This window comes from Amycolatopsis sp. NPDC051061, from assembly GCF_040682935.1.
Lineage (GTDB): Bacteria > Actinomycetota > Actinomycetes > Mycobacteriales > Pseudonocardiaceae > Amycolatopsis.
Genome location: NZ_JBFBBZ010000010.1, coordinates 1 through 111017, shown reverse-complemented (window position 1 = coordinate 111017; position 111017 = coordinate 1). Strand labels below are relative to the sequence as shown.

The window sequence follows — 111017 nt, the reverse complement described above, 5'->3', positions numbered from 1 at the left end:
CGGACGAGCCTGGCGGCATCACGGTCGACCTCGCACGCGAGGTGGCGGCACGGCTGGACGTGCCGGTGGAGTTCGTCTGCTTCGACGCGGCGCGGAAGTCGTTCGAGGCGCTGACCTCGGGCGTGGCCGACCTCGGTTTCCTGGCGATCGAGCCGGCGCGCGCGGCCTCGGTGGCCTTCACCGCGCCGTACGTCGTCATCGAAGGCGTGTACGTGGTCGCCTCGGATTCGCCGATCGGCACGCCCGCGGACGTCGACCGGCCGGGCGTCCGGATCGGCGTGAAGCAGGGGTCGGCCTACGACTTGTTCCTGACGCGGACCCTTGCGCACGCGACGGTCGTGCGCGGCTCGGACGGCGTCGTCGCGTTCGAAGAGCAGAGTCTCGAAGTGGCGGCCGGGATTCGGCAGCCGATGACCGCGTATGTCTCCTCGCACTCGGGAACGCGGGTGGTTCCAGAGCGGTTCATGCAGATCCAGCAGGCTGTCGGCACCACGCCGGCTCGCCGTCCTTCGACGGTCGCGTTCCTGCGTGACCTGGTCGAAGAGCTGAAGGCGAACGGGTTCGTCGCCGGCGCGTTGCGCCGCGCGAACCAGCCGGACGCGACGGTCGCGCCGCCCGCGGACTGAGCCGCGTCCTCCCCGCGCGGCCGGGCTTCTGTCCCTTGAGGACGGTCAGAGGCGCGGCAGCACCTGCGTCCGCCAGGCTTCGAAGAACTTCTCCTGGTCCGGGCCGATCTGCTGGACGTACACCTCGTCGAACCCGGCGTCGGCGAACTCGCGAACGGCTTCGACGTGCCGGTCCGCGTCCGGGCCGCAGGGGAACTGCTCGCGGACCATGTCCTCGGTGACCAGGCTCGCCGCGGCCGCGTAGTCGGCCGGGGTGGGGAGGGTCGAGGGGAGCTTGCCGGGCAGGAGTTCGTTGCGCCAGCGTTGGTGGGCGGTGCGGACACCGTCCTCTTCGGACTCGGCCCAGCAGACCTTCAGGCCGCCCTGCACCGGCTTGTCGCCGCCCCCGCCTTCGCGGTACTGCCGGACGAGGCCGGCGTCGGGCATGACGGTGCAGAAGCCGTCGCCCGCCCGGGCGGCGAGGTCGGTGGCCGCCGGGCCGAACGCGGAGACGTAGATGGGCACCGGCTCGTCGGGCACGGTGTAGAGCCGCGCGTGGTCGACGGTGTAGTACCGGCCTCGGTGGTTGACCTCTTTGCCGGCGTGCAGCTGCCGGATGACGTCGATGGCCTCTTCGAGCATCTCGAGCCGCACCGCGGGCGGCGGCCACTGCGCACCGGTGACGTGCTCGTTGAGCGCTTCGCCGGTGCCCACCCCGAGCACGAACCGGCCTTCGCACTGCACCGCCGCGGTGGCGGCGGCCTGCGCGACGACGGCGGGGTGCATCCGGATGATCGGGCAGGTCACCGCGGTGGAGATCGGCAGCGAGGTCACCTCGCTCAGCGCGCCGATGACCGACCAGACGAAGGGGCTGTTGCCCTGCTCGTCGAGCCAGGGGTGGAAGTGGTCGGAGATCCACAGCCGCTCGAACCCGGCGGCCTCCGCGAGCCGGGCCTGACGGACCAGCTCGCGGGGAGAGAACTCTTCGGAGGAGAGGAAGTACCCGACGCTCACCATGATCGGTGGCTACCACGGTGGCCGGGCCTGAAACCCGCCCACCGGGTGGTAGCGGGCGGGGCCTGCAGCGATCGGCTGTCACTCTGCGCGGCCCGCGGTCCACGGAGCGATATCGCTTTTTCGTCGCCGCCGTCAGAGGTGCGGCATCGCGCCTTCTCGACGGTCGCAACGAGTGCTACGTTTCTCATGGTCCAGGCCGATCCGAGGAGCTGCGATGACGCTTACTCCCAGCGCTCACACCGACTCGTTCTGCCGTGACCGGCTGCCGCCCGCGGAACAGTGGCCGCGGCTCGTCTTCGACCTGCCCGAGCTGGCCTACCCCGACCGGCTCAACGCCGCCACCGCCCTGCTCGACGGCACCGTCGACCGCCTCGGCGCCGACCGGCCCTGCCTGCGCTCGCTCGACGAGACGTGGAGCTACGGCGACGTCCTCGCGCGCGCCAACCGGATCGCGCACGTCCTCACCGCCGAACTCGGGGTGGTGCCCGGGAACCGCGTGCTGCTGCGCGGCACCAACACGCCGTGGCTGGCAGCGTGCTGGCTGGGCGTGCTCAAGGCCGGCGCCGTCGCCGTCTCCACCATGCCGATGCTGCGCCGCCACGAGCTCGACAAGATCGTCGACCGGGCGCGGCCGGCCGTCGCGCTCTGCGACGAGCGCCTGCTCGACGAGCTGCCGCCCGGGCTGCCCGTCGTCTCCTACGGCACCGAGCTCGCCGGACGCTGCGCGCGGCACCCGGCGGCCTTCGACGACGTGCCGACCGCCGCCGACGACGTCGCGCTGCTCGCGTTCACCTCCGGCACCACCGGGACGCCCAAGGCGACGATGCACTTCCACCGCGACCTGCTGGCCATCGCCGACACGTTCTCGCGGCACGTCGTGCGCCCCACCGCGGACGACCTCTTCTGCGGCACCCCTCCCCTCGCGTTCACCTTCGGCCTCGGCGGTCTGCTGGTCTTCCCCCTGCACGCCGGCGCGTCCGTGCTCCTCGTGGAACGCGCCACCCCCAAGGAGCTGGCCTCGATCGTCGCCGAGCGGTCGGTGACCGTGCTGTTCACGGCGCCGACCGCGTACCGCGCGATCCTCGGCTCCGGCGACGGCCCCCTCCTGAAAGGGGTGCGCCGCGCCGTCTCCGCCGGGGAAGCCCTGCCCGCCGCCGTGGCCGAGCAGTACCGCGACATCGTCGGCCGCCCGCTCATCGACGGCATCGGCAGCACGGAGATGCTGCACGTCTTCATCTCCGCCGCCGACGACGCCGTGCGTCCCGGCACGACCGGCACCGTCGTGCCCGGGTTCCGCGCCGCCGTCCTGGACATCGACGGCACGCCCACACCCGACGGCACGCCCGGGCTGCTCGCCGTGCAGGGCCCGACCGGCTGCCGCTACCTCGAGGACCCGCGGCAGGCCGGCTACGTCCGCGACGGCTGGAACATCACCGGCGACACCTACGTCCGCGAACCCGACGGCTACTTCCGGTTCGTGGCGCGCAGCGACGACATGATCGTCTCCTCGGGCTACAACATCGCCGCTCCCGAGGTCGAAGAGGTGCTGCTCGGCCACCCGGACGTCGAGGAGTGCGCGGTCGTCGGCACGCCCGACCCGGACCGGGGCGCGGTCGTGACCGCCTTCGTCGTGCTCCGGCCCGGCGCCACCCCGGGCCCGGACCTCGTGCACGCCCTGCAGGAGCACGCCAAAGCCGTTGCGGCGCCGTACAAGTACCCGCGCCGGGTACGGTTCATCGACGCGCTGCCGCGCAACGCGAGCGGGAAGCTGCAGCGCTTCCTGCTGCGCGAGCGGTGACGGGGGTGACGGGCCCGCTGCCGAGGTGGGGTGGCGGTGGGCCCGTCACGTCTGGGGATTGCCGGGGACATGCCTCCATCCTAGCCGCGGATTCGAACACCTGTTCCCGTCCCTTCGGGTGAATTCCCGCTACGAACCGTCACGGTCACTCCGACGTTTCGCGCCGCGGCAACACTTCCGAGTGACGCGAGGTCCTCAATGGACACTCACCGACCACGGCAAACGCGCCGGAAACCCCGTCCGGGTGCCCGTCACGCGATCCACCGGTGGCGGCGGACCACGCGCGCGAACCTCCCGCCGTCCGCGGTAAAACTCCGCACACCGCACTGACCTGCGCCGGAGGACCATCACCCCGACGCGCCGCCGAGGCGGTGAACGAGCCGGAAACCGGGTCCCATAAAGTCTTCGCGCAGCCATCCGGAGGTGAACGCCCGAGTGCCCGAGGTCGACTACTACGAGGTGCTCGGCGTCCGCCGGGACGCCACGGCGGCCGACGTCAAGGCGGCCTACCGCCGGCTGGCGAAGACCATGCACCCGGACGGCGGCGGGACCGTCGGCACGTTCCGGCTGCTCCGCGAGGCCTACGACGTCCTGAGCGACCCGGTCGCCCGCGCGCGGTACGACTCCGGCGGCGCCACCGTGGTGCCCGTCCCGGCCCGGCCACGCCCCCGGCGGCGCTTCGGGGACGAGCCCGGTTTCGTCCCCGACCTGCCCGAACTGGACGCCGAGGATCTCGGCTGGTGGCACTTCGCCGGGCAGGACACCCGGATGCGCCACGGCCGCCGCCGCGGGCCCGGGCACACGCCGGTGGTCGCCGCGGTGGGCGGGATGGTGCTGGTGCTGCTGCCGCTGGTCACGGGGGTGGGGTTCAGCACGCCGGTGCTGATCGTCTGGCTGCTGCTGACCGCCGGCACCGCGCTGCTCGTGCAGCGCCTGGCCCGCGGCTACCTGCGGGCGAACAAGGCCCGCGAGGCGTACGCCGAGGAGTTCGGCGGCCGCACCGTGTTCGGCGCCCCCGGGACCGAGCGCGACGAGCTGGCCGAACGGCTCACCGCCGACCTGCTCGAGGGCTACCTGACCCGGCTGCCCGGCGCGCGGATCTTCCACGGGCTCGCGTGGCCGGGTTCGGTGTTCGCCGACGTCGACCACGCCGTGCTGTGCGGCAAGCGCCTGGTGCTCATCGAGTCGAAGCTGTGGCTGCCCGGCCACTACGAGACGGCCGAGGACGGCAGGCTGCTGCGCAACGGCCGGCCGTTCCGCGGCGGCGGCAGCCGGCTCGCCGAGAGCCTCGCCGCCTACCGCGACCTGCTGCCGGGGGTGGCGCTGCGCGGCGCGATGATCGTGTACCCGAGCCGCAGCGGGGACCTGACCACGGCCGACCCGGGAGACTTGCCCGCCGCGCCGATGACGCCGGAGGAGTTCCTGCACGAGATCGGCGAGTGGCTGGCCGCAGATCCGTCTACTGTGGACCACCAGGCGTTGCGGACGATGCGCGACCAGGTGGTCGGCGGGGGTGGGCGGGCGGCCTGAGCCCCGGCGCGATGCCGGGCCGGGCCGCGTGCCGGCTCGAGCGGCTCGGGCCGGACGGCGGCTGGTGGCACGGCGCGGCCACCCTCCGGCGACCAGCGTGGGCCGAGGGCGGTGTCGTGAGCCCACCTGGCACGGCGTGGGCCGGACGGTGACGTAAACCCACCTGGCCCGGCGCAGTCCACCTCCCGGCAACCGGCGTGGGCCGAGGACTGTGCCGAGAACCCGCCTGGCACGGCGTGGGCCGGACGGTGACGTAAACCCACCTGGCCCGGCGCAGTCCACCTCCCGGCAACCGGCATCGGCCCGGGTGGCGTCCAAAACCGCCTCACCCGGCACGGCCGATCCACCTCCCGGCGGCCGTGCGAGGCTGGCGGGGTGACTCCCGCCGCCACGCTGGGGACCGTGCTGCTGGCCTACCTCCCGGCGGCCGTCTCGCCCGGCCCGAACTTCGTGCTCATCGCGCACACCGCCGCGGCCGGTACTCGCCGGGCCGCGGTGGCGGTCGCGCTCGGGGTGATCGCCGCCGGTGGGGTGCTGGCCGCCGTTGCCGTCTTCGGGCTGGGCGGTGTGCTCGCCCGGGCGCCGTGGCTGGCCGCCGTCCTGCGCGTGGTCTGCGGTGGCTATCTGGCCTGGCTCGGGGTACGGCTGTGGCTGCGAGCCCGCGAACCAGAGGCGGCAGCGCCACCGCAGGCCGCGAATGACTCATTCGCGGCGCCGGAGGTCCCGAATGAGTCATTCGCGACCTCCGAAAAAGCGGCCCGCCTCGAAACCCCCAACCCCTTCCGCCAAGGCGTGGTCAGCAACCTGACCAACCCGAAAGCCGCCGCGTTCTTCGGCAGCGTGCTCACCGCGGCCCTCCCGCCGACTGAACCCACCGCCGTCAAAGCCGCGGCCGTCGCCCTCATCCTCCTGACCTCGACCGCCTGGCACCTGTCGGTCGCCCTGCTGTTCTCCGCTCCCGCCACCCAGCGCTGGTACGCCCGCGCGAAACCCACCCTCAACCGCGTCGTCGGCACGATTCTCGTGGTCCTCGGCGTCATCCTCGCCGTAACGCCGTGAAGGCCTCCCCACGAAGTGAGGAGGCCTTCACGAGCGAACCAGACAGAACTACCGGGCCCCACCCGAAGCGCGCTGCTTCTGCGCGTGCGCGGAGCGGGTGCAGACCTCGCCGACGTCGACCGTCTGGCCGCGATCGGCGTACACGTCCGCCACGCCCACGAGCTGACCCCGAGGCGACGTGCAGGTCAGCTGGTAGGCCTCCTTCGGCCCGTACGTCGGCGGGATCGGCGACGCGAACGACACGTCCCCGGTCCAGTCGTCGACCGCGGCCGGGTCGGCCTGGTCGTAGTTGACCACCACGGCGCGGTAGTCGCCGGCCGGCGGGTCGAACAGCACGGCGTGCTCGGACGTCGTGCCGCCGTTCGCCGACGAGCTGACCAGGTTGCCCGCCGCGTCGTAGATGAACAGGTCCCAGTCGGTCGCCGTGTTCGCCCAGTTGATGTTCACGCTGAACTTCCCGTTGTCGACCTGGGGCAGGCCGTTGACGTGGAACGTGAACGAGTCACCCGCCGGGTCGGCCGGGTAGTTCTGGTTGATCGGCGGCACGCCGGCCGGGTTGGTCACCGGCTGCCCCTGCTGCGCCGGGCCCTGGGGGTCGCGCCCGTAGCGGCCGGCCACGTACGGCCGGGTCGACGGGTTGACCGACCAGGCGAAGCGCCCGCCGGTGGTCGTGAACTTCGAGTTCAGGTCGTCGGTGACGTAGATCGGCGGCTTGGTGGAGCCGTCGGGCTGGATCACCGGCGACGTCGGCGTCTGGAACGTCTTGTGCAGCTTGAGCTGGTAGCCCTTGGGCGCCGAGCCGATCAGCGTCGAGTGCTGCTGCGGGTCGGCCGCGCTGCCCAGCTGGTCCAGCAGCGCCTGGCGGTTGCCACCCTTGCCCGCACCGGACGACGGCGCGAGGCCTTCGTACTCGGCGACGACGCTGTCGGCGTAGGGACCGTGGAAGCCGTTGCCGCCGACCTCGATCGTGAAGCCCCAGCCGCCGGTGGCCCAGTACGACCAGTCCTCGGTGCTGCCGGTGGTGTCGTACAGCGCCCAGCTCGGCTGGCTGATGTAGCCGTTGCGCGACGCCATCTTGTCGCCGAGGGCCTTGTAGGCCGGCTCCTCCAGCGGCGGGCGGACGTCGGCCACGCCCGGCGGGCGCAACACCAGCGCGGCGACGGTGTGCATCGTCATCAGGTTGGTCACCTGGCGCGAGGACACGATCGAGCGCACGTTGCGGACCTCGGGCTCGCTGAACGGCGCGGACCCGCGGAAGGTGTCGCCGCTCCAGGCGATCTCGGCGCCGGCGCCGCCCCAGAAGCCCGCGTAGTTGCGGTTCGGGTCGGTGCCGCGGAGGCGGCCGCCGGGGTTGGCCTTGCAGACGCCGGTGGCGTACTGCGGCGGCGAGTCGTTGACGTTGCAGTTCTTGCGCTTCATTTCGTAGTCGAACCGGGTGAAGTCGCCCTTCGGCTCGGCCTCGCGGGAGATCTCGAAGCCGTCCGGGTTGATGATCGGCACGACGATGTTGCGGGTCTTGCCGACGAGGCTGCGGATCGCGGCGTCGTGCGCGTAGCCGTTGATCAGCTCGTACGCCCACTCCATGACGTGCTCGCCGGCCGGCCACTCCCGGGCGTGGTGCACGCCCATGGTGAAGTTCACCGGCTTGCCGTCGGTGACGTTCTTGACGTCGGTGGCGATCTCGACGCCGACGACGTCCCGGCCTTCCCAGGTCGACTCCGGCATGGTGAACGCCGAGACGAGGCCGGGGTTCTTGCGGGCCAGCTCCTTCATCTCGTAGTTGTAGTCGTAGAGGTGCCGGTAGCTGGTGCGCCCGGACGGCAGCGCCGAGGCGGCGGTCTTCGCGGCGTACTGGCGGTCGGTCTTCGCGTCCTGGACCGACTTGGCCGAGAGGTCGGCTTCGATCACCTTCGACTTGAAGCCGCTGTTCTTGAGCACCTGGCGGTCGGCGTCGTCGGCGAGGACGACCTCGATCCCGGTCGCGTCACCCTTCTCGGTGACGTCGAGGCCCAAGCCGGTGAGCTTGTTCTTGTCGGCGCGCGTCGGCGTCTCGACCCGGACCAGCTGCGCCTTCTGCGCGGTCGTCGGCGTGCCCTGCGGGGTCAGCGCGAGGAAGTCGACGCCGAGCTGGGCCCGGTCGGCCGAGCCGCCGTAGCGGCAGCCCTGGACGACGAGCTCCTGGCCCTTCTTCACGAAGCTTTCGGCGAGTTCGTGGGTGCGCAACGCCGCGGAGGCAGCGACCACCGCGCCCGTCACCTTGTCGAACACGGCGACGTCCCAGTCGCCTTCGGTGCCCGAGGCCGGCTTCAGCCGGGCCTGGACGAGCCCGTCCACAGTGGACGTGACCTCACGGCGATCGGTGCCCGAAGTGCCCTTGGGCAGCACTTTCGCGAAGCACGAGCGCGGTGCCGACTTGTCGGCACGCAGGATGTTCTGAGCGGCGCCGGCGGTACCGGCCGGTAACGTGACGAACGCCGCCGACAGCGCGACGACCGAAGCCGCCAGCACCAGTCTTCTTGGTGAATTCCCCACAGGCAAAGACCTCCTTGACGAGGCCGGCACAGCACGGACGTACCGGTAGCGAGTGACCGTAATGGACGAAAACAGGCTGCGGTAACCGCCGTAAGTCGTACAGCCTTCACCCGGTTTTCACGCCTCCGATCGTCCGAACGGACATTTCACCGGGAGTTCAACCGCCGGTCGGCTACTCTCGGTTCATGGTCACGGTCCCTGCGCGACGGACGTCGCTCGCGGTTTCGCTGAGCGGTATCGCCGCCCTCGCGATCGGCGCCGCGCTGGTGCTGCTGCTGCAGGTCATCCCGCCGACCGACGAGATCAGCGCGACCCGCCGCACGATCAGCGAGTACGGGCTGTCGGACCACAAGTGGTTGTTCGACCTCGCGGTGATCCTGGTGGCCCTGGGCTCGGCGGCCGGGCTCGCCGTCCTGCACAGCCAACGGCGACTGCCCGTGCCCGCGGCCTTCCTGGGTACATTGTGGACGGTCGGACTGCTGGTCATCGTGGCCTTCCCGAAGCCGGACTGGGCCACGGTCTCGCGCTCGGACTTCGGCGGCACGCTGCACCGGATCGCGAGCGTGGTGGCCTTCGTCGCGCTCCCGCTGGCCGTGCTGGTCGCGGCACGCGCGGCGTTTCCCGACTCCCCTGGCCGCCGGTGGCTCGCCCGCGTGCCGGCGATCGCGTCGCTGGCCTGGTTCACGGTGATCCTCGGGGCGGTCGTGGTCGCCGCGGTGGACGGCGGCCGCTGGTGGACGCTCATCCCGCTCGGCCTCGTGGAACGCGGGATGGCGCTGACCGAGCTGGTCGCGCTGGGCGTCCTGCTCGCTCCAGCGCGTTCTCAGGCGCGGTAGAGCTCCGTCAGCAGGGCGGCGGCCAGGTGCGTCGCCGGATGTGCGTCGCGGTGGCGCCAGATCAGCCGGACCGGCACGCGGTCCGCGTCGCGCAGCGGCCGGTAGCGGATGCCGTCGCGCCGGTACTGCGCCGCGGTCGCCTCGGGGGTGACGCCGACGCAGCGCCCGGTCGCGATGGCCGCCAGCCAGTCGTCGATGTCGTGGGTGTACTCCACCGCCGGCCGGGCGTCTTCGGGCCACAGGTCCAGGGTCGTGGTGCCGGTGCGCCGGTCGACGACGAGCGTGCGGTCGCCCAGCTCGGCGAACCCGATCACCCGGCGCCGCGCCCACGGGTCGTCGGACGCGAGGGCGATGCACCGGCGTTCCCGGCCGACGAGCACGTGGGCGTACCGGCGGGTGTCGACGGCGGTGCGGACGACGGCCAGATCGCAGCGCCCCTCGGCCAGGCCACCGGTCGCCGTGTTGGTCCGCACCAGCTGCAGCTCGACGTCGGGGTACCGGTCGTGCCAGCGCCGCTGGAACTCCGGGGTGTGCCGCCCCACGGCCGACCACGCGTGCCCGAGCCGGAGCCGGGTGTGCCCGGTCGTGACCTCGTGCACGAGCGTCTCGGCGTCGGCCAGCAGGACCCGCGCCCGGGCGAGGACCGTGACGCCGGCCGTCGTGGGCTCGACGGTCCGGCTCGTGCGGTGCAGCAGCCGCACGCCGAGGACCCGCTCCAGCGCGAGCAGCGTCCGCGACACCGTCGCCTGGGAGACGCCGAGCTCGATCGCGGCGTCGGTGAAGCTCCCGGTGTCCACGACCGCGACGAGGTGCCGCAGGTGACGCAGCTCCAGCGAGGCATCCATGCGTCCAGCGTATAGCCGACGTGTCGGATGCATTTTGTGTATGCACCCTCCGCCCTGATAGTCGGGGCATGAAAAGCGAAGGACGCTGGCGCGGGGCGGCGCTGATGACGGGCAGCGGGCTGTCCAACCAGGTCGGGGCGTCGGTCGCGGCCCTGGCTTTCCCCCAGCTCGGGCCGGCGGGCGTCGTCGCCGTCCGCCAGTGGGTCGCGGCCGTCGTCCTGCTCGTGACCGCACGGCCGCGGCTGCGCGGGTTCTCCGCGGCGCAGTGGCGGCTCGTCCTGGCCCTGGCGCTGGTGTTCGGGACGATGAACCTCTCGCTGTACAGCGCGGTCGACCGCGTCGGCCTCGGCTTGGCCGTCACGCTGGAGTTCCTCGGCCCGCTGGCCGTCGCCCTCGCCGGGTCACGACGGCGCGGCGACCTGCTGTGCGCGCTGGTCGCGGCGGCGGCCGTCGTGGTCCTGGTCCGGCCGCGGCCGAGCACGGACTACCTCGGCATCGGCCTGGCGCTGCTCGCCGCCGCGTGCTGGGCGGGCTACATCCTGCTCAACCGCGCGGTGGGCGCGCACATCCCCGGCGTCGCGGGCGCGGCGGCCGCCGCGGGCGCGTCCGGGCTGGCGTACGTGCCGGTCGGCATCTGGGCGATGATCGCGCACCGGCCGGGCCTCGGCGCCGTCCTGGCCGCGGTGACCGCCGGCGTCCTGTCGTCGGCCGTGCCGATGCTGGCCGACCTGCTGACGCTGCGCCGGGTCCCGGCCTCGGTGTTCGGCACGGTGATGAGCGTGAACCCGGTCCTGGCGGCGCTGGCCGGCCTGCTGGTCCTCGGCCAGCGCCTCGACGCGCTTTCCTGGGCGGCGATCGGCGTGATCGTCGCGGTCAACGTTCTCGCTGTGACAACACCGGCTCCGTCGTCTCCGTCAGCCGCGGATCCGGCCGCTCCCCCGACATCGCCAGGAAGCCCCGTGCCACCCGGAGCAGCAGCGGCCAGTTCTTCGGGTTCTTCTTGTCCACCCCGCCGATCAGCTGCTTGAGCATCGAGAGCGTGTCGAAGTAGATGCGCTCGCAGACGAGCTTCTCGTCGGCGTCGAACACGAAGTAGGCCGTCATGCGGACGCGGAAGCGGGACCCGGTCGCCGGGATCGCGCCGAGCGGGCCGAGGTGCGTGCCCAGCAGCCAGAACTCGACGACGACCGCGTCGGCGCTGTGCCGCAGGGCGATCAGCTCGTGGTGCTGGTCGGGGAACGCGGTGCGCGTGTCCTGGTATTAGCCGCGGACGGCGCCGTCGCCGTCGTGGACGGTCATCGTCGCGACGACCTCGTAGTGCGGGTGCGGGAACGTCGAGAGCGTGGCGTCCCAGTCCTGGGTGACCTCGTCGCGGAAGTGGTCGAGCACCAGCTTCTGCCGGGCCGCGAGGACTTCGGGCCCGGGGATGGCGAACTCGGTCATCGAGGCTCCTTGAATCTACGCCGTAGATAATTCACGATAACCTACACTGTAGGCACGCTGAAGGAAGAGGACGTCGTGACGGTGCTCGACGCAGCTCTGGCCCGGGCGAAGCCCGCCATCCGGTGGGGCCTCGGCCACGCGCTTCCCCGGACCGTGCTGCGCCGCGAAGCCCGGCGCGGCGACCTCCAGGGGCGGATGGTCGTCGCCGCGGCCGACGGGCGCGACCTGACCGCGCTGTTCGAGGAGATCCGCGCCGCCGGCCCGCTCGCCCGCACCCGCTTCGGCTGGATGACCACCACGCACGCCGCGGTCCGGGAAGTGCTGTCCGGCGACGACTTCCGCGTCGGCGTCCTCGGTTCCGACGGCTCGCCGCTCGGCCGGCTCATCGAGTGGTCGGCCGGCGAGCACCTGCACCCGGTGCGGCCGCCGTCGCTGCTCGCGGTCAACCCGCCCGAGCACACGCGCTACCGCAAGCTGGTCACCGGCGTGTTCACCGTGCGCGCCGTCGAGCAGCTGCGCGGCCGCGTCCAGGAGATCGCGGACGGCCTGCTCGACGGGCTCGACCCCGGCCGCCCGCTCGACCTCGTCGAGTCCTACTGCGGTTTGCTCCCGGTGACGGTCATCAGCGAGATCCTCGGCGTGCCGCCGTCCGACCTCGGCAAGGTGCTGTCGCTGGGCGCGGCCGCCGCGCCCAGCCTCGACCTCGGACTGGGCTGGCGCACGTTCCGCCACGTCGAGACCGCGCTGGGCGAGTTCGACGCCTGGCTCGGCGAGCACCTCGCCCACCTGCGCCGGAACCCCGGCAAGGACCTGTTCAGCAAGCTCGTCGCGGCCCGCGACGACGGTGTCGGCCTCACCGAGACGGAGCTGAAGTCCACCGCGGGCCTGGTGCTGGCAGCCGGGTTCGAGACGACCGTCAACCTGCTCGGTAGCGGGATCGCCCTGCTCGCGGGCGATCCCGGGCAGCTCGCCGTGCTGCGCGAGCGGCCGGAGCTGTGGGGCAACGCCGTCGAGGAGGTCCTGCGGTACGACCCGCCGGTCCTGCTGACCGGCCGGCTGGCGACGCGCGCCACCGAAGTCGCCGGGGTTTCCCTGCCGCGCGGGGCGCTGGTGACCACCGTGCTGGCCGGCGCGAACCGCGACCCGTCGGTGTTCGCCGATCCGGGCACTTTCGACGTCACGCGGGACGGCGCGCGCGACCACGTGTCCTTCGGCGCCGGCCGCCACCACTGCCTGGGCGCTTCCCTCGCGCGCATGGAAGGCGAGATCGGGCTGCGCACGATCTTCGACCGGTTCCCCGGCCTGCGCGTGCTGCCCGGCGGCCGGCGCCGGGAGACGCGGATCCTGCGCGGCTACGAAACCCTGCCCGCGGTGCTCTCCCCGTGACGGCCCGGCGGGGGCGTCCGCCCAGGGACGCGGACGTTTTGTCGCGCGCGCGGATCCTGAAGGAGGCGCTCGCGCTCGTCGACGAAGAGGGCCTCGAAGCGGTCAGCATGCGCAAGCTCGCGCGCCGGCTCGGGGTCGACCCGATGAGCCTGTACAACCACGTCGACGGCAAGGACGCCCTGCTGGACGGGGTCGCCGAGGTCCTGCTGGCCGCGATCCCCTCGCCGCCACCGGGAACGGGCCTGCGGGAGACGATGTCCGCGCTGGCACACGGGTTCCGGGCCGCGATGCTCGGCCACCCGCGCGCGGCGCCGCTCGTGCTCACCCGCCGGCTCGCCTCGATGACGGCGCTCGCGCCGGTGGAGGCGGTGCTCGGCCCGCTGCTCGCGGCGGGCTACCCGCCGGACCGCGCGGTGCACGGGCTGCGGGCGGTCTTGGCGTTCCTGATCGGGACGCTGATGCGGGAGGTCGACGCGGCACCGACGTTCAGCGGTACCGGCGACCCGGGCCGGCTCGCGGACCTGACGGGGTCGGGGCTGCCCGCGGTCGTCGCGGCGGCGCCGTACCTCGCGGTGTGCGACCACGAAACGGAGTTCGAGTTCGGGCTGGACATCCTGCTCGACGCGCTCGCGCCGTGACTCAGCGGATCCGCTCGTGCAGGGCCGCCATGCGGGCGTCGAGGTCCGCCGCCGTCCGGGCCGCGGCCGCGAGCTCGCCCGCGAAGTCCGCCGGGACGCTGTCGGCGTACTTGTAGGACAGCTTGTGCTCGACCGCGGCCCAGAAGTCCATCGCGATGGTGCGCAGCTGGACCTCGACCTTGACCTTCTCGACCCGGTCGGACAGGAACACCGGGATCCGGACGATCAGGTGCAGGCTGCGGTAGCCGTTGGCCTTCGGGCGCGCGATGTAGTCCTTGGTGCGCAGCAGCTCGACGTCGTCCTGGGCGGTGAGCATGCGGGCGACCTGGTGGACGTCGGAGACGAACGGGCAGACCACGCGGATGCCGGCGATGTCGTCGAGGACGTGCGCGGCGGCGATCCAGTCGTCACCGAGGCCGCGCCGGTAGACCTTTTCCTTGATCGCCTCCGGCCGCTTGACCCGGCTCGTGATGTGCTCGATCGGGTCGTGGCGGTGGACGAAGTCGAATTCCTCGCTGAGGATCCGCAGTTTCGTCATCAGCTCTTCGATGGCGAACTTGTACATCAGCAGGAATCGCGGGAGCTGCCCGGCGACGGCGAGCTCATCGGCCGCCTCCCGCAGGTCCTCGGCCGCCTGATCGGTGGTCACTGAAGCCTCGTGCTGTCGTCGGACAATTGCGCGCACCAGGTTACTGCGCTCCACCGGATCAACGAGCACCGGCGGGCCGGAGTTCCCGCCGGTCACCGGATCGGGTCATCGGGTTGGGTCGTCGAAGCCGTAGAGCCGGCGCGCGTTGGCGCCGAGGACCGCGTCACGCGTGGCGGGGTCGGGGACCCAGTCGGCGAGGAGGTCGACGAGGTCGCCGTCGTTCGGCATCGGGCCCCGGCAACCGACGTGCGGCCAGTCGGAGCCGTAGACGCACCGGTCGGGCGCCGCGGCGACGAGAGCCCGCGCGAACGGCACGGTCTCGGCGTACGGCGGGCCGGCGAGCCGGTTGGCGCCGGACAGCTTGACCCAGGCGCCGTCGGCGACCAGGTCGCGCACCGGCCAGTTCCCGGGGCCGGCCGTGACGTCGGGAACGCCCAGGTGGTCGAGCACGTACGGCACGCGGAGCCTCGCGAGTCTCGCCGGGTTCAGCGTGGCCGCGTCGGTGAACAGCTGCAGGTGCCAGCCGTGTTCCGCACAGATCGCTTCCAGGCGATCGAGGGCCGTGAGGTCGACGCCGCCGCGGGTCAGGGTGTTGATCCGCAGGCCGGTGACGCCGGCGTCGTGGAGATCGGCTCGTTCGCGGTCGCTGATGCCCGGGTCGACGACCGCCACGCCCTTGAGCCGGCCCGGGTGGGCACGGAGGGTGTCGAGGAGCAGGGTGTTGTCGGTGCCGTGCACGCTGACCTGCACGAGGACGCCGTAGGTCATGCGCGTGGCGTCGAGCATGGCTTCGTAGGCGGCGGCCGTGGCGGGCGGCGGGGTGAAGCTGCGGTCGTCGACGACGTGGGCGTGGGTGTCGACGGATCCGGGCGGCACCTCGACCCGGACCGGGGCGCGGGGCCGCGGGTCCGGGCCGGGGCAGTCGGGGTGCTCCACGAAGTCAGTGTGGCACTTCGCGCTGACGGAGGGTGTGCACCGGCCCGCCGCCGGCGCACACCCTCCTGGTCTCACTTTCCTTCGGTGGCAGATTCGGTGGCAGATTCGGTGGCGGATTCGGTCGCGGTTTCGGTGGTGGTGTCGGCGGTGGCGGTCCCGGTCGCGGTCTCGCCCTGGGCTGAAGCGGCGACGCACTTCTCCGCCACCGCGGCCGCGGCTGCCTGCTCCGCCTCGTCGCCGGCCGCCTTGTTCTTGTTCTTGTTCTTGTCCTTCGCCTTGGCCTTCTGCTGGCCGTTGCCGTTCTGGTCGGCGGCCATGCCCTGCTGGTCCGCGGCCGCGCCGGAGCCGGCGGCGGCTTGGGTGACGCAGTCGAGAACGGCGGCGCAGTCCTGGTCGGCGACGACGTTCTGAGCCGCGGCTTCGTCCTGCGCCGCGGCTTCGTCCTGGGCTGCCATGCCCTGCTGGCCGGCCATGCCGTTCTGGTCGGCCATGCCGTTCTGCTGGGCCATACCGTTTTCGTCGGCAGCCTCGTTCTGCTGGGCCATGCCGTTCTGGTCGGCCATACCGTTCTCGTTGGCCATACCGTTCTGCTTGGCCATACCGTTCTCGTTGGCCATGCCGTTCTGGTCGGCCATACCGTTCTCGTTGGCCATACCGTTCTGCTTGGCCGCGCCGTTCTGCTTGGCCTTGCCGTTGCCGTTCGCCATGCCGTTCTCGGCGGCCATGCCGTTGGCGTCGGCGGCTCCCGCGGCCTGGGCCACGCACTGCTCGACCACTTCACAAGCCTGGGCGGCCGCGTCGTCCTGGGCGGCCGCGTCCTGCTCGCCGGCCATGGCGTTCTCGTCGGCGGCGCCGTTCTCCGCCGCCTTGCCCTTCTGCTTCGCCTTGCCGGCCTTGCCCTGGTCGGCGGCTTCCTGCTGCCCGGCCATACCGTTCTGGTCGGCCATGCCGTTCTCCGCGGCCATACCGTTGCCGTCGGCCATGCCGTTCTCGGCCGCCGCGCCGTTCTCGGCCGCCGCGCCGTTCTCGGCCGCCGCGCCCTGCTGGGCGGCCTTGCCGTTCTTCGCCTTGCCGTTGCCCACGGCCATGCCGTTCGCGCCGGCCTGGGCGTCCTCTTCGGCGACTGCGTCCTGCTCGGCCGCTCCCGCGATCGCCGCGCACTGGGCCGCGACCGCGTTGGCCGCCACCGCTCCGCCGCAGCCGGCCGCCGCGCGGCGCTGCTGGATCTGGTCGACCACCGCCTGGCGGTTGGCTATCCGGGCCGCCGACTGGGCGTCCGGGGCCGCCTGCTGGCCCGCGATGAACGTCAGGTTGTTCTGCAGCGCCGTGTCCAGGCCGCCGCAGCTCTCCGTCGCCGCGTTGCTCGCCGGGCTGCTGAGGGCGATCGCCGTCGCTGTCGCCCCCGCGACTCCCAGCAGCGCCGCCAGCCCGATCGTGGCCTGTTTGCGGTGTCGTCCGGTACTGCGTCCGTGGGGCATCAGCCCCTCCTCTCTGGTCGCCACCTCACCACGGCACACGGCGCGACGCCGTGAACGGTTCACCGCAAAAGGAAAACAACCGGAGAGTCCACTGTGGACGAAGAGGGCACACCACACCCGGAACCGGCGGTCCGCCGGTTCACCCCCTGACTACCAGGGCCGAAGTAATCCGGAGGTGAACCCGCGGGCCGGACGCCGGAACTACCCGAGGTCGGCCAGCTGCGGCACGGCCGGGGCCATGCCCTCGATCCACGCCGACGGCGAGCCCGTGGTCGGCGTGATGATCGCCGTCCGGATCCCGAGCTTCGCGTAGTCCGCCATTGCCCGGACGAAGTCGTCGCGGGTTTCCGGTGCCGGACGCGGGTTGTTGGCCAGGACCGTCTTGCGGATCTCGTCGTAGTCGCGGCCGACGTCGTCGCAGTGGCCGCGCAGCACGTCCAGCTTGTGCGCGACGTCCTCGGGCGAGGACGCGAACAGATTGCACGCGTCGCCGTACTGCGCGACGAGCCGCAGCGTCTTGCGCTCCCCGCCGCCGCCGATGAGCACCTTCGGCCGGCTGATCGGCTGGGGCGAGCAGAGCGTCTCGGCGAGCTGGTAGTGCTTGCCCTCGAACGGGCCGTTGTCCGCCGGGTCCCACATCTGCCCGCAGATGCGCAGCGTCTCCTCCAGCCGCTCGAATCGCTCGGAGATCGGCGGGAACGGCACGCCCATCCCCCGGTGCTCGCGTTCGAACCAGGCCGCGCCGACGCCCAGCACGGCCCGGCCGCCCGAGAGGACGTCGAGGGTGGTGACGATCTTCGCGAGCAGGCCGGGGTGCCGGTAGGTCACGCCGGTGACGAGCAGGCCGAGCTCGATCCGGGACGTGTGCGCGGCGAGGAAGCCGAGGGTGGTGTAGCCCTCCAGCATGTTCGACTCGGCGGGCAGGCCCGTCGGCTCGATCTGGAAGTAGTGGTCCATGAAAGACAACCAGGTCGCCCCGGCTTCCTCCGCGGCGGCGCCCACCCGGGCGAGCTCGCCGGCGATGGCGGTGGTCCCGCCGTCGATGTCGAAGATGGGAAGGTGGAAACCGAGCTCCATGAAGCGTTCTCCTGACGTGCGGTCGGCGTGGCCCTCACGCTAGAGCCTGGAGCGCGCTCCAGGTCAAGCTAGCTCAGCCGCGCCACCAGGTCCGTGGCGATCCGGTGCTCCACCGGCGCCGGCACCGGCTGGACCGCGGCGGCCAGGCCACCCGCGGCCACCGCCGCCAGGCTGCGGACCTGCAGGGTGAGCCCCAGATCCATGGCTTGGATCGAGTTCCCGTTCGCCGCGGTCGGGTTGAGCATCCGGCCCCGGTCGAGGACGACGATCTCGCGGCCGTCGGCGAGCACGTGCCCGAGACGCCGCCCGGTGAGCACCGGCGCGGTCTCCTCGACGGCGGCCGCGGTCAGCGGCATGTGCTCGAGCGCCCACCGCGTACCGGCGTGCGGGGATGAAGACATGACTTTTCCTTACGGTTGACAGAGAACGGGACCCGGAGCGGGTCCGTCAACCGTAGAAGTCGCAGCGGTACGAGTGATCGCCGAAGATCGCCCGTCCGCTCGTGCCTCCAAGCTACCCCACGGCCGCAGCCAGGAAGTCCGCCACCTCGGGGGGAGCGCCGCCGCCGGTGGTCACCGGGACGCCCGCCGCGCGCAGGTGGTCGGCGAACTCCCCCGACTTGCGGCCGCCCTCGATCAGGAACGGCGGCGCCCCCGTGGCCGGGTACGTCAGCGGGCTCGCTTCGCGCAGCGTCGCCGGGTCGCGGCCCAGCGCCAGCAGGATCGACGCCCGGGTGAGCGGGTCCTGACCCGTGAAGCCGAACTCGGCCGGGGCGTCCAGCGCCGCCACCGCCCGGACCGGGCTGTTCGCGTCCCGGGCCACGCCGAGCAGCGACGCCAGCGTGCCACCCGTTCCCGTGCCCACGGCCGTGATCCGCGCCGGGTCGACGTTCAGCGCCGCCGCATTGACCATGAGAAACCGGACCGCGCACTTCGCGTCGGTCAGCGGCGCGGGCCAGCGGGCCGCGGGCGCGAGGCGGTAGTCGATCGAGGCGACCGCGAACCCCCGCGCCGTCAGCGCGTCGCGCAGGGGGACGAGTCGCGACCCGCCGAGCAGCGCGCCCGGGCCGGCCGGCTTGCGGTTGCCGAGGACGAGGCCACCGCCGTGCAGGAACAACGCCACCGGGGCGGCCCGGGCGTCCGGGCGCGGGCGGGCGATGTCCATGACGAGCGGGATCCCGTCCGGGCGGCAGTACTCGACCGTGCTGCCGTCGAGCAGCGTCGAGGCCGTCTTGCCGCTGATGTTGTCACCGGCCGCGACCGTTCCCGCCGCGGCGGTCGCGAGCACCAGCAGGAGCACGGGGAACAGCACGATCCACGCCGACACGCGCCGCGCCGTCGACGGCCGCGGGTGCGCCCGCCGCCGGGCCGCGACCAGGAAGCCGAAGACGGCGATGACCTGCAGCGCGGCCGCGGCGTAGTCGGTGAAGCCGACGACGGTGTCCGCCGGCTGCCAGGGGTCGAAGCGCGTCAGCAGCCCGAGCGGCCGGCTCGCCACCCACAACGCGAGGCTCGCGGTCGCGACGAGCGCACCGGCCCGGGCGGTCTTGCGGGTCGGCCACCCGAGCACGGCGACGAAGGCGACGAACTCGACGGCGGCGAACAGGCCGAACAGCATCGCGTAGAACTGCCAGACCTGCCACAGCGCGGCGAGCGACGCAGCCGGGGTCAAGGCGCCGCCGAGGGCGGCGAAAGCGGCCGTGACCAGTACCGGACCGCGTCGCAGTGGCGGCGGCGTGGCGTAGCGCGAGGTCGTCGACGGGTGGCGTGTGCCGTAGTACCCGTCGACGACCTTCATGACGCCAGTGTCACCCCGGCGCGGGTCCGCCGCCACGAATCAGGCGAACCCGGCGAACGAGCCCGCCCCGGATCGACTACTTGCGCGCGGCCGTGTAGTTCCGGAACAGCAGGTACGTGTCCAGGATGTCGGACGAGGCGCTCTGGACCGAGCGGTAGATCCCCCACTTGGGGCGCACGTAGTCACCCTGATCGGGGTTGTTGACGGTGGACATGCTGCCCTGCGCGGCGACCGGCGCACCGGATCCGGTGCCGTTGCGGATGACGCACGACGCCTTGCCCTTCGAGCCCGGCGTGAACGTCCATTCGATGGTGATCCACTTGTTTCGCAGCGGCGAGAGATCGGTGGCCGCGATGCTCGGCGACCCCGAGTTGGCGTAGGCACGGGCGTTGAGCATTTCCTTGCTGCCGCTGCGGGTCAGGTCCAGCGTCACCCACGGGCCGCCGTTGGTGGACGGGGTCTTGGTCTGGAAGATGTGGGTGAACTTGCCGGTGCCGTGCAGGGTGCCCGGGATGTACATCTCGTAGGAGAGCGTCCACGTCTCTCCGTCGTGCATCTTGAGCGTGGTGCCGTTCTGGACCATGCCCTTGGACTCGGTGCGCTGGCGGTCGCCGCCGCCGGTGGTGTCGCGGTCGTCCTTCCAGATGGTGAAGCGGTAGTGGTCGCCCTCGACCACGACGTATTTGCGGTCGGGGTGGAGGTTGCCACGGTCGGCCTCGATGCCCTCGAAGGCCTTGAGGCCGTCGGTGGCGGGGTCGGGATGCCACAGCGGGGCCGCTTGGGCGGGCAGCGCCGTGCACAGCATGAGCGGGACGGCGAGAGCGAGGGCCATCCGGCGGGAGAATTTCGGCATCATCGGTGTGTCCTTCCTGGCGAGAAATTCGGCAGGGGTGCACATCGGTCGGCGGACGGACCCGGCAAACCGGGCTGGACATCCGATGTCTAGCGCCACGAAGTTAGCGCTTTCCGGTGCTCGTTGGCAAGACGTCCGCGCACTTGGTCGACGATTCATCGGAGGACTGGTCGCTGGTGCTGTTCCACGGCTTCACCGGCACCGGCCGGGGCCGGCCCGGACCGGCCGCGGTCTCGCCGACGACGGTCTCGTCCTGCTCGGCCACACCTACCTGCCACTGGCAGGCGCGTAGATCGTCAAGCGCAGCGCCGGGTCCTCGGCCGCCTGGAACGTCGCGTAGTCGAACACCGCCGGCTCGGGCCGGTACAGCGTCTTCCGCCCGGGTCCGCTCCGGCCGACCTCGTGGCGGTCCCACCACCCGGGGAACTCCGGACAGCCGGCCCGCAGCCCGGCCGCGAGCCCGGTGAACGCCGGGTCGCCGGCCCACAGGTCGTGCGCGGCGCGGAACTGCGCCACCGTGTGCTCGGCCTGCGCGGCCCAGCCCGGTCCGAACAGCCGCCGCCCGCGCTCGCCGAGCAGCAGGAAGACCAGGACGTTGCGGTCCGCCTCCGGCACCGCGCCGAAGTCCGTGAACAGCTCGGCCGCCGCGGGGTTCCAGGCCAGCACGTCCCAGCGGCCGCCGGTCACGTAAGCGGGCTCGCTCAGGCCCTCGACGAGCCGCCGGGTGGCTTCCGGCACCCGCTCGCGACGGAACGGGGTCCGGGCCGGGTTCCGGGCCAGGGCACGCAGGTGGGCGCGCTCGGCGTCGTCCAGCCGCAGGGCGCTCGCGAGGGCCTCGACCGTCGCGGACGACGGACTGACCGTGCGGCCCTGTTCGAGCCGGATGTACCAGTCGACCCCGATGCCGGCCAGCTCGGCGACCTCTTCGCGACGCAGCCCCGGCGTCCGGCGGCGGCGCCGGTCCGGCAATCCGAGCGCCGCCGGGCTCAGCCGTTCGCGCCGGGACCGCAGGAACTCCCCCAGCCCGGCGCGGGCCGCGTCCGGCATGACGACCTCCGCCTGGCACTCGACAGTCCCAGGATGATACCAGGCCTGGATACCCTTCTCGCTCTTCCCGACGATGGGGACATGAAAGCCGCAGTCCTCGAAGAATTCGGCAAGCCGCTGTCGGTGCGCGAAGTCCCCGCACCGACGCTCGGCACCGGAGAAGTCCTGGTCGACGTCGTCGCCGCGGCCGTGCTGCCCTACGCGGCAGAGGTGTTCCGCGGCGAGCGGAACTACCAGCTCACCCTGCCGGTCGTGCCCGGCGCCGGCGCGATCGGCCGGGTGCACGCGACCGGCCCGGACTCGACCCGCCTGGCCCCCGGTGACTGGGTGCTGTGCGATCCGGTCATCCGCTCCCGCGACGACGCGCTCACCCCGGACATCACGCTGCAGGGCCTGAGCGCACGGGGCGAGGGCGGCCTGTTCCTGCAGCGCCACTTCGGCCACGGCGCCTACGCCGAGCAACTCCTCCTCCCGACCGAAAACGCGATCCCCCTCGGGCCGATCGACCCGGCGGAAGCCGGCCGGTGGACCGCGCTCACGCTGTGTCTCGTGCCCTACGGCGGCTTTCTCGCGGCCGGCCTGCGCCCCGGCGAGACCGTGCTGGTCAGCGGCGCCACCGGGAACTTCGGGAGCGCGGGGGTCGCCGTCGCGCTCGCCATGGGCGCGGCGTGCGTGGTGGCACCGGGGCGCAACGAAGCCGCCCTCGACGACCTCGAACGGCGGTTCGGCACCCGCGTCCGGACCGTCCGGCTCACCGGCGACGACGACACGGCCCGCCTGCGTGCCGCGGCGCCGGGCCCGATCGACGTCGTCCTCGATCTGCTGCCGCCCTCGGCGAGCACCGCGCCCGTGCGCGCCGCGGCGATGGCGGTCCGCGAGTACGGCCGGGTCGTGCTGATGGGCGGGGTCGGCATGCTCGGCGGCGACGACCTCGCCCTGCCCTACCCCTGGCTCATGCGCAACGGCATCACGGTGCGCGGCCGGTGGATGCAGCCGCGGACGGCGAACGCGAGCATGATCGCCCTGGCCCGATCCGGATTGCTCGACCTCGGCCAGTTCGCGGTGACCGAATTCGGCCTCGACGACATCGCCGGCGCCCTCGACCACGCGGCGAGCGGCCGGACGCGGTTCGCTCTCACGGTCGTCCGTCCGTGAGTAGCTTCGAAGGATGACCCGACTCGCCCGCCATGACAAGATCGCCGCCGCCCTCGAAGACGCACCCGGCGACATCCTCGCCGACGCGCGCCCGCTCGGCACCGGGATCGGCGGGTCGACCTGGCTGCTGCGGGTGGCGGGCGAGCCCGTCTTCGTCAAGCGGGTCGCGCTCACCGACGTCGAGCGGCGGCACGAAGGCTCGACGGCCGACCTCTACGGGCTGCCGCCGTGGTCGCACTACGGGGTCGGCTCGGCGGGCGGCGGGGCCTGGCGCGAGCTGGAAGCACACCTGAGGGCGACCGAATGGGTCCGCACCGGCGAGTGCGAGAACTTCCCGCTCCTGCACCACTGGCGGATCCTCGAGGGGCTGCCACGCCCCCACGCCGACATCGAGCGGGACGTCGCGTTCTGGCACGGCGACCCGGGCGTCCGGCGCCGGCTCGAGGCGCTCGCCGGGGCCACCACCGACCTGGTGCTGTTCCTCGAGTGCCTGCCGCGGGATCTCGCGCACTGGCTCGACGGCAACCCCGGCGGCTGGGCACTGGCCCACCGTGACCTGCGCGGCATCACCGAGTTCCTGGCCGGGAAGGGTGTTCAGCACTTCGACGCGCACTTCGCGAACATCCTCACCGACGGGGAACGGCTGTACCTCACCGACTTCGGGCTCGCGGCGATGCCGGACTTCGCGCTTTCGGCGGCCGAAGCGGAGTTCCTCGCCGAGCACTCCACGCACGACCGGGCCTACGTGCTGACCCGCTTGGCGAACTGGGCCGTCCGGCACCACATCGAGGACGCGGACGACCTCGGCCGCTACGCCCCACTGGCCAAGGTCGTCAACGACTTCTACTTCGCGCTGCACACCGAAGACCGGAGGACGCCGTATCCGAAAGACGAGATCGCTCAGCAGCTGGAGCGCGCCGGCTTGCCCGCGAACCGGTCGCCCAGGTAGTTCACGACGTCACCGGCGGAGAACGCCAGCGTCGTCACGTGTTCGCCGAGGTAGGTGCCCCACGTGACGTCCACCCCGGCCGCGCAGTACTCGCGCCGCAGCGTCTGCGCCTGCGACAGCGGGATGATCTCGTCGACGCTGCCGTGGAACAGGAAGATCGGCGCCTCCGGCGGGCGGGCGCCCAGCTCGTTCTCGGCCAGCCGGGCCTGCCACTTCGGGGTCGTCAGCGGGTTCGACGTCGTGTAGTCGGCGATGTGGCCGAAGGCGTAGCCGAACACGGCGTCGACGCACGCGTCCTGCTGCGTCTCGTACAACGTGCGGCCACGCTCGTTGAGGTAGGCGGGCAGGTCCAGCTCCGGGTACGCCGCGTCCAAGCCCAGTGCCGAGAGCAGCAGGAACCCGAACCCGACACTGCCCTCGAGGCCCCGAGCCACGACGTTCAGGTCCGCGGGCGTCCCGCCGGCCGTGATGCCGGCGACGTGCAGCTCCGGCGAGTACGACGGCGCCAGCTCACCCGCCCACGCCGCTCCCCCGCCGCCCTGCGAGTAACCCGAGAACGCGACCGAGCCGCCAGCGGCCAGGCCCGCGGCCGGCAGCCGGGTGGCCGCGCGGGCCGCGTCGATCACCGTGTGGCCTTCGGACCGGCCGACGATGTAGGTGTGCAGGCCCGGGGTACCGAGGCCCTCGTAGTCGGTGATCGCGACGGCCCAGCCGCGGTTCAGCATCGCGTCGACGAACAGCGGCTTTTCGTAGTCCGGCTGGAACTTCGACGGCGCGCAGCGGTCGCCGATGCCGCGGGTGCCGCTGGCCACCGACACGATCGGGCGCGGGCCGGCGCCGGTCCACGGCGTCGCCGGCACCAGGACGCGGCCCGACACCGCGATCGGCGTGTCCGTCGCGGACCGCGACCGGTACAGCACCAGATAGCCCTTGGTGCCGGACGAGTCCGGCAGCGGCCGCCACCAGACGACGTCGCCGTCGGCGCCGTCCGGCAGCGGGCTCGGCGGCGTGTAGAAGGCGTCGCCGTCCGGGCCGCGCGGTGGCTCCGCGGCGTCCGCCGGGCTTGCCGTGGTGAACACCAGGAGCACGGCCAGCAGGACCGTCCACAAGCGACGCATGAGAACTCCTCGTTGAGTCCGTAAAAGGATCTAGAAAACAGAGCCGACGTCTTCGGCGATCAGGTGGTCCAAGGCCCGTTCGGCGACCGCGGCGATGGTCATCGACGGGTTGCAGGCGGCGGTCGTCCCGGGCATCAGCGCGCCGTCGAGCACGTAGAGGCCGCGGTGGCCGAGCACGCGGCCCTCGAGGTCGCAGACCGACCCCATCGCGGCACCGCCGAGCGGGTGCCAGGTGCTGGGCGCGACGGCGGTCGTGTCGAGCAGCACGCCGAGCGGGCCGGCGATGCGGGCGATGCGTTCGTGGATGCGGGTACTCAGCTTCGCGTCGGCGTTCGAGGGCCAGTGCAGGACGGCGTCGTCCTTCGCGGCGTCGTAGACGAACCGGCCGCGGCCGGCGCTGATGCCGTACCCGACGAGCATCGTGGTCCGCAGGTCCGGCAGCGGCGGCAGGGACGCCTGGATGACGGTGTTGGCGGTCGCGGGGTCGTCCCACTCCTTGCTGCCGTAGACGACCGGGCCGCCCTGCGGGGCACCGAAGTCGTCGGCGAGGTTCGTCCAGGTGTAGATGCGGTCGCCGTTGGTGCCCCACCCGGCGCCGAGCGCGTCGGGCAGGTCGGGGATGTCGCCCTTCGCGCCCGCGCGCATCAGCAGCTTGGTCGTGTTCGCCGTGCCGGCCGCCATGACGAGCGCCTTCGCCGTCAGGACCTTCTTCTCCAGCACGGTCCCGGACGTGTCGATGCGGTCGACGCGGATCTCCCACCGGCCGTCGGACGCGAGCGCGACGTCGGTGACGTGGTGCAGGGTCGCGACGGTGCAGCGGCCGGTGGCCTCGGCGGCGGCGAGGTAGGTGACGTCGACCGAGTGCTTGCCGCCGTTGTTCACCCCGAGCGCGCAGTCGCCGTTGGTGTAGGACGGTTTCATCTCGCCGTCGAGCTCGCGCAGGGCGTAGTCCCAGTCGATCGGCATCGGGATCTTTTCGACGGCGTAGCCCGCCTCGCGCGCGTTGCGGGCGAAGACTCGCGAGGCCTTGTACGGCTTGCTCTCGACGAGAGCGTCCGGCGCGGTCGCGATGCCGAGCATCCGGGCGACACGCGGGTAGTACTCGGCGTCCAGCCGCGCGTAGTCGAGCTGCTCGGGGAAGCACGCGTGGAACAGCTCGGCCGTCGGCTGCAGCGTCATGCCCTGGTAAACCAGCGATCCGCCGCCGACGCCGGCCGCGCACATCATGCTCATGCCCTGGCCGGTGACCTGTTCGAGCAGCCCGGTGTAGCGCTCGAACGGCGGCAGCGACGGCAGGCCGGGCAGCGACGGCGCGGAGCCGAGCCAGAAGATCCGCTTGTCGGGTGCCGACGTCGGGTGCGGGAACGTCTCGGCGTCCGGGCCGGTCGGCCAGCGGCGGCCGCGTTCGAGCACCAGCACCGGCACCCCGGCCCGCGCGAGCCGCAACGCCGTGACCCCGCCGCCGAACCCGGAGCCGATGACCACGACCCGGTGTTCCTCCCGGGTGACCGGCACCCGGCCCGCGCCGAGCGCGGTGACGCCGGCGACGGCGGCCGCGCCCCGCAGGACGGTTCGGCGGTTCAGGCTGCGCATGGGCGGCTCCTTCGGCGACGGTGATGACTGTCGGTAAAGGTAGGAACCCGAACCGAGAGATGGAACGGATTGCCGGTCTCATTACTCGCGAGTAGCATTCCGGCCCATGCGCGCTGTGCGACCGTCCGTGGCCGTGCCCCGGCGCGTCGACGCCCGCCGCAACCGCGAGGCGATCCTGCGCGCGGCCGACGAAGCCTTCAGCGAAGACGCCGACGTGGCGCTGGACGAGGTGGCTCGCCGCGCGGGCCTCGGCCGGGCGACGGTCTACCGGCACTTCCCCGACCGCACGGCACTCGCGCTCGCCGTCGCGGCCCACCACCTGGCGGCGTTCAAACTCCAGGTGCGCGGCTACGAGTCGTTCCGCGAGCTGCTGCGGGCGGTGCTGGCGATGCAGGCCCGGCGGCGCCCGCTCGTCCGGCTGTTCCGGGAACTGCCGGAGCGCAGCCAACGCCAGTACACCCACGCCCTGGTTTCCTTGCTGCGCCCCGCTTTCGAGGAAGCACAACGGGAAGGCAGCGTGCGCGCGGACCTGGAGCCCGCGGACCTGGCGCTGCTCTTCGAGATGCACGAAGCGGCGCTCGTGTCGGGGCTGACGCCGCGGGAACCGGCGGAACCGGCGGAGCGCCTGGTGCGGGTGTTCCTCGACGGCCTCGCTTGCTCCGAACGTGTGAACGCGCTTCCCCGGCCCGAAGATCCGCAGGTCGGACCACAGAAAAGTGATTGACCGCCGGAAAGCGTGGGTACTTCCGGAACACGGCACCGGTGCCCGGGTTCCAGGTCCCCCTCACCGGGCCGCACCCTCCGTCCGTGCCCGGGTACGGCCACGGCACCGCCACGCACATTTCTCGTCCACCGGAGAGCACCATGACCAACGACTCAGGAGCATGGCACGCCAAACTGCAGCGCGAACAGGAAGCGATCGAGCGGAAGCGGGCGCAGCAGGCCTCGCGAACGCCGGCCGGGACAGCCGCCGCGCCCCGCTGACCGAACCGTCCACAAAGGATGCCGCGGTGCCCGGCCGAGGCGCCGCGGCATTCGTCATTCCGGTGCGACGAGCAAAGCTTCCGCGCCCTGGCGGAACGCCGCCACGAGCCGGTTGCGCTCGCCCGCGCGCGTCGCCACCGCCACCCGGCTCGGCTCGACGCCCGTCAGCGGCACGATCGTCAGATCCGGACGCAGGCCGGTGACGTTCCCCGGCGCCGCCGGGATGATCGCCACCGCCTGCCCGCTCGCCACGAGCTCGATCTTGTCCTCGATCGCGTCGATGACCGGGCCACCGGGCGCCGGACGGCCGTCCGGACGCGGGTCGACGCGCCAGAACGCGTCCCACTCCGGGTCGAGCGCGCGCGGCAGCGGCTCGTCGGCGATGTCGTCGAGCGTCACGGATTCCTTGCCCGCCAACAGGTGGTCGCTCGGCAGCAACACCACGCGGGGCTCGTCGTAGAGGACCGTTACGTGCAGCCGCGCCGCCCGCAGCGGCAGCCGGACGACCGCCACGTCGACGCGGTGCTCCAGCAGCGCCGCGCGGGCGTCGTCCCAGGCGAGGTGCTGGGTGCGCACGTCGGCGTCGGGGTGGCGGCGGCGCAGCTCGCGCACCACCGGCGTGACGATCAGGTTCCCGGTGTAGCCGACGGTGATCCGGCTGGGCCGCGCGACCGCCCGCGCGTGGGCCACCGCGTGGCCTGCCGCGCGCAGCAGCTCCGCGGCGAGCGGGAGGAACGCCTCGCCGGCCTCGGTGAGCCGCGTGCCCTGCGGGGTCCGGTCCAGCAGGCGGGCACCCACCTGCTGCTCGAGCCGCACGATCTGCCGGCTCAGTGATGACTGCGTGAGGTGCAGTTCGGCGGCGGCGCGGCCGAAGTGCCGGTGCTCCGCGACGACGGCGAAGCCGCGCACCAAGCGCAAATCGAGGTCGGCCATACCGCCAGCCTAGCTTCGTGAACTGCGGTGATGCACGAATCGCGGCACGCATCGCGAAACGATCATTGGACTCGGCGCGTCCGGCGAAGCCACGGTGGAAGGACCACACCGTCTGAGAGGGAGTTCCATGACGATCTTGGGGCCCGTCGGCGTCTACCTGCCGATTTCGTTCACCCGCACGCCGCCGGCCGAGAGCCAGCGCGAGGCCGTGCGACGGCTGGAGCGCGCCGGGTACCGGACCGTGTGGACGAACGAGGTCGTCGGCGGCAAGGACGCGCTCGTGCAACTGGCGGTGCTGCTCGCCGCGACGGAACGGCTGACGGTCGGCACCGGCATCGCGAACATCTGGGCCCGCGAGCCGCAGACCTTGCACGCCGGGGCGGCGTTCTTGGCCGACGCGTACCCGGACCGGCTCGTGCTCGGCGTGGGCGTCGGTTACCCGCAGCAGGCCGAGGGCACCGGCCGGGACTTCGGCAGCCCGCTGGCCACCCTGCGCGACTATGTCGAGCGGATGGATTCGGAGACCTGGCCGCCGGCGCCCGAAGCGAAGTATCCGCGGCTCCTCGGCGCGAACGGGCCGAAGATGCTCGCCCTCGCGGGCGAGATCGCGGACGGCGCGCTGCCGGCCAACCTGCCGCCGGCGTTCACCGCCGAAGCCCGGTCGGTGCTCGGCCCGGACAAGCTGCTGGTCGTCGGCCTGGCCGTGGTCCCGGACGCCGACGCCGACCGGGCGAAGGCGGCGGCGATCGAGAAGATCTCCGGCACGCTGAACCTCCCCACGTTCTCGAACGCCTTGCGCCGCTTGGGTTTCCCGCTGGACGACGTGGCCGGGATCGCGGACGCGGTCGTGGCCCACGGCGGCCCGGACGCCATCTCCGCCAAGGTGCGCGAGCACCTCGCCGCGGGCGCGGACCACGTCCTGCTCATGCCCCCGACGACCGACGACTTCACCGCCGACGTCACGGTGCTGGAACGGCTCGCCCCGGCGTTCGACGGCCTCGGTTGACGGGCGCCGGGCGGCTGGTGCGCGCTTCCCAGGCATAGACCTCTTTGCGCAGCCGGTAGTACTCGTCCGCCGGCGCATCACCAGCGCGAGATAGCCGTCCTTCGCCCCTTCGAGCACGACTGGCCGCGCGACGCCGGCCCGTCGTTCCCGGCGCCGAGCGGCACCGTCACCCCGGCGGGGCTGGACAAGGCGGCGCTCGAAATCAGCGGACTGCGGGCGACGGCGCGCCGGGCCTCCTCCGGCGCGCCGTCCGGCCGGCTCTTGACCACCGGACCCGGCGGACTTAAAGTCAGCGTGCCCCGCCTGATGTTAACGTTAACATCATCTTCGTCCCCGACGCGCCCCGAAGGATCGACAACGATGAAGTTGTTCTCCCCGCGCCGTTTCGGCGTCGTGCTGGCCGTCGTGGCCGCCCTCGTCCCCCTGGGCAGCGCCGGTGCCGGCGCCGCTCCCCCGCCGTCCGTGCGGGAGGCCGCGAGCGCCCTGTCCGTGCCCGGCATCGACGACGTCCGCGGCAACCTCACGCTGCCGACGGCCGGCGCGGGCGGCACGAGCGTCGCCTGGACGTCGTCCGCTCCCGCCGTCGTCACCCCGACCGGCGAAGTCACCCGGCCGCCGACCGGCACCAAGCCCGCGAAGGTCGTCCTGACCGCGAAGGTCAGCCTCGGCCGCGAGAGCACCACGCGGCGGTTCGCCGCGACCGTCGTCCCGAAGCCGGACCAGGAACCGTTGGCGGGCTACAGCTTCTTCTACTTCACCGGCGAAGGTACCTCCGACGGCGAGCAGATCTACTCGGCGCTGAGCAAGGGCAACGACCCGCTGAACTGGACCGAGCTGAACAACGGGCGTCCGGTGCTCAAGTCGAGCCTCGGCGAGCTGGGCGTGCGCGACCCGTTCATCCTGCGCTCGCCCGACGGCGACAAGTTCTACCTGCTCGCCACCGACCTGCGGATCTACGCCGGCCGCGGCTGGGACGCCGCCCAGCGCTCCGGCAGCCGGTCGATCATGGTGTGGGAGTCCACCGACCTGGCGCACTGGTCGCGTCAGCGCAGTGTCCAGGTGTCCCCGCCGACCGCGGGCAACACGTGGGCGCCGGAAGCCTCCTGGGACGCGAAGCGCGGGACGTACGTCGTGTACTGGGCCTCGAAGCTCTACGCCGAGAACGACCCGAACCACGCCGGCGACAGCTACAACCGGATGATGTACGCGACCACGCGCGACTTCGTCACCTTCAGCGCGCCGCAGGTGTGGAACGACCCGGGCTATTCGGTGATCGACTCGACGGTCATCAAGGACCAGGACACCTACTACCGGTTCACCAAGGACGAACGCAACAACACGTCCTCGACGCCGTGCAGCAAGTTCATCACCGAGGAGAAGTCGGCCGACCTGCTCGACCCGCACTACGGCTTCGTCGCCGACTGCATCGGCAAGGCGACGGCGACCAGCCCGGGGCTGTCAGCGGGCGAAGGTCCGACCGGGTTCAAGTCCAACACCGAAAACAAGTGGTACGTGTTCATCGACGAGTTCGGCGGTCGCGGCTACGTCCCGTTCGAGTCCACCGACCTGAACTCGGGCAGGTGGACGATGTCGGCGGGCGCACACCTGCCGGCGTCACCGCGGCACGGCACCGTCCTGCCGGTCACGCAGGCGGAGATGGCCCGGCTGAGCGCTCCCCCGGCGCCGGTGCGCGCCGACGCGAACGGCTTGGTCGCGCACTGGCCGCTGGACGCGAAGTCGGGGCAGGTCGCGACCGACACCACCGGCCACGGCTACGACGGCGCCCTCGCCGGCGACGTGTCGTGGACCGACGGCTCGCTGTCGTTCGGCGGCGCGAACGGACACGTCCAGCTGCCGAACAACCTGCTGACCGGCGCCGCGGCGGCCACCGTGTCCGCCGACGTCCTGGTCGACCCGGCCCAGCAGACGCCGTACTTCCTGTGGGGCTTCGGCAACACCGCACCGTCCGGAGCCGGCGACGGCTACCTGTTCACCACCGGCGGCACCGCGAGCGGCGGCCTGCGCGGCGCGATCGCGACCGGCAACTGGACGACCGAGCAGCAGGTGGCCTCGAGCGGCGGGCTGCCGCGCGGGGTCTGGAAGAACCTGACGCTGACCGTCGGCGACGGCGTAGCGGTGCTGTACCTCGACGGCGTCGAGGTGGGACGCAACGCGAACGCCACGATCAAGCCGTCGGACCTCGGCGGCGGCGTCACGGCGGCGAACTACCTGGGCCGGTCGCTCTACGCGAGCGACAAGTACTTCCGCGGCAAGATGAAGGACGTGCGGCTGTACAACCGGGCCCTGACGGGGCTTCAGGTGGCGGCGCTGCCGTCGAACAGCACGACGATCCGGTCGGTCGAGCTGTCTTCGCTGAAGACGCCGGCCGTCATCGACTCCGGCGCGTCGACCGTCGTGCTGCCGGTGCAGCCGGGAACGGACCTGCGCCGGCTGGCGCCGAGGTTCGGGCTGGCGCCGGGGGCCACGATCAAGCCGGACGCCCGGACGGTGGACCTGAGCCGGCCGCGGCAGTTCACGGTGACCGGCGCCGGCGGTGACCGTCGCGTGTGGACGGTCGAGGCGCACGAGACGCGCAGCCCGGTGCTGCCGGGCTACCACGCCGACCCGAACATCGTCGCGTTCGGGGACACGTATTACCTGTACCCGACGACGGACGGCTTCGACGGCTGGAGCGGGACCAAGTTCTCGGCGTGGTCGTCGAAGAACCTCGTCGACTGGACGAACCAAGGCGTCGTCCTCGACCTCGGACCGGACGTCAGCTGGGCCGACAAGAACGCCTGGGCGCCGACGATCGCGCAGCGCAACGGGAAGTACTACTTCTACTTCTGCGCCGAAGCCAAGATCGGCGTGGCCGTGAGCGACTCGCCGACCGGCCCGTTCGTCGACTCCGGCAAGCCGCTGATCGCGACGAACCCCGACGGCGGCCAGGCGATCGACCCGGCGGTGTTCGTCGACGCGAGCGGGCAGCCGTACCTGTACTGGGGCAACGGCAACGCATACGTGGTGCCGCTGAACGAGGACATGGTCTCGTTCGACCCGGCGAAGATCACCCGCCTGACCGGGCTGGACGGCTTCCGCGAGGGCCTGTTCATGGTGCAGCGGAAGGGGACGTACTACCTGAGCTGGTCGATCGACGACACCCGCAGCGAGGACTACCGCGTCGGCTACGCGACGGCGCCGTCGCCGACCGGCCCGTTCACCGACCACGGGCTGATCCTGGGCAAGGACGCCCACCTGGGCATCCTCGGCACCGGCCACAGCTCGATGCTCCAGGTCCCGGGCACGGACGACTGGTACCTGGCCTACCACCGCTTCGGCATCCCGGGCGGCGACGGCACCCACCGCGAAACGACGATCGACAAGCTGACCTTCCGCCGCGACGGGACGATCGTCCCGGTGACGCCGACGCTGGAAAGCGTGCGGCCGGAGCGGGTCCCGCAGTGCCGCGGGAAGGTCCGCTACAGCTGAACCCGGTGGTCCCGGGCTTCGCCGTGGCGGGAACACGGCGGCCCGGGATCCCGCGGGCGGTCAGGCCGAGGATGAGGCCGGCGTCGTGCTCCGTCAGGACCCCGATTCTGCCACCCGAATCGGTGAGACGGAGATCACCAGCGCCCGGGTTTACCCCACCACGGGCGGGGTAAACGTCAGCCGTTCAGGTTCCTCAGCTTCTTCCGTCCAGGAGTCGTTTGATGACCAGCGTTCTGACCGGCGGTCTCGGGAACGCCCGGCCCGTTCCGGTCCCGCGCCGCCGTCCGGTCGCCCCCGACGCACTCGCCGAGTTGGCGCACCTCGCCGCGCTGGCCGAGCTCGCCCGGAACTCGTCGCCGTCGCTCATGCACCACGCGATCCTCGCCGGCACCAGCCCCACGACCGCGGCCGCCGCGGCGAAGATCGACGTCGCCGAGGCGCACGTCCGGTGGCACGCGTGGGCGGAGACCGCGGTGGGTCTCGACGAATACCTCCGCGTGCACGCTGCCTTCGCCGAAGCCGTCATCGCCCGCCACGAAGCTTTCGAGGACGAACTGTGAAAACCCAAGAGACGACCCTGGCCGACCTCGAAGCACTCGGCGACGCGGCCACCGAGCTGCTGCAGAAGATCACCGAGGAGCTGGCGACCGCGGCGTCACGGCGCTGAAGCGGGCCAGCGCCGCCAGACCGCCACGTGCAGGATCACCGCCAGGCTGAGCGCGTTCAACGTCGTGTGGGTCGTCCAGCCCGTGACCAGCCGCTCCGGCACTCCCGCCCAGCGCGCCACCAGCGGCAACGCCGCCGACAAGGCCACCGTCAGCAGCGCCACCAGCACCAGCACCAGGCTGCGGCCGGGCAACGGCGTCAGCCGGATCGCCGGCCACGCTTCGAACAGCATCGCCACCACGAGCGCCGACGCGATGGCCGCGCCCGCGACCGGCGGGAGCCGATCCGGCGGCGCCACCGCGTAGGTGGTCCAGGCACAGGCGAGGACCGCGCCGTGCGCCGTCGCCAGGCGGACCGCCCGCCGCCGGATGCGCGCGAACGGCCAGCCGCGCAGCGCCACGTACCAGACCATCTGCCACGCGCCCAGCACGGCGAACCACGCGCCGTAGTCCTCGGCCGGCACCAGGCCGGTGCGGACCAGGGCCAGGTACAGCGCCAGCCCCGCGATCCAGCACACCGCCAACGCCGCGACACCCGGCCAGCGCGAGCCGCGGCCCCGCAGCGGCCAGCCCTCCCCGACCAGCGTCAGCTGCAGCATCAGCGTGAAGATGCCCGCGGCCAGCGGCACCGACGCCGTCCCGGTCACGGCCCGGGCGAGCAGCGTCAGCGCCGCTCCCCCGGCCACGACGAGCGCCGTGTCGGACAGGCCCGACCAGCCGCCGCGCAGCAGGCTGCCCGGCCAGTCCTCCCACCAGAACGCGATCATCGCGACGATCGGCAGCGCGAACGTCACCGGCGGCCCGAGCGCCTCCAGCGTGGTCGCCGGGCCGCCCGCGCCCGCCGCGAGCAGCGCGGTCACCGGCAGGACGAAGGCCAGCCCGAGCAGCCCCCGCCGGGGCTGGTTCCGCCGCGCGTCGGCCAGGGCTACCGGGGTGAGCGCGTCCGGCTTGCAGACCGCCGGGCGATCGTCCGCGAGCTGCTCAGAGGACGTCATCGAGGCGGATCGGCAGCCGGTGGTGACGCTTCCCCGTCGCGTGGTGGACGGCGTTCGCCACGGCCGCCGCGACCCCGACCATCGCGACCTCGCCGAGCCCCTTCACCCCGACCGGGTTGAACAGCAGGTCCGGCTCGTCCACGAAGGCGACGTCGACGCGGTGGACGTCGGCGTTGACCATGATCGGGTACTCCTCGAGCGTCGAGTTGAGGAAGCCGCCGAACCGGTCGTCGGCCAGGCTCTCCTCGCGCAGTGCCCCGCCGATGCCCCACACGACGGCGCCGCGCACCTGGCTCGCCGCGGTCACCGGGCTGGCGACCCGGCCGCAGTCGACGACGCTGACCACGCGCGGCACGCGGATCCGGCACGTCGTCGGCTCCACGCGGACCTCGACGAAGTGGGCCACCCAGCTGAACGTGCAGAACTCGGGGAAGACCGGGCCGGAAATGGCCAGGTGCCCGGCCTTCGCCTGGTCGAGCGCTTCGGGCGGCTGACCGGGCCCGAGGGTGCTCGCTTCGACCTCGACCGGGTGCCCGGCGCGCTCGACGGCCGCGGCGACGTCGACCTCGCCGGTGTCGGCGACGTTCAGGTGCTTGCGCAGCTCCCGCAGTCCGGAGTGGACGGCCGGCAGCGCGCTCGCCGTCCCCCACGAACCCGCGGTGAGGTGCTGCGCCGCGAACCGCGTGTCGCCGACCCGCACTTCGACGTCACGCGCCGGGATGCCGAGGTCCCTGGCCACGAGCAGCGCGATCGCCGAGCGGATGCCCTGGCCCATTTCGTGGCCGTCGACGCCGACCGTCACGCAGCCGTCCGCGCCGGCGGTCAGGTGCGCGACGGCGGGCACGATGCTGCCCGGGTAGTTGCCCGCGGCGACACCCCAGCCGATGAACGAACCGTCGTCGGCCCGCATCGAGCCGGGCTCCGGGTTCCGGTCCGCCCAGCCGAACTCTTCGGCGCCGCGGCGGAGGCACTCGGCGAGGAAGCGGGTGGAGAAGGGCCGTCCGGTGACCGGGTCGGTCATCGTGTCGTTGGCCAGCCGCAGCACGACCGGGTCCTGCCCGGTGGCGTAGGCGAGCTCGTCGACGGCCGACTCGAAGGCGAAGGCCGCCGAGCTCTCGAACGGCGCCCGCATGTAGCCCGGCGTCTGCACGTCGGTCTGGACGAGGCGGTGCCGGCCGCGGAACGCCGGGAAGCCGTAGAGCCGCGACGTGACCTCGGTGTGCATCGCCGGGAACAGGTCGTGCCGGGACGTCTGCTGGTCGACCTCGTGGACGGCGGCGAGGATCTTGCCGGACGCGTCCGCGCCGAGGCGGACGCGGTGGCGGGTGGCCGGGCGGAAGCTCCCGTTGTGGAACGTCTGGGTGCGGGCCAGCACGAGCTTGACCGGCCGCCCGAGGCGCCGCGCCACCAGGGCGAGCGGGCCGAGGTGCGGCTGGAGCGAGTTCTTCTGGCCGAAGCCGCCGCCGACGTACGGCGAGCGCACCTCGATGTCCGCGGCGTCGATGCCGAGCTGCTGGGCGAGACCGTGCCGGAGCGCGGCCGCGTTCTGGGTGCCTTCGTGCACGACGAGCGTGTCGCCCCGCCATTCGACGACGCCGCCGTTCAGCTCCATCGGCACGGCGTGCTGCGCCGCGTACTCGTAGGTGCTGTCGATCCGGACCGGGCTCGCGTCGACCGCCGCGTCCGCGTCGCCGACCTTGATGTCGGCGAGGAACGGCAGCGGGATCGCCTCCTCCTGCACGAGCGTGGTCGCGCCCTCGGCGCCGAGGTGGACGGCGAAGGGCTCGGTCTCGTACTCGGCGGTGACGAGCTCGGCCGCCTCGGTCGCGGCGACCAGGTTCTCGGCGACGATCAGGGCGATCGGCTGGCCGCGATAGGCGATGTGGTCGTCCAGCAGCGGCTGCAGGCTCTGGAAGGAAAACCCGCCGCCCATGATGAAGCCGGCGCCGCGCAGCTCTTCGGCGTCGAAGCGGGTGACGGTGAGCAGGACGCCCGGCACGGCCTCGGCCGCGGTGGTGTCCACCCGGGTGACCCGGCCACGGCCGATCCGGGCCAGGGCGAGCGTCGCGTAGGCGACGCCCTCGGGCACGCGGTCGGTCCCGTAGGCGGCTTGCCCGGTGACCTTCTCGTAGGCGTCCACTCGGCGCGTGTCGGTCATCGGGAGGCCCTCTCCGCAGCGATGCGCACGGCGTCGGCGACGGTGCGGATGCCCAGCTCGACTCGGAATCCGTTGTAGGTGCCGGGACGTGCGCCGGCGAAGGCGACTTCCCCGGCGTGGCGGGCGGCCTCGGGCGTCAGGGGTGCGCCGCGCAGCACGCGTTCGGCGTCGCCGGCCCGCCACGGCCGCGTGGCGACGCCGCCGAGCGCGATCCGGCAGTCGCCGATCACGCCGTCCTCGACGGTCAGCGCGACGGCCGCGGACGCCAGCGCGAAAGCGTAGGACTCGCGGTCACGGATCTTCAGGTAGGTGGAGCCGCGGCCGGCGGGCGTCGCGGGGACGCGGATGCGCAGGATGAGCTCGTCCGGGTCCAGGGTGTGCTCGCGCGTCGGGTCGTCACCCGGTTCGACGTGCAGCTCGTCCAGGGGAACCGTGCGCTCGCCGCGGGGGCCGACGACGTCGACGACCGCGTCGAAGGCGAGCAGCGCGATGGCCCAGTCACCGGGGTAGGTGGCAATGCACGCGTCGCTGGCGCCCAGCAGCGCGTGGGTGCGGTCGTGGCCTTCGAGCGCCGCGCAGCCGCTGCCGGGGTCGCGCTTGTTGCAGGGGAACTCCGGGCCGCCGCGGAAGTAGCCGCAGCGGGTGCGCTGCAACAGGTTCCCGCCGACGCTCGCCATGTTGCGCAGCTGCTGGGACGCGGCCCGCCAGAGCGACTCGGACAGGGCGGGGTACTCGTCGCGGACGGCCGGGTGGTCGGCGACATCGGCCATCCGGGCGCCGGCGCCGAAGACCAGCTCGTGTTCGCGGGTCTCGATGGCGTTCAGCTCGGGCAGCCGGTGCACGTCGACGACGGCGGGCGGGGTCTCGATGCCGAGCTTCATGAGGTCGTAGAGCGTGGTGCCGCCGGCGAGCACCTTGGTGCCGGGCGCGGCGTCGCGGAGGGCGTCGACGGCATCGACCACGCTGCCGGGCGCGATGTAGGCGAAGGAACGCATCAGCCCTCCTTGCTTGGTTCTTTTGTAGCGGCGGCGGCGGCCGCCTGCCGGACGGCGGCGACGATGCCGACGTAGGCGCCGCAGCGGCAGAGGTTGCCGCTCAGGTACTCGCGGATCTGGTCGTCGTCGGCCGTGTGGCCTTCGGCGATGCAGGCGAGGCCGGACATGATCTGGCCGGGCGTGCAGTAGCCGCACTGGAGCGCGTCGTGGTCGACGAAGGCCTGCTGCAGCGGGTGCAGGGCGCCGCCGGGGCCGGCGACGCCCTCGATGGTGGTGACGTCCTGCCCGGCGGCCTGCACGGCGGGGGTCAGGCAGGAGACCACGCGCCGCCCGCCGAGGTGCACGGTGCAGGCGCCGCAGTGGCCCTGGTCGCAGCCCTTTTTGGTGCCGGTCAGGCCGAGCCGTTCCCGCAGCACGTCGAGCAGCGACTCACGGGGATCCAGCTCGAGCCGGACGGCCTCGCCGTTGACGGTCGCTTCGACGGTGGTTTCTGGAGTGGACACGCGGCGACGCTAGCCCCGCGCGCGGGTGGGGCGCCTTCCCGTGGTTGCTGCCCGGGCCGTCGTTTATTGCTGGGTTTCATCGCTGGTGCCGCACCGTGGCCCGGTATCCGGAAGGCGAGAGTCCGATTTGGGCACGGAAGGCCGAAGCGAACCGGGACGGCGTCGCGAATCCGCACGCCTGCGCGATTTCCGTGACGGACAGCTCGCCGCGCTCGAGGTGCCGGCAGGCCCGTTCGACCCGGACCCGGGTCAGGAAGCGGTACGGCGTCTGGCCGGTGGCCGTCTTGAAGACACGCAGGAAGTGAAACGGGCTCAGCTCCGCCGCGGCCGCCATGTCCCCGAGGGTCAGCGGGAGGTGCTGGTTGTCCCGGATGAACTGCACCGCCCGGCGCGTCCGCAGCTCATCGCGCCCGAACTCGCGCGGTCGCGGCGCCTCGGCGTGACGGGTCAGCAGGTGGACGGCGAGGAACGTGGCAGCCGACTCGGCGTAGAGCTCATCGGCGCCGGCGAGAGCGGCCGCCTTGAGCGCTCCCATGACGGAGGCGAGCACGGGGTCCTCGACGGCGAGCGTGTCCGGCCGGCCGAGCCGGGTGGCGTCCCGGCCCCAGAGGTCCAGGGCGGTGCGGTCGATCAGGGCGCCGGGGAGGTGCACATGCGTCGTCTGGGTGCGATCCGTTCCGCACCAGCGGATCCGCGTCGGCTGCCCGGGCGCGGTCATGCCGATCGAGCCGGGACGGTAGTCCGCACGTCGCCAGTGCGCACCGTGCAACGATTCGATCGTCGTGGTCCCCTGGCTCACCAGCACGACGATCTGGTCGCCGACGGGCGGCAGGTCGAGTTCGGCTTCCTCGGCGTTGTCGAGCAGCCGCACGAGCACGGAGGACCAGCCGTTGTCCCGGCGGCTGCACAGCCGCACACGGGCAGCGGCCCCCGGATCGAACGTCAACGCCTCGGACACGCGACTCCACGTTGGCTTCGGCCGAATACCGACGTGTCGACACTAACAGCCTCTCTCTTGAGCGGTTCGAATTTGAACTAGGCTGGTCGGCATGGGCCGGTTGAGCACCGAGGAGCAGCGGGCATGGACGGCGCTCCGGACGACGTACGCCCTCCTGCACCAGCGCATGGATCAGCAGCTCAAGCGCGACGCGGGCTTGTCGCACTTGCAGTACGAGATCTTGGCCCGGTTGGCGGCGGCTCCCGAGCGGGAGCTGCGGATGGCGGAGCTGGCGTGCGCGATCGCGGCTTCGAAGAGCGGGTTGACTTATCAGATCGGCCAGTTGGAGCGGGCGGGGTTGGTCCAGCGGCGGGCGTGCCCGAGTGACGTGCGGGCGGTGTACGCGGTCCTGACCGAGGACGGCGCTTCGCGGCTCTCGCTGGCGGGGGCGGGATATGTGGGTTTGGTACGGGAGTTGCTGGTGGACGTTTTGAGCCCGGAGCAGTTGCGGGTGCTGGCCGAGGGGCTGGGGGAGGCGAACCGTCGGATGCAGGATTTTGAGGATTGCGACGGTTCTCTCGGGTGATTGGTACTTTTCGGACCTGGGTGGGGATCCGTTGCCGGCGGCCGCTTGGGCCCGGTCGAGCTGGGCGCGGTAAATGCCTTCCGAAGTCGGATGGATCGCGGTGGCTTGTCAGCGTGCCGGCGCCGGGCTGCCACGGGCAGACACTGCCTCCGGTGGGGGTGCCGGGATAGCTTTGGCGGCGGTGGCCGGGCTGAGTGGTGGCGACCGCGGTGCGGCTACGCGATGGGGACGGCGACTGAGGCTGCGCGTTAACGGCTGGGGCTGGGATGGGATGTTGGTGGCGACCCTGTTCATCCCTGGCGTGGGTGTAGGCCCGTAGCCGGTGGCTGCGGGCCTTTCCCATGTGCGATTGTCTACGCCGCGAACGGCAACGGTTGATGCAGGTTGTTGCGCCTGGGTTTTCGGCGTTTGTCCAGGAACACCGGCGGCAAGAACTCCGGGAGGCCGTCAGCGGCGATGCGGACTTGCCAGCCCGAGCGGTGCAGCAGGCGGTGGTGATGGGCGCACATCAGCACCATGTTGCCCAGCTCGGTCGGGCCGCCATCAGCCCAATGCCGGACGTGGTGACCCTGACAGTGCCGGGGTGGACGATGACAGCCGGGGAACGCGCAACCGCGGTCGCGCAGGTACAACGCGCGGCGGATTCCGGGCGGGACCAGGCGGCGTTGGCGTCCGAGGTCGAGGGGTTCGCTCTTGCCACCGAGCACCGTGGGGATGAGCATGCAGTCGCAGGCGTGGATCCGGGCTTCGGCCGCCGACATCGTGCCGGTGTCGCCGAGGACGGCCCGGCCGACGCCCGACTTCAAGTCCTCCAACGACACCGCCACCATCAGGTGGGCTCGTTCGCCGGCCTGCATCGGCAGATCGGGGGAGTTCAACGCCAGGTCGATCGCGTCGGAGAAGGCGTCGCCGTAGCGTTCCTGCGGGGAGCGCAGGTCGGGGCCCTCGTCGCTGGTGCGGCGTTCGGCCAGCGCGTCGAGCAGGGCGCTGGCGCGGGAGCCCGTCTCGTCGTCGAAGCGGCCGTTCAACTCCCAGACCCCGGTTCTTTTGCGGCGCAAGGAAAGCTCGCGGCTGGGGGTGGCCGGTTCGGTGGTGTCGGGTTCCTGGCCGTCCGGGTCGAGGTGGGCCAGGATCCGCGCACCCAGAGCGGCGACCTGCTTGTGCCCGGCGTCGTCGGCGAAGGTCAGCAGATGCTGCTCGGCCTCCTCACGATGCTCGGGCGGGATCTGGGTCAGGGCGTCGACGATCGTGTCGATCATCGGCGTGCTCAACCGACCCTCCGACGCGGCAGCGCCGGTGGCGGGAGCAACAGCGGAAACAGGTGTGCCATCGAGGTTCCGGCCGGGCGCAAGGGCGCGGGCTCGCTTGGTTACAGACTCAGCGGCAGCCTTCGGGACATCGGCCAGGTGCTCGAACAACCGCGCCACAGAACGGTATCCGAAGAGCTCCATCACCCCGCGCGACTCGATTTCTATGAGCAGAGAACCGATCTCGGCCTCGGCGGACCGCACCACAGTGAGCAGCCCGGAGATGCGGTCGGCCAAGGCCACCGCATCCGCTCGCATCACCGCTTCGCTGTCCACACACCAAGATTACCGGCCCACGAACGCATGTTCATCACTCGATCAGGGTAACTGTTCAGGTCATTTCGATAGTTGTTGGTAGCCAGGGGTTTCCGGTGATGGCGTCTCGGAGTGCGGTGATGATGTGGAGGCCGTTTTTGCGGGCGGTGGAGATGTAGCCGCGGACGCGTAGCCAGGTGTGGGCGCCGTGCCGGGTGCGCCAGCCGCCGGAGATCTTCAGCTGCGCTTTGATCATGCGTAGGTCGCGTTCGGCCTGATTGTTGGTGAACGGGACCGTGAGGTCGCGGGCGAAGAGCAGCACCTGGTGCTGGTAGTCGCGTAGGCGCACCAGCAGATTCCGGGTCTTGCTTTGCTTACGGTCCCGGCCCGGTGGGTGCAGCAGCAGGCCGAGGTGGATGGTGCGGACGAACCGGGAGATCAGCGGATCGACGATGTGGGCGGGGATCGTGTCCAGACCGTCGTCTCGTGCGGCATGGGCGGCGGTGTTGAGCAGTTCGAGGGTGGTGACCGCGATCTTGGGCCAAGTGTGCTCGGGGTGGGCTTCGCCGGCTGCGACCAGCTCGCGCAGATGGTGGGCATTGCACCGGGCGTGTTTGCGTCCATAGTCTTGATACGACATCAGTCCGTCGTGGACCGCGACACCACGGAAGTAGTTGAGGATCCCGAACTCGTCCATCGCCTCACCGCCACGCTGACGGTGCGGCAGATACGCGGTCAGGTGTGGGGTGCAGGCGACGTGCAGCCACCAGTTCTTCCCTTCGACCCGGATGCCGGTCTCGTCGAAATGTGCTACCGGCGCTGCCCGCAAAGCCTGCTCGACCCGCTCGGCGAACTCGTCGAGGTTGGCGGCGACCGGGGTGAGGACACCGGCGACCCAGCCGGTCGACACCGGCAACCCCATCAGGTCCGCCAGCAGCTGCGCGGTTCGCGCGACCGGAACATGCTGGAAGTTCAGCAGATACACCGCCAACGCGGTCACGTTCGGCCCGTAACACGCGGGTGCGGTCGCCTCGGCCGGCCCGGGCGCGGTGGTGACGTGGCGGCAGCCACGGCACCGCAGCCGGTGCAGGCGGTGCTCGGTCACCGCCGGGCGCACCTCGGGCAGGTCCACCACCTGCCGGCGTGTCACCCCGACCTCGTCGCGCCGGTGCAGCCCGCTGCCGCATCCCGAACACGACGACGGCACATGATCCACGACCTGATCGGGGTCGTCGACCAGCGACAGGTTCGCCCCCGGCGCTCCGGGCTGCTTACCCTGCTTGCGGTTGCTCTTGCCCCGCAACGACTTCGGTGCCGGTTTGCTGAACCGGTCCGAGGACGGTGGCATCGACGAGTTACCCGAATTCATCCCGAGGCGGCGTTTCAGCTGGGCGACCTCGTCCCTCAACCGGGCGATCTCCTCCCGCGCACGCGCGAACTCCACGGCCTGCGCTGCGACCAGCGCGGCCAGCTCGTCATACGACGGACGAACACCTTCCCCCACAACAAGATCATCCCACAAGCCCGCTCACAGCCCGACAACGACCTGAACAGTTACCGATCAGGTGGAGAATGGCAGCCCGGCAGGGGCACCGTAGCGTGGGGAATCGGCGCTCTCGCGCCGAGCGAGTAGCAACAACAGGAAGCGCCGATTTCTCACGCCCCGGCGAAGCCGCATCTTGAAAAGCCTCCGCCGGTTCCTGGGAGTGACAGGACCAGGCACGGGCCCGCGGTGCGACCTACAGTCGAACCATGACCGATGAGCCGAACCTCCTGGGCGATCACCTCCGCGCCCGCCGTGAGCTGCTCACCCCCGCACAAGTAGGCCTGCCCATCTCCGGCGTGCGGCGGGTTCCCGGGCTGCGCCGGGAAGAGGTCGCCATGCTGGCCGGCATCAGTGCCGACTACTACCTGCGCCTGGAACAGGGTCGCGACCGCAACCCGTCGCGGTCGGTCCTCGAGTCGCTGGCCCGCGTGCTGCAGCTCGACGAGGACACCACGGCCTACCTCATCGGCCTCGCCGATCGAAAGCCCCGGCGGACGCGGCGACGGCGCAAGGAGACCGTCCCACCCGGCACGGTCAAGTTCCTGGCGGCACTGTCACTCCCCGCCTTCGTCGAGGGCCGCTACCTCGACGTGCTGGCTGCCAACCCGCTCGCCGCGGCGCTCTCGCCCCGCCTCGTCGTGGGCGCCAACCGGCTGCGGGACGTCTTCCTCGATCCGGCCGAGCAGGCGCTCTTCCCGGACTGGGAACTCGCCACCCGTGGCCTGGTCGCCGGCTTCCGGCAGTCCGTCGGCACCGAGACCGATGATCCGCGGTTCATCGAGCTGGTCGGCGAGCTTTCGCTGGCCAGCCCCCGGTTCCGGGAGCTGTGGGCGCGCCACGACGTCGCGAACCGGCGGGGCGCGACCGTGCGGTTCGACCACCCTTCGGTCGGCGAACTGGTGCTGAATCGGGAAAAGCTCCTCATCAGCGAGGCACCGGGCCTCGTCCTCGCCGTCTACCACCCCGATGCCGGCACGGACGCCGCGGACAAGCTCGCCCTCCTGGCCTCCGCGGCCCTGCCGCCGGCCGCCCGCACCACGAGTGAACAGGAAAACCACGCATGAGCAAGCTCGCCCTCGTCACCGGCGCCACCTCCGGGGTCGGGCAGGCGTTCGCCGAACGCCTCGCCGCCGACGGCCACGACCTGGTGCTCGTCGGCCGGCGACAGGATCGGCTCGACGAGTTCGCCGCCGCCCACACCGGCGTCAAGGTTCGCGCCGTCGCGGCCGACCTCTCCACCGACGAAGGCATCGACGCCGTCGCGGAGATCACCGCCACCGAACCGCTCGACCTGCTGGTGAACAACGCGGGCGTCGCGCACTACATGCCGCTGGCCGACCTGCCCGCCGGCCGGGCCCGCGAACTGGTCAAGGTCAAGGTCCTCGCCCCCACGATGCTCGCCCGCGCGGCCGTCGCGGGCATGCAGGAGCGCGGCCGCGGCGCCATCGTCAACGTGGCCGGCATGATCGCGTTCAGCGGACCCGCGCCCCACTCCCAGCTGCCCCGGCGCGCCGTCTACGCAGGCTCCCTCGCCCACCTCGTCACGCTGTCGCAGACCTTGAGCGCCGAGCTCGAAGGCACCGGCGTCCGGGTCCAGGTCGTGTGCCCCGGCGTGGTCGCGACGGAGTTCCACGAGCGCCAGGGCCTGGACCTGAGCGCGATCCCGCGGATGAGCGCCGCCGACGTCGTGTCCGCTTCGCTGCGCGGCCTCGAACTGGGCGAGGTCGTCTGCGCCCCCGGCGTCGAGGACACGAGCCTCCTCGACGCCGTGTTCCGGGCCGAGCTGGCCGCTTTCGGAGGCCAGCGCACGGAACTCGCCGCCCGCTACCGGAGCGGTCAGATCTCGTAGGTGACCTCCGCGAGCCCGACGTTGACGCTCTTGACCCGGATCTCCAGCAGCGACAACGTGTTCGCGGGCCAGCTCACCCGCCCGGTGGCCCCTTTGCCACAGCCCAGGGACCGCCACGGGCGTTCCTCGCGCACGCTGGCCATCCGGCCGTCGACGCAGCCGCGCTGTTGCGTGCCCGCCTCCACGAACCAGGTGACCTCGAGGTACCCGCGCCACTGCGGCGGGCTGGTGAAGCTGCACGGCTTGGACACCGCTCCCCACTTTCCGGGGAAGCCCACCGCGTTGCCGCGGCAGAAGACGTCCGAACGGGTCGACGCGGTGGCCGGGACCGCGAGCGAGACCAGCGTGAGCAGGGCGACGACCAGAGCTCCCCAAGATCGTTTCATGGTTCGAGGCTAGCGCCGCGGCTCGCCTTTCCCTGTCACTCGAACGGTTCTTTCTCGTGCTCGACGAGTCAGGGAACCACCAGCACCGGCCAGTGGCCCGCCCTGATGAGCTTCGTCGCGACCGAGCCCGCGAAACGGTGGCCGGCCTTCTGGGACGCGCCGACCACCACCGTGTCGGCTTGGCAGCGGTCGGCCGTGTCGCGCAGGGCCGTGAACGGGTCGCCGTACGTCTTGACCAGCGCCACCGGCACACTCAGTTCTTCGGCCGCGTCGCGCATCTGGTCGCGCAGCTCGGCGTACAGGTGCGTCGCCGTGTCGTGTTCCAGCACCGTCGCGACCGCCGGCCGGAGCGGCGTCAGCGGTGCGGGGCACGCCACGAAGACGACGATGAGCCGGCTGCCCTGGCGGCGGGCCATGCCGAAGGCGAAGGCGGCCGCCCGCATGGCCGTGTCCGTACCGTCGATCCCGGCCAGGATGGCCCGTGCCGGGACTTCGCGACGCGGACCGAATCGCTCCACAGTGGACTCGAAAGCACCAGGCCCGCCCATCCGCCGTCTCCCCTACCCCACCACCGCGTCCGAGGCCGACGGTTCGCCGGCCTTCTCGGCCAGGTCGATGGTCGTACGCAAGGTGATCGGCTTCAAGAACAGGGCCGCGATCACCCCGACGACGGCCACCGCCGCGGAGATCAGGAAGATGTGCGCGGTCGCGTCGCCGTAGACGGTGTGGACGACCGCCTGCACCTGCGGCGGCAGCGCCTTGAGGTTCAGCGCGCTGACCCCGCCCGTCGACGCCTGCCCGTCCGGCACGTGCAGTGCCGCGGCCAGGTCGGCCGAGACGCGGTTCGCGAGCACCGCCCCGAGCACCGAGACGCCGATCGTGCCGCCGAGCGACCGGAAGAACGTCACCGACGCGCTCGCCGCGCCCAGGTCCCGCAGGGGCACGTCGTTCTGCACCGCCAGCACGAGGTTCTGCATCGTCATGCCCACACCGATGCCGACGACGGCCATCGCGACGCCGATGATCCACAGCGGCGTGGCGTGGTCGACCATACCCAGTCCGAGGAAGCCGAGCACGAGGATCACCGCGCCCGAAACGATGTACGGCTTGATCTTCCCGGTGCGGCTGATCAGCCTGCCGGACACCGTCGAGGACACCAGCACGCCCGCCATCATCGGCATGGTCAGCAGGCCGGCTTCGGTGGGCGTGTACCCGCGGCCGATCTGGAAGTACTGGCCGAGGAACACCGCGCCGCCGAACATCGCCATGCCCACCGCGAGGCTCGCGATGATCGCGAGCGCGGGGGTCCGCTGGACGACGATGTGCAGCGGCACCACGGGTTCGCGGACCTTCTTCTCGACCACCACGGCGACCGCGAGCAGCACGACCCCGGCCGCGACCATGACGGCGGTCGGCCACGACAGCCAGTCGAACGTGGTGCCGACGAACGACACCCAGATCAGCAGGACGCTCACGCCGGCGGCGATGAGACCGGCGCCGAGGTAGTCGACCCGGACGTTCTCCCGGCGCACGGTCTCCAGCTTCAGCGTGCGCTGCAGCACGACGAACGCGAGCACCGCGATCGGCACGCCGACGAAGAAGCACCACCGCCAGCCCAGCCACGGCACGTCCACGATCAGGCCGCCCAGCAGCGGGCCGCCGACGGTCGCCACGGCCATGACGGCGCCGAGGTAGCCGTTGTACCGGCCGCGCTCCCGCGGCGGGATGATCGCGGCGATCACGACCTGGACCAGCGCCTGCAGGCCGCCGACGCCGATGCCCTGGAACGCCCGCGCGGCGATCAGCTGCCCGGTGTCCTGGCTGAAACCGCTGATCATCGAGCCGGCCACGAAGATCACGATCGCGACCTGGACCAGCGTCTTCTTGTTGAACAGGTCGGCGAGCTTGCCCCAGATCGGGGTGGTGGCCGTGGCGGCCAGCAGCGTGGCCGTGACGACCCAGGTGTACTGCGTCTGCGTGCCGTTCAGCGAGCCGATGATCAGCGGCAGCGACGTCGAGACGACGGTCGAGCTGATCATGGCCACGAACAGCGCGAGCAGCAGCCCGGACAGGGACTCGAGCACCTCGCGGTGCCGCATCGACCCGGACGAGCCGGCTGTACCGGACTTCATGGGATCCCTTCGCACGTTCCGGACCATCATTGCCCACTGAGCAAACTTGCACAATGGGCAACTTATCCTGGAGGCTACGCTGAGTGCATGGACACCCTCGACACGCTCCGCACCCGCAAGAAGGCGGCGACGCGGCAGTCGTTGCACGAGGCCGCGCTGCGCCTGGCGATGGAGCGCGGGCTGGACGGCGTGACGGTCGAAGACATCGCCGACGCGGTGGGCGTGTCCCGCCGGACGTTCTCCAACTACTTCACGAACAAGGAAGACGCGATCCTGCACGCCGACCGCGAGCGGACTGGCGTGCTGGTGTCCCTGGTCGAACACCGGCCGGCCGGCGAGGAGCCGTGGCAAGCGCTGCGCACGGCGAGCCGCGAGCTGTACCGCGGGCGGGCGGTCCCCGACCGCGAGTGGGTGGCGCAGCTGCGCCTGCTCCGGCGGCACCCGTCGTTGCTCGCACAGCAGGCCGGCGACCAGATCACCCTGGAGCGCGACCTGGCCGCGGTACTGGTCGCCCGGGGCCCCGACCTCGACGAACCCTTGGCGCGCCTCATGACGGCGACGTTCCTCGCGGCGGTGCGGACCGCGAGCGTGCTCTGGCTGGAGGAGTCCGGAGACCAGTCCCTGCCCGACCTCGTCGACGACCTGCTGGCCCGGGTCAGCTTCAGCTAGGGGCGGAACGCCTTCAACGTCGTCGCGACCAGGGCGTCCGCGTAGCTTTCGGTCAACGGGCCGGTGCGCAGCAGCCAGCGCTGGTACAGCGGCGCGTAGAGCACTTCGAGCAGCAGATCCAGGTCGGCGTCGGGAGCCAGGTCCGGGCGCACTTCGACGTCAACTTCTTCGGCGCGGTGTGGGTCGCCCAGGCCGTGGGGCGACGACGCCGGACCGGCACCCGAGACGGCCGCGCCGGTCGTGCTGCGGGTCGCCGCCATGGAAGACCCGCCACGTCGGGTGGTCGTGGGCAAGTGCGTCGTTCGACCTGGTGCGGGAACTCTCGCGGCTGCGCGACGAGCAGTACGCGCGGTGGGAAGACCTCAGCCGTCAAGCACCCGGCTGAGGTCTTCCCGCCGGCTCAGGCCAGGCCCTGCTGCGACAGCCAGTCCTTCGCCACGTCCGCGGCCTTTTCGCCTTCGGAGTCGACGTGCTTGTTCAGCTCGCGCATCCCCTCGGTCGTGAGCTTCGCGCTCACGGCGTTGACGGCGGCCGCGAAGTCCGCGCCGCGCTCGTCGAACACCTTCTTGGTCACCGCCGGGACGACGTTCTCGGTCGGCACCATCGCCAGGTCGTCCTTCAGCGCGACGTACTTCGGGTCACCGGCCAGCGGGCTCACCGAGTCGACCGGGATGACCGTGACGGCACCGGAGTCGAGCTGCTGCGCCCGCGGCCCGAGCTCCTGGACGGTCTGGAACGTCGCGTTCGTCAGCTTGTAGACGTCCGTGAAGCCCTTGAAGCACGTCAGCCGCTTCTCGCACTCCGGACCGCCGGCGAGGACGACTTTGTCGAGTTTCTTCAGGTCGCCGATGGTCGCGAGGCCCTTCGACTGCGCGAGGTCGGCCTTGACGATGTAGGTGTTCTTGTCCTCCGCCGCCGCGTAGTCCAGCAGCGAGACGCCGCTCGGCTCGAGCAGCTTCGCCAGCTGCTCGTGCTCGCCCTTGGCGTCCTTCACCGGATCCGCGCCGAACCCGGCGGCGATCGCCGAGCCCTGGTACTCCGGGATGAACTGCAGCTCACCGGACTTCAGCGACGGGTAGATCAGCTCCCGCGAACCCAGGTTCAGCTTGCGCGTCACCGGGTAGCCCTTGGCCTCCAGCGCCTGCGCGTAGATCTCGGCGAGGATCTGGCTGTCGGTGAAGTTGAAGGACGCGACGACGATCGGCGCCCCGCCCTTGCCCGCCGCGGCGGGCTTGTCGTCCCCGCCGCCGCACGCCGTCAGGCCCAGAGCGGCCACCGCCACCAGCGCGGCCACTCGGATGTTCCGGGTCCAGCCCACGTCCCACACTCCTCAGTCAAATTCGGACGGTCAGGACCCTAACCAGCCCCACCGACGCTCCACCCACAAAGACCACATACTGGGATCACGGCGCGAGGTGCTCACGCAGCGTCGAGCCGGCGTACTCGGTCCGATAGCGGCCCTTGCGCTGCAGGATCGGCACGACGTGGTCGACGAACGCGGCCAGCTCGTAGGGCAGCGTCGAGCCCATGATGGTGAACCCGTCGACGGCGCCGGCGTCCTGCCAGGTGAGCACGTGGTCGGCGAGCTGCTCGGGCGTGCCGACGAAGTGGACCTGCCCCGCTCCCCCGGTGATGGCTCCCGCGATCTCGCGCAGCGGGGCGTCCGGACGCTCCCGAGCCGCCGCCGAGAGCTGCTGCAGGCGCGAAGACCCACCCTCGGCCCGCAGCTCGGCGGGCAGCGGCGCGTCGGGGTCGAACGCGTCCGGGTCGAGACCGGCGGTGTACAGCGCGTTCTGCCAGCGGAACTCCGGGCTGGCCAGCTCTTCGAGCCGCTGCGCCCGGGCCTTCGCCTCGGCCTCGGTGCCGCCGAGGGTCACCATCAGCGCGGGCAGGACGCGCACGCTCTTCGGATCGCGGCCGGCCGCGACGACCTGGGCGTCCAGCTCGGCGCGGAACTTCACCGCCGCTTCCAGCGACGGCGGGCCGGAGAACACCAGCTCGGCGTACTGGGCGGCGAGCCCGATCCCGGCGGCCGACTGTCCGGCTTGGACGAGCACCGGGTGGCCCTGCGGCGACCGCGGGAACGGCAGCACGCCTTCGACGTCGTAGAACTTGCCGTGGAAGCGCGGCGCGTGCAGCTTGGCGCGGTCGGCCCAGACGCCGTTCTCGCGGTCGCCGACGATCGCGTCGTCGTCCCAGCTGTCCCACGCCCGGGTGACGACGTCGACGAACTCGTGGGCGCGCTCGTACCGGTCGGCGTGGTCGGGGTGGGCCTTCTCGCCGAAGTTCGCCGCGGCCAGCGGGGTGATCGTGGTGACAATGTTCCAGCCGGCCCGGCCGCCGCTGAGGTGGTCGAGCGTGGCGAACCGGCGGGCCAGCTCCCACGGCTTGTTGTAGGTCGTCGACCCCGTCCCGATCAGGCCGATCTTCTCGGTGACCGCGGCCAGCGCCGACAGCACCGAGATCGGGTCGAACTGGGTCTGCGGCAGGTGCGTGACGCGGTACTCGGCGATCGCGATGTTGTCGGCGAGGAAGATCGAGTCCATCAGGCCGCGCTCGGCGGTCCGCGCGATGTTCGCGTAGTACGGCAGCCCGAGCACCCCGCGGACGTCGTCGTCGACGACCCGCCACGCGGACTCGTGGTAGCCGTTCGGCCAGATGAAGGCGTTGAAGTGCAGGGAATCTCCGGTCACAGCGCGGCTCCTTCGATGGTCCGAGGTCCGTCTGTGCTCAACCGGATCTTCGCGAAGCTATTCCCGGACGCGCGCGGGTTCCACATGCTGAACGCCTCGCCGTCCCCGCCCGCTGCGGAAGACGGCGAGGCGCCTGGTCAGCTCACGTTCTCGAGGAACAGCGACTTCGCCGTGCTGCTCTTCGCCGCGTCCACACCGTGGCCGCCCGGGTAGTCCTGCTGCTCGTTGTGGGCCCCGTCCGTGATCGGCTTGCCACCGACGTCCAGGTGGGATCGGGAACCACGACGAGTCGTCCGGCACGTCGCCGCCTTCGTCACCGCAGTGCGCCGTGCAGTTGCCCGAACGGTGGGCGAAGGACACCCGGAATCGAACATACGACTCGGACGCCAGTTAGTAAAGTAACCTTCCAAATACCGAGCGTCTTTACGGGAGCTCGATCCCGAACAGCGCGGCGGCGTTGCCGTGCGTGATCTTGCGGCGGTCCAGCTCGCTGATCGGCGCGCGCTCGATCCAGTCGGCGGCCCCGGAGTTCTCCGAATAGGGGTAGTCCACGGAGAACATGATGTGGTCGGCGCCGACGGTCAGCACGGCGTTGGTCAGCGCGTGGTCGGAGAAGGTGCCGCTGGTGGTGATCCAGATGTTGTCGGCGACGTACTCGGGCAGGGTCTTGCACGGCCGCCGGCCGAAGGTGTTGGCCTGGAACATGTTCTGGGTGCGCCACAGCAGCGCGGGCAGCCCCTCCCCCAGGTGCCCGAGGATCATCTTCGCCGTCGGGAACCGGTCGAAGTGCCCGCTCAGCAGCAGCCGCACCGCGTGCGACGCCGTCTCGGTGCCGAACCCCCAGGTCGCGCCCTTCATCTCCGGGTGCCCGGCGTAGAGGGCCTGCGCGCCCGGCAGTGACGGCCGCGGGTGCAGGTAGAGCGGCACGTCGAGTTCGGCGAGCGTCTCCCAGAAGCCGTGGTAGCGCGGCTCGTCGAGGTAGCTGCCGTGCTCGGGGTCGCCGACGTTCGTGTAGCCGTTGACGAGCACGCCCTTGAAACCGAGTTCGGTGACCGCGCGGCGCAGCTCGGCCGCCGCGTTCTCCGGCTCCTGCAGGGCGACCGCGGCGAAGCCGGAGTACCGGTCCGGGTGCCGGGCGACCTGCCCGGCGAGGAAGTCGTTCTGCCGACGTGCTTCCGCGGTCGCCGCCGCCGGGTCGAGGATGCTCTGGATCCCGGGCGCGGTGAGCGAGAGGATCGTGTGCGCGATCCCCGCCCGGTCCATGCTGCCGAGCCGGACGTCGTCGAACTCCCGCAGCTTTTCCATCACGGGCCGGTAGAACTCCGGCGTCACCCCGCCGCGGTCGGACGCGTCGGCGAGCGCCGCCTCGTCGGCCAGCAGCCGGGCGACGCGCTCGGGGTGCTCGTAGGCCTCTTCCAGCGCGATCTTCGGCAGCATGATCACCACCGTACCGGCGCCCGAGCGTGACCTGCGTCACTTCGCCCGCGTGATCCGGGAACCCGTTTCCCGTCTCGCGAGAAGAGCGGATGACACTGAGCGCAGCGAGAGGCGGGCGATGACCCCCGGAGACACGGAAGCCGACGACGACGCGAGCGTGATCGCGCGGTCGCGGCAGGAGCCGAGCCTGTTCGCGGTCATCTTCGACCGCCACGCCCGGCACATCCACCGCTACGTCGTCCGGCGCCTGGGCCCGACGGCGGCGGACGACGTCCTCGCGGACACGTTCCTCATCGCGTTCGGCAAACGGGCCCAGTTCGACCTTTCGCGGCCGGACGCCCGGCCGTGGCTCTACGGCATCGCCACCAACCTCGTCTCGCGGCAGTGGCGGGCCGAGGTGCGCGAGCTGAAGCTCCGCCTGGCCGCCGGGGCGCCCGCCGTGGACGACGGCCACGCCGACCGGGTCGCCGACCGGGTCAGCGCGCAGGCGCTGGGCGCCGACCTCGATCGGGCCCTGGCCGCGCTGCGCCCCCGCGAGCGGGACGTCCTGCTGCTCGTACTGACCGAGGCGGCCGGTGCGGCGCTCGAGGAGCCCGCGAAGGCTCCGCGCCCCGACCAGTTCCTCTACGTGCGGACCGAGAATCCCGACCACCACATCCGCGAAGTCTGGCTGTCGGTCGACGGCACCCGCGACGGCCTGATCGGCGACACCGAGGTCACCGGCTGCCACGACGGCAAGGCCCCGTACTCCGGCCCCGACCCGGCGAAGAAGCGCACGCTGGAGGACTGCGGTCCCTCCCCCGCCTACCGTGCGGACCTGCCGACGACCGCCGACGCGATGCTGGCCTACCTCGCCGCCCTCCCGGGGACCAAGGATGGCGACGTCAGTTCGATGGGCAAGAAAGTCTTCATGCTCGCCTACGAGCGGGCCCTCACCCCCGCGTCCTACGCCGCGCTGTTCCAGGCGGCGGCGAAGGTGCCCGGGCTCAAGGCGCTGGACCACGTCACCGACGGCGCCGGCCGCCCGGGGGTCGGGATCACCTGGCCCCACCCGCCGGGCTCGGCACCGGGCGCCAAGCCGATCGTGCTCGTCTTCGACGCCAGGACCCACCAGTTCCTCGGCACGGACGACAGCGCAGTGACGGTGAAGACCTTCGTGGACGAGGCCGGGCAGCGTCCCTGAGGACCTTGGTCGTCGAAGACTCAGGCCGGGTCATCGAGGGCACCGTGGAAGGTCGCGAACGCCGACACCGGCTCGCGCGTGGTGCGGTGGCCGCCGAGCCGGTGCCCCTCGTCGGCGTACCCGAGGGCGATCCCGCAGACGATCACGTGGTCGTCGGGCACGGTCACGTGCCGGCGCAGGACCGGGTGGTAGTCGATCAGCGACGCCTGCGCGCACGTGTGCAGCCCGGCCCCGCGCGCGGCCAGCATGAGCGCCTGCAGGAACAGGCCGGCGTCGACCAGGGCGCCCTGCAGGGGCAGCCGGCTGACCGTGAGGACCATGCCGACCGGCGCGCCGAAGAAGTCGTAGTTGCGCCGGTGGTGTCCGACGCGGCCGGCGGTGTCACCGGGCTCGATGCCCAGCGCGTCCCGGTAGAGCCCTTCGCCGAACCGGCGGCGGCGCGCGCGGAACGGCTCGGGCCACTGGTCCGCGGCCGGCTGGTAGGCGAACTCCCCGGCCGAGCGGCGGCCTTCGTCGTGCGCGCACAGCAGGTCCGCGCTCAGCGCCCGCTTCGCCGCGCCGGTCAGCACGTGCACCTGCCACGGCTGGCAGTTGGAGTTGCTGGCCGACCGCGCCGCCAGGTCCAGCAGCCGCTCGAGCTCCGCGCGCGGCACCGGGTCCGGCCGGAACGCCCGGCAGCTGCGCCGCGTCAGCAGCGCCTCCTCGACGGTGGTGCTCACTCGGCCGGCGGGGTGATGTCGTAGGAGATCCGGCCCGCCGGCAGGTAGAAGAGGGCGATCAGCGCGCCGCCCTTCACCTCCGGGTAGTGGTGGCTGCCCGGGCCGGGCGCGGTCCAGCCCGGTCCGCTCCAGCCGCGCGGGCCCATCAGCTTCGCGTCCGGGTCGAGCGGCACCACCAGGTTGAGCTCGCCGTACGGGTGCTGGTGGTACTGGCCGCGGTAGGGCTCGACGCTGTCCATGTAGACGGCGGTGACGCTGAAGTAGTTCAGGACGTCCTGCGGGTCGGCGATCCGGCTGCGCCGGTACTTCGGGCCGTCCACCTCGATGTTCGCCGCCCAGCCGTCCCGGACGCCGTCGGTGATCATGCGCGCGAGGTCGTCGTAGAGCGGGCTGCCGGGGCCGTGGTGCTCGTTGAGCCAGGTCTCCAGCTCCCCGCCCGCGGTCCGGTTCTTGACGTCGTCGAGGAACGGGACGCTCCGGTCGATCAGCTGCTGGGCGGTGGTCATCGTGGGCTCCTTCCGATCGTTGCTCCGAAGGTAAGCCGACGTTTCGTTACAGTCAAGTATCGTAACTTAACAGCTAGGTATCGTAACGAATCCGCTAGGCTCCGACCATGGCGCGAGCACGCGAAGAAGCGACGGACGACGAAGCGGCCCCGCGGCCCGGTGGCCGGCCCCGGGACAGCGCGCTCGACGAGGCGATCATCCTGGCCACCCGGAACCGCCTCGTCCGCGACGGCTACTCGCTCATGACCATCGGCGACATCGCCTCCGACGCCAAGGTCAGCCGCCCGACCCTGTACCGGCGGTGGAGCACGAAGTTCGAGCTGGTCGTCGACGCGCTGGACTACGGCTTCCGCAAGCAGCGGGACCTCTACACCGTCGACCTGACCAGCATGGCGCCGCGGGAGGCGCTCATCGAAGCCGTGCGCCGGCTGGACCCCACGTACTTCAACCCGGACGCGATGGTCCTCATGGGCAACTTCGCGGGCGAAGCGATCCGCACGCCGGAGCTGCTCGGGATCGTCCGCGAGCACGCCGTCGAGCCGCGGGTCGCGCTCGTCGAGAACGTGCTGACCCAGCTGCAGGACAGCGGCGCCGTCCGGGACGACATCGACAAGCACACCATCGCGACGATGTGCTTCGGCAGCTACTACGGCGCCTTCTACCGCGGCGAAAGCGGAGACGAAATCCCCGAAGCGGTCGTTTCGGTGCTGTGGCCGGCGATCGCGACGGTGAAGACGCCGTGAGATCACGAGCGGCGCACAACCATTCCGGGCTCTCATCCGTGCATTAAGAGTGTGAGGACGATTTCGGATCGACGGCACCGCTTCCGCGCGCGGGCCGTGGCCGTCGCGGTGCTGGTGGGGGCCGGTATCGCGTTCGCCAACGCCGCCACCGGCGCGCCGGCCGGGCCCGCGCTGGCCGCGGCGCTCGGCGGGCCCAGCCTGCCCGACACCAGCGCACTGGGCCGCGACCCGGCGCCCGCGCCCGCGCCACCGGCTCCGACGACGCCCGCACCCGAGCCGATCCTGCCGTTCAACGCGAAACTGACGTCGGACGACATCTCGGTCCCCGGCGGCGGCGTGCGCGACGGCGCCTGCAGCGGCTCGCTGGTGGCGCCGCAGTGGGTCGTCACGGCCGGGCACTGCTTCCACAACCTCAAGGACGCTCGGATCGGCGGCCGGCCGCCGTACACGATGACCGTGACGATCGGGCGGCTCGCGGACAGCGATCCCGGCGGGCACACGGCGGTGGTCGTCGACGTCCGCCAGTCGCCGGTCAACGACCTGGCGGTCGCGAAGCTCAGCGCGCCGGTGGAAAACATCACCCCGGTGGAACTCTCCTCGACGCGGCCGTCGGTCGGCGAAGAGCTGCAGTTCGCCGGCTGGGGCTCGCACTCGGCGACCGTGCTCGGCCCGTCCGACCACCTCAAACGCGGCCACTTCCGGGTTTCGGGCATCGGTGAGTCCACCTTGGAGGCGCTGCCGATCGGCACGCGCACGGTGGACAACGGCCCGTGCCCGGAGGATTCGGGCGGCCCGTTCTTCGTCTCGGACGACGGCGACCACACCGGGCGCCTGGTGGCCATCGTGAACACCGGGCCGCCGTGCCCGCAGCCGGGCGCGGAGACGATCGCGCGCGTCGACGTGGTGGCGGACTGGATCCGTGAGCAGACCGGCTGACCGGGGTCGGCCTGCGCGCCCCCGGCCGGTGGAGCTCGGCCTCGCGCCGGGCGACACGCTGCTGCGGTCCACCGACGGTTTGGTCGAGAGCCGCAAGGACATCGACGAAGGTCAGGCCCGGCTGCTGCCGCCGGTGAGCTGGTGGCCCGGATGCCCGAGGTGGTCGCCGACGCCGACGACACGGTCGTCATCGTCCCCCGGCCGACCTGACCGGCGATGGACTCAGGACGCGAGCGGGATCTCGGCCCACACGGTCTTGCCGCCGTCCCGGCGGTGGAAGTGCCCGCGCCGGTCGGAACAGGCGGCGACCAAGGTGAGCCCGGTCCCCGCCGGAGCGGCGTCGGGCACGACCGGGTCGAACCACGCGGATCCGCCGGCGTCCTCGACCCCGACCCAGACCGCGGCATCGGCGCAGATCAGCAGGGCTCGCAGCGGCCCGGCGGCGTGCCGGATGGCGTTCGTCGCCAGCTCGCAGGTGATCAGTACGATGTCCGCCGCCACCTCGGCCGGCACCTCACCCGCGGCCAGCTGCTCGCGCGCCCACGACCGCACCAGCCTGATCTGCGCCGGCTCCGCCTCGAACTCGAATATTGCCCGCGTCATGTCTTCGGCACCTCCCCCAGAACGGTTCCCCCGGGACCGGGATGACCAGGCAGGGTCGCTCCTACACGTGAATTAGCACGAACGGACGCACCCGCTCGTCGCGCGGCTGCCACTGACCGGGCGATTTCCGCCGTTCACCGCAGACGGGCGCGCCGGGCTGTTACAGATCGCGGCCGGTGCGCGACACCACCGTGGAGCATTCAGGGGAGAGCGGGGTCGATGACGGGCGAACGACAGGTGCGGCTGCGGCTGGGCACCCGCGCGGTCTCGGTCCCCGCCGGGCACCGCCGGGAAGTGGTGGAATACGCCGGGGTGACCGTCCTGCGCGTCGAAGACGGCGAACCCGTCGAGCAGGCGTGGATCCCGGTCGGAACGTGCCCCAGCTACGCCGACGACGAAGCACTGATCGCCGCCTGGCACGCGGCGCTGCGGTGGACGAAGTCGCCCACCGACGCGTGAGCTGAACCACAGCTGTCACTGTGCGGATGTCACTGTGCAGCTGTCACACCACGCGGCCGCGCGGTGTCTCGATGCCGAACCCGGCATCGAAGGAGACACCATGACCGAGCCCACCGAGGTCGTCGTGATCGGCGGCGGATACGCCGGCGTCATGGCCGCCAACCGCCTGACCCGGCGCGACGACGTCGCCGTCACCCTGGTCAACCCGCGCCCCCACTTCGTCGAGCGCATCCGCCTGCACCAGCTCGCCGCCGGCTCCGGCGACGCGGCCGTGGCCTACCGCGACGTCCTGGCCGCGCGCGTCCGGCTGGTCGTGGACAGCGTGACCGGGATCGACGCGGCCGCGCGGATCGTGGCGCTCGCGGACGGGGGCACCCTGGGCTACGACTACCTGATCTACGCGGTCGGCAGCGCCGGCGCGAGCGTGCCCGAGTTCGCTTACCCCGTCACGACTTTCGAGGAGGCGCGGCGGCTGCGGCCGGTGCTCGACGCGGCGTCCGCGGTGACGGTCGTCGGCGCCGGCCCGGCCGGGATCGAAACCGCGGCCGAACTCGCCGAGGCGGGCCGGGCGGTGACGCTGGTCTGCGGTGGAGAACTCGGGCCGTACCTGCACCCGCGGGGCCGGCACGCGGTGGCCGGGCGGCTGGCGAAGCTGGGCGTGACCGTGCTCGCCGACGGGGTGGTGAGCGAGGTGACGCGCGATGCCGTGCGGCTCACCGACGGCCGCGAGCTGCCGAGCGCGGTCACTGTCTGGACCGCCGGGTTCGGCGTGCCGGACCTGGCCGCGCGCAGCGGGCTGAGCACCGACGCCCTGGGCCGCCTGCGCACGGACGAGACCCTGACGAGCGTGGACGACGACCGGATCGTGGCGGCCGGTGACGCGGCGGCGCCGTCGGACCTGCCCTACCGGATGGGCTGCCAGTCGGCCGTCCAGCTCGGCCCGCAAGCCGCCGAGACCGTGCTCAGCCGGCTGGCGGGTGCGCGTCCGGCCGCGGCCGACGTCGGGTTCGCCGGCCAGTGCCTGAGCCTCGGGCGCCGGGCCGGGATCTTCCAGTTCTCCCGCCGCGACGACACGGCCATCCGGCTCCACCTCGGCGGCCGGCTGGGGGCGAAGGTCAAGGAGCTCGTCTGCGCGAGCACCGTCAAGCAGCTGGCGTACGAGGCCCGCAAGCCCGGCGCCCGCAAGTGGTGGGTCGAGGACCGCCGGCGCCAGGAGCGGCTGCACCTGATCGACGCGTGAGAAAGGGGGGTGCCGAGGCACCCCCCTTCCCCTACCTCCCGTTACGCCGGCCCGAGGCGACCACCGCCGGGATCGGGGCGCCGGTGATCACGAACTGCGAGCCCGGCTCGATGACGACGTCACCCTTCGCCGAGCCGGTGATCGTCACGTTGGTCAGCGTCGCGCTGCCGCGGGCGCCGCTCATCGCGAGGATGCCCGCGCCGTTGGCCGACCGGTCGATCTTGACGTTCGAGATCGCCGCGGTCACCACGCCGCCGCCGGTCTTGAACTGGATGCCGTCGTAGGTCGAGTCGTGGATCTCGGTGTCCCGCAGCGTCACCCCCGGGATGTCTTTGCCTTGGGCGAAGAACGTGATCGCGCCGAACTGCTGCTGCTCGCCCCAGAACACGCCGCCGCAGCGGTAGAGGGCGTTGTTGGCGATCGTCGTCTGCCCGGAGAACGGCAGCGGGTCGTGGTCGGTCGCCAGCATGATGCCCGGGTAGTTCATCGTGTCGAAGACGAGGTTGTTCTCGATCCGGTTCCCGTAGCCGCCGTAGACCGCGATCCCGTTGGCGCGCCAGGGAAGCTGGATCGTGTTGTTCGTGAACACGTTGTCGTGCCCGATGTCGGTCGACGGGTCCTTCACGTACTGGTTGGCCCACACCGCGAGCGAGTCGTCCCCGGTGGTGCGGAAGGACGAGTTGAACACCCGCGAGTTGCGCGTGCCGTTGGTGAAGTTGATGCCGTCGGCGTAGGTGTCGCGGATCCGCATGCCGCTGAAGTCCAGGCCGTCGGCCGGGCCCCACAGCTCGGGCTTGTTGCTGTAGTCGCGGCCGACCCACACGGCGACGTTGGCGTGCTCGATCCAGACGTTGGAGATCTTGGTGCCGGTGCCGAAGCGGCCGTTGAGGCCGACACCGCCCTCGGCGTTGCCGTCGCCGCCGCGGATCCGGCCGGAGCCGAAGATCGCGATGTCCGAGAGCTGGACGTTCTTGTCGATGTCGAACCCGAAGTTGCCTTCGTGCGGGTGGTTGATGGTGCCCGCGTCCTGCGGCTGGATCAGCGAGTACAGCTGCGACCGCCACATGCCGGCGCCGCGGATCGTCACGTTGGAGATGCCGATCTGGTTGTACTGCCCGCCGCCGTTGGGCACGGTCGGGTCGTCGGTCAGGATCTTCGCCTCCTGGCGCCACTGGCCTTCGGGGATCCAGACGCAGGTGATCACGCCGTTCTGGTCGTCGGTGACCGCGCGCTGGATGGCCGGCGCGTCGTCGACGCCGTCGTTCGGCACGGCGCCGTACTCGGTGATCGACGTGCACCCGGCCGGCTTGGGCAGCGCCGGCGCCACCTGCTCCAGATCGACCAGGTCGATGACGTAGTACGCCGCGTTGTCGCCGTTGTCCCGCTGCAGCTTGAACTTCGTGCCCGGCGGGTAGGACTGCGCCAGCAGCGCGTGCGACTCGTCGAACAGCCGCCGCGCGTCTCCCCCGGGCCGGTTCGTGAGGCCCTCGGGGTCGTCGGTGCTGCCGTAGAGCCAGCTGTGCGTCGAGGACAACGTCAGCTTCTGCGCGAAGGTGCCGTTGACGTACAGGCTGAGCGTGTAGTCCTGGCCACCGCCGGCGGCCGCGTCGGGCACCGAGTTGCGCACCACGATCGAGTTCGACTGGTTCGTCGACGTGACCTCGACGTACTGGCCCTGGCTCGCCAGCCGGACGGACTGGCGGCCCGAGGACTCGGTCGCGAAGTTCGTGTGGCCGAACGTGCGCAGCGGATCGGTCTGGAGCAGTTGTCCTTGGTACTGCGCGGATTCCGCTTCGTACTCGGTGTAGGGCACGGCCGCGCCGCGGCCCACCACGATCGCCCGCGAGAGATCGTTGTCGGACTCGTTGGTTTCGGCGACCGTGTTCGTGGAGTCGGCGGTTGCGGTGAGAGTCGCGCCGCCGCTGGTGGCCGTCCACGTGCCGGAGATCGCGACGTTCGCCGTGGCACCGGCCGCGATCGGGCCTGTGGATCCGGTCAGCGTGGTGGCGCCGGCGGTCAGCCGGGTCACCGACGTGCCCGCGGCGCTCGTGCCCCGGTTGTGCACCGCGACGGTGAACGACACCGCCGCGCCGGCCGCCGGGTTGGGCGGGTTCGACGTGATCCCGGTGACCTCGAGGTCCGGACCCGGCGCCTGCGCGATCACGAGCGGGTCCGGTGACGTGAACGTGTTGTTGGTGTCGTCCTGCTCGACGACCGTGCCGGCGGGATCGACCGTGGCGGACACGCTGTAGGTGCCCTGCGGCCGGGTGCCCGCGGTCACGGTCACCGTCGTGGACGCGCCCGCGGCGAGGGCGCCGACGCCCGCGTTGCCGACGACGGTGCCGCCCAGGCTGACGTTGACGGTCGTGGCCGCCGCGGCCGCGGTGCCCGCGTTCTTGACGGTCGCGGAGACCGCGACCTGGCTCGTCTCCGTCGGGTTCGCCGGGGTCCACGTCGCGGCGGTGACGATGAGGTCCGGGTTCGGCGCCGGCACACCGAGCACCTGGAACTCGGCGACCTGCGCGCCGGGCGCGCCGGAGTTGGCGGAGAACTGCAGCCGGACGTCGGCGGCGCGGCCGCTCACCGGGATGGTCACCGTGTTCTGGTTGGCGGCCGGGTCGAAGCGGTAGTCGGCGCGGGCCTTGAGAGAGGTGAACGCGGTGGCGCCCTGGTCGCGGCCGAGGACCTCGAAGGTCTGCGTCCGCGCGCCCCAGGCCGGGTCGGGGTTGAGCTTCACGACGACCTGGTCGAGATCGGCGTTGGCGCCGAGCTTGACGGTCAGCGTGCTCGACTGGCCCGAAGCTTCCCAGTAGGTGGCGGTGGTGTTGTCGTTCGCGTTGGCGGCGACGAAGGAGAAGACGCTCGACGACGCCTCGATCGGCTTGCCCGCGGCGAGGTTCTGGCCGGCCTGGGTGCCTTGGCGCACGACGTGGTTGCTGTCGGCGGACTCGTGCCCGGCGGCGTCCTCGGCGCGCACGAAGTACTCGACGCGCGTGCCGGCGGGCCGGGTCTCGGTGAAGGAGGTGGCGGTGACCGTGGTGACGGGCGTGCCGTCGCGGTAGACGGTGTAGCCGGTGACGCCGACGTCGTCGGTCGAGGCCGACCACGTCAGCTTGACCTGGCCGGACGCGGGCTCGGTCAGCGCGAGGTTCGCCGGCGCGGCCGGGGCCTGCGTGTCCCCCGTGTCGGGCCCGTAGAGCTCGAACTCCGAGAGCTGCGCGGCGGGCCATCGGGTGTTGGCGGTGATGGTCAGCCGGACGTACCGGGTCGAGGCCGTCACCGGGATGGTCACGGTGTCGGCGCTCGGCACGAAGGCGTACCCGCTCGCCGCGGCGAGGTCGGTGAACGTCGTGCCGTCGGTGCTGCCGCGCACCGAGAGGGTCTGGGTGCGGCTCTCCCAGCCGATGGGCAGCTTCAGCACGATCCGCGAGAGGGCCTTCGTGGAGCCCAGGTCGGCCTGGATCCACTGCGGGAAGGCGTTGTTCGCGGACTCCCAGTACGTGGCCTGGTTCCCGTCGGCGGCGTTGGCGACGGGATAGCCGGGCAGCGCGCTGCTCGCCGACACCGTCCTGGTCAGGGGCCCGTCCGCCGCGGGCGCGGCGGCCGCCGCCGCGGGTGAGCCGGGTGGGCCGCTCGCCGCGGAGGCGAGGGAGAGCCCGGCGAAGGACAGTCCCACGGCGAGGAAACCGGCGACGAACCGGGACAGGCGCGTACGAGTCATGGCGTCTTCTCTTCTTCGAGACGGCGGGGGACGGGAGCCTGAGCTCCCCGAGCATGCAACAAGTGAGCGCCGTCACGCAAGAATTAGACACCGATCAGAAAATTTACGACTCCTTCGCCGTCACTCGGTTGGCCCAACCGGTGGAACCAGGGCGAACCGCTCGGCGAAGGCCGCCATCTCCGTTCTTTGAACGACCGGATCGGCACTCGTGGGGCTCACGACGACGCGCGTCACGCCGTCGTTCGCGAAGTTCTCGGCGTCCACTTCGGACATTCCGATCGAGCCCCATCGCGTGTACTGCAGGGCATCCGGATCCCGGCCGGCCTCGCTTGCGGCCACCCGGGCGAGCTCGAACTGACGGCGACGCTCGTCCGGGGTGAGCAGACCGCCGGGGAAGTAGCCGTTCCCGCGGCGCCCGGCCCGCCGCGCCGCGGCCGCGCTCGAACCGCCCACGTGGATCGGCAGTTCCCCGCCGACCGGCTTCGGGAAGCTGCACACGGCGTCCAGGATGAAGAACTCCCCCGCGTGGCCGACGCCGTCCGCGTCCCCGGCCCAGAGCAGCCGCAGGACGTCGATGGCCTCATCGGCCCGGCGGCCGCGGGTGGCGAAGTCGACCCCGGCGGCCGCGGCCTCGCCGGGCAGCGCGCCGACGCCGATGGTGAGCAGCCGCATGCGCCCGCCGGACAGCAGGTCGAGCGTCGCCAGCCGTTTGGCGAGGACGACCGGGTGGTGGTAGGGCAGCAGCAGGACGCCGGTGCCGAGCAGGATGCGCCGCGTGCCGGCGGCGACGAACGTCAGGCACTCGAGCGGATCGCCGTAAGGCAGCGACGGGTCCAGCTCCATCGCGCCGATCTTCGCGCCGGGGTGGAGGGCGACGTGTTCCGGCACGTACAGCGATTCGAAGCCGAAGTCTTCGGCATCTCGCGCGAAGCGCAGGAGTCTGTCAGGGTCGACGCCGAAATGGGGCGTGCTGTAGCTGATTCCGAACTTCACACGGGGCGACGCTAAACAGTGACGCCCACGTCAAGGCAAGGGTCAGCGGAGCGCGAACACCATCCCGATGTCCGCCGCCTGCTGGACCGGGTCCTGCACCGCCTCGACCGTGAACCCGCGCGTGGTGAAGACTTCGCGGACGCGGTCACGGTTCTCGGCCCACCGTTCGACTTCGACGACCGCCTGCCGGACCAGCGGCCAGTGCCGGTCTTCGATCCCCCGCAGCACGTCCAGCTCCGCGCCCTCGACGTCGACCTTGAGCAGGTCGATGCGGTCGATGCCTTCCTCGTCGAGCACCGGGGACAGCGGCCGGACCCGCACCCGGTGGGTTTCGAGGTTGCGCAGCACCTTCAGCTGGCGGCCGACCAGGCCGCGCAGGAGCGGTGCCGGCACGCGGCGGGGGGCCGGACCCATACCGCCCTGGCGGATCATCTCGACGATGCTGGCGGTGACGCGCTTGCGCTCCGCCTCCACGTTGCCCTCGTCCCGCCACGACGACGAGAAGATCGTCGCGCCCGGGAAGTAGCTGAAGTCGAGCTCGTCCTCACCGGCCGCGAGCCCGAAGGGCAGCGCTTTCAGCCGCCCCGCGAAGAAGTCACGGCCGTTGCTTTCCAGCTTCTCGTAGAGCGGCGGCAACGGCTCGAAGGCGTAGATCCGCACGTCGCCGCCGAGCCGTTCGTACACCGCCGCGGAGAAGACGCCGATGTTGGCACCGACGTCGAGTACGGTCGCGCCGGGGGCGACCTCGACGCCGTGGGCGAAGTAACCGCCGACCTCCTCGCGGAGGAACGACACTTCCCACGGGTTGACGCTGTGCAGGTCCATGGTCACGCGCAGAGGCTTATCAGGCCCGGCGCCCGTGATCCAGCCCCATTGGTAGGTCACCCGATCGTGGGCGACGGCGTGGGCCACACTGGAGGGCATGACCGCGACGCTGCTCATCTCCCGCCAGCTCGAGGTGCACGACCACGTCCTGGCGCGTGGCTGGCGGCTCGACGGGGACACCGGCCCCGCCGACGTCAGGTTCCTCGACGACGCCACGGCCGGCTGGTCGTACCCGGCCAGCTTCGGCGGCGAGCGGACCAACACGGTCTCCGACGCCACCCCGGTCGTCCTGCAGTGCTACTTCACCTTCGGCGACGAGGGCGAGGTGGTGTTCGCGGTCGTCCCGGCGGGCAACCTGCGCGGCAGCGGTTGCGCGAAGCACGACACGCGGGAGCGGCAGTTCCCGCTCACCGGCGACGGCCGGGTCGACCTGGTCACGCTCACCGCGATGCTCGACGAGCTGGAGCCGCGAGCACGGGCGCACGACGTCCACGCGCTGGTCGAGTGCCTGTACTTCGGGCCGTGCCCGGCCGATCGGCCTTGAGCCGGTAGTCCCGCCGAACCACTCTGCACCAATGCTGCGTGCCCGTCCGGGCACCCAGCGTGCTCCTTGACGAACCCGCACCGGCCTCCTTAGGTTGTCTGGACATAGGACGTCAGACATCCCATGTCCTACCTCGACGAGGAGGTCGAACCGGTGTCCCCGATTCGCAGATTCAGCACGATCCTTCTGGCGGCGGCCACGACCGCGCTGTCCTTCACCCCCGCAGCCACGGCCGGCCCGGCGCACGGATGCGCGTCATCCGTGGCCTTCACGTCCGGCACCGAGGGTTACGACACCTTCCGCATCCCCGCGGTGGTCCGGGCCGCGAACGGCGCGCTCGTCGCGTTCGCCGAAGGACGACGCGACTCGGCCGGCGACTCCGGCGCCATCCAGACGGTGTCGCGCACGTCTCGCGACGGCGGCTGCACCTGGGGCCCGCTGTCCGTGGTGGACACCAACGGGAACGCCACGGCCGGCAACCCGACGCCGGTGCTCGCGCGGGACGGCGAGCTCGTGCTGCTGACCGTCCACAACGGACTCGTGTCGGAGAAGCAGATCATGTCCGGGCAGGCGTCCGATCAGGACACCCGGCGCGTCTTCGTGCTGCGCAGCCGCGACAACGGCCGTACCTGGTCCCCCGCCCGGGACATCACCGCCGACGCGAAGCTGCCGGGCTGGCGGTGGTACGCCACCGGGCCCGGGCACGCCACGCTGCTGCGCCACGGCCCGCACGCGGGCCGGATCGTGGTGCCCGCGAACCACTCCAGCTCGCCGCCGGCCGGCTCCTCCGACGTCGGCACCGAGGCGAAGTACTACGGCGGCCACGACCTCTACAGCGACGACGCCGGCCGCACCTGGCACATCGGCTTCACCGACGACCGCACCGACGGCGTCGTCGCCGCGAACGAGACGACGGCGACCGAGCTGCCCGACGGCACCCTCTACTTCTCCAGCCGCAATCAAGGGTCGGCCGCCGAGCACCGCGTCGACGGCTACAGCGTGGACGGCGGGAAGACGCTGGTCCGGCCGTACCAGGTGCAGCCGTCGCTGTCCGGGACGAAGGTCGAGGGCAGCGTGCTACAGACGACGATCCCGTGGCTGATGGTGTACTCGGGCCCGGCCGACCCCGCTACGCGCGCGTCGATGCAGCTGCGGGTGAGCACCGACCGCGGGCACACGTGGCGCGCGGGCCGCACGCTGACCAGCGGGCCGGCGGCCTACTCCGACCTGGTGCAGGCCGACCCGGCCACGGTCGGGGTCCTGTACGAGACGGGCACGGCCGGGCCGTACGAGAAGATCGTGTTCGAGCGGGTGGGTTTGGCGCCGGGACAGCTCGGGAACGCCCCCGCCAGGAGGTGATCGCCGTGGCCGATCTGCTGGGTTCGCGGGTTTCCGGGCCGGCCCGCCTGCGCGAGCTGCTGGCCGGCGAGGACATCGTCGTCGCGCCGGGGGCGTACGACGCGTTGAGCGCCCGGCTGGTCGAGGCGGCCGGGTTCCCGGCGGTGTACATGACGGGCTTCGGCACGACGGCGTCGCTGCTGGGCCGTCCCGACGTCGGCCTCCTGACGATGACGGAGATGGTCCAGGCGGCGAGCCGCCTCCGTTCGGCGGTGGAGGTCCCGGTGATCGCCGACGCCGACACCGGCTACGGCAACGCGCTCAACGTGATCCGCACGGTCCGCGAGTACGAAGCGGCCGGCGTCGCGGCGATCCACCTGGAGGACCAGGTGGCCCCGAAGCGCTGCGGCCACCTCGAGGGGAAGCGGGTGGTCCCGGCCTCGACGATGGCCGACCGGGTGCGGGCCGCCGTGGCCGCCCGGTCGGATCCCGGCTTCCTGCTGACCGCGCGCACGGACGCCCGGGCGGTCGAGGGCCTCGACGCGGCGATCGACCGGGCCCACCGCTACCGCGAGGCCGGGGCGGACATGTTGTTCGTGGAGGCGCTGCAGTCGGAAGCCGAGATCGAGCGGGTGGCGGAGAAGTTCCGCGACGTGCCGTTGCTGTTCAACTGGGCGGAGGGAGGCAAGACCCCGCCATTGGGGCGCGAGCGGTTGCGCGAACTGGGGTTCAGGCTGGTGATCTGCCCGATTTCAACGCTGTTGGCGGCGACGGAGGCGATGCGCGCGGTGTTGAGCCGCATCGCTCAGGACGGGACACCGGTCGAGGCGGTCCGGGAGCTGCCGGGGTTGACGGAGTTCGCCGAGTTGGTGGGCCTGCCGGAGATCGAGGAGATCGGCAACCGCTTCGGCGACGGGTGAGGCCGAACCGGGGATGACCTCGGGAAACTGTCGTACCCGACCGGTAACGTCCTCCCCGTGGAAGCTCGAGACCGCATACAGGAACTGGCCGATCGCATCGTGGTCCTCCGCGACGCCTACTACCGGGGTTCGCCGTTGGTGGCGGACGCCGAGTACGACGCGGTCGAAGACGAGCTGCGCACCCTCATCGCGGACCATCCCGGCCTGACCCCGGACCCGAACCCCCTCGACCAGGTGGGCGCCCCCGCTGTCCTGCACGCTCCGATCCGGCACTCGCGCCCCATGCTCTCGCTCGAGAAAGCCACGAAACCCGAGCAGGTCGAGGCCTTCTTCGACCGCTTTCCCGGCCAGCCGGTCGTCGTCATGCCCAAACTGGACGGCCTCTCCCTCGCCGTCGTCTACGAAGACGGCCGGCTGAAAAGAGCCGTCACCCGGGGGGACGGGACCACCGGCGATGACGTCACCATGCTGGTCCGGGCCCTGACCGACGGGATCCCGGACCGGCTGGCCGCCCCCGGCCGGGTCGAGGTGCGGGGTGAGGCCGTCATGCTGCGCTCCACCTTCGCCGCCTACAACGTCGCGCACCCGGACAAGCCGCTGATCAACCCGCGCAACGCCGCCGCCGGCACGCTGCGCGCCAAGGATCCCGCCACCGTCGCCGAACGGCGGCTGCGGTTCTTCGCCTTCGACCTCGACACCGATCCCGACAGCGCCGAGACCGACCTGGGCAGCGCCCTGAAGACGCTCGGTTTCACCGCCGCCGACATGCGCCGGTGCGGCGATGCGGCGAACGCGCAAACCGTCATCGGCGAGATCGAACAGCAGCGCAACGAGCTGGACTACGACCTCGACGGCGCCGTCCTGCGGCTCGCCGACCGGGACGCCTACGCCGCCGCCGGCACGCGGTCGAGCTCGCCGCGCGGGGCGCTCGCCTTCAAGTTCGCCGCCGAGGAGAAGACCACCGTCCTGGCCGACGTCGTCTGGGACGTCGGCAAGACCGGCAAGATCGCCCCGGTCGCCTGGCTGGAACCCGTGTTCGTCGGCGGCACCACCGTCACCCGCGCGACCCTCGCGAACCAGGAGGTGATCAAGGCCCGCGGCATCAAGATCGGCGACACCGTCCTGGTCCGCCGGGCCGGGGACGTCATCCCGTTCGTGGCCGGCGTACTCGACGCCGCCCGACGCACCGGCGCGGAGCGGGAGATCGTCCCGCCGAGCCGGTGCCCGTCGTGCGGGCAGCCGCTGACCGAGCAGGGCAACAGCCGGGAGCTGTTCTGCACCAACGTCGCCTGCCCGGCGCAGACCGTGCGGCGGCTGATCCACTGGGCCTCGCGCGCCGCGGCGGACATCGACGCCATCGGCGGCGTGTGGATCGAACGGCTGGCCGAGTCCGGCGACCTCGAGCACCCGTCGGACTTCTACCGCCTGACGAAGGAGCGGCTGCTGGAGTTCGACCGCATCGGCGAGGTCTCCGCCACGCGGATGATCGAGTCGATCGACGGGAGCCGGGCGGTCGGGCTGCGCCGGGCGCTGATCGGGCTCGCCATCCCGATGGCGTCCGAAGGCACCGCCGCCCGCCTGTGCCGGGCGGGGTTCGGTTCCCTGGAAGACGTCGCCGCGGCGGGCGTCGACGGGCTCGTCGCCGTCGAGGACATCGGGCCGAAGGTCGCCGCGTCGCTGATCGAGCACCTCGCGCGGCTTCAGCCCGAGCTCGAGCGGCTGCGGGAGCGGGGCGTGTCCCTGGACGTCCGCGAGGAGGACCTCCCGCCGGTCGTCGCGGCCGGTGCTCCCCTGGCCGGCAAGACCGTGGTGGTCACCGGCTCGATCAGCGACCCGCGCTCGGGCGAAAAAGTCCCCCGGCCGACGTTCCAACGGTTGTGCGAGAAGGCCGGCGCGACCATCGCTTCGTCGGTCTCGGCGAGCACGGACCTGCTCATCACCGGCGCCGACGTCGGCGCCGCCAAGCTGACGAAGGCGGAGAAGCACGGCGTGACCGTCGCGGACCAGAGCGAAATCTGGCCGCAACTGATCGAAGCCGGAATCATCTGACGCAGGGGCTCGTGAGATGCTGCGACCGCAGCAGGCCCGAGGGAGAGGCGGAGCGGGTGACCACCTGGACCGATGTGATCAACTTTGTCCGGACGCGGTACGAGGTCCTGGAGGACACCGACGGCTGGCTCCGGTTCCGCTTGCAGGGGCCGGACGGCCGGACGCAGCAGGTGACGGCGCACCACGTGGAGGAGTTGCACGGCGGCGCGTGGGTCGAAATCTCCTCACCGGTCGGCTGGGCCGACAAGATCGACCTGCGGCGCCTGCTCGAGCTGGCGGGGTCGTCGGCCGTCGGCGGCGCGGCCGTGGTGGACGGGGTCGCACTCCTGAAGCACACCGTGCCCCTGGAGGACCTCAGCATCGAGCACGAGTTCGAGCGCCCGCTCAAGGCGGTCGTCGCGCGGGCGGACTCGCTCGAACACGACCTCACGAAGACGGACGAGTTCTAGCTGCTACAGGTGCATCGCCAGCCACAACGCCATCCAGGCGAGGCATGCCAGCGCACCGCCGACTCCGAACGCCAGCAGCACGCGGCGCAAGCCCGCGACGACCCCGGCCCGGCCCGACATCTCGGTGATCCCTGCTTCAACCATGACACTGAGATGCCCGCGGGCCGGGCCCACAAACATCCGAGTTCAGGATCCGGGCTCTTCCTCGCCCATCACCAGCCCCTCGATGGTGTGCTTCTGGGTGATCGGCTCCAGGGTGTCGACGATCGGGCAGTGCAGGTGGGCGCGCACGGATTCCGGTAGTGACGCCCAGAAGTCGTGCGTCACGGCGGTGTCGTGGCGTTCGTCGTTGCCCGCGCCCGGCGCGTCGAGGCCCAGCACCAGCACCGGCCGCGACTTCGCGGACTGGTTCGCGGTCCCGCGGTGGACGGTCAGCGCCGAGCGGATCGAGATGTCCCCCATCCGCGGGAACTTGCGCACCGCGAGCGAGCGGTAACGCGGATAAGCCGAGCGCGGCGGGAACATGCCGTGGTCGAACGCGCCGCCGTCGTCCCAGTGCGTGCCGGGCGCGATCTCGAACGGGCCCATGTCCGGCTCGGTGTCGACGGCCGTCACGTTGACGGCGAGCGAGTTCAGCCTGCGGTGGCGCGCCGTCTCTTCGGGCATCGGGAAGTCGCGGTGCCACGGCTGGTCGACCGCGCCGGCGAGCGGGACGTCGAACCCGATCTCGACGATCCGGTACTCCGGCCCCAGCACGGCTTCGGCGACCGCCGTGATCCACGGGTGCGCGGCCAGGTCGGCGAATCCCCGCAGCTGTTCGGGGTGGATCTCGACGTAGTAGCGGTTCGGGCCGCGGCCGACGGCGCCGCCGGGCCGGGCGCGGGCCTCGGCGAACGCCGCGTCGATGTCTTCGCCGAGTCGCCCCACCCACTCGCGCGGGAACGCCCCGGGCAGGCCGATGATGCCGTCCTCGTGCAGCCGGCCGGTCAGGGATTCGACGTCGGCGGCGGTCAACGGCGCGGTCAGGTTCGTGGTCATCCGGTCCTCCGAGGAGTCACGACGGCGTGGCGACTTAAGTTTGCAACGTGGCATGCCACGTTGCAAGAGGTACGCTGCCGTCGTGAACCCGAAGTTGCGGGACGTGGCCGACCACGCCGGGGTGTCGGTGCGGACGGTGTCCAACGTGGTCAACGGCTTCCGCTACGTGGCCCCGGCGACCCGGGAACGGGTGCAGGCGAGCATCGACGCGCTCGGCTACCGGCCGAACATGGCCGCCCGGACGCTGCGGCGCGGCCGGACCGGGCTGGTGGCCCTGGTCGTGCCGGAGATCGACTCGCCGTACTTCGCCGAACTCGCCGCGCGGACGGTCCGCATCGCCGAAAGCCGCGGCTTGACCGTGCTCATCGACCAGACCGACGGCGACGCCGAGCGGGAGAAGGAGCTGCTGCACGGTCGGCGCAGCCAGCTCGTCGACGGCGTCCTGTTCAGCCCGTGGGCGGTGGCTCCCGCGGAGCTGGCCGCGCGCACCGACACCGTCCCGCTGGTGCTGCTCGGCGAGCACGACGGCACCGCCGGGGTCGACCACGTCGCGATCGACAACGTCGCCGCCGCGCGCGAGGCCACCGGGCACCTGCTGGCCACCGGCCGCCGCCGCGTCGCCGCGCTCGGCATCCAGCCGCGGTCCCTGAACGCGACCGCCCGCCAGCGGCTCGCCGGGTACCGCGAAGCGCTGGCGGAGCTACCCCGGCTGGAGGTTCCGGTCCAGCGCCTGCACCGGGCCGACGGCCACCGGGCGATGCTGGCGCTGCTGGACCGGGCCGAGCCGCCCGACGCGGTCTTCTGCTTCACCGACGAACTCGCGCTGGGTGCGCTGCGCGCCGCCGCCGACCGCGGAGTGAGCGTGCCGGGCGACCTGGCCCTGGTGGGGTTCGACGACATCGAGGACGGCCGGTTCAGCGTCCCGGCCCTGACGACGGTGTCCCCGGACAAGGACCGCATCGCCGAGCTCGCCCTCGACTGCCTGGCCGCCGAACCCGGGCCGCCACGCTCGATTGTCGCCCCGCACCGGCTCGTGGTGCGAGGCACCAGCTGACGCTCAGGCGTCCCGGTTCACCACGCGCAGGATCAGCCACTGGTCGAACCACGCTCCGGCCGTGGTCACGACCAGCATGACGAGGCCGAGGATCAGGTGCGTGTAGCTGTGCAGCGGCGCCGCGCTGTCGGTCAGCTTCGTCAGCCCGACCTGCAGCCCCAGCCGCAGTGCGAAGAGCACGGCGACGAGGGCGAGCGCCTGCTTGCTGCGCCACACCGCGCGCAGGTACTTGCGACGCCGCGACAGCAGCGTGAACCACAGCGTCAGGTGCACGGCCACCAGTACGAGGGGCAGGAACACCACCCACGAATACCGGTCGCTGAACTGCAGGCTGAAGTCGTTGCTGGCCACCAGCAGGCCGACGAGCACGAAGTACCAGCCCGGCAGGCCTTCGATCTTCCCGGGCTTCGTTCCGGTCTCCACTTCGGCCTCTCGCATCAGGAATCGGTTCATGCTCCGAGCCTTCCGGGAACGACGGCGGGAGCGATCAACCGGCGGTACGAGATCACGCCGCCGTCTCGTACCCAGGTACGAACTCTCACCGCGAAGGGAGCATGGGGACGCCGGGTGGGGCACCATCGGCAGATGACCTTCGCCGACCACCCGGGGATCCCGTGGACCGGCCGCCGCGGCCCCCTGGTGGCCGAAGCGGTCGTCCTCGGCGTGCTGGTGGTGCTCGACATGGTCTTCGCGGCCCGGGCCATGCCCGGGCAGAGCCAGCTCGTCACCGTCGCCGCCGAGTTCGCGCCGGGCGTCGGCCCGGTCGTGGCCCTGCTGGCCGTGCTGCGCCGCCGGTTCCCCGACCACATCGCCGCGCTGGCCACCGCCGTCTCCGGCCTTTCGCTGCTGGGCTCGGTGGTCGCCGCGGCCCTCGCGACGGCGGGAGCGCGGCTCCCGCCGCAGCCCGGCGCGGCCGAAGCCCTCGCGATCGCGCTGGTGGTCGGGGCCTGCTGCCACCGGCTCCCACCCCGGACGGCCGCGATCCAGGCGGTGCTCGGCGGCGCCGCCGCCACCCTCGCCCCGATCCTGCGCTACGGCACCGGCTCCCCCGCCGCGCTCTACGCGGCCGGCGCCGCGGTGGTCTGGGGTGGCGCGCTGGCCGGCGGGCTCGTCCTGCGCGACGCCGAGGTCCGTCACCGCGTGGACGTCCTCGAACTCCGGTCCGCGGAACGGCTCCGGCTGGCGCGCGAGCTGCACGACCTCGTCGCCCACCAGATCACCGGGATCGTCGTGCGCGTGCAGGCCGCGCACCGCGTCGCCGAACGCACGGGCGGCGACACCGCGACCTTCGCCGAGCTGGAAACGGCGGGCGCGACAGCGCTTTCCGCGATGCGCCGGCTCGTCGGCGCGCTGCGGACCGGCGACGAAAGCCTCTTCGTGCCGCCCGCCGACCTCGCCACCGCCGTGGACCGCGCGGTGCCCGACGACGACCGCATCCACCTCGACGTCAGCCCCGATCTCGCCACGCTGGCCGTCGCGCCGGAGGTCGTCACCACCGCGCACCGGCTGCTCACCGAGTCGCTCACGAACGTCCGCCGGCACGCGCCCGACGCCGCCGAGGTCCGGGTGTCCGTCCACCACGAACCTTCCGGCGAACTGCGCGTCGAAGTGGTCAACGACGGTGCCACCCGGCCCGCCCGCCGGGGCGGCTACGGCCTGCTCGGGATGGCGGAGCGGGTCGCGGCGGTGGGCGGTACGGTGCAGGCGGGACCGGCGGAAGGCCGGCGCTGGCGCGTGGTCGCGCGGCTGCCGCTCGAACCCGGCTGAGGCGAGGGGAGACCGGGTGCCGACGCGAGTGCTGATCGCCGACGACCAGGCGATGGTCCGCGCGGGGTTCCGGCTGATCCTCGAAGGCGAGCCGGACATCGAGGTCGTCGGCGAAGCCGCCGACGGCGACCAGGCCGTGCGGCTGGCCCGCGAACTGCGTCCGGACGTCACGCTGATGGACATCCGGATGCCCGGTGTGGACGGCCTGCGCGCCACGGAACTGCTGGCGGGCAAGGGAGTTCCGGACCCGCTGCACGTCGTGATGGTCACGACGTTCGGGCTGGACGAGAACGTGCACGCGGCCCTGCGCGCCGGTGCCTGCGGGTTCCTGCTCAAGGACGCCGGGCCGAACCTGCTCATCGAAGCCGTGCACGCGGCCGCCCACGGCGAAGCCCTCGTCTCCCCCGCCATCACCACGCGGCTGCTGGCGCACTTCACGCGGGCCGGTTCCGCCCGCGCCACCGAGCCCGCGAGCCCGCTCACCCCGCGCGAGCTCGACGTCGTGAAGGCCGTGGCGCGCGGCGAGACGAACGACGAGATCTGCCGCTCACTCGTGGTTTCACTGCCGACGGTCAAGACCCACATCGGCGCGGTCAAGCGCAAGCTGAGCGCCCGCAACCGCACCGAGATCGCCATCTGGGCCTGGGAAAGCGGCTTGACCCGCTGAGCGTGGTACGCGTACGACGACCGTGCGCGCCACGACGTCGCCGAACCGCTGCCGTCGGCGCGTCACCAGCATCACCACGATCCCCGCGAGCCCCCACGCGAACCCGTCGACAAGCATCAGCAGGTCGCGGACGACGAACGCGCCCAGCGACGGGTGGCCGCCCTCGATGGTCTGGATCCGCAGGCGCAGCCAGCGCATCGCCGGCGTCTGGCCGCTGTGCCGGTAGGGCCACCACACGTTGACGAACACGAGACCGAGGAAGTCCAGCGCGAGCATCGTGTAGAGGACGACCTTCAGGAACGTCAGCAGGGCCAAGCCGTGTGGGTGGAACAGCCAGACCACCGCGATCGCGAGCAGCAGCATGGGCACGAAGACGAGCAGCTCGTCCAGCAGGAACTGCACCAGGCGGCGCCCGACGACGCCGAGTCCCGGACGGGTCATGCACCCATGATCTCGGTCCCGGCGCCCGGGCGCGCGCTGAGCCGTCTCATACCCGGGACCGAGCCGCGGGCCGCGACTTCGTCCTCCGGGCTGATCACCGGTGGCCGCGACCGGGCCAGGCTCGGGCGCACCCCACCCGGCGACGGAAGGACCCCCGGTGCGCATCTCCCGGACAGGACTGGCGGCCGCGACGGCGGCCCTCTTCGCGGCCTCGATACCCGCCGCGGCCGCGGACCCGCTCACGCCGTACACGACCCAGCAGCTCCAGTGGGGCGACTGCCCGTTCAAGCCGGCCACCGACGACGCACCCGTGCAGTGCGCGCTCGTCACCGTGCCGCGCGACTGGGCTAATCCGGCCGCGGGTACCGACCTCCAGGTGTCGATCAGCCGCGCCGCCGCGACCGGCGAGCGACGCGGCGCGATCCTGCTCAACCCGGGCGGGCCGGGCGGCCAGGGCACGCCGCTGGCCGGGTCGTTCGCCACGCTCGAGCCGTCGGTGCACCAGCTCTACGACTTCGTCGGCATGGACCCGCGCGGCACCGGGCACGCCGGCACCGACGACAAGGGCTTCCAATGCCAGGTCCCGGTCGGCCGGCTGCCGCAGGGCCTCCTCGACGCGCGCGACCGTTCGGCGGCGAGCGTCGCGGCGCACCAGCAGGTCCCCCGGGCCACCGCCGAGGCGTGCCAGAGCGACGCGGTCGCGCCGTACGTCACGACGTGGCAGACCGCGCACGACATGGACCTGGTGCGCACGCTGCTGGGCGACGAGAAGCTGAACTACCTCGGCTACTCCTACGGCACGTGGCTCGGCGCCAAGTACGCGTCGCTGTTCCCCGAGCACACCGGCAAGGCGGTGCTGGACTCCAGCGTGAACTTCGAAGGCCGGCTGCAGGCCGACTTCGAGGCGTTCCCGGTGATCGACCAGCGGCAGTTCGACGACGTCTACGTGCCGTGGCTGGCCCGGAACTTCGCCGCGCAGCTGGGCGGGACGCCCGCGGAGGTCAAGGCGAAGTGGGAGCGCGTCCGTGCCTACTACGGCAGCCACGACGTCTCTCCCGACACGTTCGACAGCATCTTCGTCGGCAACGGCAGCGAAATCCAGTGGCTGCTCGGCGCGCTGGTGTTCCTCCAGGGCGCAGCTGCTCTCGACGGGACGTCCGCCACTCCCCCGGCGAAGCTGGCCGACTCGATGGATGCCGTGTCGCGCAAGGCGTTCGGCGTTCCGGCCGCGGCGCTGACGCCGGAGCGGGTGGCCGCCGCGGCGCCGGACTACACCCAGCGTCCGGGCACCCGGTTCGCCGTCGCGTGCGGGGACCAGGCGACCCGCTCGGCGGCCTGGTACCAGGCGCTCAGCGACCGGCAGGGCCCGCGGTACCCGCTGTTCGGCTGGGCCTACGGCCTCGGCGAAACCTGCGGCTTCTGGTCGGACCAGCCTCAGCACGGGCTGCCGGACGTGCCGGCTTCGGTGGCGAACAACATTCTGGTGGTGCAAGGAGAATTCGACCCGCAGACGGGGTACGAGCAGGCGTCCGCGGCAGCGCGGTCGGCCCGGGTTCCGCTGGTGTCGGTCGACGATTCGCCGTTTCACGGCCAGTACGCGCTGGCGGGCGACCCCTGCGTCGACGGTCTCGTGAACGTGTTCCTCACCAAGAACTCCCGGCCCGGCAGCACGACGTGCCCGGGTGTCCCGCTGATCGGCGAGGACCAGGTGTACCCGGTCGCCGGGCCGGTGCGGAGCGCGCCGCCGTCCGTCCGAACGCGACTCTCTTCGGACAGCGCTGTGCGCACGCGGGTCCGCGACGAGGTCAGCGCGATGAACCGGTGACGGTGCGTTCGGCCGCCGGAACCAGGAAGGGCCCGCCGCCGGGGCCCTCGCGGAACAGGACGCTCAGGTTCGCGCCGGTGCCGGCGACCCAGGCGGGCCGGCGCGGCCGGTCGCTCAGCGCCGCGACACCGAAGGCGTGGGCGCCGCGGGCGGTGACGGTGGTGCCGTCGTCGTAGCGGATCTCGAGGTCCGGTGCGTGGTGGTCCTTCTCGGCGATGCGCCGGTGCGGGACGACGGTCACGACGGCGGGGCGCCACCCGGTGCGGCGGGCGGCGCCCCGCCGCCGTGCCCACCGGATCCGGCGCAGGACGGCGATCGGCAGCGTCACCCCGCCGGTGAAGAGCAGGAGTCCGCCGAGGGTGCTCACGACCGCGTTCTCGTTCGGTTCGTCGACCGTGCGGACCCGGTCCGGGCGGACCGCGTCCGTGACGACGGTGACGTGGTCGCCGGCTTGGTAGCGGCGGCCCGAGGTCACTTCGACCCGCGCTTCCCGAGGTGACCCGGCGAGTGCGTAGCGGACGGTGAGCACGTACGCCTTCCGAACCGAGTGAACGGACACCACGGAACCGTCGCCCCGCACGCCGGTGCGCAGGAGTTCGTCCGCGGCCCGGTCCAGCAGGATCGAGAGCGCGATACTTCCGCCGAACACCGCGACGGCGGCCACCAGCGCGAAGGTCCAACGCCGGCCACCGGCACGAAGGCGGCGCATCCCCGCCGCCGCCGGATTCGTGGTGTCACCGGCGGGCGGCTCGCGCCCGATTTCCCCCATCCGCCGATGGTAGGCCGGTCCGCCCGCTCCGGGCGAGCACGATCGCGGCAATCACCGTCCACACCATCGACAGCACCCGGCCCACCGGGAGCAGGACGCTCGCGTAGTAGAAGGCCAGGGACAGCACCGAAAGCGTCGCCAGGCCGCCGGCGGCGTACCCGAACCAGCGGGTCGGCGCGCCGGCCAGCCCTTTCGCGGCGATGACCACGAAGACGCCCAAGGTGACGACGTTGACGACCCCGCCGGCGTAGAAGCTGCCCAACCGCAACGCCTGGACGGTCTCCAGGGACGCCGAGCCGGCGACGATCGTCAGGACGACGGTGAGCGCGCTCGAAACCAGCATGGCCAGCACGGAGACGGCGGCGACCACCATGGCCGGCCGGCGGGAGACCGACCGGGCGAAGACGGCGAAGCCGAGGACGGACAAGACCTGAAGCCCGGCGACGACCAGCGCGGCGGCGGGGCTGGCGCTGTAGTACGCCGCGACGTCAGCGGCCGACGCGTCGGGCAGGGGCAGGCTGCGGTCGCCGAGTGCGGTACCGGCGAAGGTCACCGTCAGGTAGGCGAGCAGGAAGACGGCGGCCCCGGTGATCGCGCGCGGTGCGGACATGGTGGCTCCTCTGAGGTCGGGCGGAATGGTTGCTCGACCTTCCCGCGGCAACGCCTGTGTCCGCGTCGGCGCAGAAGCGGCTTCGGGCCTACGTAACCGGACGTACGCCCAGCGCGGATCTCCGTACCGCGTCTCCGTACTTGCCCCGACGTGCCCGCCGCCGGAACGGGCGATCGTGGCCCGCATGACGAATCAGCTTGTGGTCACCGAGCGGCGCAGGCTCACCGCCATCCGCGCGGCTCGGTTGTTCGATGGTGCGGGCTCGGCCTTCGTCGCCGACCCGCTGGTGGTGCTCGACGGCGCCACGATCCTCGGCGTCGAGTCCGGCGGGACCGCGCCGGACGGAGCCGACGTCCTCGACCTCGGCGGGGCGACGCTCCTGCCCGGGCTGGTCGACACGCACGTCCACCTCGCCTTCGACGCCAGTTCCGAGCCGGTCGCCCGGCTCGCCGCGCGGAACGACGAGCAGGCGCTGGCCGCGATGGCCGAAGCCGGGCGGGCGTCCCTGCGGGCCGGCGTCACCACCGTGCGGGACCTCGGGGACCGCGGTTACCTCTCCCTGGCCTTGAAGAACCGCGCGGACCAGCCGACGCTCGTCGCCGCCGGGCCGCCGATCACGAGTCCCGGCGGGCACTGCCACTTCCTCGGCGGGGTCGCGGACGCGAGCGAGGCCGGGGTGCGGGCGGCGGTGCGCGAGCACGTCGAACGCGGCACCGACGTCGTCAAGATCATGGCCAGCGGCGGGACGATGACGCCGGGCACGCGCCAGGAATGCGCGCAGTTCGACCGGGACGTCCTGCGCGCCGCCGTCGACGAAGCGCACCGGCACGGGCTGCCGGTCACCGCGCACGCGCACGGCACCTCGGCCATTGCCGACGCCCTCGCCGCCGGCGTGGACGGCATGGAGCACGTGAGCTTCTGGTCCGCCACCGGCGTCGACCACTCCGAGGAGCTGCTGCGCGCCGTCGTGGACCAGGGCGTGGCCGTCGGGGCGACGGTCGGCATGGTGCCGGTCGAAGGCCTCGCTCCCCCCGAGGAGCTCGCCCGGCGCATGCCGGGGGTCATCGCGAACTACCGGCGGCTCGTCGAGCTCGGTGCGCGGATGGTCGCGGGCACCGACGCCGGCATCGCCCCGGTGAAACCGCACGGCGTGCTGCCGTGGGCGCCGCTGATGCTGCGCCAGATCGGCCTGTCGCCGGCCGACGCGCTGCGGGCGATCACCTCGGTCGCGGCGGGGGTGTGCGGGCTCGCGCACCGCAAGGGCCGCGTCGCGCCCGGCTTCGACGCCGACCTGCTGGCCGTGGACGGCGATCCGCTGGCCGACCCGCGGGCGCTGCTGCGGGTCCGTGCGGTGTGCGCGCGAGGGAGGTGGATCGCGTGAAAAAGTTCCTGAAAGCCCTGGTCGCCGGCCTGGCTCGGGCCGCGTGGTTCCCGGCGCCCATCTGGCCGGCCGGACCGAAGTTCCGCTGGCCCGGCGAACCACGCTGAACCGGCCCGGGAGCCGTATCGTTGCTGCTCATGGAGCGGGGCTTCGTCGGCCGGACCGGCGAGCTGGACCTGCTGCGCGCCCGCCTCGAGGAGGCACGGGCCGGGCGCGGCGGGCTCGTGCTCGTCGTCGGCGAGCCGGGCATCGGCAAGACCGGCCTGGCCCGCGAGCTGGCCCGCGACGCCGAGCGGGCGGGCGTCCCGGTCGGCTGGGGACGCGCGAGCGACGACGAGGGCAGCCCGCCCTACTGGGTCTTCCGGCAGCTCGCCCGCTCCCTGGACCGGCCATTCCCGACCGGGGACACCGGCGGCTCGGCGGAGGCGCGGTTCGCCGCGTTCGAAGCCTTCGCGGACGGCCTGCGCGAGGCGGCCGCGCCGCACGGCCTGCTCGCGGTGCTCGACGACCTGCAGTGGGCCGACGCGGCGTCGCTCGCCCTGCTCGTCCACCTGGCTCGCGACCTCGACCGGGCGCCGGTGCTGCTCGTGGTGACCTACCGCGACACCGAGGCGACCGGCCGGGAGGCCCTCACCGCGGCGCTGGCGGCGCTGGCCCGCGAGCCGGTCCTGACCCGGATCCGGCTGGCCGGGCTGACCGACGCCGAAGTCGTCGAGAAACTCGGTGGGGTCGCCCCCGAGATCGCCACGCTGGTCAGCCGCCGCTCGGGCGGCAACCCGTTCTTCGTGAGCGAGCTGGCCCGCCTGGCCGGCACCGCCGGGGACGCGCTGCCGGACGGCGTCGTGGACACCGTCCGGGCGCGGCTGGCCCGGCTGGGCGAGCCGTGCCGCGAGCTCGTCGCGACCGCGGCCGTGCTCGGCCGCGACGTCGACCCGGCCGCGCTCGCCGACGTCCTCGACCGGCCGGCGGCCGACGTCCTGACCGACCTCGACGAGGCCGCGGACGCCGGCATCGTCACGGCGGGAAGCTTCAAGCACGACCTGATCCGCGAGTCCGCGGCCGCCGGGCTGCCGACGGCGGCGCGGCTGAGGGCGCACGCCAAGCTGGCGGCGTGGCTCGAGCGGCGGGACCCGTCCCGGACGTCGGAGATCGCCCACCACTGGCTGGAGTCGCTGCCCGTCGGCGACGCGGCGCGCGCCACGCTGTGGGCCGAGCGGGCCGGCGACCAGGCGCTGGCCCAGCTCGCCTGGGAACGGGCGGCCGAACTCTATCGGCGCGCGTTCGACGCGGCGCCCGCCTCCGCCGCCGACCGGGCGCGGCTGCGGCTGCGGGAAGGGATCGCCCACCTGCGCGGCGGCGAGATCGAGCGTGGTTCGCGGGTCCTGGAAGCCGCCGCCGACGCGGCGCGCGACGCCGGCGACCCGGCCGTGCTGGGCGAAACGGCGCTGGCCATGGAAGGCCTGTCGGACCCCTGGGGCAGTTTCGACGGGGCCAAGATCGCGCGGGAGGCGCTCGCCGCGCTCCCCGCCGGCGACGATCCGCTGCGCGCCCGGCTGCTCGCGCTGCAGGCGGGCGAAGCGGGATTCCTCGGCGGCGACGAAGCCGAAGCGGTGTCCGCCGAGGCACTGGCGATCGCCGAGCGGCTCCGCGACCCGGACGTCCTCTGCTCGGCCCTGCGGGCCCGGCAGATGGTCCGGTCCGCACCCGACGGCGTGCGCGAGCGGCTCTCCCTCGCCCACCGCATGATCGCCCTCGGCGAGGACGGCGACGACGCAGATGTCGTGCTGTGGGGCCGGTTGTGGCGGTTCGACGCGCTGCTCATGCTCGGCAGGCTCGGGGAGGCCGAGCAGGAGCTCGACGCGCTGCGGCTGCTCGCCGAACGCCTCCGCCGCCCGCTCGCGCGGTGGCACCACCTGCGCAGTTCCGCCACGCTCGCCATCGCGCGCGGGCGGTTCGACGACGCCGTCGAGGCGCTTCAGCGGAGCTTCGCCCTCGTCGCCGACCGGGCGCACATGTCGCTGCAGGGCGTGCCGATCAGCGTGCTGGCCTCCATCGCGGGGCTCACCGGCCGGGCCGGCCTGGTGACGCCCGAGATGGAACGCATCTTCGCCGAAAACGCCCCGCCGTTCGTCGGGCTGCTGCACGCCGCGTGGCTGCTGCACGCCGGCGACCGGGACCGGGCGGGCGAGCTCTACCGCCGGGCTTCGGTGCCCGGCCCCGTGCCGGTACCCGCGACGCTGCCCGTGGCCGCCGCCACCGTGGAGCTGGGCGCGGAGTTCGGGCCGCCCGAGGCCGTCGAGCGGGCGGCGGCGCTCCTGCGTCCGCACGCCGGGCTGTTCGTGACCGGCGGCGCGGGCTCGATCCTCGTCACCGGCTCGGTCCGCCGCTACCTCGGGCTCGCGGCCGCGTCCGCCGGCCGGCTCGACGAAGCGGTCCGGGAGTTCAAGCTCGCCGTCGTGGCCAACGACGAAGCCGGTACGCCGCCTTACGCGGCGCTGGCCCGGTTCGGGCTGGCCAAGGTGCTGGCGCGGCGCGCCCGGCCGGGCGACGCCGACGAAGCTCTCGGGCTCGCCGCGTCCGTGTCGGCCACGGCCGATCGGCTCGGGATGGCGCCGCTTCACCGGGAGGCCGACGCGCTGTCGGCCGCGCTGCGCGGCGACACGCCGGGCCCGTTGACCCGCCGGGAACGGGAGGTCGCCGCGCACGTGGCCGACGGCTTGACGAACAAGCAGATCGCCGCCCTGCTGCACATTTCCGAGCGGACGGCGGAAAGCCACGTGCAGCACGCCCTCACCAAGCTCGGCTTCACGAACCGGGCGCGGATCGCGACCTGGGTGACGGCGAACGGGTCAGCGCGGGACCAGCGACAGCACGGCGTCGAGTAGTTCGGGTCCTTCGAGCAGCACGGGGTCGTTGTGGTCGGCGTCCGGGACCTCGACGAGCCGCGCCGACGCCGCCGCGGCCACCTCCCGGCTCTGGGCCGGCGGGACGACCGAGTCCCGGCCGCCCAGGACCACCACCGTGGGGACGCGCAGGCGGGCGACCTCGTCCCGGACCGGGAACCGGTCGCGCAGCAGCAGCCGCACCGGCAGGTACGGGTAGATCTCGGCGCCGACGGCGGCGAGGTCCACGAACGGCGACCGCAGCAGCAGCCCGGCCGGCGGGTGCTCGAGGGCGAGTTCGGCCACCACGGCACAGCCGAGGCTTTCGCCGTAGAAGAGGAGCCGCTCCGACGGCACGCGCCGGTCCTCGACGAGGAAGCGGTAGGCCGCGCGGACGTCGAGGGCCAGGCCGGCTTCGTCGGGGTCGCCGGGATTTCCGCCGTAGCCGCGGTAGTCGAACACCAGCACCGCGAGCCCCGCCTTCGCGAGCTTCGCGGCGAGCGGCGCCCGGCCGGCGCGGTTGCCGCCGTTGCCGTTGGCGACGAGGACGGTCGCCTTCGGGGCCGATCCGGTGGGCCGGACGAACCAGGCGCCCAGCTCCAGGCCGTCGGCGGTGCGGAGCCGGACGTCCTCGGCTCCGGGCGGGACGGGCACCGGCGTCGTGTCCGGCAGGTAGATCAGGCGGCGCTGGAAGATCCAGACGAGCGCCAGGACCAGGACGACGACCAGCACCAGCCCCAGCAGCACTCGCACCACCACGGTCTTAGTCAAGCGCACCCACCCGGGGAAACAACGACGCGGTTCGGACGTTGTAGAGGTCGATGAGCATTCTCCGATTCTCCGTCCTCGGCGACTCCTTGGCAGCCGGCGTCGGCAGCGCACGCGCCGAGGACACGCTCGGGCAGCGCCTCGCCCGGCGGCTGCGCGCGGCGGGCCACGCCGTGGACCTGCACGGCTTCGGGGTACCGAGAGCACGATCCGACGATTTGGAACGCCAGGTCGGCGCCGCGCTCGGCACCGGCGTGGACCTGGCGCTGATCGTGATCGGGACGAACGACCTCGCGAGGTTCGTCCCACCCGCGGTCGCGGCCGGCCAGTTGCACGACGCGGTGGCCCGGCTGGTCCGCGCCGGCGCGCGGGCCGTCGTGGTCCCGGCGCCGGACCTGGGGATCGTCTCGTGGGTGCCCGGGGCGTACCGGCAGCTGGTCTCCGCGGCGAGCGGTCAGTACGCGCAGGCCCAGGCCAACGCGGTCATCCGGGCGGGCGGCTCGGTGGCGGCTCCCGGCCCCGAGCTCAGCGCCCGCTTCGCCGCCGACGCCACGCTGTTCTCGGCCGACCGGTTCCACCCGTCGTCCGCCGGGTACGGGCTGATCGCGGACGCCTTGGCGCCCCACGTGCTGGCCGTGGCGGCCGATCTCGCCGCGTAACCTCGCGCTCATGACCGCGCTACCGAGCATTCCGGTCCTGGTCCGCACCTGGTTCGGTGACGACGGCGCGTGGGCCGCCCTGGCCGAGGAGGCCCGGACACCCAGCGAAGACGGCTTCCTGGCCAACGTCACGCCGGTGAGCGACCCGGCGTTCGAAGGCCTGAGCGTGGCAGCGTTGCGGGAGAAGCAAACGGCCGGGCCGATCGTCTCCTTCCTCGCCGACGAGAAGACCCTGACCGATGCCGAGCGCCCCATCCTGGCCGTGTGGGTGCTTCCGCGCCGGGACGGCGACGAGCGCGACCTCGAGCCGTTCCGGGTGGTGCCCGCCGAGTTGTGGAGCGTGGAGAACAACATCAACCTGGCGAACATGGACTGGGCGGACTTCACCCGCTCGGCGGGCGCGGACGGCGTCTTCCGCGGGTTCTGACGTCAGTACACCGAGCGCAGCAGCGCGGCCACCTCCGCCTCCGACGGCAGGCGCGGCGCGTTCTTGGTGACGCCGAACCGTTGGTCTCGGCGCCGGTGCCGGCCGTGGTGGGCACCCGTCGACGGGTTCGGGCCGACGTCCTCGTGGACGGCGTGCTCGATCCCGGCCGCGGCCAGGATCCGCTCCACGCGCTCGACGATCCCGGTGGCCCGCAGGCCGCGGTCGGTGACGACGAACACCCGCGCGTGGCCCAGGGACGCGACGAAACCGGGCAGCTCGGCCAGGACGCCGGGCCCGTGTTCGGTGCGGCCGGTGGGTTCTGGCCCGTCCCCGCGGTCGGGGTGTCGGCGCCGATCCGGGACTTCCGCGGCCGGGTCGTCGCCGCGCTGAACGTCTCCGCGCCCGCTGAACGTCTCCGCGCCCGCTGAACGTCTCCGCGCCCGCCGGACGGCTCGGCGAGCGCCTCGACGCCGCGGGCCGCGTCACCGCGGAAGCCGCCGAGCGGGTCTCCGCGCACCTCGGCTGGGAAGCACGCCCGAAACCGCCGCCACCGCCCGGCTCACCTGAGCCGCTTCAGGCCGGCCGGCCGCGCAGGAACAGCGCCGATCCCGCGCGGGCCACCGTGACGTGCCCGCTGACGACCTGGCCGAGCAGGATCGCCAGGACCAGCAGCAGCGGCACCCGCCACGAGCCGGTCTGCGTGTACAGCCAGCCGCAGGCCAGCACGCCGACGCCGGCGACCAGGTAGCCCACGCCCTGGACCACGGCCGACAGCGCGGGCGAGTCGTCCGCGCTGCGCACCGAAATCGTCGTCAGGGCGAACGCGAGCGACCCCATGCCCAGGCCGGTCACCCCGGCCCACAGCCAGGGCGCGGCCGCCGGGGCGACGAGCAGGCCGGTCACCCCGACGACGTTCGGGAGGGCCAGGACGACCACGAGGAGCGTCTGGTTCGGCCACCGCCGCGTCCAGCCCGGCACCAGCCACATCATCGGCAGCCCCAGCGCCATCGACAGCGCGAGGCACGCGCCCGCGGTCGCCGGGGAGACGCCGGCGTCGCGCAGGATCCCGGGAAGCCGGCCCATGATCAGGAACGTCACCGTCGAGACCAGTCCGAAGTAGACGGTCAGCGCGTACGGCCGCACCTTCCCGGACGCCGCGCGCGGCACCCGGAGCTCGCCGGGGGTGCGCTGCCACAGCTGCTGGGTCAGCACCGCCGCGACCGCCCACAGGCCGAGGCCGACCCGCCACGACGACGACGTCACCGCCGCCGGAGTCACCAAGGCCCCCACCGTGCTGCCCAGCCCGAGCCCGAGGGGGTAGGCGGCGGACCCCCGGGCCAGCAGCGGCAGCACGGTACCGAGCACGGCGAGGGACAGGCACGCCAGCACCGTCCCGACCAGCAGCAGCGCCGAGCCGCCCAGCACGCGCCCGGCCAGCGACGACGCCAGCCCGACCAGGGAGACGGTGACCGTCCGGTGCGTTCCGACGCGGCCGTAGAGCCACGGCGCCGCCCAGCCGCCGAGGCCGATCGCCCACAGCGGCAGCGCGACGAGCACCGCGGCGGTCAAGCCGCCGGCGACCGAGACGTCCGGCAGGGCGGCGCCCAGGCTCGTCACGGCCGGCCGCAAGTTCAGGGCCAGCGCGAACACCACGACCGCGGAAACGGCGGTACCACGAGACATCGCTCCTCCTCGCCGTCGAGGGTCCGGAGCCCCGGGCTCTGTGAGCAATGCTCCGTGGCCCGAGCGCGTCAGACATCCGTCACGTGACGGATGTGGGACTTCCCGCCCGCGGCGGCTGCAGGTGCGGATGCACGGCCGGAAAGCGCTTCCTCCACAGTGGATGGTCAGCGGGTCGGGTGGGCACCGCCGGTGACGTGCAGCGTCCGGTCGGTCAGGTGCCGCGCTCTCTCGGAAGCGAGGGAGTACGTCATCTCCGCGATGTCGCGGGGCGGCCCGCCCGGCCGTGGTGGGTCGCGGCGATCAGGATCGCCCACCGACGCCGACCTCCCCCGTGAGAGTGGCCGGCCGATACCTCGGCGGGAGGCCGCGGCGCTCCCGCCCGGCACAGACTCGGCACATGACCGCATCCGTCGTCGTCCGCCCGCAGCGGTGGGCCGTCCTCGCCGCCCACGCCGTGCCGCTGGTCACCATGCCGTCCGGGATCTGGCGGCTCTTCCTCGCCGCCGGCGTCGATCTCGGGCTGCGGCCCTATCACGCGATCGGGTTCGGCGAAGCCGGCTACATCGTCGGGCTGAGCGTTGTGTCCGAAGCACTGGCCCTGCTCACCCTGGGCCTCGTCCGGCCGTGGGGCGAGCGCGTCCCCCGGTGGATCCCCCTGCTCGGCGGCCGCCGGGTCGCGCCGTACGCGGCGATCGTCCCGGCGGCCGCCGGCGCACTGGCGCTGGCGGTGATCTGGGCGTACGCCTTCCGCGACTTCCCCCGGTTCGGGGCCGTCGCGTTCGCCGATCCGGGCTGGCACGTCCTGCTCGTCGCCTGTTACCTGCCGCTGCTGCTCTGGGCGCCGCTGCTGGCCGCCGTCACGTGGGCGTACTGGCGGCGCCGCCGGGCCGGGCAGGTGTAGCCGCCGGGCGGACCGGGTACCTCTCCGCGCACATCCTCGGAGGGAGCTGACATGGGAATTCTCGTCGGACTGCTGGTGATCTGGGCCGTCCTGGCCGTTCTCGGCATCGTCATCAAGGGACTCTTCTGGCTGATCATCGTCGGCGCGGTGCTGTTCGTCGCGACCGCGGTGATCGGATTCGTCAAGCGGGAGGCCCTCAGCCGCCGGCACTGATCTTTCGGCCGCCGAAACGGCCGACATCACGTTTTCGCGCCGGGATTGGCCGTTCATTGAGCGGCTCACCCGAAAGCGTGCTATTCGATCACTATGACCGAATCACCGAACTACCCGAACTATCCCGAATCCGCCGCCGCCGGCCAGCCGCCGGCTGCTCCCGCCCGGCCCGGTACGGTCGAAGGCGCTTTCTGGGCGTTCATCGCCTCGACCGTCATCGGGCTCGTCGGCGGCTTCCTGATCTTCGCCAGCCGCGACGCGATCGCCGACACGTTGCGCAATTCCAACAAACAAAGCGGCGGCAGCCTGACCGACGCGCAGATCGACCAGGCCGTGACCCTCACGATGATCATCGCGCTCGTGATCGCCGTGATCATCGCCGCGCTCTACCTGCTGTTCGCGTTCAAGCTGCGCGCCGGCCGGAACTGGGCGCGGATCGTGCTGACGGTGATCACCGCGCTGCAGCTGATCTCGCTGCTGGCCGGGCAGAGCACGATCCTCGGCTTCGTCAGCGTGGTCGCCGCCGTCGCCGGCGTGGTGCTGTCGTTCATGACGCCGTCCAACGCCTACTTCTCCGCCGGCAAGGTGGTCCGCTAGGACGATCGGACCGGGCCCGCGGAACCGCGGCGGGCCCGGTCCGGCTCGCGGACGACCGTCCAGGCGCCCGCCACGGTCAGCCGCCGAGGTGCTCGATCACGAACGCCGTCAGGAAGCCCAGCGTCGCGAGTAGGCCGGTGTACAGCTCGGTGCGTTCGAACGCCTCCGGGATCATCGTGTCGGCGATCATGGCCAGGATCGCCCCGGCCGCCACCGCTGTGATCGCCGCGATCGTGGCGGGCGGCGCCGTCCGCAGCAGGACGTTGCCCAGCAGCGCGGCGGCGGCGCTCGCGAGCGCGATACCGCCCCACACCCCGAAGACGTAACCCGCGCCGCGCCCGGCCAGCTTCATGCCCGCCGCGCTGGACAGGCCCTCCGGGACGTTCGAGATGAACACCGCCGCCAGCACCGCGACCCCCACTCCCCCGCCGCCGAGCAGGGACACGCCGAGCACGACCGACTCGGGCACGCCGTCGAGCAGCGCCCCGACCGCGATGGCCGCGCCGCTGCCCGCACTGTCCTGTTCGGACGGTTGCTGGCCGCCGGAACGCTTGCGGTGCCGGGCTCCCCGGCGCGCGAGGACGACGTTGATCGCGACGTACACGACCGCGCCGCCGAGGAAGCCGCCCGCGGTCGGCCCGAGGCCGCCGGCGCGCTGGGCCTCGTCGACCAGGTCGAAGGCGAGCGCGGAGATCAGCACCCCGGCCCCGAACGCCATGATCCCGGCGACGACCCGCCGCGACACACGAACCCACCACGCGGCCGCGGCGCCGAGCACCAGCGCGGCCCCGCCGACGAGACCCCACAGTCCCGCTTCCACCCATTGCGGCACGAAAGCCACCCTTCGCCGGAGTCACGATCTTTCCGGGGACTACCCACGCCCGCACTGGTTCAGTCCGCGGGATCGGCTCAGGTGGCAGGCGCCGGCCGTCGAACACGCGCAGCGCCGAAGGGTCAGCGACCGTCCCACGGACGGCCGGCCAGCAGGTTCGTCACCCAGCGTAGTGCGGTCTCGCACAGCGCAGCTTCGACGCCGCGCCGGTGGGCGACCACGTCGTCGTCGCACCAGAGCATCAGCGCCGTCGCGCCGCCCGCCGCCGGGGTCAGCCCGACCACCCAGCGCCGGCCGCCGAGGGCGAGGACCCGCTCGGCCGTGCTCCAGCGCCCACGGGAGCCGGTCACCGTCCACGCCGACATCCGGGCGAGCTCCGCGACCGTCCTCGCCCCGCTCTCGTTCCGGCCGTTCATGCCGCCACTGTCGCACGCCGGGACCACCGGGACCGGGAGGCCGGAGCTTGACACCGGCCTCCGGCGCGAGCGGCAAACCCGCGCATCCCGCGCCCGGTGTTTCCTACCGGCCCGTGCTGCCGTCGATCAGCTCGCGCAGGATGTCGGCGTGGCCGGCGTGGCGGCCGGTTTCCTCGATCAGGTGGACCAGCGCCCAGCGCATCGACGGCGGCGCGTCGCCGGGGCGGGCCACCGGCTCGGCCAGATCGGTGCACGCGTCGATGACCACGTTGGCTTCCTCGACGGCGGCCCGGTAGCCGGCCAGGAGCGCGGCGGCCGTCTCCTGTGGACGCGGCCGGAACGTACCGGGCCAGTCGGCCGTGCGCTCGCCGAGGAACGTGAAGCGTTCGACGTGCGTCAGGTGCCGCACCAGGCCCAGCAGCGACGTGCCCGACGGCACGCCGGGCGTGCGGACCTGCGGTTCCGGCACGCCCTCGGCCTTGGCGGCCACCGCGGCGCGCAGCTGGTCGAGGAACCCGCGCAGCACGTCCTTCTCGTCGGGGCCGGTCCGTGGGGGTGGGGTGTCCCGTCGGCGGGGCATGGTGAGTCCTCCTCGGTGGGTTCAGCGGGTGCGGCGGATCAGCAGCACGTGGGGAAGGTCGCGGCCAGGTCGTGCCGCTCGGCGGTGACCCGGTCGCTGAGCCCGAGGTCCCGCGCCCGGTCGGTCAGGCGCGCGATCGCGACGCCGGAGATGTCGGCCGCGGTCACGCGCCGGCCGCGGCGGGCGAGCCACAGCGTGTCCCCGCCGGCGCCGCTGCCCAGGTCGAGCGCCGCGCCCGGCGCCAGGCCGGCCACGACCTCGGCGAGCCGGACGTTCGCGCGGGGATCGGCTCGCGGCGTCGCGTAGTGGCCGTCCCGGAATTCGGTGGTGGTCATGAGCCCACCGTGCGCGGGGCGTGCCGAGGTGGCACGGTCTCTTGCGGTTTCGGCAAGATGGCCGCGTGACCGACGACTTCGAGGACGTCCTGCACGCCGTCGGCCCGCGGCTGCGGGCCCTGCGCCGCAACCGCGGCCTGACGCTGGCCGAGCTCGCCGTCACCACCGGGGTGTCGGAGAGCACGCTGTCCCGGCTGGAGAGCGGGCAGCGGCGGGCCACCCTGGAGCTGCTGCTGCCGCTGGCCCGCGCCTACCGCGTCCCGCTCGACGACCTCGTCGGCGCGCCCCGCACCGGTGACCCGCGCGTCCACCTCACCCCGCTGCACCGCCACGGCATGACGTTCGTGCCGCTGTCGCGGCGGCCGGGCGGCATGCAGGCGTACAAGATGATCATCCCGAGCAGCGACCCGCCGCTCGAGCCGGACCACCGGACCCACGACGGCCACGAGTGGCTCTACGTCCTCCACGGACACCTGCGGCTGGTCCTCGGCGAGCACGATCTGGTGCTGCCCCCGGGCGAGGCCGCGGAGTTCGACACGACGCTGCCCCACTGGCTCGGGAGCGCCGACGGGAAGGCCGTCGAGCTGCTCATCCTCTTCGGCCGGCACGGCGAACGCACGCACCTGCGCGCCCGCGCCGAGCGTGCCTGACCGGGTGTCCGGCCGGGTCGCGGTGAGGGCGCCACCGCGTCATTCATCGCGGGCGGGCTGAGCCCGGGATCGATTTCCGGAGAACGACCCGGCCGCGACGACGTCCGGCCGCGAATTTCCCAGAGTTCTCCCAGAACCTCCCAGGAACCGGCCAGGCGGCCGGGCCAGGCTCGCCGCCATGACCACCATCGAAGTGCGCGGCCTGACCAAGCGGTACGGCCCCGACACCGTCGTGGACGATCTGTCGTTCACCGTCGAACCCGGGCAGGTCACCGGGTTCCTCGGGCCGAACGGGGCCGGCAAGTCCACGACCATGAAGATGATCCTGGGCCTCGCCGCCCCGACGCGGGGTTCCGTCACCGTCGGCGGGCGCCGCTACCGCGATCTTCCCGTCCCGCTGACCGAGGTCGGTGCGCTGCTCGACGCCGGTGCCGTCCACGGCGGCCGGAAGGCCTACGACCACCTGCTGGCGCTCGCGGTGAGCAACGGGCTCCCCCGGCGCCGGGTCGGCGAAGTGCTCACCCGGACCGGCCTGGACGGCGTGGCCGGCAAGCGGGCCGGCGGGTTTTCCCTCGGCATGCGCCAGCGCCTCGGCATCGCGGCGGCCCTGCTCGGCGACCCGCGCGTGCTGATCTTCGACGAGCCGGTGAACGGGCTGGACCCCGAAGGCATCCGGTGGATCCGCGACTTCATGCGCTCCCTGGCCCGTGAGGGCCGGTCCGTGCTGGTGTCGAGCCACCTGATGAGCGAGATGGCGCAGACCGCCGACCACCTGGTCGTCATCGGCCGCGGCCGGCTCGTCGCCGACACCGCCGTCAGCGAACTCGTGCGCGGCGAAGGCACCGTACTCGTCCGCACGCCCGACACGGGCTTCGCGCGCCTGCTCGCCACGGCCGGAGCCACCGTGCGCGAAGGCGTCGAGGCTTCGCTGGTCGTCTCCGGCATGACGAGCGGAGAAGTCGGCAAGCTGGCCGCCTACCACGGCGTCGCGCTCGCCGAACTCACCCCGCAGCGCGTCTCGCTCGAAGACGCCTTCATGGAGCTGACCAAGGACAGCGTCGAGTACGAGGGAGCCGTCGCATGAGTTTCGCCCGTTCCCTCCACGCCGAGTGGATCAAGCTCCGCAGCCTGCGCTCGACCTGGTACACCCTGGCGTGCCTGCTCGTGGTCGGGCTCGGCATCACGGCCCTCACCACGAACGCCGCCGGGAGCCAGTACGCCGACGATCCGCGGGCTTGGGATCCCACCGCCTTCAGCCTGAAGTGCTACGTCGTCGCGCAGCTGGTCATCGGGGTGCTGGGCATCCTGGCCGTCACCGGCGAGCACGCGACCGGGCTGATGCGGACGTCCTTGACCGCCACGCCCCGCCGGCACCGGCTGCTGGCGGCGAAGGTGGTCGTGGCCGTCGGCGTCGCCGTGGTGGCGGGCCAGGTGCTGATGTTCACCGCGTTCCTGCTCTGCCAAGCCGTGCTGACCGCGAAGGACGTGCCGCACGCGCGGCTCGGCGATCCCGGTGTGCTCGCGGCCGTGACCGGCGGCGGGCTCTACCTCGCGGCGATCGCGCTGCTCGCGATCGCGCTCGGCACGCTCGTGCGGGCCACCGCGGGCGCGCTGGCCATCCTCGTCGGGATCGTCTTCCTGATGCCCGGCGTCGCGGGCCTCTTCCCGGTGTGGCTGCGCTGGATCTTCCACTACTGGCCGACGCTCGGCCCGGCCGCGGTCCTCACGACGGTCCCCGACCCGGAGTTCCCGCACCCCTGGCTGAACCTGGGCGGGATGTGCCTCGGGGTCGCGGTCGTGCTGGCCGTCGCGTTCGCCGTCTTCCGGCGCCGGGACGTCTGATGCGGGAGGTGGCCCGGGGCCTGGCCGCGGCCGCCGCCGCGCTGCTCGCCATGGCGGGCGTCGCGGCGGCCGGCCTGGCGCTGCTCGGCACCGGCGGCGCCGGGCTCACCGCGGCGGTCGTCGCGCTGGCCGTGGGCGGTTCGGTGGACGTCGAGGCGATGCCGGCGGGCGGGCTCCCGGTCGCCCTGCACGGCGACCTGCACGTGATCCCGCTGGGGGTTTCCCTTGCCGGGGCGGTGGTCCTGGGATGGCTGCTGCTGCGTCGCCGCGACGGCGGGCTGCTCGTCCGCGGCGCCGCGGCGGCGGTGGCTTTCCCGGTGGGGTTGACCGCGATCACGCTGCCGGCGCAGGGAAAACTCGCGCTGCCGACGGGCACCGGTGGGCCGGCGGGCTGCCTTTCCGGCGGGTCGCGCCTCCCGTTGCCCGGCCACCTGGACGCCGGATTCTCCGTGCCCGCCGGACCGGCGGTGCTGGGCGCGATCGGCTGGGCGCTCGTGGTCGTCGGCGCGTGCTGGCTCATCACGCGGTTCCCCGTCGTCGCAACGGTTTTCCGCGTCGCACGGTGGCCGTCGGCCGGGCTCGCCGTGGTGTGCTTGGCCGCCGCCTGGGCGTTCGGCGGCGCCGCGGCGGCCGGGGGTGTCCTGCTCGCCCTCCCCCAGCTGGTGTGGGGTGCCGTGCTGCTGGGTCTCGGCGTGCCGTGGACGGTGGCGACGACGGGCGCGCTCACCTGCGTTCCGGACCTCGGGAACTTCACGCCGGGGTTCTGGGCGTCCGGCGCGCTCCTGCTGGGCTGCGGCATCGCCGTCGCCGTCCGCCGGTCCGGCGGTCCGCTCCGGCGGGCGGCGGTCGTCGCCGCGGTGGCGGGTGGCGGATCGGCCGTCCTGACGCTGCTCTCGCGCGTTTCGGTCGACATCGCCGTGTCCGCGTTCGGCTTCTCGGTCCCGGTCCTGGACGCGCGGCTCACGGCGAACCCGCTGCTCGCCTTCGCGGCCGGCGCGATCGCCGGGTTCGCGGGCTGCCTGCTGGCCGACGCGATCTCCGTATCCTCGCGGGCATGGAAGCGATGACGTCCCGCGGCGGTGCCGAGCGGCTGCTGGTGGTGGACGACGAAGCCACCGTCCGCGAGCTGCTCTCCGCCGCGCTCCGGTTCGCCGGGTTCCGGGTGACGTCGGCGGCGACGGCGGGGGAAGCCGTCGCCGCCGCCACCGCAGAGCCGCCCGACCTGGTGCTGCTGGACGTCATGCTGCCGGACATGGACGGCTTCGAGGTCGTCCGGCGGTTGCGCGAGCAGCGCCGGCCGGTGCCCGTCCTGTTCCTCACGGCGCGGGACGGCCAGGCCGACAAGGTCACCGGCCTGTCGCTGGGCGCCGACGACTACGTGACGAAGCCGTTCGACCTGGCGGAGCTGATCGCGCGGATCCGCGCGATCCTCCGCCGGACCGCGGGCCACCCGGCCGACGTGCTGACCGTCGGCACCCTCGCCCTCGACGGCGAGGGGCACCAGGTGACGCGTGCGGGGCGGACCGTGCGCGTGTCCGCCACCGAGTTCCGGCTGCTGCGTTACCTGATGGAGAACGCCGGCCGGGTGGTGTCCAAGGCGCAGATCCTCGACCGCGTGTGGCGCGACGACTTCGGCGGGGACGCCAGCATCGTCGACACCTACATTTCCTACCTGCGCCGGAAAGTGGACACCGAGGAGCCCAAGCTGATCCACACCGTGCACGGCGTCGGCTACGTGCTGCGGGAGCCCCGGCGGTGAGGCGGCTGTCGCTGCGGGCCCGGTTGCTGCTGCTGACCGCGGGTCTCCTGCTGGCCGGCCTGACCCTCGCCGGCGCGCTGGTCTCCGATCGGCTGGAGCGCTTCCAGCTCGACCGGCTCGACGGCCAGCTGCGCTCGATGACCGAGCTCATCTCCCTCGCCGCGGCCCCGCCGGCCGGGCAGCCCGCCGTGCGTCCCGACCTCCTCGACCCCGCGCTCGACCTGTTCGGCACGCCGTACTTCGTCTACCTGGACGCCGATGGCGCGGTGGCCGGCGGCTTGCACTCCTCGCGGGTGGCCGGCCAGGCGCTGCCGCCCCTCGACGCGTTGCGCACCGTCCCCACCGACGGGACGGCCGTCGACCTGCCGGCCGCCGACGGGTCGGAACGCTGGCGGGCCCTCGCGCGGCCCGCCGTCCACTGGGGCGGGACGGTGGTTTCGGCCGCGCCGCTCGCCGAAGCCGACGCCACGATCACCCAGCTGCGGGTGAGCAGCCTGGTCACCGGGGCCGGGCTGCTGGTCGTGCTGACCGTGGCCGGCTGGTTCGCCCTCGGCCGGGGCTTGCGGCCGCTGCGCCGCATCGAGCACACGGCGGCCGCGATCGCCGGCGGCGACCTCACCCGGCGCGTGCCGGTCCTCGCGCCGCCCCGGACGGAGATCGGGCACCTCGCGGCGTCGCTCAACACCATGCTCGGCCAGCTGGAGGAGGCCTTCGCCGACCGGGCGGCGTCCGAAGCGCGGATGCGCACGTTCGTCGCGGACGTCAGTCACGAGCTGCGCACGCCCCTGTTCGGCATCAAGGGTTCGACGGAGCTCTACCGGATGGGGGCGCTGCCCGAAGCGTCCGATGTGGACGACGCGATGCGCCGCATCGACCGCGAAGCGACCCGGCTCACCGCGCTCACCGAGGACCTGCTGCTGCTCGCCCAGCTCGACGAGGCGCCGGAGGAGCAGCTCGACCGCGCGCCGATGGACCTGCGCACCCTGGCCGGCGACGCCCGCCACGACCTGCGGGCCCTCGATCCGTCCCGCCCGGTCTCCCTGACCGGACCGGGCGGGATCGGGCTGCCGGGCCCGGCCCCGGTCGACGGCGACGAAGCCCGGCTGCGGCAGGTGGTCACGAACCTGGTGGGCAACGCGGCGGCCCACACCCCACCGGGCACGCCCGTCCGCGTCGGCGTCGGCACGGCGGCGGGCCGAGCGGTGCTCGAGGTGGCCGACGAGGGCCCGGGCATGACGGCCGAGCAAGCGGCGAAGGTGTTCAACCGGTTTTACCGGGCCGACCGGTCCCGGACCCGGTCCGGTGGCGCGGACGCGGGTCTGGGGCTGTCGATCGCCCGGTCGCTGGCCCGGGCGCACGGCGGCGACGTCGAGCTGGAGACCGTCCTGGGTGAAGGCGCCTGCTTCCGGCTCGCGGTGCCGCTGCTGGAGTGACGGTCAGCGCCGGAAGTAGCGCAGCGGGTGGGCGACCCAGTAGAAGTTCAGGTCGTAACCCCAGCCGAACGACTTCGGGGTCCAGAACCGCCGGTCGGCCGGGTTCCAGACGCGGGCCCGGAACCGCTTGGCGCTCGGGCGGCGCCAGTCGTACGGGACGCCGGCCGCGTGTCCCTGGGGTTCGATCGGCTCTTCGGGTCCGGCCATCGTCATCACCTTCCCCGACCAGGGTGTACCCGCGGGTGATCAGTGGTCAACCGGCGGTGCGCTTGATGACGAACACGGCGCACCGGCGCGACCTACGACATCGACGGCGGTCAGCGGTTCGGCTGGTGACCCGGAACCGGGCCGAGAGCCTCGACCAGCTCCGCCACCCGGTGGTGCGCCTCCAGCGGGTGGCGCAAGCGGCTTTCCGGGTGGATCGTGTAGTGGTTGCGGCGGCCCACGCGGTCGCGCTCGACGTAGCCGTCCGCGATCAGGTCCGCGAGGATCAGCTGCACGCCACGCTCGGTGATGCCGACGCGCTCGGCGATGTCGTGCAGCCGGTGGTCCGGATCCTCCGCCAGGCACAGCAGGACGTGCGCGTGGTTGCTCAGGAACGTCCACGTGGCCATGGGAGCAGCTTAGCCGTCCACACTTGACAGACGAAGCGCAGTTCGTCATTCTGGAGGAGACGGAGGGGAGTACCCGCCCGGTCCGGCATCGTCAATCCGGCTGCCACTGCGCAGACCCGGTGCCGGCACCACGTTCGCGTGGTCGGGGAGACCTCCGGTTCGCCACCGAACCGGAGGAATGTGCTGTGACCGTCCCCTTCTGGGCCTGGGCCGCCGTGCTGGGCGTCATCCTGCTCATGCTCGCGGTCGACTTGTTCGCCCACCGCAAGGCGCACGTCGTCGGCGTCCGCGAAGCGCTGACGTGGTCCGGCGTGTGGGTCGCGCTGGGCGTCGCGTTCGGTGCCGTCGTGTGGTGGGTCTGGGGCGCGGAGCTCGCGGGCCAGTACTTCGCCGGGTACGTGATCGAGAAGTCCCTGGCCGTCGACAACGTCTTCGTGTTCGCGATCATCTTCGGCTACTTCGCCGTGCCTCGCGAACACCAGCACCGCATCCTGTTCTACGGCGTCATCGGCGCGCTGGTCTTCCGGGCGGTGTTCATCGCCGCCGGGTCGGCGCTGCTCGCCAGTTTCGCCTGGATCCTGTACGTGTTCGGCGCTTTCCTCGTCCTGACCGGCATCCGGATGGCGGTGCACCGCTCGGAGTCCGTGGACTACGACCAGAACGTCGTCCTGCGGGTCTTCCGCCGGATCGTGCCGTCGACGGAGGTCCACCACGGCAAGAAGTTCCTCGTCCGCGAGGCCGGCCGCTGGGTGGCGACGCCGCTGCTGGCGGTGCTGGTGCTGATCGAGGTCACCGACATCGTCTTCGCGGTCGACTCGATCCCGGCGATCTTCGCGGTGACGCAGGAACCGTTCCTGGTGTTCACGTCGAACGCGTTCGCCATCCTCGGCCTGCGCGCGCTGTACTTCCTGCTCGCGGACCTCATGCACCGGTTCGTCTACCTCAAAATCGGCCTGGCGCTGGTCCTCGTCTGGGTCGGCGTGAAGATGCTGCTGCTGGAGATCTGGAAGATCCCGACGGGCCTCTCACTGGGTGTGGTCGGCCTGATCCTCGCGACGGCGGTCGTCGCCAGCCTGCTCAAGACGCGCACGGCTTCTCCGGAAGGGAAAACCCGATGAAACGACTCACGACGGCAGCCATCGTCAGTGGCCTCCTGCTGACCCTCACGGCGTGCGGCGTGGCGTCCGAAACCGCGGACCAGGTCGGGAACGCGGCCACGACGGTCGGCGTGTGCACCGAAGCGGTGCGGATCGCCACCGCCACGCCGGATCTCGGCGACCCGCAGGCCGCGGCGGACCGCGCGCACGCGGCCGGCCGGGAGCTGGCGGACCTCGCGGAGCGGGCCGGGAACACCACGGCCGGCGAGGCGATCGGGTCCTTGGCGACCACGCTGCGCGAAACCACGGTCGACGACCTCGTCACCGGCCCCGCGAACTGGGTGCAGCGCAAGACCGAACAGGTCACCGCGCTGACCAAGGCGTGCGGCCTCTGAGCGAACTCCGTGTCCCGGAAGGCATCACGCGTGATCGGACGGGCATCCCGCGTGATTGGCGGGGCATCACCCGGCTCCGGGGCCGGTCTCAGAGGACCGCGAGCCGGTCGAGGAGCCGCTCGGCCTGCTTGATCTCCGCGCTGAGCGGGTGGTCTTCCGGGATGTGCGGGAGGCCGCCGTCGGCGAGGCGGAACGCTTCCCGCAGCGGCGTGTCCGGGAGCAGTCCGCCGGACAGCCGCAGCGCCCGCACCGCGCCGAGCAGCTCGCACGCCAGCACCGTGCGGTAGGCGGCGGTGGCGGCGACCGTGCTGCGGACGGCGTGCGTGGAGAAGCTCGCGTGGTCCTCCAGCCCGCGGGAGATCACGGCCGTGCCGAGGGTGACCGGCGAGGCCGCGTGCCGCAGCGTGCCCAGCGCGTCGTGGGCGACGTACTCCAGGATCATGATCCCCGAGCTGCCCGCCGGCCCCTCGGCGAGGAACGGCGGGAGCCCGCTCAGGTCCGGCTCCACGAGGTCGCCGAGGCGCGCCGTGGACAGCTCCGCGACGTGGTGCAGCGCCGCCCGCAGCTGGTCGAAGGCCAGCGCGACGTGGGCGGTCGAAAACTGGCCGTGGTGGTAGGCCTGCTCGGTCTCGACGTCGATCAGCGGGTTCTCCGCGGCGGCGTTGATGTCGATCGCCAGCACCCGTTCGACGGCGGCCGCGGCGTCCAGCGCCGGCCCTTGCACCTGCGGGAACGCGCGCAGCCCGAACGGGTCCTGCAGCCGGCGCCCCTCGGGCAGGTCGCCGGCCGCGGTCAGCAGGCGCCGCATCTCGGCGGCGCACCGGACGGCGCCCGGGTGCGGCCGCGCGGCGTGAACGCGCTCGGAGTACGCCTCGGCCGAGCCGCCGAGCGCGCAGAACGTCAGCGCCGTGACGACGTGGCTCGCGGCGAGCAGCCGGCTCAGGTCGTGCCACGCGAGCACCGCCTCGCCGAGGGTGGCGGCGTTGCTGGAGATGAACGCGAGCGCGTCGCCCGGGCTGATCGCCACCGGGTCGAGGTCACCCGCCGCCCACGGCAGCTCCCCCGCCAGCGTCAGGGCGATCTCCGCGAGCTGGGCGAGGTCGCCGGTGCCGATCGCGCCCCGCGAGTGGACGTGCGGGAGCGCGCCGACGCGCAACGCCGTCTGCAGCACTTCCAGCAGCCGCGGGTGCACGCCGCTGCCGCCGGCGGCGAGCTGGTTGAGGCGGATGGCCATCACCGCGCGCACGGCGTCGTCGGGCAGCGGCTCGCCGGTCCCGCCCGCGTGGCTGCGCAGCAGGCGCAGGCCGTGGTGGTCGGCCGACTCCGGGTCGACGACGGTGTGCCGGTTCGCGCCGACCCCGGTCGTGCGGCCGTACACCGCGCGCTTGGCGCCCAGCTCGACGGCCAGCTGATAGCTCGACTCCGCCCTCTGCACGGCGTCGGCGCCGAGCTCCGTCGACGCGCTGCGCCGGGCCACGCGCACCACGTCGGCGCAGCGGAGGCCGGTTCCGCTGATCTCGATGCGGTTGGTGTCGGTCATCGCCACCTCTCTTGACAAGTTTTCATTCATTCCTAAGGTGACATGAAACTACTGATTCACACAAGGACGGAGACCCGGGTGTCCCGGTCGCTGCACGAGCTGCTCACCGCCCACCGGCTGACCCCGGCGCAGCGGCGCATCGCCAGCTACCTCGCCGACCACGCGGCCGAGGCCGTGGCGCTCACCAGCGCCGAGCTCGCCGAGTACGCGCAGGTCAGCCAACCTTCCGTCACCCGGTTCGTCGCTTTGCTCGGGTTCGACGGCTACGCCGGGTTCCGCCGCTACCTGCGCGAGGCCGCGGCCGAGCCCGAGCCGGAGTGCGGCGGCAACAAGTTCCAGGACGCCATCGACGCGGACCTGCGCACCCTGGGCGCGTTGCGGGCGCAGCTGACCGACGACACCCGGCTGCGCACAATCGCGGCGGAGCTCATGGAGTCCGTCCCGCTGGTCGTGACGGGCTACCGCGTCTCCGCCGCGCAAGCCGCGTCCTTCGCCTATCTGGCCACGAAGATCCACCCGGACGTCCGGCTGCTGACCGACTCCGGCAGCGTCTTCGGCGACTCCCTGCGCCACGCCCACCGGTGCGGCGCGCGGACGCTGGTCCTGGTCGCGCTCCCCCGCTACCCGCGGGAAAGCGCCGCCGCGCTCGAGCAGGCCCGCGCGCTCGGCCTGCGCACCCTGCTGATCACGGACCGGCCCGTCACGGCGCTCACCCCGCTCGCCGACGACGTGCTGAGCGCGGGCGTCGCGTCGGAGTTCGTGTTCGACTCCCACGCCGCGGTCGTCTCGCTGACCGTGGCGCTGGTCGAGGCGATGGCCGACGCGGCCGGCGCCACGGCCCGGCAACGACTGGAAGGCTTCGAAGACTATGCCGCAGAGCAAGACCTCTTCCTCCCCGAGTGAAGGGGTCACCGCGTTCGACGACGTCCCGCTCAACCGGTTCCACCTCCGCATCACGGCGCTGACGTTCTGCGCCAACTACTCCGACGGCTACGAGCTGGGCATCATCAGCATCGCCCTGCCGGTGATCGCTTCGTCGCTCGGCTTCGGCGCGGTCTGGGAGGGCTTGCTCGGCGCGTCGGCGCTGATCGGGATCTTCCTCGGCAGCGTGCTGGTCGGCTGGGCGGCGGACAAGGTCGGCCGCCAGCGACTGTACACTTTGGACTTCCTGCTGATCGCCGTCGCGTCGGCCGCGGAGTTCTTCGTCCAGGATCCGGTGCAGCTGTTCGTCCTGCGGCTCTTGATCGGCATCGGGATCGGCGCCGACTACGCACTCGGGCCGACGCTCGTCGCGGAGTTCGTCCCCCGCAAGTACCGCGGCGGGCTCCTGGCGTCCCTGACGGTGCTGTGGACCGTGGGCTACGTCGCGGCGTTCTTCCTCGGCAACTACCTGGTTTCCCTGGGCGGCGACTCGTGGCGCTGGCTGCTGGCGACGAGCTGCGTCCCCGCGATCGCCGTGGTGCTGCTGCGCATCGGTGTCCCGGAGTCCCCGCGCTGGCTGCTCACGCAGGGCCGCCTCGACCAAGCCCGCGCGGTGGTGCGCCGGCTGCGCGGCGACGAAGCCGCGTTCGAGCAGCTGGTGGCCACCCACCGCCCGGAGCGGCGGGCGCGCTACCGCGAGCTGTTCGGCAAGCAGTACCGGCGCGCCACGGCGTTCGGCGCGATCTTCTACAACGCGCAGGTCATCCCGTACTTCGCGATCTACACGTTCCTGCCGCTGGTGCTGCTCAAGATCGGCATCGGCGAGGAGGACACGACCAGCGACGGCGTGCTGAACCTGTTCCTGCTGCTGGGCAGCTTCGGCGGCCTGTGGCTGGTGGCGAAGATGACCCGCCGCGGCCTGACGATCTGGTCGTTCGTGGTGCTGATCGTGACGATGGCCCCGATGGCGCTCTGGCCGGACGCCCCGACGGCCCTGCTGTTCCCGCTGTTCCTGGTCTTCACGTTCACCATGTCGGCGGCGGTCAACCTCGACCAGGTGTACCCGCCGGAGCTGTTCCCGACGGACCTGCGCAGTTCGGGCGTAGGGCTGCTCAACGGGTTGAGCCGCGTGGGCTCGGCGATCGGCACGTTCCTGCTGCCGCTCGCCCTCGACGGAATCGGCTTCTCCCCGACGATGCTGATCCTGACGCTGGTCCTCGTGGTGGGGCTCGTGGTGTCGGTGAAGTGGGCCCCGGAGACGAAGAACGCCATGCTGGACTGACGCGTCGTGAGTGCTCAGCCGGGTTCTGACCCGGCTGAACACTCACGACACGCGGTCAGGACGGGCGGTTCGCGTCGGGGATCTCGATGCTGATCGGCTTCCCCTCCGACAGGAACAGCAGCGCCGCCTGGCGGAGGAACTCGTCGAACGTCCAGTACGCCGCCGGGGCCAGCGGGAACGGCAGAAGCCCCTCGCGGACCGCGATGAACGGGCCCCACGCCACGTCCAGCAGTGGGTCCCAAACCGGCTCGCGGGGGATGCGCAGCCCGTCCGCGATCCGGTCACCCAGCATGAACCGCGTGAACGCGCCGAGGACGTGCGTGCTCAGCACGCCACCGTCCACCGTGGACCCGAGGTTGAGCAGGATGTCGGCCAGGGCGAGGCCCTCGTCGGTCGGGGCCAGCACCGGGGTCAGGATCTGCTCGGCCTGGGAATTCGCCTCGGGCCACGACGCCGGGATGTACTCGTCCATGATGCCGAGCAGGTGCGCGGTCAGCTGCCAGGAGTGCAGGAACCCGTCGGACTCCGCCCGCGGGATCGGAACCTCCCACGACGTCAGCTTGCCCATCACGGTCGTCGGCAGGCTGTGCCACGTGACGAGCATGTCCCGCTGGCTGATCGGCACCGTCTGGTCCGCGGTGCCCGTCCACTGCGGCGACTGCGGCAGGAGGTGGCGCACCGCGGCGTGCACCAGCCGGGTCTTCACGCACGTCACGATCATCTCGCCGTCGGCCGCGAAGGCATTGCGCGTCATGACGTCGTAGCCGAGCTTGGCGGTCTTGGAGATGCGGTCCTTCATGGCCGCGCCGCCCTTGGAGTAGTACACCGCGCGCGCCTCGTGCGGGATGACCGTGCTCATCATCCCGCTGGCCAGGCCGTACAGCACGCCGAGGTAGAGCCCGCGCTTTTCGGTGAACGCGAACGACTTGGCGAGCTTGCCCTGGTCCGTCCAGGACGGCAGCTGCCGCGCCCGCTCGACGAAGTCCCGCACGTCCGCGGGCAGGCCGCCGGGCAGCGCCTGGCCGTTCTTCTTCCACGTCCGCAGCAGCGCGTTCACCGTCGGCACGTCGCCGCGGTCGATGACCGACGCGAGCAGGACGTCGGCCTCCGGGTCCCACACCCAGCGGGGATCCGCGCCCGCGCCGGTCCGGGCGACCGACGCCGCCGCCGGCCACGTCCACAACGCCGGCGACGCCACGGTCACCGCGCCCAGCACACCCAGCGCCCCGCCGCGCTTCAACGCGAGCCGCCGGTTGACTTCGTCCTTGGCCATCGCTTCTCCTCCGGAGCCGAAATCGACAGTGATGCTCGAGCGTTCAGGTACATTGATACGCGACTTGTCTCTCTGTATCAGAGCATGTCGTGCTCCCGGTCACAAGACCTAGGGTGGAAGGATCAGGAGGTGGCTGTGGAATCCGTGGGGTCGCCGTTCACCGCCGCGCCGGGCGCGGAGTCGTTGCTGGAGCGCGCGTACATCGACGCCGTCGAGCAGGTCGGCGACGCCGACGAGATCCGCGTGCGCGTGCTCGACGCGGCCTACGAGCAGTTCTGCCGGATGGGCATCCAGCGGTCCACGATGGAAGACGTCGCCAAGCGGGCCGGGCTGTCGCGCATCACGGTCTACCGGCGGTTCGCGACGAAGGACACGCTCGTCGAGCACGTCGTGCGCCGCGAGTACCGCCGCTACTTCGACCGGTTCCTCGTCGAGATCAAGCAGGCCGAGACGGTCGCCGACCGGGTCGTGCTCGGCTTCGTGAGCTCACTGCGCGCCATCCGCGGCAACCCGCTGATCGGCGGGCTGATCGCCGCGGAACCGGGCCTGCTCGCGTCGTCGATGATCACCGACGACGGGCGCACGCTGGCCACCGTGCGGGAGTTCGTGGCCGGCCAGCTCCGGCAGGAGCAGCACGCCGGGAACGTGCCGGCCGGCCTGGACGCCGACGTCGTGGCCGAGCTGATGGTCCGGCTCTCCGCCTCCTTCCTCGCCATCCCCAGCCACGTCATCGACCTCGACGACGAGGAGCAGCCGGCCGCACTCGCGCGCCGCTACCTCGTCCCCATGCTCGAGGCCTGAGCGACCGCCCGGATCGCCGCCCGGATCCGCGGATAGGTCCCGCAACGGCAGATGTTGCGCAGGCCGTCCAGGTCGGCGTCGGTGAGTTCGCGGTTCTCGGCGGCCACCCGCCGGACCAGCGCGACCGCGGCCATGATCTGGCCCGGCTGGCAGTAACCGCATTGGGCGACGTCGTGGTCGAGCCACGCTTGCTGCATCGGGTGCAGGTCCTCCCCCGTCGCGAGGCCTTCGATCGTGGTGACCTCGTCGTCCGGCCCGACGTCGGAGACGGGGATCGCGCACGGGTTCACCGCCTTCCCGTTGAGGTGGCTGGTGCACGCCTTGCAGACGTTGATGCCGCAGCCGTACTTCGGCCCGGTGAGGCCGAGGACGTCGCGCAGCACCCACAGCAGGCGCACGTCGCCGGGGACGTCGACGGTCACCTGCTCGCCGTTGACGCGGAAGGTGTATGCGGGCATCGGCGGGCTCCTCAGAAGGCGTGGCGCAGACCGTCGGTCGGCGACGCGGGCACCGGCGGGACGGTCGGCTTGGGCTCGAAAGACAGCGTCGAGTGGTTGATCGGAAAGGTCGTCGGCATGGTCCCGGTGGCGCGGCCGTACGCGCACGCGACCGCCGCCACCGAAGCGGCGACCCCGAGCTCCCCGGCCCCACCAGGCCGGTCCGAAGTGCTCGGCATGACGATGACCCGGACGTCCGGCGGCGTGTTCCACTGCCGCGTGTAGAAGTAGTTGTCCCAGCTGGCTTCCAGGAAGTGGCCGTCCTTCAGGTGCAGGCTCGAGGTCAGGGCCAGCGCGATGCCGTCCATGATCCCGCCCGTCATCTGGGCCTCCAGGCCGAGCGGGTTCACGGCGAGCCCGACATCGACCGCGAACACGGCCTTGGTGACCCGTGGCCCGGCGACGCCGTCACGGATCGGCCGGTTCACCGTCCCGGGCCGGCAGTCGATCTCCACCAGCGCGGCGCTGACGGAGTGGTACTCCGCGTGGAAGGCGATGCCTTGGGCGGTACCGGACGGCATCGGCCGTCCCCAGGAACCGGCGCCGGCGACCGCGTCCAGCACCGCCCGCGAACGGTCGTCGGGCAGGACACCGCGCCGGAAGCGGTGAGGATCCTTGCCCCGTTCGACGCAGAACCGGTCGACCATGAGTTCGCGGGCGCAGGCGACGTCCGGTGAATAGACGTTGCGCATGCTGCCGGTGTTGAAGCCTTTTCCGGTCTCGGCGAGCAGCTGGGTGGTGACGCCGAAGCGGTACGGCAGCGCCTGGCTGAGCTGGAAGAACGTCTCGGAGAACCCGATGTCCCCCACCGGAAGCTGCGCCGCGAGCGCGGTGACGACCTCGCCGAACCCGTGGCCGAGGTCGGTGGACACGCTGGTGTGGCGCTGGTCGTAGCCGAGGACGGTGTCGCCCGCGTACGAGATGCGCACCCGCGACGTCGCCATCGGGTGCGTGCGGCCCTGGCGCGCGTCGTCGGCGCGGTGCCACATGAGCTTGACCGGCTTGCCGACCTTCTGCGACACCTCGGCGGCTTCGAGTGCGGCGTCGAAGAACAGCTTGCGGCCGAACGAACCGCCACCCTCCACGACGTGCACGGTGACGGCGTCGACGGGCAGGCCGAGCTTCGCCGCGATCGTCTGCCGGGCGACGATCGGCGACTTGAGCGACGCCCGGATCTCCGCCCGTCCGGGCCGCACGTCGGCCACCGCGCAGTTCGGCTCCAGCGCGCTGTTGCCGCGGAAGTGGAACGTGAACCGGCTTTCCAGCGTGGGCACCGGCGGCGGAAGCCCGATCGGCAGTTCGGCCGCCGCCAGCTCCCGCAGCACGGTGTCGTCGGACTTCCCTTCCACCGTCCCGGGTCTCCACGTGACGCGCAGGGCCCGCACGGCGTCGATGCACTGCCCGAACGTCGCCGCCCGCACCGCGACGCCGGTGGAGATCACGACGACGTCGGTGACGCCCGGCAGAGCCCGGACCTCGGCGAGGTTGGCCACCGAGCCGACGGTGCCGTTGATCGTCGGCGCGCGGCACACCATCGCCGGCAGCGCGCCGTCGACGCCGAGGTCCATCGCGAATTTCTTGGCCCCGGTCACCGCCGCCCGCGCGTCGACGCGGCCGTGCGACGTGCCGATCACGGTGAACTTCTCGCGCGGGGTAAGGGAAACCGGCACTCGCAGCGTGCGCGTGCTCGCGGCCTTCACCGCGAGAGCACCGATCCCGACGCGGTCACCGGACGGCGTGGTGACCACCCCGCCGGCAAGCGTCAGCCCGGCGACCGGCACGCCGAACTCGGCGGACGCGGCCCGCAGCAGCCGGTCCCGGGCCAGCGCCGCGGCGACCCGGATCGGGGTGTACGTGGCGATGGTCGTGTTGGACGCGCCGGTGAGCTGGTTGAACACCAGGTCCGGCCGCGCGTCGGCCAGCGTCACGCGGACCGCCTCCACCGGCACGATCAGCTCTTCGGCGATCAGCATCGCCGTCGACGTCGTGATGCCCTGGCCGACTTCGGCGCGAGGCAGCGCGAACGACACCGTGCCGTCCCGGCCGACCTCGACGGTGACCAGGCCCGACGTCGGGGCCGCGGCGAGGGTCAGGACGTCGTTGAGGTCGAAGAGGCCGGTGATCTGCGGGGACGGCGCCGCCGCTTCGGTCGTCTCCGCGAGGCCGAGCTCCGCGGCGGCCACCAAAGTGGGCGCCGCGAGGACGAAACCGAGGAACCGCCGTCGCCCGAAAGGATCACCCATCTCGTCGCCACCCGCTCAGCTCGGCCGGTTGATCTGGGGGATGTCGATCGTCGTGCCCTGGCCCTTGGTGAGGTAGAAGAGGATGTACTGCCGGACCGCTTCGTCGAGGACCCACGCCCCTTCGGGAACCAGCGGCAGCGGGAGCAGCCCCTCCCGGAACGCCACCAGCGCCGGCCAGGCCAGGGCGACCGCCGGACCCCAGAGCGGTTCGCGGGGGATGCCGTCCCAGTCGGCCACCTGATCCCCGACCAGGTAGCGCGCCAGCGCGTTGCACAGCGGACGGCTGATGCTCGCGGGGCTCGTCTGCTCGGCGAGCTGGCCGAGCAGGATGTCGGTGAGCTCGACGCCCTCCCCCGTCGGCGCCATGGCCGGCGGCAGTACCTGGTCGGACTGCGCGTTCGCCGCGTCCCAGGTGGCGGGGACGTACTCGTCGCGGACGCCGAGCAGGTGCGCGGTCACCTGCCACACGTGCAGGTAGGCCGCGGAGTCGGCGGGCTTGATCGGCACCTTCCACTCGCGCATCTTGCGCATCGCGAAGGTCGGCAGCGTGTGCCAGGTGACCAGGATGTCGTTCTGGCTGATCGGCACGTCGCCGGTCCAGTCCGGCGACTGCGGCAGCAGGTGCCGCACGGCCGCGTGGACGAGCCGGGTCTTCACCGCCTGGACCGCGCAGGTCCCGCCGGGCCGGTAGGCGTCGAGGGAGCCGACGGCGAAACCGAGCATGCTCGTCTTCGCGACGCGGTCCTCCATGTCCGCCCCGCCCTTGGAGTAATAGACCGAACGGGCCTCCTTGACGATGGCGGTGCTCAGCATGCCGCCGCCCACACCGTTGAGCAGGTTGAGGTACAGCCCGCGCGTTTTGGTGAACTGCGCCGCCGCCTCCAGCTTCCCCGGGTCGGCCCAGGACGGCAGCTGCCGCGCCTGTTCCATGAACGCGCGCAGGTCCGCCGGCAGCCCGTCCGGGAGCGGCTGGTCGTTGCGCTTCCAGCCGCGCAACAGCCGGTTGACCTCCGGCACGTCCCCGCGGTCGAGCAGGGAGGCCACCAGCGGGTCGGCCTCTTCGTCCCAGACCCAACGGGGATCGGCGCCGGGCCCGGACCCGGCGACCGAGCCGCTCGGCGACCACGTCCAGTTCATCAGGGTTCGCGCGTGCGCCGGGGTGGCGACGCTCAGCGCGCCGAGGGCCCCCAGCGTGCCGCCCGAGATCAACATCTTGCGCCTGCTGAGCTTCGCCACGAACTCCTCCTTGAGTTCCGAGCACGGAGATATAAAGATACATATCACGTAGCCTTGTATCTCTACAACCGCCGGGAGCACTCGTGAGCCTGACCACCGAGCAACGCGACTTCGTCGCCGCCGTCGACGACTTCTGCCGCCGGGAGGTGGGCGACCGGACCACTCCGCACGACGACGCGCTGTACCGGAAGATGGCCGACCTCGGCTGGCTCGGCCTCGCCGTCCCGCAGGAGTACGGCGGGGCCGGCCAGGGGATGCTGGACCTGGTGCTGTTCCTGGAGACGACGGCCTACCACCAGGCACCCATCGGCGGATTCGGCACGTCGGTGATCACCGCGGCGTCGTACGAGAAGTTCGCTTCGGAGGAGCGCAAGCGCGAAGTGCTCGGCGACTTCCTTCGCGGCGACGTGCTCGCGGTCTCGATGTCCGAGCCCGGTGCGGGTTCCGACGTCGGCGCCCTCACGTGCAAGGCGGTCCGCCAGGACGGCGGCTGGGTGATCGACGGGCAGAAGACGTGGTGCTCCAACGCGCACCTCGCCCGGCACATCCTGCTGGTCGCGCGCACGTCCGCCGACGGCGGCAAGCACGACGGCCTGACGATGTTCTCGGTGCCGACCGGCGTCGACGGCCTGGCCGTGCACGGCATCGACACGATGGGCGGGCGCGAGGTGAACGATCTCTACTTCACCGGCTGCACACTGCCCGCGGACGCGGTGATCGGTGACGTCGGCCAGGGCTGGCGGCAGCTGATGGCGGGGCTGAACCTCGAGCGGATGATCCTGGCGGCCCTGATGCTCGGGACCGCGCGCCGCGCGTTCGACGACACGGTGGCCTACGTGCGCGAGAGGCGGCAGTTCGGCCGTCCGGTGGGGTCGTTCCAGGCCCTGCGGCACCGGATCGCCGACCACGCGACCGAGCTGGCGTGCACCCGCCTGCTGGTGCACGACGTCGCCCGGAAGATCGATGCGTCAGCCGGGAAACCGTTGCCGCGCGAAGCATCCATGGCGAAGCTCAAGGCGACGGAGTTCGCGAAGGCCATGGCCCTCGACGGCATGCAGATGATGGGCGGCTACGGGTATGCGACCGAGTACGGCATGGAACGCCTCCTGCGGTCGACGGTGGTGTCCACCGTGTACGGCGGCACAAGCGAGATCCAGCGCGACATCATCGGGAAGACGTACGGCCTCTAGCGCGCCGGTCGTGATCGGGAAACCGGGTGAGAACACGGTTCTCACCCACGACCCCTAGCCGAGCTTGACCCGGAGCGCCGCCGCGATCTCGCCGGCCGCGGCGAGCTGCTCCGGGGTCAGCGCGTCGACGAACAGCTCGCGGACCGCCGTCAGGTGCGGGACCGTCGCATTCCGGAAAGCCGCCGAACCCTCCGGCGTCAGCACCACCTCGGCACCCCGGTTGTCGGTCGCGCATTCCTCGCGCCGGAGCAGGCCACGCTTCTCCATCCGGCCGAGGTGGTGGGACAGGCGGCTGCGCTCCCACCCGACGTCGTCGGCCAGCTGGGACGACCGCAGCCGCCGGCCCTCGGCCTCGCTGAGGGCCAGCAGCACCGCGTAGTCCCCCGGCGAGAGCCCGCACTCCGCCTGCAGCCGTGCGCCGAGCTCGACGCGCAGGGCTTCGGCCGTCTCGATGAACCCGCGCCAGACGCGCAGCTCCTCCGTGGTCGGCAGCACTCGCCGTCGTGTCATCCGGGTCACCTCGCCGTCTAGTTGACACGTCAATCATATCGAGAGGATGATTGACGTGTCAATCAAAGGAGCGGCGATGATCGAGCTGGGATCGAACTCGTTCGGCGAGGTCGCCACCGACGGCGACCGTGCGCTGAGCGACGCGGAGACCGTCCGGCTGCTCGTCGAGGAGGCACGGCTGGCCGAGTCGGCGGGCTTGGACGTCTTCAGCGTCGGCGAGCACTACCGCGAGGGGCACAACGACAGCGCGACGCCCGTGCTGCTGGCGGCCATCGCCACGGCCACCGAGCGCATCAAGCTCGGCACGTCCGTGACCGTCCTGAGCACGAACGACCCGGTTCGGCTCTACCAGGAGTTCTCCACCCTGGACGCCGTCTCGGACGGCCGCGCGCAGCTGGTCCTCGGCCGGGCGTCCGCGACGGAGTCGTTCCCGCTGTTCGGCTACGAGCTCGCCGACTACGAGCGGCTCTTCGAAGAGAAGCTCGAACTCTTCATGCGGCTGCAGCGCGAGGAAAGCGTCACCTGGTCCGGCGAGGTGCGGACACCGTTGACGAACCAGACGCTGCATCCCCGGATGCGCCCGGGCGGGATCCCCACCTGGATCGGGGTGGGCGGCAGCCCGGACTCCGTGGTGCGGGCGGCGCAGTACGGCCTGCCGCTCATGCTGGCGATCATCGGCGGCCGCCCGCAGCGGTTCGCCGGCCACGTCGAGCTGTACCACCGCGCGCTGAAGCAGTTCGGGCAGCCGGCGCACCCCGTCGGCCAGCACTCCCTTGGCCTGGTCGCCGACACCGACGAAGAAGCCGTCGAGACGTGGTGGCAGTACTGGCAGCCGGTCGTGGCGCGGATCTCCGCCGAACGCGGCTTCTACCCACCGGACCGGGACCGGTATCTGTCCGAAGTGGACACCGGTGCCCTGTTCGTGGGCTCGCCGGACACCGTCGCCCGCAAGATCGCGACCGTGGCGCGGGACCTGCGCCTGAGCCGCTTCGACCTCAAGTACGACATCATGCACCTGCCGCGGGCCGCGCGCGCCCGGACGATCGAGCTGCTCGGCCGCGAGGTCGCGCCGCGGGTGCGCGAGCTGCTCGCGAAGGAGCCGTCCCATGTCTGACGTCCGGTTCGGCCTCGACACGTTCGGCGACGTCCCCGAGGACGACGCCGGCCACCCGCTCTCCCACGCCGCCGCCATCCGGCAGGTGGTCGACGAAGCCGTCCTCGCCGACGAGATCGGCGTCGACGTGATCGCGCTCGGCGAGCACCACCGCCCCGAGTACTCGATCTCCACCCCCGAGACCGTGCTGGCCGGCATCGCCACCCGGACGTCGCGGATCCGGCTGTCCTCCGGTGTCACGGTGCTGAGCTCGGACGACCCGGTCCGCGTGTTCCAGCGCTTCGCGACGGTCGACGCCCTTTCCGGCGGACGCGCCGAGGTCATCCTCGGGCGGGGCTCGTTCACCGAGTCGTTCCCGCTGTTCGGCTACGACCTGAGCGACTACGACGCGCTGTTCGAGGAGAAGCTCGACCTGTTCGTGCGACTGCTCGACGAGAAACCGGTGACCTGGACCGGGAAGCTCCGGCCGTCGCTGGCGGACGCCGACGTCTACCCCAAGACCGACTCCGGCCGGCTGCCGACGTGGGTCGGCGTCGGCGGCTCGCCCCAGTCGGTCATCCGGACCGCCCACCACGGCCTCCCGCTCATGCTGGCGATCATCGGCGGGCCGCCGGGGCGGTTCGCGCCCTACCTCGACCTGTACCGCCGGGCCGCCGCGCAGTTCGGCACCACCGCGCACCCGGTCGGCATGCACTCCCCCGGGTTCGTCGCCGACACCGACGAGCAGGCGCGCGAGGTGTTCTGGCCGCGCTACCGCGTGCTCCGCGACCGGATCGGCGCGCTGCGGGGCTGGGCGCCGATCCGGCGCGAAGAGTACGACCACGAGATCGAGCACGGCTCGCTGTACATCGGTTCCCCCGAGACCGTCGCCCGCAAGATCGCCGGCGCGGTCGCGGAGCTGGGCGTCGGCCGGTTCGACCTCATCTACTCCAGCGGTTCGCAGCCGGCGAGCGCCCGCCTGCGCGCCGTCGAGCTGTACGGCACCCAGGTGATCCCGATGGTGCGCGACATCCTTTCGGAGGAGAAATGATCATCGGGATCCTCGGCGCGGGCAAGGTGGGCACTGTCCTCGCCCGGCTCGCGCTCGCCGCCGGGCACGACGTGCTCGTCGCGGGCTCGGGCGCGCCGGAGAAGATCGCGCTCACCGTGGACGTCCTCACGCCCGGCGCGATCGCGACGACCGCGCAGGAGGCGGCGGTCAAGGCGGACGTCGTGCTCCTGGCGCTGCCGCTGGGCAAGTACCGCACCATCCCGGCCGGGGCACTGGCCGGCAAGCTCGTCATCGACGCGATGAACTACTGGTGGGAGGTCGACGGCGTCCGCGACGACCTGCTCGTGTCGACGAGCTCGACCGTCCAGTCCTTTTTGGACGCCTCGCACGTCGTGAAGGCGTTCAACCACATGGGCTACCACGACCTCGAAGACGAGGCCCGCCCCGCGGGGACGCCGGGCCGCAAGGCGATCGCGATCGCCGGCGACGACCCTGCCGACGTGGCCCGCGTGGCGGACCTGGTCGACGCGTTCGGCTTCGACCCGCTGCTCGCCGGCCCGCTGGCCGAGGGCGTCCGGCTCGAGCCCGGCGCCGAAGCGTTCGGCGCGAACCTCAGCGCCGGCGAGCTGCGCGCCGTGCTCGACCGGTTCCCCGAGTCGGAGCGCGGGCGCCTGGTGGCCGGCTCGGCCT

General features: G+C 72.3%; 113 protein-coding genes and 2 pseudogenes (1 of these 115 running past the window's edge). 55 read left to right on the top strand and 60 right to left on the bottom strand.

Annotated features, from left to right (window positions below; all coding sequences use genetic code 11):
• Positions 1-626, top strand: partial view of a transporter substrate-binding domain-containing protein gene (locus AB0N03_RS15985; protein WP_364371316.1) — the 3' portion only. 88 nt of this gene lie to the left of the window's left edge; only the last 626 of its 714 coding nucleotides appear in the window; the start codon falls outside the window, past its left edge; its stop codon occupies positions 624-626.
• Positions 627-671: 45 nt separating this feature from the next.
• Here the strand turns inward: AB0N03_RS15985 and AB0N03_RS15980 are convergent, their stop codons facing one another.
• Entirely contained in the window at positions 672-1622 is a 951-nt protein-coding gene (locus AB0N03_RS15980; protein WP_364371313.1) for a TIGR03557 family F420-dependent LLM class oxidoreductase, read from the bottom strand.
• A gap of 214 nt (positions 1623-1836) precedes the next feature.
• Between AB0N03_RS15980 and AB0N03_RS15975 the strand changes: the two genes are divergently transcribed.
• The 3 genes from AB0N03_RS15975 (at position 1837) to AB0N03_RS15965 (ending at position 6009) form a co-directional block, all read left to right on the top strand.
• Complete coding sequence (locus tag AB0N03_RS15975; protein WP_364371310.1) at positions 1837-3420, top strand: AMP-binding protein; 1584 nt, start codon at positions 1837-1839, stop codon at positions 3418-3420.
• A 435-nt stretch (positions 3421-3855) separates the two neighbouring features.
• Positions 3856-4950: a DnaJ domain-containing protein gene (locus AB0N03_RS15970; RefSeq protein WP_364371663.1), complete on the top strand. Its 1095-nt coding sequence runs from the start codon at positions 3856-3858 to the stop codon at positions 4948-4950.
• Between the two features lie 375 nt (positions 4951-5325).
• Positions 5326-6009: a LysE family transporter gene (locus AB0N03_RS15965; protein ID WP_364371307.1), complete on the top strand. Its 684-nt coding sequence runs from the start codon at positions 5326-5328 to the stop codon at positions 6007-6009.
• A 48-nt stretch (positions 6010-6057) separates the two neighbouring features.
• On the opposite strand, the gene AB0N03_RS15960 is transcribed toward AB0N03_RS15965, so the two are convergent.
• Entirely contained in the window at positions 6058-8517 is a 2460-nt protein-coding gene (locus AB0N03_RS15960; protein ID WP_364371305.1) for a M14 family zinc carboxypeptidase, read from the bottom strand.
• A 209-nt stretch (positions 8518-8726) separates the two neighbouring features.
• Here AB0N03_RS15960 and AB0N03_RS15955 point away from each other — a divergent pair, with 209 nt between their 5' ends.
• Entirely contained in the window at positions 8727-9377 is a 651-nt protein-coding gene (locus AB0N03_RS15955; RefSeq protein WP_364371302.1) for a DUF998 domain-containing protein, read from the top strand.
• On the opposite strand, the gene AB0N03_RS15950 is transcribed toward AB0N03_RS15955, so the two are convergent.
• A complete protein-coding gene (locus AB0N03_RS15950) occupies positions 9365-10222 on the bottom strand; it encodes a LysR family transcriptional regulator (protein WP_364371300.1) in 858 nt (285 codons plus the stop codon). The genes AB0N03_RS15955 and AB0N03_RS15950 overlap by 13 nt on opposite strands.
• A gap of 68 nt (positions 10223-10290) precedes the next feature.
• Here AB0N03_RS15950 and AB0N03_RS15945 point away from each other — a divergent pair, with 68 nt between their 5' ends.
• Positions 10291-11250 (top strand): EamA family transporter, encoded by a 960-nt coding sequence (locus AB0N03_RS15945; RefSeq protein ID WP_364371297.1) that lies wholly within the window; start codon positions 10291-10293, stop codon positions 11248-11250.
• A gap of 49 nt (positions 11251-11299) precedes the next feature.
• Here the strand turns inward: AB0N03_RS15945 and AB0N03_RS15940 are convergent.
• A pseudogene (locus AB0N03_RS15940) lies at positions 11300-11431 on the bottom strand (polyketide cyclase); the annotation flags it as partial.
• 51 nt (positions 11432-11482) lie between these two features.
• On the bottom strand, positions 11483-11665 hold the full coding sequence (locus AB0N03_RS15935) for a hypothetical protein (RefSeq protein ID WP_364371294.1): 183 nt from the start codon (positions 11663-11665) through the stop codon (positions 11483-11485).
• 81 nt (positions 11666-11746) lie between these two features.
• Between AB0N03_RS15935 and AB0N03_RS15930 the strand changes: the two genes are divergently transcribed.
• Together AB0N03_RS15930 and AB0N03_RS15925 are read left to right on the top strand one after the other, a co-directional pair.
• Complete coding sequence (locus AB0N03_RS15930; protein WP_364371660.1) at positions 11747-13051, top strand: cytochrome P450; 1305 nt, start codon at positions 11747-11749, stop codon at positions 13049-13051.
• Positions 13048-13689, top strand: coding sequence for a TetR/AcrR family transcriptional regulator C-terminal domain-containing protein (locus tag AB0N03_RS15925; protein WP_364371291.1), 642 nt, complete (start codon positions 13048-13050; stop codon positions 13687-13689). The genes AB0N03_RS15930 and AB0N03_RS15925 overlap by 4 nt, the downstream gene beginning before the upstream one ends.
• A 1-nt stretch (position 13690) precedes the next feature.
• Here AB0N03_RS15925 and AB0N03_RS15920 read toward each other — a convergent pair whose 3' ends face one another.
• The 9 genes from AB0N03_RS15920 to AB0N03_RS15880 form a co-directional block, all read right to left on the bottom strand.
• The gene (locus tag AB0N03_RS15920) at positions 13691-14338 is read right to left on the bottom strand and encodes a GTP pyrophosphokinase family protein (RefSeq protein WP_364371289.1); all 648 of its coding nucleotides are present in this window, start codon (positions 14336-14338) and stop codon (positions 13691-13693) included.
• A 105-nt stretch (positions 14339-14443) separates the two neighbouring features.
• Positions 14444-15274: an amidohydrolase family protein gene (locus AB0N03_RS15915; RefSeq protein ID WP_364371286.1), complete on the bottom strand. Its 831-nt coding sequence runs from the start codon at positions 15272-15274 to the stop codon at positions 14444-14446.
• A 71-nt stretch (positions 15275-15345) separates the two neighbouring features.
• Positions 15346-16752 (bottom strand): hypothetical protein, encoded by a 1407-nt coding sequence (locus AB0N03_RS15910; protein ID WP_364371283.1) that lies wholly within the window; start codon positions 16750-16752, stop codon positions 15346-15348.
• Between the two features lie 201 nt (positions 16753-16953).
• The gene (locus AB0N03_RS15905; RefSeq protein ID WP_364371280.1) at positions 16954-17829 is read right to left on the bottom strand and encodes an LLM class F420-dependent oxidoreductase; all 876 of its coding nucleotides are present in this window, start codon (positions 17827-17829) and stop codon (positions 16954-16956) included.
• A gap of 68 nt (positions 17830-17897) precedes the next feature.
• A complete protein-coding gene (locus AB0N03_RS15900; protein WP_364371278.1) occupies positions 17898-18230 on the bottom strand; it encodes a hypothetical protein in 333 nt (110 codons plus the stop codon).
• A gap of 112 nt (positions 18231-18342) precedes the next feature.
• Positions 18343-19626, bottom strand: a complete 1284-nt coding sequence (locus AB0N03_RS15895; RefSeq protein WP_364371275.1) for an alpha/beta hydrolase — start codon at positions 19624-19626, stop codon at positions 18343-18345.
• Positions 19627-19702: 76 nt separating this feature from the next.
• Positions 19703-20482 (bottom strand): hypothetical protein, encoded by a 780-nt coding sequence (locus tag AB0N03_RS15890; protein ID WP_364371273.1) that lies wholly within the window; start codon positions 20480-20482, stop codon positions 19703-19705.
• A gap of 100 nt (positions 20483-20582) precedes the next feature.
• Entirely contained in the window at positions 20583-20744 is a 162-nt protein-coding gene (locus AB0N03_RS15885) for a hypothetical protein (protein WP_364371270.1), read from the bottom strand.
• 2 nt (positions 20745-20746) lie between these two features.
• Positions 20747-21526 carry a helix-turn-helix transcriptional regulator gene (locus AB0N03_RS15880; RefSeq protein WP_364371268.1) on the bottom strand — a complete coding sequence of 260 codons (780 nt, stop codon included), beginning with the start codon at positions 21524-21526 and terminating at the stop codon, positions 20747-20749.
• Between the two features lie 81 nt (positions 21527-21607).
• On the opposite strand from AB0N03_RS15880, the gene AB0N03_RS15875 reads away from it, so the two are divergent.
• The gene (locus AB0N03_RS15875; protein ID WP_364371265.1) at positions 21608-22681 is read left to right on the top strand and encodes a zinc-binding alcohol dehydrogenase family protein; all 1074 of its coding nucleotides are present in this window, start codon (positions 21608-21610) and stop codon (positions 22679-22681) included.
• A 13-nt stretch (positions 22682-22694) separates the two neighbouring features.
• Positions 22695-23630: a hypothetical protein gene (locus tag AB0N03_RS15870; RefSeq protein WP_364371262.1), complete on the top strand. Its 936-nt coding sequence runs from the start codon at positions 22695-22697 to the stop codon at positions 23628-23630.
• Here AB0N03_RS15870 and AB0N03_RS15865 read toward each other — a convergent pair.
• Positions 23582-24748, bottom strand: a complete 1167-nt coding sequence (locus AB0N03_RS15865) for a lipase family protein (protein WP_364371259.1) — start codon at positions 24746-24748, stop codon at positions 23582-23584. The genes AB0N03_RS15870 and AB0N03_RS15865 overlap by 49 nt on opposite strands.
• Before the next feature lie 30 nt (positions 24749-24778).
• The gene (locus AB0N03_RS15860; RefSeq protein ID WP_364371256.1) at positions 24779-26341 is read right to left on the bottom strand and encodes a GMC oxidoreductase; all 1563 of its coding nucleotides are present in this window, start codon (positions 26339-26341) and stop codon (positions 24779-24781) included.
• A 106-nt stretch (positions 26342-26447) separates the two neighbouring features.
• Between AB0N03_RS15860 and AB0N03_RS15855 the strand changes: the two genes are divergently transcribed.
• Complete coding sequence (locus AB0N03_RS15855) at positions 26448-27065, top strand: TetR family transcriptional regulator (protein ID WP_364371253.1); 618 nt, start codon at positions 26448-26450, stop codon at positions 27063-27065.
• 314 nt (positions 27066-27379) lie between these two features.
• Here the strand turns inward: AB0N03_RS15855 and AB0N03_RS15850 are convergent, their stop codons facing one another.
• Positions 27380-28258: a LysR family transcriptional regulator gene (locus AB0N03_RS15850; RefSeq protein ID WP_364371250.1), complete on the bottom strand. Its 879-nt coding sequence runs from the start codon at positions 28256-28258 to the stop codon at positions 27380-27382.
• A 127-nt stretch (positions 28259-28385) separates the two neighbouring features.
• Between AB0N03_RS15850 and AB0N03_RS15845 the strand changes: the two genes are divergently transcribed.
• The 3 genes from AB0N03_RS15845 (at position 28386) to AB0N03_RS15835 (ending at position 33313) form a co-directional block, all read left to right on the top strand.
• Entirely contained in the window at positions 28386-29264 is an 879-nt protein-coding gene (locus AB0N03_RS15845) for a TIGR03620 family F420-dependent LLM class oxidoreductase (protein ID WP_364371248.1), read from the top strand.
• A gap of 360 nt (positions 29265-29624) precedes the next feature.
• A complete protein-coding gene (locus AB0N03_RS15840; RefSeq protein WP_364371245.1) occupies positions 29625-32753 on the top strand; it encodes a family 43 glycosylhydrolase in 3129 nt (1042 codons plus the stop codon).
• A gap of 221 nt (positions 32754-32974) precedes the next feature.
• Positions 32975-33313 (top strand): hypothetical protein, encoded by a 339-nt coding sequence (locus AB0N03_RS15835; RefSeq protein ID WP_364371242.1) that lies wholly within the window; start codon positions 32975-32977, stop codon positions 33311-33313.
• 95 nt (positions 33314-33408) lie between these two features.
• Here the strand turns inward: AB0N03_RS15835 and AB0N03_RS15830 are convergent, their stop codons facing one another.
• From AB0N03_RS15830 to AB0N03_RS15810, 5 genes are all read right to left on the bottom strand, one after another.
• Positions 33409-34413: a hypothetical protein gene (locus AB0N03_RS15830; RefSeq protein ID WP_364371239.1), complete on the bottom strand. Its 1005-nt coding sequence runs from the start codon at positions 34411-34413 to the stop codon at positions 33409-33411.
• Positions 34400-36571: a xanthine dehydrogenase family protein molybdopterin-binding subunit gene (locus AB0N03_RS15825; RefSeq protein ID WP_364371236.1), complete on the bottom strand. Its 2172-nt coding sequence runs from the start codon at positions 36569-36571 to the stop codon at positions 34400-34402. Before AB0N03_RS15825 ends, AB0N03_RS15830 begins: the two co-directional genes overlap by 14 nt.
• Positions 36568-37566, bottom strand: coding sequence for a xanthine dehydrogenase family protein subunit M (locus tag AB0N03_RS15820; protein ID WP_364371233.1), 999 nt, complete (start codon positions 37564-37566; stop codon positions 36568-36570). The genes AB0N03_RS15825 and AB0N03_RS15820 overlap by 4 nt, the downstream gene beginning before the upstream one ends.
• A complete protein-coding gene (locus AB0N03_RS15815) occupies positions 37566-38069 on the bottom strand; it encodes a (2Fe-2S)-binding protein (RefSeq protein WP_364371231.1) in 504 nt (167 codons plus the stop codon). The genes AB0N03_RS15820 and AB0N03_RS15815 overlap by 1 nt, the downstream gene beginning before the upstream one ends.
• Before the next feature lie 76 nt (positions 38070-38145).
• The gene (locus AB0N03_RS15810; RefSeq protein ID WP_364371228.1) at positions 38146-39027 is read right to left on the bottom strand and encodes an AraC family transcriptional regulator; all 882 of its coding nucleotides are present in this window, start codon (positions 39025-39027) and stop codon (positions 38146-38148) included.
• Positions 39028-39118: 91 nt separating this feature from the next.
• On the opposite strand from AB0N03_RS15810, the gene AB0N03_RS15805 reads away from it, so the two are divergent.
• A complete protein-coding gene (locus tag AB0N03_RS15805; RefSeq protein WP_364371225.1) occupies positions 39119-39592 on the top strand; it encodes a MarR family transcriptional regulator in 474 nt (157 codons plus the stop codon).
• A gap of 353 nt (positions 39593-39945) precedes the next feature.
• On the opposite strand, the gene AB0N03_RS15800 is transcribed toward AB0N03_RS15805, so the two are convergent.
• On the bottom strand, positions 39946-41175 hold the full coding sequence (locus AB0N03_RS15800; protein ID WP_364371223.1) for a DUF222 domain-containing protein: 1230 nt from the start codon (positions 41173-41175) through the stop codon (positions 39946-39948).
• Positions 41176-41230: 55 nt separating this feature from the next.
• Positions 41231-42676, bottom strand: a complete 1446-nt coding sequence (locus AB0N03_RS15795; RefSeq protein WP_364371220.1) for an IS66 family transposase — start codon at positions 42674-42676, stop codon at positions 41231-41233.
• Between the two features lie 230 nt (positions 42677-42906).
• On the opposite strand from AB0N03_RS15795, the gene AB0N03_RS15790 reads away from it, so the two are divergent.
• Both AB0N03_RS15790 and AB0N03_RS15785 read left to right on the top strand, forming a co-directional pair.
• Positions 42907-43764 (top strand): helix-turn-helix transcriptional regulator, encoded by an 858-nt coding sequence (locus tag AB0N03_RS15790; protein ID WP_364371218.1) that lies wholly within the window; start codon positions 42907-42909, stop codon positions 43762-43764.
• The gene (locus AB0N03_RS15785) at positions 43761-44549 is read left to right on the top strand and encodes an SDR family NAD(P)-dependent oxidoreductase (protein ID WP_364371215.1); all 789 of its coding nucleotides are present in this window, start codon (positions 43761-43763) and stop codon (positions 44547-44549) included. The genes AB0N03_RS15790 and AB0N03_RS15785 overlap by 4 nt, the downstream gene beginning before the upstream one ends.
• Here AB0N03_RS15785 and AB0N03_RS15780 read toward each other — a convergent pair.
• The 3 genes from AB0N03_RS15780 to AB0N03_RS15770 all read right to left on the bottom strand — a co-directional run bounded on the left by AB0N03_RS15780 (position 44537) and on the right by AB0N03_RS15770 (position 47067).
• Positions 44537-44935 (bottom strand): hypothetical protein, encoded by a 399-nt coding sequence (locus AB0N03_RS15780; protein ID WP_364371213.1) that lies wholly within the window; start codon positions 44933-44935, stop codon positions 44537-44539. The two genes, AB0N03_RS15785 and AB0N03_RS15780, sit on opposite strands and share 13 nt — an antisense overlap.
• A gap of 68 nt (positions 44936-45003) precedes the next feature.
• Positions 45004-45483: a universal stress protein gene (locus AB0N03_RS15775; RefSeq protein ID WP_364371211.1), complete on the bottom strand. Its 480-nt coding sequence runs from the start codon at positions 45481-45483 to the stop codon at positions 45004-45006.
• Between the two features lie 12 nt (positions 45484-45495).
• A complete protein-coding gene (locus AB0N03_RS15770) occupies positions 45496-47067 on the bottom strand; it encodes an MDR family MFS transporter (protein ID WP_364371209.1) in 1572 nt (523 codons plus the stop codon).
• Between the two features lie 87 nt (positions 47068-47154).
• Here AB0N03_RS15770 and AB0N03_RS15765 point away from each other — a divergent pair, with 87 nt between their 5' ends.
• Entirely contained in the window at positions 47155-47736 is a 582-nt protein-coding gene (locus AB0N03_RS15765) for a TetR/AcrR family transcriptional regulator (RefSeq protein WP_364371206.1), read from the top strand.
• On the opposite strand, the gene AB0N03_RS15760 is transcribed toward AB0N03_RS15765, so the two are convergent.
• From AB0N03_RS15760 to AB0N03_RS15740, 5 genes are all read right to left on the bottom strand, one after another.
• Positions 47733-47996, bottom strand: coding sequence for a TetR-like C-terminal domain-containing protein (locus tag AB0N03_RS15760; RefSeq protein WP_364371203.1), 264 nt, complete (start codon positions 47994-47996; stop codon positions 47733-47735). The two genes, AB0N03_RS15765 and AB0N03_RS15760, sit on opposite strands and share 4 nt — an antisense overlap.
• A 140-nt stretch (positions 47997-48136) precedes the next feature.
• Positions 48137-49054: an ABC transporter substrate-binding protein gene (locus AB0N03_RS15755; RefSeq protein WP_364371200.1), complete on the bottom strand. Its 918-nt coding sequence runs from the start codon at positions 49052-49054 to the stop codon at positions 48137-48139.
• 85 nt (positions 49055-49139) lie between these two features.
• Positions 49140-50429: an LLM class flavin-dependent oxidoreductase gene (locus tag AB0N03_RS15750; protein ID WP_364371197.1), complete on the bottom strand. Its 1290-nt coding sequence runs from the start codon at positions 50427-50429 to the stop codon at positions 49140-49142.
• A gap of 137 nt (positions 50430-50566) precedes the next feature.
• Positions 50567-50746, bottom strand: a complete 180-nt coding sequence (locus AB0N03_RS15745) for a hypothetical protein (RefSeq protein ID WP_364371194.1) — start codon at positions 50744-50746, stop codon at positions 50567-50569.
• Positions 50747-50852: 106 nt separating this feature from the next.
• The gene (locus AB0N03_RS15740) at positions 50853-51866 is read right to left on the bottom strand and encodes an amidohydrolase family protein (RefSeq protein ID WP_364371191.1); all 1014 of its coding nucleotides are present in this window, start codon (positions 51864-51866) and stop codon (positions 50853-50855) included.
• Positions 51867-51984: 118 nt separating this feature from the next.
• Between AB0N03_RS15740 and AB0N03_RS15735 the strand changes: the two genes are divergently transcribed.
• A complete protein-coding gene (locus AB0N03_RS15735; protein ID WP_364371188.1) occupies positions 51985-53049 on the top strand; it encodes a CU044_5270 family protein in 1065 nt (354 codons plus the stop codon).
• Positions 53050-53069: 20 nt separating this feature from the next.
• Here AB0N03_RS15735 and AB0N03_RS15730 read toward each other — a convergent pair whose 3' ends face one another.
• Both AB0N03_RS15730 and AB0N03_RS15725 read right to left on the bottom strand, forming a co-directional pair.
• Positions 53070-53768 carry a nitroreductase gene (locus tag AB0N03_RS15730; RefSeq protein ID WP_364371185.1) on the bottom strand — a complete coding sequence of 233 codons (699 nt, stop codon included), beginning with the start codon at positions 53766-53768 and terminating at the stop codon, positions 53070-53072.
• Positions 53765-54274, bottom strand: coding sequence for a DUF4863 family protein (locus AB0N03_RS15725; RefSeq protein WP_364371182.1), 510 nt, complete (start codon positions 54272-54274; stop codon positions 53765-53767). The genes AB0N03_RS15730 and AB0N03_RS15725 overlap by 4 nt, the downstream gene beginning before the upstream one ends.
• Before the next feature lie 107 nt (positions 54275-54381).
• On the opposite strand from AB0N03_RS15725, the gene AB0N03_RS15720 reads away from it, so the two are divergent.
• Positions 54382-55017 carry a TetR/AcrR family transcriptional regulator gene (locus tag AB0N03_RS15720; protein WP_364371179.1) on the top strand — a complete coding sequence of 212 codons (636 nt, stop codon included), beginning with the start codon at positions 54382-54384 and terminating at the stop codon, positions 55015-55017.
• 51 nt (positions 55018-55068) lie between these two features.
• The gene (locus AB0N03_RS15715) at positions 55069-55953 is read left to right on the top strand and encodes a trypsin-like serine protease (protein ID WP_364371176.1); all 885 of its coding nucleotides are present in this window, start codon (positions 55069-55071) and stop codon (positions 55951-55953) included.
• Between the two features lie 222 nt (positions 55954-56175).
• Here AB0N03_RS15715 and AB0N03_RS15710 read toward each other — a convergent pair whose 3' ends face one another.
• On the bottom strand, positions 56176-56556 hold the full coding sequence (locus AB0N03_RS15710) for an ATP-binding protein (protein ID WP_364371173.1): 381 nt from the start codon (positions 56554-56556) through the stop codon (positions 56176-56178).
• A gap of 219 nt (positions 56557-56775) precedes the next feature.
• Here AB0N03_RS15710 and AB0N03_RS15705 point away from each other — a divergent pair, with 219 nt between their 5' ends.
• Positions 56776-57015 carry a hypothetical protein gene (locus tag AB0N03_RS15705; RefSeq protein WP_364371170.1) on the top strand — a complete coding sequence of 80 codons (240 nt, stop codon included), beginning with the start codon at positions 56776-56778 and terminating at the stop codon, positions 57013-57015.
• A gap of 100 nt (positions 57016-57115) precedes the next feature.
• On the top strand, positions 57116-58255 hold the full coding sequence (locus AB0N03_RS15700; RefSeq protein WP_364371167.1) for an FAD-dependent oxidoreductase: 1140 nt from the start codon (positions 57116-57118) through the stop codon (positions 58253-58255).
• A 31-nt stretch (positions 58256-58286) separates the two neighbouring features.
• Here AB0N03_RS15700 and AB0N03_RS15695 read toward each other — a convergent pair whose 3' ends face one another.
• From AB0N03_RS15695 to AB0N03_RS15685, 3 genes are all read right to left on the bottom strand, one after another.
• On the bottom strand, positions 58287-61976 hold the full coding sequence (locus tag AB0N03_RS15695) for a CARDB domain-containing protein (RefSeq protein ID WP_364371164.1): 3690 nt from the start codon (positions 61974-61976) through the stop codon (positions 58287-58289).
• 120 nt (positions 61977-62096) lie between these two features.
• Positions 62097-62969, bottom strand: coding sequence for a TIGR03619 family F420-dependent LLM class oxidoreductase (locus tag AB0N03_RS15690; RefSeq protein WP_364371161.1), 873 nt, complete (start codon positions 62967-62969; stop codon positions 62097-62099).
• 42 nt (positions 62970-63011) lie between these two features.
• Positions 63012-63893: an FkbM family methyltransferase gene (locus tag AB0N03_RS15685; protein WP_364371158.1), complete on the bottom strand. Its 882-nt coding sequence runs from the start codon at positions 63891-63893 to the stop codon at positions 63012-63014.
• Between AB0N03_RS15685 and AB0N03_RS15680 the strand changes: the two genes are divergently transcribed.
• The 5 genes from AB0N03_RS15680 to AB0N03_RS15660 all read left to right on the top strand — a co-directional run bounded on the left by AB0N03_RS15680 (position 63892) and on the right by AB0N03_RS15660 (position 69094).
• The gene (locus AB0N03_RS15680) at positions 63892-64338 is read left to right on the top strand and encodes a hypothetical protein (RefSeq protein ID WP_364371155.1); all 447 of its coding nucleotides are present in this window, start codon (positions 63892-63894) and stop codon (positions 64336-64338) included. The two genes, AB0N03_RS15685 and AB0N03_RS15680, sit on opposite strands and share 2 nt — an antisense overlap.
• A 123-nt stretch (positions 64339-64461) precedes the next feature.
• Positions 64462-65697 carry a sialidase family protein gene (locus AB0N03_RS15675; protein WP_364371152.1) on the top strand — a complete coding sequence of 412 codons (1236 nt, stop codon included), beginning with the start codon at positions 64462-64464 and terminating at the stop codon, positions 65695-65697.
• 5 nt (positions 65698-65702) lie between these two features.
• Entirely contained in the window at positions 65703-66596 is an 894-nt protein-coding gene (locus AB0N03_RS15670) for an oxaloacetate decarboxylase (protein WP_364371149.1), read from the top strand.
• Between the two features lie 57 nt (positions 66597-66653).
• Entirely contained in the window at positions 66654-68645 is a 1992-nt protein-coding gene (gene ligA, locus AB0N03_RS15665; RefSeq protein WP_364371146.1) for an NAD-dependent DNA ligase LigA, read from the top strand.
• Between the two features lie 56 nt (positions 68646-68701).
• Complete coding sequence (locus tag AB0N03_RS15660) at positions 68702-69094, top strand: hypothetical protein (RefSeq protein WP_364371144.1); 393 nt, start codon at positions 68702-68704, stop codon at positions 69092-69094.
• Between the two features lie 3 nt (positions 69095-69097).
• Here AB0N03_RS15660 and AB0N03_RS15655 read toward each other — a convergent pair whose 3' ends face one another.
• Complete coding sequence (locus AB0N03_RS15655; RefSeq protein WP_364371141.1) at positions 69098-69238, bottom strand: hypothetical protein; 141 nt, start codon at positions 69236-69238, stop codon at positions 69098-69100.
• Between the two features lie 42 nt (positions 69239-69280).
• Positions 69281-70132: a phytanoyl-CoA dioxygenase family protein gene (locus AB0N03_RS15650; protein ID WP_364371139.1), complete on the bottom strand. Its 852-nt coding sequence runs from the start codon at positions 70130-70132 to the stop codon at positions 69281-69283.
• Between the two features lie 82 nt (positions 70133-70214).
• Between AB0N03_RS15650 and AB0N03_RS15645 the strand changes: the two genes are divergently transcribed.
• Positions 70215-71186, top strand: a complete 972-nt coding sequence (locus AB0N03_RS15645; protein WP_364371136.1) for a LacI family DNA-binding transcriptional regulator — start codon at positions 70215-70217, stop codon at positions 71184-71186.
• 3 nt (positions 71187-71189) lie between these two features.
• Here the strand turns inward: AB0N03_RS15645 and AB0N03_RS15640 are convergent, their stop codons facing one another.
• Complete coding sequence (locus AB0N03_RS15640) at positions 71190-71639, bottom strand: hypothetical protein (protein WP_364371133.1); 450 nt, start codon at positions 71637-71639, stop codon at positions 71190-71192.
• Positions 71640-71771: 132 nt separating this feature from the next.
• Between AB0N03_RS15640 and AB0N03_RS15635 the strand changes: the two genes are divergently transcribed.
• Both AB0N03_RS15635 and AB0N03_RS15630 read left to right on the top strand, forming a co-directional pair.
• A complete protein-coding gene (locus AB0N03_RS15635) occupies positions 71772-72953 on the top strand; it encodes a histidine kinase (RefSeq protein WP_364371130.1) in 1182 nt (393 codons plus the stop codon).
• A gap of 16 nt (positions 72954-72969) precedes the next feature.
• Positions 72970-73620, top strand: a complete 651-nt coding sequence (locus AB0N03_RS15630; protein WP_364371127.1) for a response regulator transcription factor — start codon at positions 72970-72972, stop codon at positions 73618-73620.
• Here the strand turns inward: AB0N03_RS15630 and AB0N03_RS15625 are convergent.
• Complete coding sequence (locus AB0N03_RS15625) at positions 73513-74061, bottom strand: RDD family protein (RefSeq protein ID WP_364371124.1); 549 nt, start codon at positions 74059-74061, stop codon at positions 73513-73515. The genes AB0N03_RS15630 and AB0N03_RS15625 overlap by 108 nt on opposite strands.
• Before the next feature lie 157 nt (positions 74062-74218).
• Here AB0N03_RS15625 and AB0N03_RS15620 point away from each other — a divergent pair, with 157 nt between their 5' ends.
• The gene (locus tag AB0N03_RS15620) at positions 74219-75886 is read left to right on the top strand and encodes an alpha/beta fold hydrolase (protein WP_364371121.1); all 1668 of its coding nucleotides are present in this window, start codon (positions 74219-74221) and stop codon (positions 75884-75886) included.
• Here AB0N03_RS15620 and AB0N03_RS15615 read toward each other — a convergent pair.
• Together AB0N03_RS15615 and AB0N03_RS15610 are read right to left on the bottom strand one after the other, a co-directional pair.
• A complete protein-coding gene (locus AB0N03_RS15615) occupies positions 75867-76655 on the bottom strand; it encodes a DUF3592 domain-containing protein (protein WP_364371119.1) in 789 nt (262 codons plus the stop codon). The two genes, AB0N03_RS15620 and AB0N03_RS15615, sit on opposite strands and share 20 nt — an antisense overlap.
• Positions 76621-77265 carry a hypothetical protein gene (locus tag AB0N03_RS15610; protein WP_364371116.1) on the bottom strand — a complete coding sequence of 215 codons (645 nt, stop codon included), beginning with the start codon at positions 77263-77265 and terminating at the stop codon, positions 76621-76623. Before AB0N03_RS15610 ends, AB0N03_RS15615 begins: the two co-directional genes overlap by 35 nt.
• Positions 77266-77449: 184 nt before the next feature.
• Between AB0N03_RS15610 and AB0N03_RS15605 the strand changes: the two genes are divergently transcribed.
• Positions 77450-78646, top strand: coding sequence for an amidohydrolase family protein (locus AB0N03_RS15605; protein WP_364371113.1), 1197 nt, complete (start codon positions 77450-77452; stop codon positions 78644-78646).
• Positions 78647-78783: 137 nt separating this feature from the next.
• Positions 78784-81531 (top strand): AAA family ATPase, encoded by a 2748-nt coding sequence (locus AB0N03_RS15600; RefSeq protein WP_364371110.1) that lies wholly within the window; start codon positions 78784-78786, stop codon positions 81529-81531.
• Here AB0N03_RS15600 and AB0N03_RS15595 read toward each other — a convergent pair.
• On the bottom strand, positions 81496-82305 hold the full coding sequence (locus tag AB0N03_RS15595; RefSeq protein WP_364371107.1) for an alpha/beta hydrolase: 810 nt from the start codon (positions 82303-82305) through the stop codon (positions 81496-81498). The genes AB0N03_RS15600 and AB0N03_RS15595 overlap by 36 nt on opposite strands.
• Before the next feature lie 44 nt (positions 82306-82349).
• Between AB0N03_RS15595 and AB0N03_RS15590 the strand changes: the two genes are divergently transcribed.
• Positions 82350-82955, top strand: a complete 606-nt coding sequence (locus AB0N03_RS15590; protein WP_364371106.1) for an SGNH/GDSL hydrolase family protein — start codon at positions 82350-82352, stop codon at positions 82953-82955.
• A 10-nt stretch (positions 82956-82965) separates the two neighbouring features.
• Positions 82966-83382: a hypothetical protein gene (locus tag AB0N03_RS15585; protein ID WP_364371103.1), complete on the top strand. Its 417-nt coding sequence runs from the start codon at positions 82966-82968 to the stop codon at positions 83380-83382.
• Positions 83383-83384: 2 nt separating this feature from the next.
• Here AB0N03_RS15585 and AB0N03_RS15580 read toward each other — a convergent pair whose 3' ends face one another.
• Positions 83385-83636 carry an iron-containing alcohol dehydrogenase gene (locus AB0N03_RS15580; protein ID WP_364371658.1) on the bottom strand — a complete coding sequence of 84 codons (252 nt, stop codon included), beginning with the start codon at positions 83634-83636 and terminating at the stop codon, positions 83385-83387.
• A gap of 81 nt (positions 83637-83717) precedes the next feature.
• On the opposite strand from AB0N03_RS15580, the pseudogene AB0N03_RS15575 reads away from it, so the two are divergent.
• Positions 83718-83929, top strand: a pseudogene (locus tag AB0N03_RS15575) (hypothetical protein); the annotation flags it as partial.
• Positions 83930-83955: 26 nt separating this feature from the next.
• Here AB0N03_RS15575 and AB0N03_RS15570 read toward each other — a convergent pair.
• Both AB0N03_RS15570 and AB0N03_RS15565 read right to left on the bottom strand, forming a co-directional pair.
• Positions 83956-85065, bottom strand: coding sequence for an MFS transporter (locus AB0N03_RS15570; protein WP_364371100.1), 1110 nt, complete (start codon positions 85063-85065; stop codon positions 83956-83958).
• Positions 85066-85229: 164 nt separating this feature from the next.
• Positions 85230-85379 (bottom strand): hypothetical protein, encoded by a 150-nt coding sequence (locus AB0N03_RS15565; RefSeq protein WP_364371097.1) that lies wholly within the window; start codon positions 85377-85379, stop codon positions 85230-85232.
• A gap of 83 nt (positions 85380-85462) precedes the next feature.
• Between AB0N03_RS15565 and AB0N03_RS15560 the strand changes: the two genes are divergently transcribed.
• The 3 genes from AB0N03_RS15560 to AB0N03_RS15550 all read left to right on the top strand — a co-directional run bounded on the left by AB0N03_RS15560 (position 85463) and on the right by AB0N03_RS15550 (position 86776).
• On the top strand, positions 85463-85966 hold the full coding sequence (locus tag AB0N03_RS15560; protein ID WP_364371094.1) for a hypothetical protein: 504 nt from the start codon (positions 85463-85465) through the stop codon (positions 85964-85966).
• A 51-nt stretch (positions 85967-86017) separates the two neighbouring features.
• Positions 86018-86179, top strand: a complete 162-nt coding sequence (locus tag AB0N03_RS15555) for a hypothetical protein (RefSeq protein WP_364371092.1) — start codon at positions 86018-86020, stop codon at positions 86177-86179.
• Positions 86180-86272: 93 nt separating this feature from the next.
• Positions 86273-86776, top strand: coding sequence for a hypothetical protein (locus AB0N03_RS15550; RefSeq protein WP_364371090.1), 504 nt, complete (start codon positions 86273-86275; stop codon positions 86774-86776).
• 76 nt (positions 86777-86852) lie between these two features.
• On the opposite strand, the gene AB0N03_RS15545 is transcribed toward AB0N03_RS15550, so the two are convergent.
• From AB0N03_RS15545 to AB0N03_RS15530, 4 genes are all read right to left on the bottom strand, one after another.
• The gene (locus AB0N03_RS15545) at positions 86853-87608 is read right to left on the bottom strand and encodes a ZIP family zinc transporter (RefSeq protein ID WP_364371087.1); all 756 of its coding nucleotides are present in this window, start codon (positions 87606-87608) and stop codon (positions 86853-86855) included.
• Positions 87609-87730: 122 nt separating this feature from the next.
• A complete protein-coding gene (locus AB0N03_RS15540; protein ID WP_364371084.1) occupies positions 87731-88024 on the bottom strand; it encodes a hypothetical protein in 294 nt (97 codons plus the stop codon).
• 103 nt (positions 88025-88127) lie between these two features.
• Positions 88128-88604, bottom strand: coding sequence for a DinB family protein (locus AB0N03_RS15535; RefSeq protein WP_364371081.1), 477 nt, complete (start codon positions 88602-88604; stop codon positions 88128-88130).
• 38 nt (positions 88605-88642) lie between these two features.
• Positions 88643-88939 carry a methyltransferase domain-containing protein gene (locus AB0N03_RS15530; RefSeq protein WP_364371078.1) on the bottom strand — a complete coding sequence of 99 codons (297 nt, stop codon included), beginning with the start codon at positions 88937-88939 and terminating at the stop codon, positions 88643-88645.
• Positions 88940-89004: 65 nt separating this feature from the next.
• Between AB0N03_RS15530 and AB0N03_RS15525 the strand changes: the two genes are divergently transcribed.
• From AB0N03_RS15525 to AB0N03_RS15500, 6 genes are all read left to right on the top strand, one after another.
• Positions 89005-89589 (top strand): XRE family transcriptional regulator, encoded by a 585-nt coding sequence (locus tag AB0N03_RS15525; RefSeq protein ID WP_364371075.1) that lies wholly within the window; start codon positions 89005-89007, stop codon positions 89587-89589.
• Positions 89590-89767: 178 nt separating this feature from the next.
• Positions 89768-90673 (top strand): ATP-binding cassette domain-containing protein, encoded by a 906-nt coding sequence (locus tag AB0N03_RS15520; protein WP_364371072.1) that lies wholly within the window; start codon positions 89768-89770, stop codon positions 90671-90673.
• A complete protein-coding gene (locus AB0N03_RS15515) occupies positions 90670-91431 on the top strand; it encodes an ABC transporter permease (protein WP_364371069.1) in 762 nt (253 codons plus the stop codon). The genes AB0N03_RS15520 and AB0N03_RS15515 overlap by 4 nt, the downstream gene beginning before the upstream one ends.
• Positions 91431-92498, top strand: coding sequence for a streptophobe family protein (locus AB0N03_RS15510; protein ID WP_364371067.1), 1068 nt, complete (start codon positions 91431-91433; stop codon positions 92496-92498). Before AB0N03_RS15515 ends, AB0N03_RS15510 begins: the two co-directional genes overlap by 1 nt.
• Complete coding sequence (locus AB0N03_RS15505; RefSeq protein WP_364371655.1) at positions 92495-93190, top strand: response regulator transcription factor; 696 nt, start codon at positions 92495-92497, stop codon at positions 93188-93190. The genes AB0N03_RS15510 and AB0N03_RS15505 overlap by 4 nt, the downstream gene beginning before the upstream one ends.
• Positions 93187-94623 (top strand): HAMP domain-containing sensor histidine kinase, encoded by a 1437-nt coding sequence (locus AB0N03_RS15500; RefSeq protein ID WP_364371064.1) that lies wholly within the window; start codon positions 93187-93189, stop codon positions 94621-94623. The genes AB0N03_RS15505 and AB0N03_RS15500 overlap by 4 nt, the downstream gene beginning before the upstream one ends.
• A 3-nt stretch (positions 94624-94626) precedes the next feature.
• On the opposite strand, the gene AB0N03_RS15495 is transcribed toward AB0N03_RS15500, so the two are convergent.
• Both AB0N03_RS15495 and AB0N03_RS15490 read right to left on the bottom strand, forming a co-directional pair.
• On the bottom strand, positions 94627-94830 hold the full coding sequence (locus AB0N03_RS15495) for a DUF5808 domain-containing protein (protein WP_364371061.1): 204 nt from the start codon (positions 94828-94830) through the stop codon (positions 94627-94629).
• A gap of 110 nt (positions 94831-94940) precedes the next feature.
• Complete coding sequence (locus tag AB0N03_RS15490) at positions 94941-95237, bottom strand: winged helix-turn-helix domain-containing protein (protein WP_364371058.1); 297 nt, start codon at positions 95235-95237, stop codon at positions 94941-94943.
• A 185-nt stretch (positions 95238-95422) separates the two neighbouring features.
• Here AB0N03_RS15490 and AB0N03_RS15485 point away from each other — a divergent pair, with 185 nt between their 5' ends.
• Positions 95423-96355 carry a TerC family protein gene (locus AB0N03_RS15485; protein WP_364371055.1) on the top strand — a complete coding sequence of 311 codons (933 nt, stop codon included), beginning with the start codon at positions 95423-95425 and terminating at the stop codon, positions 96353-96355.
• Positions 96352-96729 carry a bacteriophage spanin2 family protein gene (locus AB0N03_RS15480; RefSeq protein WP_364371053.1) on the top strand — a complete coding sequence of 126 codons (378 nt, stop codon included), beginning with the start codon at positions 96352-96354 and terminating at the stop codon, positions 96727-96729. Before AB0N03_RS15485 ends, AB0N03_RS15480 begins: the two co-directional genes overlap by 4 nt.
• A gap of 88 nt (positions 96730-96817) precedes the next feature.
• Here the strand turns inward: AB0N03_RS15480 and AB0N03_RS15475 are convergent, their stop codons facing one another.
• Positions 96818-98269: an aromatic amino acid ammonia-lyase gene (locus AB0N03_RS15475; protein ID WP_364371050.1), complete on the bottom strand. Its 1452-nt coding sequence runs from the start codon at positions 98267-98269 to the stop codon at positions 96818-96820.
• A 78-nt stretch (positions 98270-98347) separates the two neighbouring features.
• Here AB0N03_RS15475 and AB0N03_RS15470 point away from each other — a divergent pair, with 78 nt between their 5' ends.
• The gene (locus tag AB0N03_RS15470; protein WP_364371048.1) at positions 98348-99172 is read left to right on the top strand and encodes a MurR/RpiR family transcriptional regulator; all 825 of its coding nucleotides are present in this window, start codon (positions 98348-98350) and stop codon (positions 99170-99172) included.
• Positions 99138-100472, top strand: a complete 1335-nt coding sequence (locus AB0N03_RS15465; RefSeq protein ID WP_364371045.1) for an MFS transporter — start codon at positions 99138-99140, stop codon at positions 100470-100472. Before AB0N03_RS15470 ends, AB0N03_RS15465 begins: the two co-directional genes overlap by 35 nt.
• A gap of 55 nt (positions 100473-100527) precedes the next feature.
• Here the strand turns inward: AB0N03_RS15465 and AB0N03_RS15460 are convergent, their stop codons facing one another.
• On the bottom strand, positions 100528-101745 hold the full coding sequence (locus AB0N03_RS15460; protein WP_364371042.1) for an oxygenase MpaB family protein: 1218 nt from the start codon (positions 101743-101745) through the stop codon (positions 100528-100530).
• 129 nt (positions 101746-101874) lie between these two features.
• On the opposite strand from AB0N03_RS15460, the gene AB0N03_RS15455 reads away from it, so the two are divergent.
• Positions 101875-102546: a TetR family transcriptional regulator gene (locus tag AB0N03_RS15455; RefSeq protein WP_364371039.1), complete on the top strand. Its 672-nt coding sequence runs from the start codon at positions 101875-101877 to the stop codon at positions 102544-102546.
• Here AB0N03_RS15455 and AB0N03_RS15450 read toward each other — a convergent pair.
• Genes AB0N03_RS15450 through AB0N03_RS15440 form a run of 3 tightly spaced genes read right to left on the bottom strand, consistent with a single transcriptional unit; the run spans position 102519 to position 106522 of the window.
• Positions 102519-103004 carry a (2Fe-2S)-binding protein gene (locus AB0N03_RS15450; RefSeq protein ID WP_364371036.1) on the bottom strand — a complete coding sequence of 162 codons (486 nt, stop codon included), beginning with the start codon at positions 103002-103004 and terminating at the stop codon, positions 102519-102521. The two genes, AB0N03_RS15455 and AB0N03_RS15450, sit on opposite strands and share 28 nt — an antisense overlap.
• Positions 103005-103015: 11 nt before the next feature.
• Complete coding sequence (locus AB0N03_RS15445; RefSeq protein WP_364371033.1) at positions 103016-105286, bottom strand: molybdopterin cofactor-binding domain-containing protein; 2271 nt, start codon at positions 105284-105286, stop codon at positions 103016-103018.
• 15 nt (positions 105287-105301) lie between these two features.
• Positions 105302-106522 carry an oxygenase MpaB family protein gene (locus AB0N03_RS15440; RefSeq protein WP_364371030.1) on the bottom strand — a complete coding sequence of 407 codons (1221 nt, stop codon included), beginning with the start codon at positions 106520-106522 and terminating at the stop codon, positions 105302-105304.
• 83 nt (positions 106523-106605) lie between these two features.
• Here AB0N03_RS15440 and AB0N03_RS15435 point away from each other — a divergent pair, with 83 nt between their 5' ends.
• Positions 106606-107712: an acyl-CoA dehydrogenase family protein gene (locus AB0N03_RS15435; RefSeq protein ID WP_364371028.1), complete on the top strand. Its 1107-nt coding sequence runs from the start codon at positions 106606-106608 to the stop codon at positions 107710-107712.
• A 54-nt stretch (positions 107713-107766) separates the two neighbouring features.
• On the opposite strand, the gene AB0N03_RS15430 is transcribed toward AB0N03_RS15435, so the two are convergent.
• Positions 107767-108222: a MarR family transcriptional regulator gene (locus AB0N03_RS15430; RefSeq protein WP_364371025.1), complete on the bottom strand. Its 456-nt coding sequence runs from the start codon at positions 108220-108222 to the stop codon at positions 107767-107769.
• Between the two features lie 76 nt (positions 108223-108298).
• Between AB0N03_RS15430 and AB0N03_RS15425 the strand changes: the two genes are divergently transcribed.
• The 3 genes from AB0N03_RS15425 to AB0N03_RS15415 all read left to right on the top strand — a co-directional run.
• Entirely contained in the window at positions 108299-109336 is a 1038-nt protein-coding gene (locus AB0N03_RS15425; protein WP_364371022.1) for an LLM class flavin-dependent oxidoreductase, read from the top strand.
• Positions 109329-110366 carry an LLM class flavin-dependent oxidoreductase gene (locus tag AB0N03_RS15420; protein ID WP_364371019.1) on the top strand — a complete coding sequence of 346 codons (1038 nt, stop codon included), beginning with the start codon at positions 109329-109331 and terminating at the stop codon, positions 110364-110366. Before AB0N03_RS15425 ends, AB0N03_RS15420 begins: the two co-directional genes overlap by 8 nt.
• Positions 110363-111017 (top strand): NAD(P)-binding domain-containing protein (locus tag AB0N03_RS15415; RefSeq protein WP_364371017.1); only part of this gene is annotated, 655 nt, incomplete at its 3' end. The genes AB0N03_RS15420 and AB0N03_RS15415, both read left to right, overlap by 4 nt.

Bases quoted from the DNA above. Each gene is read 5' to 3' on its own strand.
- AB0N03_RS15840 (WP_364371245.1), top strand. From the start codon at position 29,625: ATGAAGTTGTTCTCCCCGCGCCGTTTCGGCGTCGTGCTGGCCGTCGTG.
- AB0N03_RS15465 (WP_364371045.1), top strand. From the start codon at position 99,138: ATGCCGCAGAGCAAGACCTCTTCCTCCCCGAGTGAAGGGGTCACCGCG.
- AB0N03_RS15955 (WP_364371302.1), top strand. From the start codon at position 8,727: ATGGTCACGGTCCCTGCGCGACGGACGTCGCTCGCGGTTTCGCTGAGC.
- AB0N03_RS15475 (WP_364371050.1), bottom strand. From the start codon at position 98,269: ATGACCGACACCAACCGCATCGAGATCAGCGGAACCGGCCTCCGCTGC.
- AB0N03_RS15710 (WP_364371173.1), bottom strand. From the start codon at position 56,556: ATGACGCGGGCAATATTCGAGTTCGAGGCGGAGCCGGCGCAGATCAGG.
- AB0N03_RS15450 (WP_364371036.1), bottom strand. From the start codon at position 103,004: ATGCCCGCATACACCTTCCGCGTCAACGGCGAGCAGGTGACCGTCGAC.
- AB0N03_RS15625 (WP_364371124.1), bottom strand. From the start codon at position 74,061: ATGACCCGTCCGGGACTCGGCGTCGTCGGGCGCCGCCTGGTGCAGTTC.
- AB0N03_RS15725 (WP_364371182.1), bottom strand. From the start codon at position 54,274: ATGACCACCGCCCAGCAGCTGATCGACCGGAGCGTCCCGTTCCTCGAC.
- AB0N03_RS15945 (WP_364371297.1), top strand. From the start codon at position 10,291: ATGAAAAGCGAAGGACGCTGGCGCGGGGCGGCGCTGATGACGGGCAGC.
- AB0N03_RS15535 (WP_364371081.1), bottom strand. From the start codon at position 88,604: ATGCCCCGCCGACGGGACACCCCACCCCCACGGACCGGCCCCGACGAG.
- AB0N03_RS15850 (WP_364371250.1), bottom strand. From the start codon at position 28,258: ATGGCCGACCTCGATTTGCGCTTGGTGCGCGGCTTCGCCGTCGTCGCG.
- AB0N03_RS15890 (WP_364371273.1), bottom strand. From the start codon at position 20,482: ATGATGCCGAAATTCTCCCGCCGGATGGCCCTCGCTCTCGCCGTCCCG.
- AB0N03_RS15695 (WP_364371164.1), bottom strand. From the start codon at position 61,976: ATGACTCGTACGCGCCTGTCCCGGTTCGTCGCCGGTTTCCTCGCCGTG.
- AB0N03_RS15950 (WP_364371300.1), bottom strand. From the start codon at position 10,222: ATGGATGCCTCGCTGGAGCTGCGTCACCTGCGGCACCTCGTCGCGGTC.
- AB0N03_RS15425 (WP_364371022.1), top strand. From the start codon at position 108,299: ATGATCGAGCTGGGATCGAACTCGTTCGGCGAGGTCGCCACCGACGGC.
- AB0N03_RS15520 (WP_364371072.1), top strand. From the start codon at position 89,768: ATGACCACCATCGAAGTGCGCGGCCTGACCAAGCGGTACGGCCCCGAC.
- AB0N03_RS15875 (WP_364371265.1), top strand. From the start codon at position 21,608: ATGAAAGCCGCAGTCCTCGAAGAATTCGGCAAGCCGCTGTCGGTGCGC.
- AB0N03_RS15785 (WP_364371215.1), top strand. From the start codon at position 43,761: ATGAGCAAGCTCGCCCTCGTCACCGGCGCCACCTCCGGGGTCGGGCAG.
- AB0N03_RS15490 (WP_364371058.1), bottom strand. From the start codon at position 95,237: ATGGCCACGTGGACGTTCCTGAGCAACCACGCGCACGTCCTGCTGTGC.
- AB0N03_RS15510 (WP_364371067.1), top strand. From the start codon at position 91,431: ATGCGGGAGGTGGCCCGGGGCCTGGCCGCGGCCGCCGCCGCGCTGCTC.
- AB0N03_RS15740 (WP_364371191.1), bottom strand. From the start codon at position 51,866: ATGCTGCCGAAGATCGCGCTGGAAGAGGCCTACGAGCACCCCGAGCGC.
- AB0N03_RS15480 (WP_364371053.1), top strand. From the start codon at position 96,352: ATGAAACGACTCACGACGGCAGCCATCGTCAGTGGCCTCCTGCTGACC.
- AB0N03_RS15650 (WP_364371139.1), bottom strand. From the start codon at position 70,132: ATGACCACGAACCTGACCGCGCCGTTGACCGCCGCCGACGTCGAATCC.
- AB0N03_RS15420 (WP_364371019.1), top strand. From the start codon at position 109,329: ATGTCTGACGTCCGGTTCGGCCTCGACACGTTCGGCGACGTCCCCGAG.
- AB0N03_RS15905 (WP_364371280.1), bottom strand. From the start codon at position 17,829: ATGGAGCTCGGTTTCCACCTTCCCATCTTCGACATCGACGGCGGGACC.
- AB0N03_RS15760 (WP_364371203.1), bottom strand. From the start codon at position 47,996: ATGGCGGCGACCCGCAGCACGACCGGCGCGGCCGTCTCGGGTGCCGGT.
- AB0N03_RS15680 (WP_364371155.1), top strand. From the start codon at position 63,892: ATGACCGCGACGCTGCTCATCTCCCGCCAGCTCGAGGTGCACGACCAC.
- AB0N03_RS15805 (WP_364371225.1), top strand. From the start codon at position 39,119: ATGGGCCGGTTGAGCACCGAGGAGCAGCGGGCATGGACGGCGCTCCGG.
- AB0N03_RS15590 (WP_364371106.1), top strand. From the start codon at position 82,350: ATGAGCATTCTCCGATTCTCCGTCCTCGGCGACTCCTTGGCAGCCGGC.
- AB0N03_RS15855 (WP_364371253.1), top strand. From the start codon at position 26,448: ATGCGCGCTGTGCGACCGTCCGTGGCCGTGCCCCGGCGCGTCGACGCC.
- AB0N03_RS15445 (WP_364371033.1), bottom strand. From the start codon at position 105,286: ATGGGTGATCCTTTCGGGCGACGGCGGTTCCTCGGTTTCGTCCTCGCG.
- AB0N03_RS15835 (WP_364371242.1), top strand. From the start codon at position 32,975: ATGACCAGCGTTCTGACCGGCGGTCTCGGGAACGCCCGGCCCGTTCCG.
- AB0N03_RS15560 (WP_364371094.1), top strand. From the start codon at position 85,463: ATGACCGCATCCGTCGTCGTCCGCCCGCAGCGGTGGGCCGTCCTCGCC.
- AB0N03_RS15790 (WP_364371218.1), top strand. From the start codon at position 42,907: ATGACCGATGAGCCGAACCTCCTGGGCGATCACCTCCGCGCCCGCCGT.
- AB0N03_RS15700 (WP_364371167.1), top strand. From the start codon at position 57,116: ATGACCGAGCCCACCGAGGTCGTCGTGATCGGCGGCGGATACGCCGGC.
- AB0N03_RS15570 (WP_364371100.1), bottom strand. From the start codon at position 85,065: ATGTCTCGTGGTACCGCCGTTTCCGCGGTCGTGGTGTTCGCGCTGGCC.
- AB0N03_RS15845 (WP_364371248.1), top strand. From the start codon at position 28,386: ATGACGATCTTGGGGCCCGTCGGCGTCTACCTGCCGATTTCGTTCACC.
- AB0N03_RS15825 (WP_364371236.1), bottom strand. From the start codon at position 36,571: ATGACCGACACGCGCCGAGTGGACGCCTACGAGAAGGTCACCGGGCAA.
- AB0N03_RS15610 (WP_364371116.1), bottom strand. From the start codon at position 77,265: ATGTCCGCACCGCGCGCGATCACCGGGGCCGCCGTCTTCCTGCTCGCC.
- AB0N03_RS15820 (WP_364371233.1), bottom strand. From the start codon at position 37,566: ATGCGTTCCTTCGCCTACATCGCGCCCGGCAGCGTGGTCGATGCCGTC.
- AB0N03_RS15585 (WP_364371103.1), top strand. From the start codon at position 82,966: ATGACCGCGCTACCGAGCATTCCGGTCCTGGTCCGCACCTGGTTCGGT.
- AB0N03_RS15900 (WP_364371278.1), bottom strand. From the start codon at position 18,230: ATGTCTTCATCCCCGCACGCCGGTACGCGGTGGGCGCTCGAGCACATG.
- AB0N03_RS15770 (WP_364371209.1), bottom strand. From the start codon at position 47,067: ATGAAGTCCGGTACAGCCGGCTCGTCCGGGTCGATGCGGCACCGCGAG.
- AB0N03_RS15705 (WP_364371170.1), top strand. From the start codon at position 56,776: ATGACGGGCGAACGACAGGTGCGGCTGCGGCTGGGCACCCGCGCGGTC.
- AB0N03_RS15775 (WP_364371211.1), bottom strand. From the start codon at position 45,483: ATGGGCGGGCCTGGTGCTTTCGAGTCCACTGTGGAGCGATTCGGTCCG.
- AB0N03_RS15655 (WP_364371141.1), bottom strand. From the start codon at position 69,238: ATGGTTGAAGCAGGGATCACCGAGATGTCGGGCCGGGCCGGGGTCGTC.
- AB0N03_RS15830 (WP_364371239.1), bottom strand. From the start codon at position 34,413: ATGACGTCCTCTGAGCAGCTCGCGGACGATCGCCCGGCGGTCTGCAAG.
- AB0N03_RS15980 (WP_364371313.1), bottom strand. From the start codon at position 1,622: ATGGTGAGCGTCGGGTACTTCCTCTCCTCCGAAGAGTTCTCTCCCCGC.
- AB0N03_RS15675 (WP_364371152.1), top strand. From the start codon at position 64,462: ATGTCCTACCTCGACGAGGAGGTCGAACCGGTGTCCCCGATTCGCAGA.
- AB0N03_RS15895 (WP_364371275.1), bottom strand. From the start codon at position 19,626: ATGAAGGTCGTCGACGGGTACTACGGCACACGCCACCCGTCGACGACC.
- AB0N03_RS15635 (WP_364371130.1), top strand. From the start codon at position 71,772: ATGACCTTCGCCGACCACCCGGGGATCCCGTGGACCGGCCGCCGCGGC.
- AB0N03_RS15555 (WP_364371092.1), top strand. From the start codon at position 86,018: ATGGGAATTCTCGTCGGACTGCTGGTGATCTGGGCCGTCCTGGCCGTT.
- AB0N03_RS15605 (WP_364371113.1), top strand. From the start codon at position 77,450: ATGACGAATCAGCTTGTGGTCACCGAGCGGCGCAGGCTCACCGCCATC.
- AB0N03_RS15640 (WP_364371133.1), bottom strand. From the start codon at position 71,639: ATGAACCGATTCCTGATGCGAGAGGCCGAAGTGGAGACCGGAACGAAG.
- AB0N03_RS15540 (WP_364371084.1), bottom strand. From the start codon at position 88,024: ATGAACGGCCGGAACGAGAGCGGGGCGAGGACGGTCGCGGAGCTCGCC.
- AB0N03_RS15495 (WP_364371061.1), bottom strand. From the start codon at position 94,830: ATGGCCGGACCCGAAGAGCCGATCGAACCCCAGGGACACGCGGCCGGC.
- AB0N03_RS15530 (WP_364371078.1), bottom strand. From the start codon at position 88,939: ATGACCACCACCGAATTCCGGGACGGCCACTACGCGACGCCGCGAGCC.
- AB0N03_RS15550 (WP_364371090.1), top strand. From the start codon at position 86,273: ATGACCGAATCACCGAACTACCCGAACTATCCCGAATCCGCCGCCGCC.
- AB0N03_RS15600 (WP_364371110.1), top strand. From the start codon at position 78,784: ATGGAGCGGGGCTTCGTCGGCCGGACCGGCGAGCTGGACCTGCTGCGC.
- AB0N03_RS15860 (WP_364371256.1), bottom strand. From the start codon at position 26,341: ATGCGCAGCCTGAACCGCCGAACCGTCCTGCGGGGCGCGGCCGCCGTC.
- AB0N03_RS15935 (WP_364371294.1), bottom strand. From the start codon at position 11,665: ATGACCGAGTTCGCCATCCCCGGGCCCGAAGTCCTCGCGGCCCGGCAG.
- AB0N03_RS15515 (WP_364371069.1), top strand. From the start codon at position 90,670: ATGAGTTTCGCCCGTTCCCTCCACGCCGAGTGGATCAAGCTCCGCAGC.
- AB0N03_RS15735 (WP_364371188.1), top strand. From the start codon at position 51,985: ATGACCCCCGGAGACACGGAAGCCGACGACGACGCGAGCGTGATCGCG.
- AB0N03_RS15460 (WP_364371042.1), bottom strand. From the start codon at position 101,745: ATGGCCAAGGACGAAGTCAACCGGCGGCTCGCGTTGAAGCGCGGCGGG.
- AB0N03_RS15870 (WP_364371262.1), top strand. From the start codon at position 22,695: ATGACCCGACTCGCCCGCCATGACAAGATCGCCGCCGCCCTCGAAGAC.
- AB0N03_RS15975 (WP_364371310.1), top strand. From the start codon at position 1,837: ATGACGCTTACTCCCAGCGCTCACACCGACTCGTTCTGCCGTGACCGG.
- AB0N03_RS15780 (WP_364371213.1), bottom strand. From the start codon at position 44,935: ATGAAACGATCTTGGGGAGCTCTGGTCGTCGCCCTGCTCACGCTGGTC.
- AB0N03_RS15615 (WP_364371119.1), bottom strand. From the start codon at position 76,655: ATGGGGGAAATCGGGCGCGAGCCGCCCGCCGGTGACACCACGAATCCG.
- AB0N03_RS15720 (WP_364371179.1), top strand. From the start codon at position 54,382: ATGGCGCGAGCACGCGAAGAAGCGACGGACGACGAAGCGGCCCCGCGG.
- AB0N03_RS15910 (WP_364371283.1), bottom strand. From the start codon at position 16,752: ATGCCCCACGGACGCAGTACCGGACGACACCGCAAACAGGCCACGATC.
- AB0N03_RS15505 (WP_364371655.1), top strand. From the start codon at position 92,495: ATGACGTCCCGCGGCGGTGCCGAGCGGCTGCTGGTGGTGGACGACGAA.
- AB0N03_RS15765 (WP_364371206.1), top strand. From the start codon at position 47,155: ATGGACACCCTCGACACGCTCCGCACCCGCAAGAAGGCGGCGACGCGG.
- AB0N03_RS15685 (WP_364371158.1), bottom strand. From the start codon at position 63,893: ATGCCCTCCAGTGTGGCCCACGCCGTCGCCCACGATCGGGTGACCTAC.
- AB0N03_RS15880 (WP_364371268.1), bottom strand. From the start codon at position 21,526: ATGCCGGACGCGGCCCGCGCCGGGCTGGGGGAGTTCCTGCGGTCCCGG.
- AB0N03_RS15430 (WP_364371025.1), bottom strand. From the start codon at position 108,222: ATGACACGACGGCGAGTGCTGCCGACCACGGAGGAGCTGCGCGTCTGG.
- AB0N03_RS15865 (WP_364371259.1), bottom strand. From the start codon at position 24,748: ATGCGTCGCTTGTGGACGGTCCTGCTGGCCGTGCTCCTGGTGTTCACC.